99 protein-coding genes, 1 tRNA gene and 1 other RNA gene (2 of these 101 running past the window's edge) are annotated in these 115343 nt (G+C 58.1%); 40 read left to right on the forward strand and 61 right to left on the reverse strand.

Annotated features, from left to right (window positions below; all coding sequences use genetic code 11):
* From EY643_RS14435 to hrcA, 10 genes are all read right to left on the reverse strand, one after another.
* A protein-coding gene (locus EY643_RS14435; RefSeq protein WP_153239894.1) for an SDR family oxidoreductase crosses the window boundary here: on the reverse strand, positions 1-269 show its 5' portion. Its footprint begins 541 nt before the window's first position; 269 of the gene's 810 nt are visible here — the first part of the coding sequence; its start codon is at positions 267-269; its stop codon lies off the left edge, out of view.
* Positions 269-1303, reverse strand: a complete 1035-nt coding sequence (locus EY643_RS14440; protein ID WP_153239895.1) for an LLM class F420-dependent oxidoreductase — start codon at positions 1301-1303, stop codon at positions 269-271. Before EY643_RS14440 ends, EY643_RS14435 begins: the two co-directional genes overlap by 1 nt.
* A gap of 27 nt (positions 1304-1330) precedes the next feature.
* Positions 1331-2467, reverse strand: a complete 1137-nt coding sequence (locus tag EY643_RS14445; protein ID WP_153239896.1) for an acyl-CoA dehydrogenase family protein — start codon at positions 2465-2467, stop codon at positions 1331-1333.
* 15 nt (positions 2468-2482) lie between these two features.
* Positions 2483-3667, reverse strand: a complete 1185-nt coding sequence (locus EY643_RS14450; RefSeq protein WP_153239897.1) for an acyl-CoA dehydrogenase family protein — start codon at positions 3665-3667, stop codon at positions 2483-2485.
* A 145-nt stretch (positions 3668-3812) separates the two neighbouring features.
* Positions 3813-4667, reverse strand: coding sequence for a thioredoxin (trxA, locus tag EY643_RS14455; RefSeq protein ID WP_153239898.1), 855 nt, complete (start codon positions 4665-4667; stop codon positions 3813-3815).
* Between the two features lie 9 nt (positions 4668-4676).
* Entirely contained in the window at positions 4677-5483 is an 807-nt protein-coding gene (gene dapB / locus EY643_RS14460; protein WP_153239899.1) for a 4-hydroxy-tetrahydrodipicolinate reductase, read from the reverse strand.
* A complete protein-coding gene (gene dnaJ, locus EY643_RS14465; RefSeq protein WP_153239900.1) occupies positions 5480-6619 on the reverse strand; it encodes a molecular chaperone DnaJ in 1140 nt (379 codons plus the stop codon). Before dnaJ ends, dapB begins: the two co-directional genes overlap by 4 nt.
* A 123-nt stretch (positions 6620-6742) precedes the next feature.
* Positions 6743-8662, reverse strand: a complete 1920-nt coding sequence (gene dnaK, locus EY643_RS14470; protein WP_153239901.1) for a molecular chaperone DnaK — start codon at positions 8660-8662, stop codon at positions 6743-6745.
* A 92-nt stretch (positions 8663-8754) separates the two neighbouring features.
* On the reverse strand, positions 8755-9357 hold the full coding sequence (gene grpE, locus EY643_RS14475) for a nucleotide exchange factor GrpE (protein WP_240732716.1): 603 nt from the start codon (positions 9355-9357) through the stop codon (positions 8755-8757).
* Between the two features lie 129 nt (positions 9358-9486).
* Complete coding sequence (gene hrcA / locus EY643_RS14480) at positions 9487-10521, reverse strand: heat-inducible transcriptional repressor HrcA (RefSeq protein WP_153239903.1); 1035 nt, start codon at positions 10519-10521, stop codon at positions 9487-9489.
* Between the two features lie 124 nt (positions 10522-10645).
* On the opposite strand from hrcA, the gene recN reads away from it, so the two are divergent.
* The gene (gene recN / locus EY643_RS14485; protein WP_153239904.1) at positions 10646-12298 is read left to right on the forward strand and encodes a DNA repair protein RecN; all 1653 of its coding nucleotides are present in this window, start codon (positions 10646-10648) and stop codon (positions 12296-12298) included.
* Positions 12299-12305: 7 nt separating this feature from the next.
* Here the strand turns inward: recN and fur are convergent, their stop codons facing one another.
* Complete coding sequence (gene fur / locus EY643_RS14490) at positions 12306-12716, reverse strand: ferric iron uptake transcriptional regulator (protein WP_153239905.1); 411 nt, start codon at positions 12714-12716, stop codon at positions 12306-12308.
* Positions 12717-12750: 34 nt separating this feature from the next.
* On the opposite strand from fur, the gene EY643_RS14495 reads away from it, so the two are divergent.
* The gene (locus EY643_RS14495; RefSeq protein ID WP_240732717.1) at positions 12751-13125 is read left to right on the forward strand and encodes an outer membrane protein assembly factor BamE; all 375 of its coding nucleotides are present in this window, start codon (positions 12751-12753) and stop codon (positions 13123-13125) included.
* A gap of 17 nt (positions 13126-13142) precedes the next feature.
* On the opposite strand, the gene EY643_RS14500 is transcribed toward EY643_RS14495, so the two are convergent.
* From EY643_RS14500 to EY643_RS14510, 3 genes are all read right to left on the reverse strand, one after another.
* Positions 13143-13445, reverse strand: a complete 303-nt coding sequence (locus EY643_RS14500; RefSeq protein WP_153239906.1) for an RnfH family protein — start codon at positions 13443-13445, stop codon at positions 13143-13145.
* A gap of 4 nt (positions 13446-13449) precedes the next feature.
* On the reverse strand, positions 13450-13881 hold the full coding sequence (locus EY643_RS14505; RefSeq protein WP_153239907.1) for a type II toxin-antitoxin system RatA family toxin: 432 nt from the start codon (positions 13879-13881) through the stop codon (positions 13450-13452).
* A gap of 66 nt (positions 13882-13947) precedes the next feature.
* Entirely contained in the window at positions 13948-15297 is a 1350-nt protein-coding gene (locus EY643_RS14510; protein WP_153239908.1) for a sodium-dependent transporter, read from the reverse strand.
* Positions 15298-15404: 107 nt separating this feature from the next.
* Between EY643_RS14510 and smpB the strand changes: the two genes are divergently transcribed.
* Positions 15405-15887 carry an SsrA-binding protein SmpB gene (smpB, locus tag EY643_RS14515; protein ID WP_153241062.1) on the forward strand — a complete coding sequence of 161 codons (483 nt, stop codon included), beginning with the start codon at positions 15405-15407 and terminating at the stop codon, positions 15885-15887.
* Between the two features lie 284 nt (positions 15888-16171).
* On the opposite strand, the gene EY643_RS14520 is transcribed toward smpB, so the two are convergent.
* From EY643_RS14520 to EY643_RS14535, 4 genes are all read right to left on the reverse strand, one after another.
* Entirely contained in the window at positions 16172-16984 is an 813-nt protein-coding gene (locus EY643_RS14520; RefSeq protein ID WP_240732718.1) for a sulfite exporter TauE/SafE family protein, read from the reverse strand.
* Between the two features lie 53 nt (positions 16985-17037).
* On the reverse strand, positions 17038-18102 hold the full coding sequence (locus EY643_RS14525) for an NAD(P)H-dependent amine dehydrogenase family protein (RefSeq protein WP_153239909.1): 1065 nt from the start codon (positions 18100-18102) through the stop codon (positions 17038-17040).
* Positions 18103-18160: 58 nt separating this feature from the next.
* Positions 18161-20527 (reverse strand): PEP/pyruvate-binding domain-containing protein, encoded by a 2367-nt coding sequence (locus EY643_RS14530; protein ID WP_153239910.1) that lies wholly within the window; start codon positions 20525-20527, stop codon positions 18161-18163.
* A gap of 112 nt (positions 20528-20639) precedes the next feature.
* Positions 20640-26228 (reverse strand): DUF7933 domain-containing protein, encoded by a 5589-nt coding sequence (locus tag EY643_RS14535; protein WP_153239911.1) that lies wholly within the window; start codon positions 26226-26228, stop codon positions 20640-20642.
* 266 nt (positions 26229-26494) lie between these two features.
* Here EY643_RS14535 and ssrA point away from each other — a divergent pair.
* Positions 26495-26885: a transfer-messenger RNA gene (ssrA, locus tag EY643_RS14540) on the forward strand.
* Positions 26886-26929: 44 nt separating this feature from the next.
* Positions 26930-27973: an SAM-dependent methyltransferase gene (locus EY643_RS14545; RefSeq protein WP_153239912.1), complete on the forward strand. Its 1044-nt coding sequence runs from the start codon at positions 26930-26932 to the stop codon at positions 27971-27973.
* A 185-nt stretch (positions 27974-28158) separates the two neighbouring features.
* Here the strand turns inward: EY643_RS14545 and EY643_RS14550 are convergent, their stop codons facing one another.
* A complete protein-coding gene (locus EY643_RS14550; RefSeq protein WP_153239913.1) occupies positions 28159-28482 on the reverse strand; it encodes a hypothetical protein in 324 nt (107 codons plus the stop codon).
* A gap of 179 nt (positions 28483-28661) precedes the next feature.
* Here EY643_RS14550 and EY643_RS14555 point away from each other — a divergent pair, with 179 nt between their 5' ends.
* Positions 28662-29174 (forward strand): DUF427 domain-containing protein, encoded by a 513-nt coding sequence (locus EY643_RS14555; RefSeq protein ID WP_153239914.1) that lies wholly within the window; start codon positions 28662-28664, stop codon positions 29172-29174.
* 12 nt (positions 29175-29186) lie between these two features.
* On the opposite strand, the gene EY643_RS14560 is transcribed toward EY643_RS14555, so the two are convergent.
* The 9 genes from EY643_RS14560 to EY643_RS19865 all read right to left on the reverse strand — a co-directional run bounded on the left by EY643_RS14560 (position 29187) and on the right by EY643_RS19865 (position 36325).
* Positions 29187-29666, reverse strand: coding sequence for a DM13 domain-containing protein (locus tag EY643_RS14560; protein WP_153239915.1), 480 nt, complete (start codon positions 29664-29666; stop codon positions 29187-29189).
* 25 nt (positions 29667-29691) lie between these two features.
* Complete coding sequence (locus EY643_RS14565; protein ID WP_153239916.1) at positions 29692-30123, reverse strand: DUF3429 domain-containing protein; 432 nt, start codon at positions 30121-30123, stop codon at positions 29692-29694.
* A complete protein-coding gene (locus EY643_RS14570) occupies positions 30123-30503 on the reverse strand; it encodes a thiol-disulfide oxidoreductase DCC family protein (RefSeq protein ID WP_240732719.1) in 381 nt (126 codons plus the stop codon). The genes EY643_RS14565 and EY643_RS14570 overlap by 1 nt, the downstream gene beginning before the upstream one ends.
* 9 nt (positions 30504-30512) lie before the next feature.
* Complete coding sequence (locus EY643_RS14575) at positions 30513-32048, reverse strand: cryptochrome/photolyase family protein (protein ID WP_153239917.1); 1536 nt, start codon at positions 32046-32048, stop codon at positions 30513-30515.
* A gap of 13 nt (positions 32049-32061) precedes the next feature.
* Entirely contained in the window at positions 32062-33375 is a 1314-nt protein-coding gene (locus tag EY643_RS14580; protein ID WP_153239918.1) for a sigma-70 family RNA polymerase sigma factor, read from the reverse strand.
* Between the two features lie 96 nt (positions 33376-33471).
* Complete coding sequence (locus EY643_RS14585; protein WP_240732720.1) at positions 33472-34659, reverse strand: acyl-CoA dehydrogenase family protein; 1188 nt, start codon at positions 34657-34659, stop codon at positions 33472-33474.
* Between the two features lie 39 nt (positions 34660-34698).
* Positions 34699-35328: a flavin reductase family protein gene (locus tag EY643_RS14590; RefSeq protein WP_153239919.1), complete on the reverse strand. Its 630-nt coding sequence runs from the start codon at positions 35326-35328 to the stop codon at positions 34699-34701.
* 12 nt (positions 35329-35340) lie between these two features.
* Positions 35341-35874 carry a hypothetical protein gene (locus EY643_RS19805; protein WP_240732721.1) on the reverse strand — a complete coding sequence of 178 codons (534 nt, stop codon included), beginning with the start codon at positions 35872-35874 and terminating at the stop codon, positions 35341-35343.
* A gap of 16 nt (positions 35875-35890) precedes the next feature.
* A complete protein-coding gene (locus tag EY643_RS19865) occupies positions 35891-36325 on the reverse strand; it encodes a c-type cytochrome (RefSeq protein ID WP_276612648.1) in 435 nt (144 codons plus the stop codon).
* Positions 36326-36641: 316 nt separating this feature from the next.
* On the opposite strand from EY643_RS19865, the gene EY643_RS14605 reads away from it, so the two are divergent.
* The 6 genes from EY643_RS14605 (at position 36642) to EY643_RS14630 (ending at position 43289) form a co-directional block, all read left to right on the forward strand.
* Positions 36642-37589: a PilZ domain-containing protein gene (locus EY643_RS14605; RefSeq protein WP_153239920.1), complete on the forward strand. Its 948-nt coding sequence runs from the start codon at positions 36642-36644 to the stop codon at positions 37587-37589.
* Between the two features lie 61 nt (positions 37590-37650).
* Positions 37651-38568, forward strand: coding sequence for a ribokinase (gene rbsK / locus EY643_RS14610; protein ID WP_170287406.1), 918 nt, complete (start codon positions 37651-37653; stop codon positions 38566-38568).
* Between the two features lie 56 nt (positions 38569-38624).
* Positions 38625-39581: a sugar ABC transporter substrate-binding protein gene (locus EY643_RS14615; protein WP_153239922.1), complete on the forward strand. Its 957-nt coding sequence runs from the start codon at positions 38625-38627 to the stop codon at positions 39579-39581.
* A gap of 44 nt (positions 39582-39625) precedes the next feature.
* The gene (locus tag EY643_RS14620; protein ID WP_153239923.1) at positions 39626-41128 is read left to right on the forward strand and encodes a sugar ABC transporter ATP-binding protein; all 1503 of its coding nucleotides are present in this window, start codon (positions 39626-39628) and stop codon (positions 41126-41128) included.
* Positions 41121-42089 carry an ABC transporter permease gene (locus tag EY643_RS14625; RefSeq protein WP_153239924.1) on the forward strand — a complete coding sequence of 323 codons (969 nt, stop codon included), beginning with the start codon at positions 41121-41123 and terminating at the stop codon, positions 42087-42089. The genes EY643_RS14620 and EY643_RS14625 overlap by 8 nt, the downstream gene beginning before the upstream one ends.
* A 93-nt stretch (positions 42090-42182) precedes the next feature.
* Positions 42183-43289, forward strand: a complete 1107-nt coding sequence (locus tag EY643_RS14630; RefSeq protein ID WP_153239925.1) for an NAD(P)-dependent alcohol dehydrogenase — start codon at positions 42183-42185, stop codon at positions 43287-43289.
* 57 nt (positions 43290-43346) lie between these two features.
* On the opposite strand, the gene katG is transcribed toward EY643_RS14630, so the two are convergent.
* Complete coding sequence (gene katG, locus EY643_RS14635) at positions 43347-45482, reverse strand: catalase/peroxidase HPI (protein WP_240732910.1); 2136 nt, start codon at positions 45480-45482, stop codon at positions 43347-43349.
* Positions 45483-45805: 323 nt separating this feature from the next.
* On the opposite strand from katG, the gene EY643_RS14640 reads away from it, so the two are divergent.
* Complete coding sequence (locus EY643_RS14640) at positions 45806-46732, forward strand: hydrogen peroxide-inducible genes activator (protein WP_153239927.1); 927 nt, start codon at positions 45806-45808, stop codon at positions 46730-46732.
* A 69-nt stretch (positions 46733-46801) separates the two neighbouring features.
* Positions 46802-47071 (forward strand): hypothetical protein, encoded by a 270-nt coding sequence (locus EY643_RS14645; RefSeq protein WP_153239928.1) that lies wholly within the window; start codon positions 46802-46804, stop codon positions 47069-47071.
* Positions 47072-47092: 21 nt separating this feature from the next.
* Here EY643_RS14645 and EY643_RS14650 read toward each other — a convergent pair whose 3' ends face one another.
* From EY643_RS14650 to EY643_RS14660, 3 genes are read right to left on the reverse strand one after another with little or no spacing between them, the layout of a single operon-like run.
* Positions 47093-49270, reverse strand: a complete 2178-nt coding sequence (locus EY643_RS14650; RefSeq protein ID WP_153239929.1) for a prolyl oligopeptidase family serine peptidase — start codon at positions 49268-49270, stop codon at positions 47093-47095.
* A 49-nt stretch (positions 49271-49319) separates the two neighbouring features.
* Positions 49320-49760, reverse strand: coding sequence for a DUF2721 domain-containing protein (locus EY643_RS14655; protein ID WP_153239930.1), 441 nt, complete (start codon positions 49758-49760; stop codon positions 49320-49322).
* The gene (locus EY643_RS14660) at positions 49760-51745 is read right to left on the reverse strand and encodes an AfsR/SARP family transcriptional regulator (RefSeq protein ID WP_153239931.1); all 1986 of its coding nucleotides are present in this window, start codon (positions 51743-51745) and stop codon (positions 49760-49762) included. The genes EY643_RS14655 and EY643_RS14660 overlap by 1 nt, the downstream gene beginning before the upstream one ends.
* A 125-nt stretch (positions 51746-51870) precedes the next feature.
* Here EY643_RS14660 and EY643_RS14665 point away from each other — a divergent pair, with 125 nt between their 5' ends.
* Positions 51871-52311, forward strand: a complete 441-nt coding sequence (locus EY643_RS14665; protein ID WP_205743078.1) for a cupin domain-containing protein — start codon at positions 51871-51873, stop codon at positions 52309-52311.
* Position 52312: 1 nt separating this feature from the next.
* Here EY643_RS14665 and EY643_RS14670 read toward each other — a convergent pair whose 3' ends face one another.
* From EY643_RS14670 to EY643_RS14720, 11 genes are all read right to left on the reverse strand, one after another.
* Entirely contained in the window at positions 52313-54406 is a 2094-nt protein-coding gene (locus EY643_RS14670; protein WP_153239932.1) for a prolyl oligopeptidase family serine peptidase, read from the reverse strand.
* Positions 54407-54439: 33 nt separating this feature from the next.
* Entirely contained in the window at positions 54440-55825 is a 1386-nt protein-coding gene (locus EY643_RS14675; protein ID WP_153239933.1) for a glycerophosphodiester phosphodiesterase family protein, read from the reverse strand.
* 17 nt (positions 55826-55842) lie between these two features.
* Complete coding sequence (locus EY643_RS14680) at positions 55843-57996, reverse strand: S9 family peptidase (protein ID WP_153239934.1); 2154 nt, start codon at positions 57994-57996, stop codon at positions 55843-55845.
* Positions 57997-58030: 34 nt separating this feature from the next.
* A complete protein-coding gene (locus EY643_RS14685; protein WP_153239935.1) occupies positions 58031-58390 on the reverse strand; it encodes a HigA family addiction module antitoxin in 360 nt (119 codons plus the stop codon).
* Positions 58387-59385, reverse strand: a complete 999-nt coding sequence (locus tag EY643_RS14690; RefSeq protein ID WP_153239936.1) for an SPFH domain-containing protein — start codon at positions 59383-59385, stop codon at positions 58387-58389. Before EY643_RS14690 ends, EY643_RS14685 begins: the two co-directional genes overlap by 4 nt.
* Before the next feature lie 13 nt (positions 59386-59398).
* On the reverse strand, positions 59399-59842 hold the full coding sequence (locus EY643_RS14695; RefSeq protein WP_153239937.1) for an NfeD family protein: 444 nt from the start codon (positions 59840-59842) through the stop codon (positions 59399-59401).
* 124 nt (positions 59843-59966) lie between these two features.
* Positions 59967-60500: an SRPBCC family protein gene (locus tag EY643_RS14700; RefSeq protein WP_153239938.1), complete on the reverse strand. Its 534-nt coding sequence runs from the start codon at positions 60498-60500 to the stop codon at positions 59967-59969.
* Between the two features lie 18 nt (positions 60501-60518).
* Positions 60519-61475 (reverse strand): threonine dehydratase, encoded by a 957-nt coding sequence (locus EY643_RS14705; protein ID WP_153239939.1) that lies wholly within the window; start codon positions 61473-61475, stop codon positions 60519-60521.
* A 2-nt stretch (positions 61476-61477) separates the two neighbouring features.
* Complete coding sequence (locus tag EY643_RS14710; RefSeq protein ID WP_153239940.1) at positions 61478-61852, reverse strand: hypothetical protein; 375 nt, start codon at positions 61850-61852, stop codon at positions 61478-61480.
* 31 nt (positions 61853-61883) lie between these two features.
* Positions 61884-62819 carry a winged helix-turn-helix transcriptional regulator gene (locus EY643_RS14715; protein ID WP_153239941.1) on the reverse strand — a complete coding sequence of 312 codons (936 nt, stop codon included), beginning with the start codon at positions 62817-62819 and terminating at the stop codon, positions 61884-61886.
* Positions 62820-64490 carry a formate--tetrahydrofolate ligase gene (locus EY643_RS14720; protein ID WP_153239942.1) on the reverse strand — a complete coding sequence of 557 codons (1671 nt, stop codon included), beginning with the start codon at positions 64488-64490 and terminating at the stop codon, positions 62820-62822. It lies immediately after the preceding gene.
* Between the two features lie 353 nt (positions 64491-64843).
* Here EY643_RS14720 and EY643_RS14730 point away from each other — a divergent pair, with 353 nt between their 5' ends.
* The 4 genes from EY643_RS14730 to nagB all read left to right on the forward strand — a co-directional run bounded on the left by EY643_RS14730 (position 64844) and on the right by nagB (position 69169).
* Entirely contained in the window at positions 64844-66082 is a 1239-nt protein-coding gene (locus EY643_RS14730) for an MFS transporter (protein ID WP_153239944.1), read from the forward strand.
* A 104-nt stretch (positions 66083-66186) separates the two neighbouring features.
* A complete protein-coding gene (locus EY643_RS14735) occupies positions 66187-67215 on the forward strand; it encodes a LacI family DNA-binding transcriptional regulator (RefSeq protein WP_205743079.1) in 1029 nt (342 codons plus the stop codon).
* Positions 67203-68375, forward strand: a complete 1173-nt coding sequence (gene nagA, locus EY643_RS14740) for an N-acetylglucosamine-6-phosphate deacetylase (RefSeq protein ID WP_153239945.1) — start codon at positions 67203-67205, stop codon at positions 68373-68375. The genes EY643_RS14735 and nagA overlap by 13 nt, the downstream gene beginning before the upstream one ends.
* Complete coding sequence (nagB, locus tag EY643_RS14745) at positions 68372-69169, forward strand: glucosamine-6-phosphate deaminase (protein WP_153239946.1); 798 nt, start codon at positions 68372-68374, stop codon at positions 69167-69169. The genes nagA and nagB overlap by 4 nt, the downstream gene beginning before the upstream one ends.
* Here nagB and EY643_RS14750 read toward each other — a convergent pair.
* Positions 69140-70027, reverse strand: coding sequence for a glucosamine kinase nucleotide-binding domain-containing protein (locus EY643_RS14750; RefSeq protein WP_240732722.1), 888 nt, complete (start codon positions 70025-70027; stop codon positions 69140-69142). The two genes, nagB and EY643_RS14750, sit on opposite strands and share 30 nt — an antisense overlap.
* A 79-nt stretch (positions 70028-70106) precedes the next feature.
* Between EY643_RS14750 and EY643_RS14755 the strand changes: the two genes are divergently transcribed.
* On the forward strand, positions 70107-72023 hold the full coding sequence (locus EY643_RS14755) for a beta-N-acetylhexosaminidase (protein WP_170287407.1): 1917 nt from the start codon (positions 70107-70109) through the stop codon (positions 72021-72023).
* Between the two features lie 17 nt (positions 72024-72040).
* On the opposite strand, the gene EY643_RS14760 is transcribed toward EY643_RS14755, so the two are convergent.
* Positions 72041-74101, reverse strand: a complete 2061-nt coding sequence (locus tag EY643_RS14760; RefSeq protein WP_153239949.1) for a sodium:solute symporter family protein — start codon at positions 74099-74101, stop codon at positions 72041-72043.
* Between the two features lie 120 nt (positions 74102-74221).
* Positions 74222-76942: a TonB-dependent receptor gene (locus tag EY643_RS14765; RefSeq protein ID WP_153239950.1), complete on the reverse strand. Its 2721-nt coding sequence runs from the start codon at positions 76940-76942 to the stop codon at positions 74222-74224.
* A gap of 276 nt (positions 76943-77218) precedes the next feature.
* Between EY643_RS14765 and EY643_RS14770 the strand changes: the two genes are divergently transcribed.
* A complete protein-coding gene (locus EY643_RS14770) occupies positions 77219-78640 on the forward strand; it encodes a WS/DGAT/MGAT family O-acyltransferase (RefSeq protein ID WP_153239951.1) in 1422 nt (473 codons plus the stop codon).
* Positions 78641-78642: 2 nt separating this feature from the next.
* Here EY643_RS14770 and EY643_RS14775 read toward each other — a convergent pair whose 3' ends face one another.
* The 4 genes from EY643_RS14775 to EY643_RS14790 form a co-directional block, all read right to left on the reverse strand.
* Positions 78643-79968: an ABC1 kinase family protein gene (locus EY643_RS14775; RefSeq protein ID WP_240732723.1), complete on the reverse strand. Its 1326-nt coding sequence runs from the start codon at positions 79966-79968 to the stop codon at positions 78643-78645.
* 1 nt (position 79969) lies between these two features.
* Positions 79970-81364 (reverse strand): ABC1 kinase family protein, encoded by a 1395-nt coding sequence (locus tag EY643_RS14780; RefSeq protein ID WP_240732724.1) that lies wholly within the window; start codon positions 81362-81364, stop codon positions 79970-79972.
* Between the two features lie 263 nt (positions 81365-81627).
* Positions 81628-82965 (reverse strand): multiheme c-type cytochrome, encoded by a 1338-nt coding sequence (locus EY643_RS14785; RefSeq protein ID WP_153239952.1) that lies wholly within the window; start codon positions 82963-82965, stop codon positions 81628-81630.
* On the reverse strand, positions 82962-83519 hold the full coding sequence (locus EY643_RS14790) for a cytochrome c3 family protein (protein WP_170287408.1): 558 nt from the start codon (positions 83517-83519) through the stop codon (positions 82962-82964). The genes EY643_RS14785 and EY643_RS14790 overlap by 4 nt, the downstream gene beginning before the upstream one ends.
* A gap of 84 nt (positions 83520-83603) precedes the next feature.
* On the opposite strand from EY643_RS14790, the gene EY643_RS14795 reads away from it, so the two are divergent.
* From EY643_RS14795 to hemH, 6 genes are all read left to right on the forward strand, one after another.
* Positions 83604-84704, forward strand: coding sequence for a prenyltransferase (locus EY643_RS14795; RefSeq protein WP_240732725.1), 1101 nt, complete (start codon positions 83604-83606; stop codon positions 84702-84704).
* A complete protein-coding gene (locus tag EY643_RS14800) occupies positions 84701-85462 on the forward strand; it encodes a cytochrome c3 family protein (RefSeq protein WP_153239954.1) in 762 nt (253 codons plus the stop codon). Before EY643_RS14795 ends, EY643_RS14800 begins: the two co-directional genes overlap by 4 nt.
* A 135-nt stretch (positions 85463-85597) precedes the next feature.
* Positions 85598-86476 (forward strand): DmsE family decaheme c-type cytochrome, encoded by an 879-nt coding sequence (locus tag EY643_RS14805; protein ID WP_170287410.1) that lies wholly within the window; start codon positions 85598-85600, stop codon positions 86474-86476.
* Positions 86473-88734, forward strand: a complete 2262-nt coding sequence (locus EY643_RS14810; protein WP_153239956.1) for an MtrB/PioB family decaheme-associated outer membrane protein — start codon at positions 86473-86475, stop codon at positions 88732-88734. Before EY643_RS14805 ends, EY643_RS14810 begins: the two co-directional genes overlap by 4 nt.
* A gap of 19 nt (positions 88735-88753) precedes the next feature.
* Positions 88754-91003: an OmcA/MtrC family decaheme c-type cytochrome gene (locus tag EY643_RS14815; RefSeq protein ID WP_170287411.1), complete on the forward strand. Its 2250-nt coding sequence runs from the start codon at positions 88754-88756 to the stop codon at positions 91001-91003.
* A gap of 132 nt (positions 91004-91135) precedes the next feature.
* Positions 91136-92149: a ferrochelatase gene (gene hemH / locus EY643_RS14820; protein ID WP_240732726.1), complete on the forward strand. Its 1014-nt coding sequence runs from the start codon at positions 91136-91138 to the stop codon at positions 92147-92149.
* Between the two features lie 10 nt (positions 92150-92159).
* Here hemH and EY643_RS14825 read toward each other — a convergent pair whose 3' ends face one another.
* Complete coding sequence (locus EY643_RS14825) at positions 92160-92399, reverse strand: hypothetical protein (protein ID WP_153239959.1); 240 nt, start codon at positions 92397-92399, stop codon at positions 92160-92162.
* A 98-nt stretch (positions 92400-92497) separates the two neighbouring features.
* Here EY643_RS14825 and EY643_RS14830 point away from each other — a divergent pair, with 98 nt between their 5' ends.
* Positions 92498-92905 (forward strand): rhodanese-like domain-containing protein, encoded by a 408-nt coding sequence (locus EY643_RS14830; protein ID WP_205743080.1) that lies wholly within the window; start codon positions 92498-92500, stop codon positions 92903-92905.
* On the opposite strand, the gene EY643_RS14835 is transcribed toward EY643_RS14830, so the two are convergent.
* Both EY643_RS14835 and EY643_RS14840 read right to left on the reverse strand, forming a co-directional pair.
* The gene (locus EY643_RS14835; RefSeq protein WP_153239960.1) at positions 92820-93275 is read right to left on the reverse strand and encodes a methyltransferase family protein; all 456 of its coding nucleotides are present in this window, start codon (positions 93273-93275) and stop codon (positions 92820-92822) included. The genes EY643_RS14830 and EY643_RS14835 overlap by 86 nt on opposite strands.
* A 21-nt stretch (positions 93276-93296) precedes the next feature.
* On the reverse strand, positions 93297-94145 hold the full coding sequence (locus EY643_RS14840) for a ZIP family metal transporter (RefSeq protein ID WP_240732727.1): 849 nt from the start codon (positions 94143-94145) through the stop codon (positions 93297-93299).
* A gap of 169 nt (positions 94146-94314) precedes the next feature.
* On the opposite strand from EY643_RS14840, the gene EY643_RS14845 reads away from it, so the two are divergent.
* Complete coding sequence (locus EY643_RS14845; RefSeq protein WP_153239962.1) at positions 94315-95856, forward strand: aldehyde dehydrogenase family protein; 1542 nt, start codon at positions 94315-94317, stop codon at positions 95854-95856.
* A gap of 3 nt (positions 95857-95859) precedes the next feature.
* On the opposite strand, the gene EY643_RS14850 is transcribed toward EY643_RS14845, so the two are convergent.
* Together EY643_RS14850 and EY643_RS14855 are read right to left on the reverse strand one after the other, a co-directional pair.
* A complete protein-coding gene (locus tag EY643_RS14850) occupies positions 95860-96756 on the reverse strand; it encodes a transporter (protein WP_153239963.1) in 897 nt (298 codons plus the stop codon).
* 38 nt (positions 96757-96794) lie between these two features.
* On the reverse strand, positions 96795-97601 hold the full coding sequence (locus EY643_RS14855; RefSeq protein ID WP_153239964.1) for an ion transporter: 807 nt from the start codon (positions 97599-97601) through the stop codon (positions 96795-96797).
* A 187-nt stretch (positions 97602-97788) separates the two neighbouring features.
* Between EY643_RS14855 and EY643_RS14860 the strand changes: the two genes are divergently transcribed.
* The 3 genes from EY643_RS14860 to EY643_RS14870 all read left to right on the forward strand — a co-directional run bounded on the left by EY643_RS14860 (position 97789) and on the right by EY643_RS14870 (position 100777).
* On the forward strand, positions 97789-99066 hold the full coding sequence (locus tag EY643_RS14860) for a hypothetical protein (RefSeq protein WP_153239965.1): 1278 nt from the start codon (positions 97789-97791) through the stop codon (positions 99064-99066).
* Positions 99067-99199: 133 nt separating this feature from the next.
* Positions 99200-100003: an enoyl-CoA hydratase gene (locus EY643_RS14865; protein WP_153239966.1), complete on the forward strand. Its 804-nt coding sequence runs from the start codon at positions 99200-99202 to the stop codon at positions 100001-100003.
* Between the two features lie 90 nt (positions 100004-100093).
* Positions 100094-100777 (forward strand): TetR/AcrR family transcriptional regulator, encoded by a 684-nt coding sequence (locus EY643_RS14870; RefSeq protein ID WP_170287412.1) that lies wholly within the window; start codon positions 100094-100096, stop codon positions 100775-100777.
* Position 100778: 1 nt separating this feature from the next.
* On the opposite strand, the gene EY643_RS14875 is transcribed toward EY643_RS14870, so the two are convergent.
* Genes EY643_RS14875 through EY643_RS14885 form a run of 3 tightly spaced genes read right to left on the reverse strand, consistent with a single transcriptional unit; the run spans position 100779 to position 105261 of the window.
* Complete coding sequence (locus EY643_RS14875) at positions 100779-102731, reverse strand: hypothetical protein (protein WP_153239968.1); 1953 nt, start codon at positions 102729-102731, stop codon at positions 100779-100781.
* A 14-nt stretch (positions 102732-102745) separates the two neighbouring features.
* A complete protein-coding gene (locus tag EY643_RS14880; RefSeq protein WP_153239969.1) occupies positions 102746-104188 on the reverse strand; it encodes an MFS transporter in 1443 nt (480 codons plus the stop codon).
* Positions 104185-105261, reverse strand: coding sequence for a glycoside hydrolase family 88 protein (locus EY643_RS14885; protein ID WP_153239970.1), 1077 nt, complete (start codon positions 105259-105261; stop codon positions 104185-104187). The genes EY643_RS14880 and EY643_RS14885 overlap by 4 nt, the downstream gene beginning before the upstream one ends.
* A gap of 131 nt (positions 105262-105392) precedes the next feature.
* Between EY643_RS14885 and EY643_RS14890 the strand changes: the two genes are divergently transcribed.
* Positions 105393-106886, forward strand: a complete 1494-nt coding sequence (locus tag EY643_RS14890) for a hypothetical protein (protein ID WP_153239971.1) — start codon at positions 105393-105395, stop codon at positions 106884-106886.
* A gap of 84 nt (positions 106887-106970) precedes the next feature.
* On the forward strand, positions 106971-108215 hold the full coding sequence (locus EY643_RS14895) for a sulfotransferase family protein (protein WP_153239972.1): 1245 nt from the start codon (positions 106971-106973) through the stop codon (positions 108213-108215).
* A 58-nt stretch (positions 108216-108273) separates the two neighbouring features.
* Here EY643_RS14895 and EY643_RS14900 read toward each other — a convergent pair whose 3' ends face one another.
* Complete coding sequence (locus tag EY643_RS14900) at positions 108274-109014, reverse strand: SDR family oxidoreductase (protein WP_205743081.1); 741 nt, start codon at positions 109012-109014, stop codon at positions 108274-108276.
* Positions 109015-109113: 99 nt separating this feature from the next.
* Positions 109114-109905 carry an SDR family NAD(P)-dependent oxidoreductase gene (locus EY643_RS14905; RefSeq protein WP_153239973.1) on the reverse strand — a complete coding sequence of 264 codons (792 nt, stop codon included), beginning with the start codon at positions 109903-109905 and terminating at the stop codon, positions 109114-109116.
* A gap of 182 nt (positions 109906-110087) precedes the next feature.
* Here EY643_RS14905 and EY643_RS14910 point away from each other — a divergent pair, with 182 nt between their 5' ends.
* Together EY643_RS14910 and EY643_RS14915 are read left to right on the forward strand one after the other, a co-directional pair.
* Positions 110088-110882, forward strand: a complete 795-nt coding sequence (locus tag EY643_RS14910) for a hypothetical protein (protein WP_153239974.1) — start codon at positions 110088-110090, stop codon at positions 110880-110882.
* A 186-nt stretch (positions 110883-111068) separates the two neighbouring features.
* Positions 111069-111145: transfer RNA gene (locus tag EY643_RS14915), tRNA-Met, on the forward strand.
* 163 nt (positions 111146-111308) lie between these two features.
* On the opposite strand, the gene EY643_RS14920 is transcribed toward EY643_RS14915, so the two are convergent.
* On the reverse strand, positions 111309-112454 hold the full coding sequence (locus tag EY643_RS14920; RefSeq protein ID WP_205743082.1) for an alpha/beta hydrolase: 1146 nt from the start codon (positions 112452-112454) through the stop codon (positions 111309-111311).
* Between the two features lie 6 nt (positions 112455-112460).
* Between EY643_RS14920 and EY643_RS19595 the strand changes: the two genes are divergently transcribed.
* The 4 genes from EY643_RS19595 to EY643_RS14935 all read left to right on the forward strand — a co-directional run.
* On the forward strand, positions 112461-112727 hold the full coding sequence (locus EY643_RS19595; RefSeq protein ID WP_170287414.1) for a DUF6285 domain-containing protein: 267 nt from the start codon (positions 112461-112463) through the stop codon (positions 112725-112727).
* A 101-nt stretch (positions 112728-112828) separates the two neighbouring features.
* Positions 112829-113938, forward strand: a complete 1110-nt coding sequence (locus EY643_RS14925; RefSeq protein WP_153239976.1) for a homogentisate 1,2-dioxygenase — start codon at positions 112829-112831, stop codon at positions 113936-113938.
* Between the two features lie 21 nt (positions 113939-113959).
* A complete protein-coding gene (locus EY643_RS14930; RefSeq protein WP_153239977.1) occupies positions 113960-114844 on the forward strand; it encodes an HpcH/HpaI aldolase/citrate lyase family protein in 885 nt (294 codons plus the stop codon).
* 2 nt (positions 114845-114846) lie between these two features.
* On the forward strand, positions 114847-115343 hold the 5' portion of the coding sequence (locus EY643_RS14935; RefSeq protein WP_153239978.1) for a MaoC family dehydratase. It continues 7 nt past the right edge of the window; 497 of the gene's 504 nt are visible here — the first part of the coding sequence; it begins with the start codon at positions 114847-114849; its stop codon lies beyond the right edge, outside the window.

Genomic DNA, 115343 nt, shown 5'->3' on the forward strand with positions numbered 1-115343 from the left:
GCGATGATGCCGGCGTTGCTGCAAAACAGGTCAATGCGTCCGTACTTCTGCTCCACGTCGGACACCATAGCGGCAATCGCCGCCTCGTCCCGCACATTCACCTCATAGGCATCAGCATCGATCGTCGCTGCAAACGCGCGGGCGTTATCGCCTTCAAGGTCTGCTACCACTACCTTTTGTGCGCCTTCGCGATGAAAGCGCTCACACAGGGCGCGGCCGATACCGTTCGCGCCCCCGGTGACAATAACGACCTTGCCGGCCAACTCCATCAGAGCATTTCCTGGGCCAGCAATTCCAGAACTTCGGGGTCATGGACGCCAAGCAGCATAGTGCCGACTTCGCCGCGCTTGCCCGCTTCTTTCCAGGGCTGCAGACGGTCGCGAATACGGTCCTTGGAACCGACCAGAGAAACCTCGTCCAGCAGTTCGTTGGGCACTGCTGCTGCAGCTTCGGCCTGCTTGCCGTCCAGGTAGAGGTCCTGAATCTTCTTGGCCGCGTCGCCATAGCCCAGGCGAGTGGCATAGTCGTTGTAGAAGTTCTTGTCGCGTGCGCCCATGCCACCGATATACAGGGCCAGCCAGGGGCGCAGGGAATCGAATGCGGCGTCCAGATCGTCATTCATAGCTACCGATACAAACGGCGCGATGTCGAAGTCTTTCAGGGTGCGACCGCTCTTCTCGAGACCAGTGCCGATATGATCACCAATTACCCCGTACTTGTTCGGGTCCATCCACACCGGAAATACGCCATCGGCTACTTCACCTGCACAGCGCAGGCCGGCGGGAGTGATTGACGCGGTGTAAATCGGGATATCCGGGCTGCCATCCAGAATGGACTTCAACGGCTTGCCCATACCGGTAGTGCCCTCACCCTTGTTCGGCATTTGATACATCTTGCCATCAAATTCCACGGGGCCGGACCGCTCAAAAATCTTGCGCACAATCTGGATGTATTCCCGGGTGCGGGTCACAGGCTTGCCGTAGGGCACACCATGCCAGCCTTCTACCACCTGCGGACCAGAGGCACCAAGGCCCATGATGAAACGGCCATCGGAAAGCTGGTCAAGGGACATGGCTGTCATGGCCGCCATGGCAGGTGTGCGAGCAGGCATCTGCATGATCGCGGTACCTACCTTGATCTTTGATGTCTGCGCCAGAATCCAGGACGCGGTAGTGATGGAGTCGTTGCCATAGGCCTCGGCGGTCCATACCGAGTCGTAGCCCATGGATTCCGCCTGTTTAATCAGATCCATGGGAATATGTATTTGCTTGCCGGAATAGCCGAGCAGGAAGCCTAGTTTCATTGGAGTTCTCCTTTGATGGGACAGCTATTACTTATAGCGCAGTGCGTTGAATTTTGCCTGATGATAGTCGCCGTCACCAAACGTGGCATTAATCATCATCAGACGCTTGGCGTAATGGCCAATATCCAGCTCGTCGGTAATACCCATACCGCCGTGGATCTGAATCGCCTCACCAAAAATATGTTTGCCCGATTTGCTGATCATCACTCGCAGGGCGTGAATGGCCTGGGTGGTATCTCGCTCGTCGTCTGTCAGTGCACAAACCGCCCGATACAGCAGCGACTTGGCTTGCTCAAATGACATAAAGGTATCGACCATGCGGTGCTGCAGTGCCTGGAAGCTGCCGATCGCTGTACCGAACTGCTCGCGAGTGCGCGCATATTCGACAGTCTTGGCATTAAGCGTTTCCATAATGCCGATGGCTTCGGCAGAGAGCGCCAGGTTGGCCTCGAGCACAACTTCCTCAAGGATGCCCCAGGCTTCCCCTTCGGTGCCGATTAAATTGCCCGCGGGCACGGAAACATTCTCCAGCACGACATTGGCGACAACCTGGCCGTCCATCATGCGGTAACTGACCCGCGATACGCCCTCAGCGGACGCTGGCACCAGAAACAGGCTAATGCCTGCTTCGTCGCTCTGCTCACCGCTGGTGCGAGCGGAAACCACCAGATAGTCGGCGTTGGCGCCATTTACCACAGCGACTTTTTCGCCGCTAAGCACATAGCCGTCGCCTTCTTTGCCGGCGGTAGTCTTGATATCCGCCATCTCGTAGCGACCCTGGCGTTCCAGATAGGCAAAAGCGCCCAGCTCGGAGCCATCGATAATCGCGGGAATCCTCTCTGCTTTTACCTCGTCGGTCGCGCCTTTCTGCAACAAGCCGCCGTACAGCAGGACCGTCGAAAGGAATGGCTCAAGCACCAGGCCTTTGCCCAGCTCTTCCATGACAACCATCACATCGACGGCGCCGCCGCCGAAACCGCCGTACTCTTCCTCGAAGGGAATAGACAACCAGCCCAGCTCGGCAAAGGTCTGCCACTTGGCTCGATCGATACCCGTGTCGGAATCAGCGATTCCGCGGCGGGTATCAAAATCGTAGTCGTCCTGCACATAGCGGGCCACGCTGTCACGCAGCATCACCTGCTCTTCACTGAAATCAAAATTCATTGCGATACTCCCTGCTTACAGACCGAGAACGGCCTTGGCGATAATGTTGCGCTGCACTTCGTTGGAACCACCGTAGATGGTAGCGGCGCGGCCATACATGTACTTCTTGAACGCTCGAGTACCAAACTCATGACCGAGCTCTTCCGGCCCAGGTGCACCTGGGCGCACGCCCTGGTAGTGAGCCGCTACGTCCATCAGCAGTTCCTGGCTGGCCTGCTGCAGTTCGGTGCCCTTGATTTTCAGCAGGGAAGATTCGGCGCCGGGCGCTCCACCCTTGGCCACTGAGGCCAACACGCGCAGCTCTGTGAATTCCAGCGCCATCAGCTCAATCTCAACATCGGAGACACGCTTCTGGAACAGCGGATCATCAATCAGTCGCTTGCCACCATTGACCTCGGTAGCAGCGTACTCTTTAACCATCCTGACCCAACGTGTGGTGTCAGCAACATCCGCAATGGCGGTACGCTCGTGGGCGAGCAGCGCTTTGGCGTAAGTCCAACCCTTGTTCTCTTCACCGATAAGGTTGGCCACTGGCACACGCACATCGTTGAACTCCACCTCGTTGAGGCTGTGGTGATCATCGATCGACACAATCGGATTCACCTTGATGCCGGGTGACTTCATGTCGATCAACAGGAAGGAAATCCCCGCCTGTTTCTTACCTTCATTGCTGGTGCGTACGAGGCAGAAAATCCAGTCGGCAAACTGCGCGTAGCTTGTCCAGATTTTGGCACCGTTAATAATGTAATCGTCGCCGTCGCGAACCGCGCGGGTCTTCAGGGAGGCGAGATCAGAGCCCGAGCCGGGTTCTGAATAACCCTGGCACCACCACTCGTCGCTGGCGAGAATCTTGGGCAGGAAGCGCTCTTTCTGCTCATCCGTGCCAAAGGTATAAATGACTGGCCCTACCATCTTCAACCCAAACGGCAGGACGTCGCGGATACCGCGGGCGGCCCGTTCAGTTTCGTAAATAAAGCTCTGGGTGGCGTTCCAACCCGTGCCACCAACGGCCTCAGGCCAGCCGGGCGCTATCCAGCCCTGGGCATGCAGGCGTTTCTGCCACTCGACAATTGCCAGGGGGAAAACCTCCGGGTCGGGGTTGTTCAGGCGGGCTTCAAGCTCGGCGTCATAGGCCTTGTCGAAAAACGCGCGTACCTCGTCGCGAAACGCCAGTTCTTCGGCGCTGAAAGATGTATCCACTGTGTTACCTCCTGGGCTATTTGTGCGCGGGAATTTGGGCAAAAACCCATACCGGCCAGTACCATAGCGAGTGGTACCGGGAGGCACAATGTTGACAGGTATCACAATAATTGACCGCAGCGTACGCGGCCATTAGCAGGAGGGATCAGTAGAGCAGACTGTAGAGCTTGCGTTGGTACTCTGCGGCGAGGGGATCGCCTTTGCCAAGGCTGGCAATTGTGTCTAGCAGCGCCTTTTTGGTGGCACCATCTCCGTGATTGAGGTCCTTGCGCAGAATGGTCACCAGGTGCTCCATCGCGTCTTTGAACCGCCCGCCACTGGTAAGCTGCACCGCCAATTCGGCCATGATGTCGAGATTGTCCGGGTCTGCTGCCAGCTGTTGTTCGAGCGCATCCACCTCGGGAGACTTCGCCGCCTGGCGTTTGATCTCGAGCTGCGCGCGCAGTTGCTCGTAGGCAGCGTCCTGGTCCGCCATGCGCACGCCATCCAGCAGCGTTGCGGCCTCGTCCAGGCGCAAGGCCTCGATCAGACAGTGACAGTAGGCCACGGTAATTTCGTACAGCTGGCCCGATTCATCCCAGGCCTGGCGCAGCGGCGTGAGCGCAGCGGCAAAATTGCCCTCGTCCATCGCTTCTTTCGCCAGTTGCAGCAGTCCGTCCCAGGGTTTGGGAAGGTATTTGCCGAGCAGTGCCCGGATTTCATTCTCTGTCTGGGCACCGGCGAAGCCGTCCACCGGTTGACCATCTTTAATCACCATCACGGTGGGCAGGCTGCGCACACCGAACTGCTGGGCAATCATGCCCTGCTCGTCGGCATTCACTTTCGCCAGCAGAAATGCACCGTTGTACTCGTCGGCAATTTTTTCCAGCAGCGGCATGAGCACCTTGCAGGGCTCACACCAGTCCGCCCAGAAATCCACCACAACCGGGCGGTTATGGGACTCCTCGATCAACAACGCCGCGGCGTTGGTTTCATCAATATTGACGATATGTTCAGACATAAAGTGTTCCTACAGGCCGAGCACGTCGCGCATATCGTAAAAGCCGGGTGCCTTACCAGGCAACCAGCCCGCAGCGCGCACTGCACCGCGGCCGAAGGACATACGGCTTGAAGCCTTGTGCGTAATTTCAACTCGCTCCCCGTCAGCCATAAAGCTCACGGTATGGTCGCCAACCACATCACCGCCACGCACTGTGGCAAAGCCGATGGTGTCTCGCTCGCGAGCACCGGTCTGGCCCTCGCGGCCATAGACGGCAACCTGTTTCAGGTCGCGACCGAGGGTGTCGGCAACGACTTCGCCCATGCTCAGTGCAGTGCCTGAGGGGGCGTCAATTTTGTGCCGGTGGTGCGCTTCGACAATCTCGATATCAACGTCATTACCCAGCACCTGCGTCGCCACTTCCAACAACTTGAAACACAGGTTTACACCGGTGCTGAAATTGGTGGCCTTGCACAGGGGAATCTTCGTCGCGGCATCATCGATCACTGCCTGTTGGGCATCATCAAAGCCGGTGGTGCCTATCACGATGGCCGTGCCGGCAGCGGCACAGACCTGCACGTTGGCCACCGTCGCGGCTGGAATAGTGAAGTCAATCAGCACGTCGATGTTGCCGATCACGTCTTCCAGCGATGCGGAAACCGCAACGTCTATCTTACCGATACCTGCGAGCTCACCCGCATCCGCGCCTACCAGGCTGGATTCAGGTCGCTCTATGGCGGCCGCCAACTGCAGTTCATCGCCCGCCAGGCTCACTGCTTCGATCAGGGTTTTGCCCATGCGACCGGCCGCGCCGGTAATACCTATTCTTGTTGTCATGATGAGGTCATATCGTCAAAGAAATTCTTTACTCCCTCGAACCAGCTGTGCTGGCGCGGGGACTGCTTTTGCCCCGATTCGCCCAGAGTTTCCGCCAGTTCTTGCATCAGTTCTTTCTGTCGCTTGTCGAGGTTCACCGGTGTTTCCACTACCGCCCGGCACAGCAGGTCGCCCACGCTACCACCGCGCACTGGCTTAACACCCTTGCCACGCAAGCGGAACAATTTACCGGTTTGCGTTTCCGCAGGGATCTTCAACATCACCTTGCCGTCCAGCGTGGGAACTTCCAGCTCGCCACCGAGGGCTGCATCAGTAAATGTGATTGGAACCTCACAATACAGGTGCTTGCCATCGCGTTCAAAGATCGCGTGCTGCTTCACTGACATCTGTACAAACAGGTCGCCGGCAGGGCCGCCCATGGGGCCCGCCTCGCCTTCGCCTGAAAGGCGGATGCGATCGCCGGTGTCGACACCAGGCGGAACTTTTACAGACAGGGTTTTGGTCTTTTCGACGCGGCCCTGGCCGTGGCAATCCTGGCACGGGTCGTCGATAGTCTTGCCCTGGCCATGACAATGGGGGCAGGTTTGTTGCACTTGAAACAGGCCTTGCTGCATACGCACCTGACCCGCGCCACCGCACGTGGAGCAGGTAACAGGACTGGAACCCTTCTTGGCGCCAGAACCGTCACACGTGTCACAGCTGTGCAGTGTTGGCACCTTGATCTCAACCGTGGTGCCCTTGACGGCATCTTCCAGCGAAATATCCAGGGTGTAGCGCAGGTCGGAACCACGCTGTGGGCCGGCACGACCACGGCCGCCGCCTCCACCGCCAAAGATATCGCCAAACACATCGCCGAACACATCGCTGAAGCTACCGCCGCCAAAGCCGCCGGCACCACCGCCCATGTTCGGGTCCACGCCCGCGTGGCCATACTGGTCGTACGCCCCGCGCTTCTCCGAGTCCATCAGGACATCGTATGCTTCGGTGGCTTCCTTGAATTTATCCTCGGCTTCGGGATCGTCCGGGTTCCGGTCAGGGTGATATTTCATCGCCACCCGGCGGTAGGACTTTTTGATCTCCTTCTCGTCAGCGCTTTTGCTGACCCCGAGAATTTCGTAGTAATCGCGTTTTGACATGGCTTCTCAGCGTGCTTTTTTCAGCTAATCCTTAAATGACTACGCGGGCAGCTAGGGCCCGCGTGGTCGAACTTGAATCGTAGGCGCCGCTATAGCGGCGCTCACGGGGATAAAGTGCGGGACTTACTTCTTGTCGTCCTGTACTTCCTCGAACTCGGCGTCCATGACATCTTCGCCCTGGGGCTCAGCCTGTGCAGCGCCTTCAGCAGCCTGGGCCTGTTCGGCCTGGGCAGCGTACATCTTCTGCGCTACAGGGCCGGTGGCTTCAGTCAGCTTTTCAGCCGCAGCGTCAATGGCTTCCTTGTCGTCGCCCTTAACAGTTTCCTCTGCTTCAGTGACGGCGGCTTCAATCGCGGCCTTCTCTTCGTCAGTGGCGTGCTCGCCGGCTTCTTCAAGCGTGTTCTTGGCAGCATGGATCAAGCCCTCGCAAGTATTGCGGGATGTGATCAGCTCCTCGAACCTGGCGTCTGCTTCAGCATTCGCTTCAGCGTCTGCGACCATTTGCTCGATGTCTTCATCGCTCAGGCCACCCGAGGCGGTGATACGAATCGACTGTTCTTTACCGGTTGCCTTGTCCTGGGCAGACACGTGCAGGATACCGTTGGCGTCCAGGTCGAAGGTAACTTCAATCTGGGGCATGCCGCGCGGTGCGGGCGGAATGTCGGCCAGGTCGAAGCGACCCAGTGACTTGTTGCCCGTGGCCTGCTTGCGCTCACCCTGGACCACGTGAATGGTCACGGCAGTCTGGTTGTCGTCCGCAGTGGAGAACGTCTGTGACTTCTTGGTCGGGATCGTAGTGTTCTTCTCGATCAGCGGCGTAGCCACTCCACCCATGGTCTCAATACCCAGGGTCAGAGGAGTCACGTCCAGCAGCAGTACGTCTTTTACGTCTCCGGACAGCACCGCACCCTGGATGGATGCACCCATGGCCACAGCTTCGTCAGGATTCACGTCTTTGCGCGGCTCTTTGCCGAACAATTCTGCAACCTGGGTCTGCACCATCGGCATGCGGGTCTGGCCACCGACCAGGATCACATCGTCGATCTCGGAGGGAGACAGGCCGGCATCCTGCAGAGCTGTTTTTACAGGCTCCATGGAGCGCTTGACCAGGTCTTCGACCAGGGATTCCAGCTTGGCGCGAGACAGTTTCACAACCAGGTGCTTGGGACCCGTAGCGTCTGCCGTGATATAGGGCAGGTTCACTTCAGTCTGCTGACTGGAAGAGAGCTCGATCTTGGCTTTCTCGGCAGCTTCCTTCAGGCGCTGCAGTGCCAGCGGATCGTTGTGCAGGTCGATGCCCTGCTCTTTCTTGAACTCGCCTGCCAGATATTCGATCAGGCGCAGGTCAAAGTCTTCACCACCGAGGAACGTGTCGCCGTTGGTAGAAAGCACTTCAAACTGGTGCTCGCCATCGACTTCCGCGATCTCAATGATGGAGATATCGAAAGTACCGCCACCCAGGTCGTATACCGCTACGGTGTGGTCGCCCTTGGCCTTGTCCATACCGTAGGCCAGTGCTGCAGCTGTCGGCTCGTTGATGATGCGCTTTACTTCGAGGCCAGCAATTTTACCGGCGTCTTTGGTCGCCTGGCGCTGGGAGTCGTTAAAGTAAGCGGGAACAGTGATAACCGCTTCGGTCACCGGCTCGCCCAGGAATTCCTCGGCGGTTTTTTTCATCTTACGCAGCACTTCAGCTGACACCTGAGGGGGTGCCATCTTCTCGTCGCGTGCCTGTACCCAGGCGTCGCCATTGTCGGCGGCGATGATCTTGTAGGGGACCATGCTGATGTCTTTCTGTACGACATCGTCCTTGAACTTACGGCCGATCAGGCGCTTCACCGCGAACAGGGTATTGGTGGGGTTAGTCACCGCCTGACGCTTGGCGCTCTGGCCTACCAGGATTTCACCGTCGTCGGTGTAACCCACGATGGATGGTGTAGTGCGATCGCCTTCAGCGTTCTCAATGACGCGCGGCGCGTCGCCGTCCAGTACGGATACACACGAGTTAGTGGTACCCAGGTCGATTCCAATAATCTTGCCCATTGTTAATCTCCAGTTTGGGTGGCGCCTCGGCGCCTTATCAATTGCGTTGTTCTGTATCTGGGGTCAATCTGGCCGGATTCAACCCCCCTTGTTTATTTACTGACCATCACCATCGCGGGACGAATCAAGCGGCCGTTGAGGGTGTAGCCCTTCTGCATCACCGCGATCACGGTGTTGGGCTCAACCTCGGGGTTCTCGATCATGCTCATGGCCTGATGCAGGTTCGGGTCGAAGGGCTCGCCGTTGGGGTCGACCACCTCGATATTCTGCTTGCCCAGCACATCAATCAGGCTTTTCAGGGTGAGCTCTACGCCTTCGGCGATAGGCTTGATCACCTCGTCATCGCCGGAAGCGCTTTCCAGAGCGCGCTCCAGGTTGTCGGCTACCGGAAGCAGATCGCCAGCAAACCGCTCGAGCGCGAATTTACGGGCCTTTTCAATGTCCTGCTCTGCACGGCGCTTGGCGTTCTGAACCTCGGCCTGGGCCCGCAGAACGGCGTCTTTGGCAGCGGCGAGTTCTTCATGCAGCTGCGCTACCTCGTCGTCCTCAGCGGGCTCCGGGGCGATCTGTTCAGCCGCCTCGGCCGCGGCTTCAGCTGCTGCGATTTCTTCGGCGGTTTCCAGCTCAACCTCGGGAGTATTTGGCTGGTCTTCCTGGGTGTTGTTTTCCGGCTGTTTTGAGTCTTGCTCGGCCACGTTTGCACTCCGTAATGGCATCAATTCAGGGGATGCAAGGGATATGGGGGCAAATTGGGGGGGTTCAAGGGGTGATTCGAGGGGTTTTTTGGCGGTTTTGCGCGGGCAGAACTGCGCGGAGGAATCGAGCTATTTAGCGAGCGCCTGGCTCAACATCTTGGCGGTGACATCGACTATCGGAATAACACGTTCATAGGCCATGCGCGTGGGGCCAATCACCCCCAGCACACCCAGGGTTTGCACCCCATCACTGTAGGGTGCGGTCACTACAGAGTAGTCACCAAAGACCTCGTAGCCGGCCTCTTCCCCAATGAATACCTGTACCCCGTCGGCGCTGGAACAGCGGTCAAGCAGGTGCAGCAGGTCTTTCTTCTGCTCGAATGCATCAAACAGCTCGCGCAGCTTGAGCACTTCCTCGGCGGTCGCATTGCCGATGAGCTTGCTCTCGCCGGCCATGACGTATTCTTCCTCGTTCACTTCCTGGTCCAGCGCCTTACTGGCCAGTTCCAGAGAATCGCGTAAATAGGCGTCAATCTGGGCGCGGGCATCGTGCATTTCGCGCAGGATATCCTCCTGGGCAATGTTTAGCGGCCGGCCGGCGAAGCGCTGGTTGACCATGGCGGCCGCTTCCCGTAACTGTTCTTCAGTAAAAGGCCGCTCGGTATAGATGATACGGTTCTGCACCTCGCGCTCATTCACCACGAGAATCACCAGCACCCGGTTGCCCGAGAGGGGCAGAAACTCCACCTGGCGCAACTGATGGGCCTCCTGCCGGGGCACTGTTACCAGGCCGGCCTGGGCAGAGATATTGGCGAGCAGGCTGGAGGCACTCTGCACCAGTTCATTGGCGGATTTATCCGGATTGAGTTCATGCCGCAGTGCCGAAACGGCTTCAGAGTGCAGCGGCTGCACCTGCAGCAGGCTGTCGACGAACAGGCGATAGCCCATCGCCGTAGGGATGCGACCCGCGGAGGTGTGCGGAGAGATCAGAAAGCCGCGATCCTCGAGATCGGACATCACATTGCGAATAGTGGCGGCACTCACCGGCAGGCCGGCCTCCTCCATCAGCGTTCGCGAGCCAACGGGCTGCCCGTCGCGAATGTGGCGCTCAACCAGGGTTTTGAGCAGAACGCTGGCGCGGTCCGATATCACATCAATTGTCATGCCCCGGTTGTATCACAGCAGGCGCGATTTACAAAACCTGCACCGGAAAGCGACAGGTTAACGCCGATGATGTTTATGCAGATCGGCATCTGGGGTATAACTGCTGAAACCATCGGGGAATCCCATGCTCAGCCATATCAGCATCAGTAATTACACCATCGTCTCGGAACTGGAGATGGAATTTGCTCCGGGTATGACCGTGATCACCGGCGAAACCGGCGCCGGCAAATCGATCACCCTGGACGCCCTGGGCCTTTGTCTGGGAGACCGGGCCGACCCGAAAGCCGTGCGCCACGGCGCACCGCGAGCCGAAATTGCCGCCACCTTTGATATCAGTCACATCCCCGCGGCCACCGCGTGGCTCAACAGCCGCGACCTGGCTGGCGGCGATGAATGCCTGCTGCGCCGGGTGATCACCGCCGAGGGCCGCAGTCGCGCCTACATCAATGGCTCCTCATCCACGCTACAGGACTGTGCCGAACTGGGTGCCTTACTGCTGGACATCCACAGCCAACACGCCCACCAGTCGCTGTTGCGTAAACCCGTGCAACGAGCACTACTCGATGCCTACGCGGGCCACCAGAAACTTGCCGGCGAAGTGGAACAAAGCGCGTCAGACTGGCTCCGCGCCCAGCGCGAGCTCGAATTACTCACCGGTTCAGCCGATGAGCACGCCTCCCGCGCCCAGTTACTGGCCTACCAGGTGGAAGAGCTGGACCAGCTGGATCTGGGCGAGAACGAGCTACAGGCACTGGAGCAGGAGCAGAAACTGCTAGCCAATGCCGAACAGATTCTCTCCTCCGCCCACTCCGCGCTGGACCTGTGTGACGAGCAGGAAAATGGCACTCGCCAGGCCCTGCAATTGATCAGTGACGATGCTCACGCCAGCGATGCCGCCGGCAGTGCACGGGAGTTACTCGACAGCGCCGCCATCCAGATCGCCGAGGCCCGCAGCGAAATCCAGCGCCATCTCGATGCCGTGGAAATCGACCCGGAGCGCCTCGACGCCGTGCAACGCCGGCTCGAAGCCATTTACGATGTAGCGCGAAAACACCGGGTGATGCCCGAACAGGTGGCAGAAGTGCACCAGCGCCTGCGTGAGGAACTGGACAGCCTCGCCGGGAGCGAGGAGCGCATCAACGAACTTCAGGCGGAGATGGTCCAGCTTGAGGACACCTACGCCAAGCAGGCCAGGAAACTCAGCAGCGGCCGGGCCAAAGCCGGCAAGAAACTGGTGAAGGCCGCGCAGGAAATTCTTGCCACACTGGCCATGGCCCAGTGCACCCTGGAAGTATCGCTAAAGCCTCGCGAGACCGAAGCGCCCCACCCTCACGGCGTGGAGGACATTGAACTCCTGCTCAGCACCAACCCCGGTGCTGCACCGCAGAGCCTGGGCAAGATAGCCTCTGGCGGTGAGCTCTCACGCATCAGTCTTGCAATTCAGGTTGTGACTGCCAGCGCCGGCACCGTGCCCAGCATGGTGTTTGATGAAGTAGATGTGGGTATCGGCGGCGCCGTGGCGGAGGTTGTAGGCAAATTGCTGCGAGACCTCGCCAGCACCGCCCAGGTACTGTGCGTAACCCACCTGCCCCAGGTGGCGGCACAGGGCCACCAACACCTTCAGGTGAGCAAGCGCTCCAGTAAGGAATCCGTGGAAACCAGCCTCAGCGAGCTGGCCGCCGAGGAGAAGGTAGAAGAAATCGCCCGGATGTTAGGCGGAGTGAAGATTACCGAACAGACCCTGGCGCACGCCCGGGAAATGTTGGAGAGCGCCTAGCTCGCTATCAGCTCTTCTTGCGGACGTAGAGCACCAGCGAGTGATCAGCCAGTTCGAAGCCGTGTTGCTCGGCAATCTCGCGCTGACGCTGCTCGATAAGCTCATCGTGAAATTCAATAACATCACCTGACTCCACGTCCACCATGTGGTCGTGGTGCTCGCCCTTGGCAAGTTCGAATACGGAATGGCCCGTCTCGAAATTGTGCCGGGTCACCAGGCCTGCAGTCTCAAACTGGGTCAGCACCCGATAGACCGTGGCAAGGCCCACATCCTCACCCGCATCCAGCAGCGCGCGATAAACGTCTTCCGCGCTCATATGATGGGGGCCCCGGTCAGCTTCGAGAATCTGCAGGATCTTGACGCGGGGGAGTGTCACCTTCAGGCCTGCTTTACGCAGTTCCTGGTTTTCTTCGGCCATGCTTCGGGGCTTCTAGTTAGGATTGAGTAGCGGTATGATGCCACCCCAGTTAACGAAGTGGAAGTTTTACCCGATGCGTATTGCCCTGTTAGTCCTCACCCTCACCTGCCTCAGCGCCTGCGGCGCCGTGGGTTTCCCAGGTGTGTATCGGATCGACGTTGAACAGGGCAATATCGTGACCCCGGACATGGTAGAGCAACTGGAGCCCGGCATGAGCAAGCGCCAGGTGCGCTTTATCCTCGGTACACCGCTGGTAGAAGACCCCTTCAACAACAACCGCTGGGACTACACCTACCGTCGCAGCAACGGCCTGGACATCCTGTCTGAGAACCAGCTGACCGTGGTTTTTGAAAATGATGTGTTGGTGGAAGTACGCGGCGATGCCTCCGAGGATCGCGCAGGGGCCTGAACCCCGGCAACTGAGCGTTAGCCCTTCGCCCGCTTCTCTTTAGCCCGCGCCGCCCGCGCCTTGCGCACCTCTTTCGGATCGGCAATCAGCGGCCGGTAGATCTCTACCCTGTCGCCCTCATGCAGCACCTGGGTGGGTGCCACTACCTTGGAGAAGATGCCGAGCTTGGCGTTCTCCAGATCGATCCCTTCGAACTTCTCAGTGATGCCCGACTGCTCTGCCGCCGCAAGCGCTGTAGTGCCTTCGGCCACATCCAGCGCGAGGATCATCTGTTTGCCTTCCAGCGCATAGGCCACTTCCACATGAATGGTTTCGCTCATCAGATCACCCGTACAGTTGCTTGGCGCGCTTTTCCACTGCGCTCACCAGATTAATCGTTACAGAATCAAACAGCTTGGCTGCCGCAGCGCCCAGCACCGCGTTGTTCACTTTGAAACTCAGTTCAAGGCTTACCTTACAGGCTTTCTCACCGAGGGGCAGGAATTCCCAACTGCCCTCAAACTGGTTGAAAGGGCCGTCGACCAGCTCCAGCGCGATATGACGCGAATCTACCACCCTGTTGCGCGTTGAGAAGCTCTGCTTGATGCCGCCCTTGGCCAGATCCAGCCGCGCTTCGACGATATCGTCAGCGCGGTGCAGCACCTCGGCACCGACGCAGCCTTCCATATAGCGCGGATAGGCTTCGATATCGTTGACGAGATCAAACATCTGTTTGGGCTTGTAGGGCAGCAGCGCACTACGCTGGATATTAGTCATGGCTGATCGTGGGTGTTCGCGTATTTTGCATTAAAAATGTCGTTACTAAAGTGGTTTCAATCGGTGTTACAGCAGCCGTGCCAGAACCAGGGCAACAATGGCCAGCGGCGCAATATACCGCAACAGCCCCCGCCAGAGCGAGAACATAGCATCCGACTCGCGGCTCAACTGCTCGCGCAAGACCGCAGGGTGCAACCGCCAGCCCACCAACAGCACGGTGAGCAAACATACCAGAGGAATCAGGATTTCGGTGGCCAGCTCGTCAAATACCAGTAACAGGTTGTGATTTCCAAACCACCCCTCCCCGGCTAATGACGATGTGATCGCCGCCGCCAGCAACCAGACCACGCCAGCACACACCAGCACCGCCGCCCAACGCTGGCCGCGCAAGGCCTGGCGCAGCGTACCGATTGCCGGTTCCAACAGCGCGAGGCCGGCCGCTAGCGCTGTGATCACGGTGAGCAGAAAGAATGCGACCCCGAAACCCTCGCCGTGAGGGATATTGCCAAAGGCATAGGGCGCGCTGATGAACAGCAGCCCCGGCCCACCATTAGGCACCAGGTTGTTGGCCAGAATCAGCGGGTACACGGCGAGCCCCGCCAGCAGCGCAATCGCTATATTAAAGATCGCCACCGCGAGGATGGATCGCAGCACCGGGATGCGCCGCGGCGTGTAAGCGCCGTAGGCCATGCCAACGCCGAGGCCCAAACCGAAGGTCAACAGCGCGTGGCTCACCGCGGCGAGCACCGCCTCACGGGTAAAATCAACGGCCTTCACACTGAACAGAAACTCGCGCGCCAGCACCAGGTTGCCGTTATCAAGGTTAAAGCGCACCAGTACCGCGAGCAGCGTAATCAGCAGAGGCACCGCGAGCCACACAAATATGCCCAGACCGCGCCGCACCCCCTGGGCACTGACAATCAACAGCACCGCTACAAACAGGGTCTGCCACAGCAACTGACGCGAGGGGTCGGCCAGCAGCGCTGTGAACGCATCTGCCACCATCGGTGCGCTGGCGTCGGAGAAAGTATTACCAAGCATCAGCGGGATATAGGCCAGCGCCCAGCCAGCCACCACTACCAGGCAAGCTGCCAGCAGCAGCCCGCTCACCGAGGCCAATACGCCCAGTGCCATCCAGCGGCGGGAAATAAGGTTGCGGTCAGCCACCCGCCGAAGTGCCAGCGGCGGCCCCGCTCTGCCGTGGCTACCGATCACGATCTCCGCGACCATGATCGGCACACTCAATAACAACAGGGAGGCGACGTAAGTCAGCATGAACGCGCCGCCACCGTTGGTGCCCATCAGCCAGGAAAAGCGCCAAAGGCTACCCATCCCGATGGTGGCCGCCGCCAGCGCCAGCACGAAGGTCGTGCGTGAGTGCCAGCCGGGCGAGGTACCCCACACTGCTGCTACCACTAAAAAATACCTAGAATTATCATGAGTTTAGATTGCACCAGCGACACCGGAGTGAAAAGGGAAAGATTACCGTTTATGTCCTTTCCCGCGTCCGTATAATGCGCGCCATGGCTAAAAAGAAACACAAGACACCGGAAAACGTTATCGCCCAGAACAAACGGGCGAGCTTCGACTACCAATTGCTGGAGACCTTCGAGGCGGGCGTCTCGCTGGCCGGCTGGGAAGTCAAAAGCCTGCGTGCAGGCAAAGCCGATCTGGCGGATTCCTATGTATTCATGCAAAACGGTGAAGCCTTCCTGCTGAATGCACATATCACCCCGCTGCTCAGCGCCTCCACTCACTACGTGACGGAGCCCACTCGCAACCGCAAGTTGTTGCTGAACAAGAAGGAGCTGGCCAAGATCCTGGCGGCCACCACTGCCAAGGGCCAGACCTGCGTGTGCACGTCGCTGTACTGGAAGGGCCATCTGGTGAAAGCAAGGATCGCGCTCGCCGTGGGTAAAACGGCGCACGACAAACGCGACACAGAAAAAGACAAAGACTGGAACCGGCAAAAGCAGCGTATTATCCGCGACAACGTTAAGCAGTGACGTTCTTAGACTAACTCGGTCTATAAATCGCCTTGCCGAACCTGGAGACCGGTACCATAGTTAATACTGTGAGTCCCCGAGCTATCTCCGCCCCTGGAGCAGAAGGGGTAACTCACGTGGTATACGGTGATAACCGCAATACTCTCCCATGGAGGAGAGCACCTGGCGGAAGGCCCTGACGATAGCCGTCTATTGCTAGCTGTCATCCCCCGTCAAAGGTCACCACTTAACCGCAGTCGACTGCTCCCCTGTATTCGATTGCGGTTTTCCGTTGCCGGTAAACTTTAGCCGAACGCCCGTGCCAGCATGCGCACCGACACAATCAGCAGAAAGACACCAAACAGTAAACTCAACTGGCGCTGATTAAGCTTGTGCGCAAGCTTTGCACCCAGCGGCGCCATCATCACCGTCATCGGCGAAATAGCCGCCACGCCAATCAGGTTCACGTAGCCAATATTCATCGCCGGCAGGCGCGGGTCACCCCAGCCGTTGATGATGAAACCGATGGTGCCCGGAATGGCGATCAACAGCCCGAAGAACGCCGCCGTTCCCACCGCCCGGTGAATGGGCTGGCTCATCATGGTCAGCGCCGCCACACTGAAGGTGCCACCACCGATACCCATCATCGAGGAAAGCCCGCCGATCATTGTCGGCAAGACAATTGCGGCCGGGCGCCGGGGCACATCTTTCCAGGGCCGAAAATTTTCCAGCGGCAGCATCATGTGAATGGCGATGACCAGGGCCACCACACCGAAAATACCGGCGAGCACGATACTTTGCACCTGAGCCGCCAGCACCGAACCCATCAGCGAACCGACAAAAATGAACGGCCCCCAAAACTGGACCAGGCTGACATCCACCGCGCCCTTGGCATGATGGGCGCGTGAGGAAGAAATCGAGGTGAAGATAATGGTCGCCAACGACGTCCCCACCGCGATATGCATACGGATGGCGGGGTCGACCCCGCGCAGTGCTAGTGCGGTATCGAGCACCGGCACAATCACGATGCCACCACCCACACCGAGCAGCCCGGCGATAACACCCGCCACCGCACCGGTAGCGAGCATGGTAAGAATCAAGGGAATGAGGCCTTCCACGGGCAGCTCCTTATGAGATCAGCCGGCAGAATACACCGCACAGACAGCCAAGCTCAATCGGGACGGTAGAGGCCCTTACCCGTAATCTTGGGAAGATCCATCGCTGCAACCAGGCCCGGCGTGTGATTGACAACCGCGGGAATGGCATTAACGATGGCCGTGGCGGTTTGAATCACACCCGCCACCGCGTGGTCGCCGTTGCGATCCTCCATGTCCATGGTAATTTCCATGCGTGGCTCACCTTCAATAATGGCCCGGTAACCTTTACCGCGGGGCCAGTCGGGCGCGATGTCTTCGGTGAGGCGAGTGACATGCTCCAGGACAATCGCGTCGCGGCCGTCAATCACCCCACGCACCTCAAAGCGCATTGCGCCTGTCGTGCCCGCTTCGAACAGGCCCATGCCGTTCGTCACGTCCTCATTCAGAGGGAGCCGCTCATGAACTTCATAGACCCGATCAAGCGTCACGCCCAGCCCCTCGGCGACGGAGTGCACTGCCCCACCCCACCCCAGCGACAACATGCCTTCCTGGAACAACATACAGTCGTGGTCGGTCGGATAGCCGAAGCCCATCACTTCGCGAATGGTGTGTTCCTGTTCGTAAGTGGAGTAATTGATAACCTCCTGCATGCGCACACTGGTCCAGTACTCGGACAGCCCGGTAAAGACCAATGGCATGGTGTCATTCGCAAAGCCGGGATCGATACCATTGTTGAAACAGGTGACACCGCCCTCCTCGCACGCGGCTGCCAGAGGGTCCGCCAGAAATGCGATTGAGGGGTTGCGCGGACACTGCAACATGAAGAGTGAACTGGCAACCACATTGATCCCGGCCCGCAAGCAACGCGTCTGATCTTCAGCCGCTTCCATCATCCGGGTTTCGGAATGCGCGGTGTACACGACACAGTCAGGGCCCAGGGCCAGTGCAGCGTCGATGTCATCGGTGGCAAGGATACCCGTCGGCTCTCCGAGGCCCGCCAGTTCGGCCACATCCTTGCCCGCCTTGTTTTCGCTGGAAACAATATGCCCAATCAGCTCCAGTTCAGGGTGATTAAGCACAGCTCGCACTGCGTACTGGCCGACGTTACCCGTACCCCAGGTCACCACATTGATTGTCATTATCTATTCTCCCGGTGATTGATTGTCATGAAACGTACGTAAGTGAGCCGCATCCGGACTAGAGCCGGGTCACCAGGCCGCTATCCCCATCGAGGCGGACCCGGTCACCGGTTTGCAGAACACGCGTGCCGACACGTGTATTCACCACGCAGGGCAGCCCATATTCGCGCGCAATCACCGCACCATGGGACACTGAACTCCCAAGGTCAGTCACAAGCCCTGCGATCATGCTGAAGTACGGCGTCCACCCGATATCAGTGATAGGGGTAACCAGGATTTCTCCGGGTTGCAGGCTCGCTGCATCCGCCAGGGTTAGCGCCACCCGCGCCGTACCCTCGACGACACCTGTCGACGCGGGGCGCCCTTCCAGCGCACCATCGCCCGCTGCTGCAGCGGCGACTTCCACAGGCTGCGGCTTGCCCACTGAAATTTCAGGAAACGATAACTTCTGCTGAAACGGCAAGGCCTTGCGTCGCAGCTCTGCCTGCGCCACGCGTGCGTCACCTGGCGCGGCTACAAATGCCGCCAGTTCGTCCATGCCAAAAAAGTAGACCAGGTCTGCATCGGGCAGATGGCCTTCCTCTGCAAGCAATGCGCCCAGTTGCGCAAACGCCAGCTTGAACCTGTGCGCTGCTCGCACCAGATGTGACTTGGTGTGCTCCCGCCGGCGAATAGCATTATGGGCGCGCGGCAGCACAAAACGCAGCCCGCGGCTAAGGCCGACCTCGTCGATCGGGGCGTGCGACGCCTGCTTGATAACGCCCCCGGCGAGCCGGGCACTCACTGCAGCCTGCATGCTCTGCACAAGCGTGGCGGGGTCATCGCCCCAGGAGGGATCGCGAACACAAAGTTCACGGTAGCCACGATGGCCATGGTCGCGAAGAAACGTCGATAGCCCTTCAGCCAGATCCGGTTGGCTGCGCAGCCAGCTGAGCGCGTCCTCAATGGAAGCTTGTGCAAAGCCAGTGGGCGCTTGAGGATGCTCCGCCACTTGCGCGACCAGCTCATCCAGCTCTGCCAACATCATCGCGCTCTCAACTTCGCTGGCACCCGCCAACAAACGCACGGCCTCAGCCTGCTCCTCCAGGCTCGCCTGGTTGGAACGCCTGGCGACCATGTTTTCCACAATGGCTGACGTGAAGCCAGACAACGCAGAGCTCTGAATATGAACCGCCATAGCGTGATTGAAGAACCACGCCTTGCCTTCGATCTCGGCCCACTGTTCACGGCTGGTGGCGCACGACGCCAACTGGAATGCCGCCATCTCTGCATCAAAATCTTGCACCACACTGGGCGCTCGCCAACAGTAGTGCAAAAGCTTTCCGGTATTGATGACCCTGCGCCACAGCGGCTGTGGCGGCAGCGGTTTGAGCTCGGGCACCACGCGGCCACACAATGTCTGGGCCGTCTGTTCCACACTCGAACCAAGCACAGCCGCGCCCATCACCACGTTACCGGTAAGGTTCAAAAAGAGATGGCCGAAGCCCCAGGCAGTGACCTGCCAGGCCGGGTCTATGGCAGCCCGCGCACCGACCTTCACCTGCATGTCCTGCAAGCCGTAGTCGATACCCCAGCCGGTAAATGACCCGGTGAGCGGGCTCACGGCACCGGGCATCATTTCGCTCACATTGGAGATGGTGAGCACGTCGTCCGGCCGCGGGAGCTCAGTATCGAATTCACCCAAATCTGCTGGCAATGTCGTGATAGGTCGGGCCTGTAACCAGTACAACACACCTGCTTCATCGATCGCCCACTCCAGGTCCAGAGGCTGCCCCGCGACTGCCTCGGCGCGTCGGGCATCCGCTGCAATTTCCTCGAGGGCTGTAGCGTCCAGCAACAATTGATCACCCGCCGAGTGACTGGCGACGCGAACACCGTCAGGGTCGATGACATAATGATCCGGCGTCGCTTCACCGCTCACCAGTGCCTCGCCAAGTCCAGCCACCGCATCGATCACAAGATGATCCCGGCGCGCACTCACCGGGTCAGCGGTAAACACCACGCCGGCATAACGTGCGTTGACCATACGCTGCACAACCACATTCATGACTGCACCAGCGTTGCCCGTCTGGCGCTGCTGATAGGCTTCAGCCCGGGCATCACCTGCAGATTCCACGCACTGACGAATCGCAGCCTGCACCGCGTCTTCGCCCTGGACGTTCAGCACAGTATCGTACTGGCCGGCAAAGGACGCCTCGGCGCCGTCTTCACCCTGAGCGGACGACCGCACGGCAACAGGACCGGTGCCCAGGGTATTAAGGTGCGTGGATAGATCAGCCGGCGGCGCATCAGCACTGGCAGCGAGAATAACGAAGGCCGGCGGCACTCGCAGGCCCATGGATTGCAGTTGGGCCAGGCCGTGAGCCTTACCCCCGCATGAATCGTCCGTGATCTGATCGAGCGTTATTATTTTGGACGTGGTCAACTTTGGCTCCAGCGGCTTGTGACAATCAGCCTCGCACAACCAATGCGCAGGTCAATTTACCGGGAACGCCTATTTAAACCACGTTGTTGGATTTACCTGGTTGCAATAGCTCTCAGCGCGCAGCGGACCCGCGCGCTGAGTTAAGGCGACGACCACCTGCAGCCATCAACAGCATGGCGATCAACCACACCATACCCTGCGGACCAACCGGAATCGCCTGCGGGGTATTGGTGTCGGTCGTTGTGGGCGAACCGGGTGCAGGCGCTGGAGAAGGCGCAGGCAATGTGCCGGGAGGCTGTGTCAGACAAGCCGGCGTCGCCGGTGGATAACCCAGCGTTACTTCCACTTCCGGATTCACGCTGAGTCGCAGAACCAGTTCTGGTACCCGGTCATCTGGCACTTCTGACCATACGCCATCTTCTTCGATCCAACCCGGCCAGCCCACACCATTGTCGAACGCATCGACCACCATACCGGGCCACAGAACGGTGCCTGTAGATGGCTGATTCTGCAGGCGCTGGACCAGACGGCCTTCAGTGCTGAGTAGCTCCACCGTCACATCAGAGCCGTCGTAGTTCAGCAGTTCATAGTCGATATACGCCGCATTCTGAATACAGGCAGAAGCGCTGCTGACCAACAGATCGACGGCCGACAGGTTCTCCCCAAAGTTGTTGTCGACACTATCTTCACCGGGTGCGAGGACAATCACACTAATCACGTCATCCACCGAATCATCGCCGCGCGAGACACCGTCGACGGTGCCCGCGGTATCCTGCCCATCGGTCCAATCCTCTGGATGCGTTTCAGTCACGGTGTACTCGCCCGGAGGCAGCCCTTCAAAGCTGTAACTGCCGTCCGGGCCAGTTACCACCACCAGGTTCACAGGCCCAGTCAGAGTGATAGTCACACCTTCTATACCCGCTTCACCCGGGTCAAAGACGCCGTCATCATTGGCGTCAAAATAGACATTGCCGGAGATGCTGACAGGCAGTACCTCGGAGAAATTGTTATCAGGAGAACCACTCACCTCGGCAGCATCACCACTGTCGGTAAGAATAATCTCTGCAACCTGACTGGTAGGGCTACCGCTCACGGGATTGGAAGCCACACCTGGAGTGCCGCCGCTACCCGCATACGTCTCGATGGTGCCGGGCGTTGTAACGCTGTTGAGTGTATCGTCGGGTTGAGTTGGCTGGCACACCGAGTAAGTATCGGCAGCCAGCTCACTAAAGAGGTAATTGCCCTGGTCATCCGTCAGCGTCGAATCCAGAAGAGCGCCGCTACAATCAGCCCCAGTGCGCAGTTCGATCACGTTTCCGGGTATGGGCGTAGAGTCCCCTGCCAGATAAGTGCCGTCTGGTACCAGTTGGTTGTCCAGGAACACCTTGCCGGAAATGTAGCCCAGCGTGCTGACCTTGAGAGGCCCATTCGCTGGCGCGAGGTTAGTACCAAAGTTAGTCACCAGGGCACCAACAGGAATGCTGTTGAGATAGTCACCTGCCTCGGGTGCTGTCACGTCTACGGACACCACACAGCCCCCTTCAGGGACCACCGTGCCACTCGCAATGGTAATTACAGACTCTCCGGCATCTGCATCAACTATGCCGGTTCCATCCGGACAGCTTGTCGTTATATTGGCGGGGTCGGCTACCACCATCTGCGCAGGATCACCTGGCAGATTATCAACAAGATCTGCCTCCAGCGTCATCTCCGCTTCATTGTCATTGCCGATAACAATAGTCAGTGTTGAGGCAACGTCCGGCGCTACCACAGGTGGCGCAAATCCCTTGCTGACGGCCGGTGGTTCAGCCACAACAATTTGCGCCTGGGTGCCAGGCAAGTTATTGATGCCTTCGAAACTGGTGACTTCCCCTTCCGCAATTTCATTAATGTAGGTACCCGGGATGTTACTGACGACATTGGCAGTGACAGTACAGATGGCACCGGTTTCACCCGCAGGTGGCAGGGTCGCTCCCGTCAGACGCAACTCACGCCCGGCAGCTACGCCAGTGACGAGGCCATCAATACAGGTCGTTGCAATATCAGGCACGTCCGCCAACACCAGTCCATCTGGCAGGCTGTCGACAAAATTCACCTCCGTCAGCGTTCCGGTATTCGGGTTTTCCAGACGGATGGTCAGAGGGGCGTCTGCGCCAGGCAGCCTCGCTGCCACGCCGGTGGTAAAGTCGAAGGGATCGTCCGCATCGAGGGTGAGGTCATCGAAGGCCTTGGTAACGATCAAGCGTTGACGCACTTCAAGACGGGCGGTGGTTTCCGGGTGAGGAACTGTCAAGCCGTTGGAGGTCAGGGAGTCTGCCTCGATGACGTTGAGATAGCTGTCTTCCACCGTGGAGTAGACATCAACTTCGAGATAACAAGATGCCGCTTCAGCACCCTGGGCCGGACCGATAGAACCACCGCTGAGGCGTACACTGGCAGCATCAGGGAAGTCCACCAGGGCACCGCCGCCGCAGTTGGAGAAGGCATTGGGTTCGTCCGCCACGAGCAGCCCAGAGGGAAACTGATCAACCAGCTCCATCGCGGTGATACTCTCGGCACGCGCATTGAATATGGTGATGCGCAGTGTTGAAATCTCATTGGGGCCCACGACTGACGGCGTGAAGGTCTTGCTGATACCCGCGTCAGACGTTGTACTGAGATTGCTCTGGGCAAAGGAACTTGAGTTCGTCGCTCCCTGATCGGACTCGATGCTGTTTTCCGGGATTGTATTTGTAATGGTACCGACAGTCGTAGAAGTGACTCTTACCTGAACAGTACAACTGGCATCTGCCGCCAGGCTTGCTCCAGACAAACCGACACTCTGGGACCCAGGCGCCGCTGACACAATGCCGCCCGGGCAAGTGGTGGTCGCCTCAGGCGCTGCTGCGATCCGCATGCCGTTGGGCAAGGTACCGGTGGTGCCATCCATGGTGAAGTAGTCAGTGACCTGAACATTGGTGAGGTCCTGGTCTGCGTTGCGAATCTCAATTGTCAGCAGAGAAGATTCACCTGGCACAGCCACACCGGGTTCAATCGATTTGGAGATCAGCGGGACTTCCAGCGGGATGTAGTTCAACGTGGCGCTGATAGGATTCCGATTGAGTAGGCCACCATCGGCCGTGACACCGCCAGCGGGAATCTCGTTAACCCAGTTCTCAGTGCCGGTCGCGATAACATCAAAGCGCAGTTCACAACTCGCCAGGGGCGCCAGCGTTGCACCGCTGAAGGCGACACTGCTGTTTCCCGGCACGGCGTCGATAACAGTTGGGCCGTTACAGGTGGTGTAGCTGTTATCTGGATCTGCCACCAGCATGCCTGCGGGCAAATCATCCGTGAAGGCGACACCCGTAATCGGACGGGAGGCGTCCAGACTCACCAGCTCGATGCTGACGGTGGAACGGCCGCCGGAGCCCGCCGAATCCGGCAGAAACAGTTTGCTCACTGCCAGCGCATCCGTGTAGGTGAGCGTGGCATCGTCCGATTCATTCAAGATGGTCGTCGTTCCATTGGCGTTTTGGCGCACTGCAGAACTATTGACCGTATTTGGATACTCACCCGCAGGCCCAACCACGTCGACGGCGACCATGCAGGTGCCCGGGTCTGAACCATCGTAAGCTGGCACAGTGCCACCATTCAGCGCAATCGACGTTGAACCGCTTACCGCGGTCACCGAGCCGCCACAGGTATTGCTGATGTTCGCCGGGCTTGCCACACGCAGCTGCTGGAATGCACCGGCAGACGGCAAAGTGTCACTCAGGGTCAGACTGGACAGACTGCTGACAGAGCGATTTGCAACCGTGAAGCTCACACGCGAGGGAGTGCCCTCATTTACCGCAACGCTGTCCTCGCCATCGAACTGCTTGAGCACGGTCATGGTATCCAGCGGATTCACCTCTGTGGAGCCAGACCCAACGTTATTACAGATGCGCGGAACAGTGCCGTAGCAAACATCGCCGGCAGCTATTTCATTTTCAGTGTCGCCACTGCCGTCAGGGTCGAGCATCGCCCAGAAAGAAATCGTACAAGTGCCAGGGGTGTTGGTAGCGGCACTTCGTCCCGGCACCGTTGGGATAGTAAAGGTGAATGAGCTGGCGCCAGGTGATGCGCCATTCAGATCCAGAGCGCCACAAGCTGGGCTGAGCGTGGGAGCAAAACCACCACTGAGAAGCAGGGTAGAGCCGTTCTGTAAGCTGTCGGTGACATCAACATCTGAAAGCACGCTGGTGGAGTAGTTCTGAATTTCCACCTCGTAGTTCACCGGGTCACCTGGTGATGCATCCTCCGGGCTAACCTGTTTGAGCACTCGCAAGCGGTCAGCCACCAGCACAGTTGCAGACTGCGCCTGGCTCACGACACCATCCACCGTATCCACTGCGCCAGCAGGTATCTCGTTCGTATAGGTGGTTGGCGTGTCTGCGCCAGGCGTGGTGCCTGTATAAGCCACCCTGATGACACATTCGCCGCCACCGGGGATATCAAACCCGGCAACATTGAAGCCCTCGCCACCGCTCTCGAGTGAGGTGCTGCCACCACAGCTGTTAGCGATATCAGCGGAGGAGCCGATCAAAAGGTTGCCGACGTAGGGAGCTGCTGAAATAGGATTGTCCGTAAAGCCATCAACGGTCAGGTCAGCTGAACCGCTATTGGTCAGCGTAATAGTGAATGTATTCTCTTCACCACTGGCGACAACTCCGGGGTTAAATCGCTTGCGAACGGCGAGCGGCGAGCGGGCGCGCACACGCTGGGACGCATCGCTGGCCGGGGCCAGGCCCTCGTCGCTGGTGAAGGTGTCAGTAGAAATGGTATTTGTGCGGGAGCGGGTGTAAACGCCATCAGAGTGGCGGGCCCGTACCTCCACATCGATCGTGCAGCTGGTATCTGGCGCCAGATTAATACCGGACACCGCCACCTGGGCCGCAGCACCTGTAGTCAAGTCGACTGTGCCACCACAGGTGCCCCCCACCGGGGTGCCTGCAGGCTCGATAATTGCACCGTCAGAACCGGCCGTCGGGAATATATCCAGAAACCCGATATTGTTGAGGGAGACAGTGGAATCGCGATTATGCAGAGTAAAACGCAGCGTCTTGAGGGCACCTCCGACGATGACAACGTCGTCGCCCACGAATGATTTCTCCCACTCGGGTTGATCAGCGGACTGCAGCGTGATGCCTTGTGGGCCACCCGTATTGTTGGCGCCCTGGTCAGAATCGACCTCGCCCCTCAGCAGCGAGTAGACCAGCGTGGAGCTTTCGCCATCCACAGAATAGGCGACGATCGGAATATCCAGGTAACAGAGCCCCAGTGCCGGGATGGTCAGGCCTGCGAGAGAAATATCTGGATTGCCCGGGGTGGTCGTGAGCACGCCTCCGCACTCTCCCTCATCAACAATGCTTGCAGGCCCGTTGACCAGCAGTCCGTTGAGCGCATTTGTCGGCAATGCCTTGCTGAAGTTGACGCCAGTAATAGGCGTGGCGGAGCCATTCGACAGGGTAACTCGCAGGCTCGTCGCCTCGCCCGGGTACACCAGAATACTGTTGGGTGTCGTCGCTCCCGGATTAACATTGACGCTGAAATCGGCATTGGTCGCCTGGGCCAACACCCCCTGCGACATGGCAAGCGACGCTAGGGCGACCACTGCACGAAACGAGGTATTGGACGGAATACGCCGGCCTATATTGCGGATAATGTTGCGGAATTTCACTACAGACTGCCTCTTACATTTACGTGCTTCACGCCATGGGGACTGAACTCCGCCAGTTTTCTCACCCGATTCGCCGCGACTATACAGAGTATGCTTACGCAAGTTTTGCCCAAAACGATGAGTTGTGGACCAGGTCACGAAACCCGCTAGATAGCGGTAATAAGCACGAGAAATAGATAATTTTGACTAAGTTTCACGACCCCAGGATGACTCGTCCGGAAATTTCCGCATTCAGGTGCCAAATTGGGTATAATGCGCGGTTCTACGGGGGTGATTTGGATTCGACGACGGATACAAAACCTTCTGGTGCATGTCGTGATGACAGCCAATCACGTTAATCGAAAGCTGTAACTTTATAGTTGCCAACGACGACAACTACGGTGCTCAGCTGGCTGCGTAAGCAGTCAAAAGACACCATCTAGTAGCTTCGGCTCTAGCGGTCATAAACAAGGTGCCAGTACCGCGCTTACTGACTGTCATATAGAACTGGACCGCAGCAAGGTATGTTCTGGGCTTTGCTGTTAAAAATTACAGAACTCGCCAATCACGTCCTGCCCGTTGGGCTGTGTGCGGTTAACTTAATTAACGGAATCTAAGCATGTAGAGCCAAAGGCAGCGGTCTGACGGACGCCGGTTCAATTCCGGCCACCTCCACCAACTCAAGAAAAACAGCCCCTTAACCGGGGCTTTTTTATGCGAGCATGAAACTTACACACATCAGCGACACTCTCCTCGATGAGGCCAGCTCCCCCGCCCTACTGCGTGAGGCGCTGGACGCGTTCAGCGACCTTTGCAGTGCAGCCAGCGGCATCGTGCCCGACCGCAGCTTTGATGCCTGGGCTGGAGACTCGCTGCTGGACAACGGGGTAGCCATTAACCCACAGGCCGCCGCCCACTGCGTAACCGACTATCAGCGTAGTGTGATCTATATACGCGGTGCCTATGCGGCAATTAAAGCCGCCCGTGAACGGTTCAACGGCCCGATTCAGATCCTGTACCCCGGCTGCGGCCCATTCGCCACATTGCTGCTGCCACTGCTGGAAAAATTCCACCCCGACGAACTCGAAGTGCACCTACTGGACATCCACCAGCAATCACTCGAAAGTGTTAGCGCGCTCATTCAGATTGTTGGCCTGGACGGGTATCGCATCACCTACGTGCAGGACGATGCCTGCCATTATCAGCACCCCACTCGCCCCCACGTCATCATCGTTGAGACGATGCAGAAGTCGCTGGAGCAGGAACCGCAATTCGCCGTCACCGCAAACCTGGCGCCCCAGTTACACGAACGTGGAATATTCATACCCCAGAAAATCGAGGTTGAGTTGTGCCTGGCTGATCTGGACAGTGAGACAGCTGCATTTAAACAAGGTGCGACGCTGGACCCTGACATGCTGACAAAGACGGGCAAACGCCACCCACTGGACACTGTGCTCAGCCTCACACCCCAGCGCGCTGCCGCGCTGCTACAAAATGCTCAACAAGACGACACCACTGGCGCAATAACGCTGAACCCGGTGTACGTCACAATTCCTCCACTCGCCAAACTTGAAAATTTTGACGCCGTTTTGTTTACGCGTGTGCAGGCGTTTGAGCAGTACCAGCTACTGGACTATGAATCGGAGATCACCCTGCCGCTACGCTGCAGTGAACTGGCGCCGCTGCGGGCTGGAACGAGCTACCGGGTTAGTTTTCGGCTTGGGAGCTATCCGAAGTTCTGCATTGATCAGGGTGAGGATGAATGAGGGGCTGTGGGTTTGGGTTCAATTCCCGCCGCCCCAAACAACTCAATACCGGTAATAATGTATGTGTTGTTTCAACATTTCCCGGAAATCCGAACTGGAAGTAACGAAGAGCAACTAGGGAAGTTAACGAATTTAACGGGAATGAACTTAGATATCGTAATGTAGCGGTCAGCTTATCCTCTGGTCTATTTGTACGATTTACAAAAACCACCTGAGGTATACATGCCTGTCGGGCACCTATCCCCCACCTTTTCGATCACTTCCTCTTCCGCCGCCTTTGCACCATAGGCTTTGCAGTAGCCTCCCGATTTGTACCAGCCCGTTGGGCACCGGCCACCCGAGGTATTCGCGACTATCTTGATGCCACGCTTATCCGTGCTGGAAAAGGTCTTGCAGTAATCGCCGGAGGAATAGCTCCCGGTGGGGCAGTCGCCATCTACTTTCGGGAATACGTCAGCGTGGGTGTACGCGGAGAACAACAGGCAGGTGATCAGTAGTTTCGATTTCATAGGACTAAGGATAATGCCTTGGGGCGCCAAATAAACCGTGTACGCATATACATGTCGGCTTTTCAGGCGTGTTCGGTCGAGTAAACAAACCTGCGCCAATCCTGCGCCACGCAATCAGGCACTGAGCTGATTCATATCTCCCTCCGTATCTACCGTATAGCGTTCGCGGAGATCAACCCATGTGGCAATACACTGGCAAACAGCGCCCACCCTTCGCCGATGAGCCCGGCCCGGACCAGGAATCGGTATGGGATTACCCACGGCCACCCGCTCTGGTGCCCTGCGATGCGCTCGTTGAGGTATTCGATGTGAGCTTACTGTTGGCGTCTACCACGTGCTCACTGCGCATTTTGGAAACTGCCAGCCCACCCACCTTTTATCTGCCGCCTGACGCCGTGGACTGGAGCCAGCTGGTGGAAGTGCAGGGCTCGTCTTTCTGTGAATGGAAAGGGGCCGCCACTTACTGGTCTCTGGCAAATGATCCAGGTGGCCCTATGGTGGGCTGGAGCTATGAGCAACCCAGCAGCAGCTTCGCGGCGATCATGGGCTACACCTCCTTCTATCCTCGTCTCCTAAAGTGCCATGTTGACGGCGAGCGTGTTCAGCCACAGCCCGGGGGCTTTTACGGAGGATGGATCACCAGCAAGGTAGCGGGCCCGTTCAAAGGCGAGCCGGGCACCGGGCACTGGTAACAACGCCCGGGACTACTGTCGATACTGCGCGGCCGTAATGAACTGCCCAAACGATTCGCACCACACTATGACCGTGTTGTAGTCTTCGATGCTCACGCCAGGGGGTACGTTGACCACAAAGTTTTCAAACGTATCGATATTACCGACCTGCTCCATCTGCGGCTTCAGGGCCTCGAAGGCAGCCTCGGTTTCCACAAAGCGCGGTGACAGGTAGAGCCGGTAAGCGGGGCCGGGTGCCAGAGAGCCCCTGAACACCACGGCGTCTGGCGACAGAGATACTGTCCCCTCGCCCCAGTGAAGAAAATCACTGTCCTCGAGATCGCGCCTGAATTCGCCCTGGTATTGGGCGCCCTCCTCTACCGCGCTTACCTGCCCGAGTTCGGGAGGCGCCGGGGCCATCAGGATCGGCAGGGTGTAGATGCCCAGCACGAAGCCAAGCACCCCGATACCGAGGTGGGACACTATCAACAGGAGTTTTCTTGCGATCGTCATAGCGCTGATTGGCGGGGAGTTTCCATCACGCAGGTAACTGCAGAACCGACAACATCAGAGCCAGGCTGGCCACCGCGCTGAGGCGCAGCCGCAAGGTAGCGTAGTAATCAGGCTGCGGCCCGAACATCGGGTGCATGCGTTCGACAACTATGGCCCCTGCCAATAGCAACGCCTGCAGGAGCAGGTTGGCCCGCAGGCCCAAGAGCACAAAACCAAGGCACGCCGCGATCACCACCACATTGCTGGCGACCAGGATAACCGGAGCCTGACGCAACAGCGCAATGCCCCACCAGGCGCCCATCAGAAAGCAGACAATGGCTAGGCTATAGGCAGCTATCGCGGGGCCGACAATCTCCGCGGGGTTTGTCGATACAGACACCGCCAGCGGCGCCGCAAGAAACGGCAGTAAGCCGGCCCAGCCCAGACGCGAGGCTGTGCGGGCGGTCGCCGTGGCCATCAGGGCTGGCCTTGTTGTACAGCGCAGCCATACATACGCGCATACCGCCTCTGGGCCCACACATTGTAGGCGCGTTCCGCCACCCACCTGATCCCGGGCAACATCAGAATCCGCCACAAAATTCCGAAAGAGGTGTGCTGCCACATGGCAACGTTGGCTGCCAGACCAGTCACCATGGCACCGTCATCGCGCTGCAAGTGCAGTGATCTCAACAGCGCATCCGTGGACGGCAAGTTGTCGCCGCTCGCGGTGTGGATATTCTGGAAGCCAAGAGTCGGCCGCGCGAGTCGCTGCAACAGGGCGACCTCTCGGCGGCACAGGGGGCAGCTACCGTCGTAGAACAAGGTGTCCATTTCCAACCATTCTCCGTTCATCGTCATGCAGTTATTTCACACCGAAACAGGGGGCACCAGACGCTCGAGTTCCGTATCTGCCCACGTCAGAATCGCGAGCTGGTCATCCCGGTCTTTGCGCCGCCAGTTATTCAAGGCCAAACCCAGCCGTGGATTGTCACCCAGTTTCTCGGCGTGGCGATTGATGAAATGCCAGTAAAGGCTGTTGTATGGGCAGGCACCCGGGCCTGTCATCTTCGCGGGCTGGTAACGGCAGCTGGCGCAATGGTCGCCCTGGCGCTGAATGTACTTGCCGCTGGCCGCATACGGTTTGCTGGCCATCAAACCTCCGTCGGCATACAGCGCCATGCCCAGCGTGTTGGGTAGCTCGACCCATTCAAAGGCATCCACATATACCGCGAGATACCATTCGCACACCTGCTGCACCTGCAAGCCGGCGAGCAAGGCAAAGTTGCCAATGATCATCAGCCGCTGAATATGGTGACCATAGCCCAGGTCGAGTGACTGCCGCAGGGCCTTCTCCAGGCAACGCATATCGGTTGCGCCGGTCCAGAACCACTCCGGCAGTGGCCTGTGCGCGTCCAATGCATTCCTGTCGGCGTAGGAAGGTGCTGTCATCCAGTAGATACCGCGGACATATTCGCGCCAACCCAGTATCTGCCGAATAAAGCCCTCCGCTGCTGCCAGGCTGCAGCGTTCTTCGCGCCACGCCCGCTCTACGGCACGACACACCTCCAGCGGGTCAAGCAGCCCGGTATTGATGTACGCTGATATCAACGCGTGATAGAGCCACGGGGATTCCTCCGCCATCGCATCCTGATACTCGCCGAATTTTGGTAAACCCTGGTCGATAAACCAAAGTAGCTGGCTCTGCGCCTGCGCGGCTGTGACGCCCAGATAAAATTGGTCGAGGTCGCCGGGATGGTCAGGAAAATGTTCGGTTACCAGCGCGATCACCTCGGCGGTAATGTTGTCCACCTCGATCGTTGGCCGGACCGGAATCGTGTCCTTACCACGCCAGCCCTTGCGGTTCTGCTTGTCGTAATTCCAATTCTCGCCCTCGGGCTTACCCTGAGCGTCGATCAGGATTTCATACTTACGCCGCATAGTGCGATAGAAGTATTCCATGCGCAGTTGTTTTCGGCCTTTGGCCCAGTCGGCGAAGTCGTCCCCCGAAGCGAGAAAACGGTCGTCTTCAACCAGTTCGACCGGCACTGCCAGATGCCACTCTGACATTGCTTCGAGCAATCGGTATTCGCCGGGCTTACAACAACGCACCCGTTCCGCTGGGCACTCTTGCAGCGCGGAGTGCACTGCATCCAGCAGCGAAGTCTTGCCCGCTTCATAGGGGTAATAGATCACCTCAAATCCTGCGTTTTGCAGTTCGTCGCGAAAGTGACGCATCGCTGAAAAAATAAAGACGATCTTGTGACGATTGTGGCGAACGTAAGAGGCTTCCTCCGCCACTTCCGCCATCACGACGGTGTCTATACCGGGCCGGGCGTCTTTGAGTGCGCCTTTACCTGCCGTCAGCTGGTCGCCGAGCACCAGGATCAGTTCGGGTGGGTTCATTGCCGGGCTATGCTCATGAGTTTTCATAATCTCGATACGCTTGTTTTACCACCTTGTCTTTGCGCAATTTATCCAGAGCGGAACTTTCTATCTGCCGAATACGCTCGGTGGAGACATCGAACTGCGCCGCGATTTCCCGCCGGCTCAGAGCTGGCATATCGGACAAGCCCCAGCGCAATGTAATGACCTTCTGCTCTTGCTTGGTCAGAACGTACAGGCTGCTCATCAAACAACGGTGCAGCGACTTCTGTTCGGCTTGGAGGGCAGGCGCGGGGTAGGTCCAGCCACTCATTTTTTCACCCATGGTAAGCCCGGCGGGATCATTGTCGGAAGGTTGATCCAACGAGACCGAGAGATTCCCCATACTTCTCCACTCTCTTACCGTCTCGGGTTCCGTCCCCAGCTTGTCGGCCAGATACTGCACGCTAGGCTCACGTCCATTGATACTGATATACGACAGGCGCTCCCTGTAGAGCCTGTTAACGCTGGCTGCCACATTCGCGGGCATCCTGACCACGGCGCGCTGTTCTTCCAGAAACCGGCGCGCTGCCTGGCTGATCCAGTTATAAGCGTAGGTGCTAAACCGATGCTCTGATCTGTAATCGTATTTTTCAGAGGCTCGAATAAGGCCCACAATGCCGCTCTGCACCAGGTCCGGGAACGCGACTGTCGCCGTAGCCAGCCTTTTGGCGATCGAAAACACCAGCCGCAGGTTATGATTAACAAGGCTTTCGCGGGATGAAAAATATTCGCGCAGCCAGCGGCGCAAGTCGTCATCGCCGCTCAACTTCGAGATCGTAGAAAACTCCACCGTTTCAAGCCAGGATGCCTGCCAGTCACGCAGGGCCTGTGCCATTTCACAAGCGGGCTCTGTATTGACCGCCAGTTGCGCAAAACCAGCAACCAACGGCGGCGAAAGTTCCAAATCTTTCAGGGTGTTTCCAAGCTCCCTATTGGCGAGTTCATCACCCGCTTTTTCAAACGCTATGTGGAGTTTCTTAAGTTGCTCTTTTCCCACCTTGCTTGTGCGCAACTCTCCTTGCTCACGGCGCAGCAGATAATAATTACTCCTGTCCGCAATGCTTTCCAGCGATGGGGGGTTATCCAGGATATTACTTGTCCAAAGGCGGAGATAGGATCGCCCTGCACTTTCGGCAAGGAGAAGCTTTAACAGCTCGTCGCGCGACTCCCATTTTCTCGCATCTATTTCCCGTTCTTCTACAGCACTCAGTAAGGGGTAATCACGGGCCTTCTCGAACAGCCACTCTACGCCACTGTCGTCCTGAGTTCTCTTCGCTGAGTTCACTCGGTGTTCCTCCTGTTGCATATCTTGATACGGCAACAGGAATCGTTCGGGTGAGGATTGTGGGACGAAGACCCAGACAGAAAGCCAACGAAAACCCGCCTTGGCTAATATTGCCGGCTAGACGAAAAAATCTCCGTTTCCCGCGCCCAGTTGGGTGGCCCCTAAATTGCGGGCAAAAGACGTGGGATTATTCGCGACATGCGCGCGAGCGGTATGGATATCAAGAAAGCGCTGCTGGATTTGGCTGCCAACAAACACCGAGGAACCACCCGCCGAAGAGAACAGGGAGTCCACTACCTCAATGGATTTCTCTATCACCAGGGAAGCCTGGAAGCGGTAGAGAATGCGATCATCGATCTCGATCTTCTCGCCCCTGCGCAGGGTTTCCATCATCGTATCGAAATTGGATAGCATAACGCTGCTCATCTCTTCAATGCTGTTGCGAGCCCGGGCGATACGCATCTGAGTGCCTGTGTCCTGTGCCAGCTTCGTGATATCGCCGCTGGCCTTGCCCTTCACCAGGGCACAGTACTGCGCTAGCGCATCACGTGCAGCACCAATGGCTGGCGTAGACACGACACGAATAAACAGCTGTGCCCAGGGCATGTGATACAGCTCCGCACTATCCGAAGACACGCCCGGGTTAGTGCCCGCGAAACCGTCCGACTGTTTGTGGGTGCGGTAGTCAGGCACAAAAGCGTCTTCCACAACAATATCGTTTGACCCGGTACCCTGCAGACCCATGGAATGCCAGGTATCTTCGATGCGGTAATCGCTCTTGGGCAGCAGGAACGTGCGATACGTTCCGTCCGGCAAAATGCCGCCCAACAGCACCCAGGTGCAGTGATCGCAGCCGCTGCTCCAACCCCAACGGCCGCTGAAGCGGAACCCACCCTCAACCGGCTCTACCTTGCCCATGGGGGCATACGACGATGAGACCCGGGTGTGGATATCATCGCCCCACACATCTTCCTGCGCCCGGGGATCCATCAGGGCCAGCTGAAAGGCATGCACCGCCACAATCCCTGACGCCCACGCAGTGGACATACACGCTTCGGCAATGGCCATCTGCATCTGGAAAAAACACTGGGGATCCACTTCTGCACCGCCCCATCGGGCCGGCTGCAATGCCAGGAAAAATCCCGCGTCCTGCAGCGCTTGAATGTTCTCTGAAGGTACTTTGCGTTCAGTACGCGCCGCTTCCGCATTATTGCGAAACAAAGGCTGCAGCGCCTGCACCCTGGCCAACATCGCGGCGCCCGTCTCATTCGTTTCCTGCAGGTTTTCGTCAACCGCTATATTCACTGTCTTTCCTCTCTCTGGTTATTTATTTTTCTACTGGGACTATATTTGCCGAGGTGGCATGCCCGGCTTGGCATACGCCATGCGCTTCAGCTCAACACCCTCGTGATAGGCGTCCAGGCCAGACAGCGCAACGCTGCCCGCCGCCACCAGGTCGAGAGACCCATCCGATCGCTGCGAGCCTTCCGGCACCTCCGCCAGCACGACTTCTCCTATCACCAGGTGAGTGTTGTTCACTTCCAAGGGCATATGCTCTCGCAGTTCCATGCCCAACCTCACTTTGGCCTCGAGCACCAAGGGGGCCGCGAACCCGTCTTCCCAGGTTGGCGTCAGCCCGGCCTCGTCGAATTCCGAGGTTTCCGATGGATAGCGGGCCGCAGTCTGGTGGGCCGCTGCAATGAAATCTGAGTGCACGTGATTGAGGCTATACACCCCTGTCTCAAGAATGTTTCTCAATGTATGGCGCTCATCCCCGCCCGGCCGCACAACCAGCCCCAGCAGGGGTGGGTGAGAGCCCAGGTGCACGGTTGAACTCATAATCGCGAGGTTCGTCTTTCCCTCGGCGTTACGGGTTCCCACCAGATTCGCCGATTTAAAGCCGGACAGGCAATTCACAAAGGCGGCGCGCGCCCTCGTTTCCATGCCCGCCAAATCTTCTGCTTTGAGCTTCATAGAGACGCGGCGCTATGCCTCGCTATCCAGCTGCCAGACACAGCGGGATGCGTGGGAAAATTGCCCAGCAGATGCCGTATCTGCGCCCAGTGCACGCTCACTCTCCTTGAAGACCGCCACTGTGAACGCAGCGCCACCAAATACCAGCAAGTGAGCAACCCATACCAGGCCGAAATTGTAGATAGAAAGAAACGAGAGGCTAAACACCATGCTCCACATCCACGCTAATACCTGCATGAAGTAGTGCTGTGATGCGAGATCAAGATGCCTCAAGGGGTTGCGTCGGTTGTCCATCACCACGCCCCAGCAGTCGACAATAAATTTTGTCACGGGCGACGGCCCTTTGCGCCGCTTGCCAGGTGATGCAGTCATCGGCCTCTCCTCGACCGCCGCGCTGTGGTGCGCGTCTGGAACGCCGTTTTCAGCGTACCACTGCTCCCACTCGTAGGGCGTGAGCGTAGTTGGCACACCCTTCTCCATGGCCCTGCGCATCGACTTGCCACGCAGGCTGTTGTCTGTTTTCTTGCTCGATTCGTTACCGGACATATGCATCACCTTCCCTTTACAGGGTTTCAACAAATGCGGCGATATTGTTCATATCATCGTCGCTCAACATGGCGGACTGCCCCCACATGAGGGCACTCTGGTTACCTCGGGTCTCCCCGTTCTTGTATTGGACCAACTTTTCATAAATCTCTGAGGCTGTCTGACCAGCGAGCGCTGGCCCCACGCCCCCCTCGCCTTTTTGACCGTGGCAGGCGATGCATCCAGCATATGCAGCCTTACCCAGTTCGGTTGGCGAAGCGGCCGCCCGGGCCTCTGCCTGAGCCGCAGCCATCATCACCACGCCGCCTGTTTCGTCTTTCCACTTCTCGTAACACTCACCGACACAGCCATGAACGCGCGGCTGCTGAAAAGAGTTCGTCTCCATGGCGATCAGAGGCAAGCCAAGGGAAAAACAGGCGAACAGCCAAAGGTGAAGGTTTCGTTTGAACACAGCGTCCAGCTCCGAGATGCATAGTAGTTATAGCAACGTACGCCCGCTGCTGAACCCCGGACGTTCCAGTGCAGAGGCAATGCTGGTCAAAAGGCGGACGGCATGCTCGGCGAGCAAGAAGGGCGACAGCGGCTAATTCAGGCGCGCGCAAGCCCGAATTGGCCAAAAAGTAGAGAAAACCCCGCCGCAAAAGTGACCCACTACTCATTTTGCCAATCTCCGGGTTTCCCCTCCCCAGCGAGGGCTCTAACATCGGCTTTATAAACTAAGAAACCGCGCCAGCAACGACCTGACGCGATATCGCAGGGAACCCTACATGAAACCACGCCAAGACTCCCTTCTGGGCCAGGCCTCCGAGGAAGAACTCACCGCCTGCATTCGCTTGCTGGCCCTGAACGTGGTGCAACACCGCTCCGCCGGCAGCTTTACCTCATTCCGCGACTCTGCAGAAATGCTGCGCCCCGGGAGCGCCGATCCTAACAAGCTCGATCTCATCGTGGGCAGCCGCGACGTGGTGGAAGAAGCACTGGAAGTCGTGCGGACCATCGCCGCTGAGAAAAAACCGACCGAGGACGAACCTGAAGCCTCTGCTGAGGAGCGCCGGAAGCACCTTCGCATCTCTGTCACTGCACCTATCAAACTGATCTGGCCCGGTGAAGACACACCGACAGACGCAAGGCTGCAGGACATCTCATGGGGAGGTGCCGCGATCAAAGTAGACAAAGTGAGAATGGCCAGTGGCGATACACTGATCGTCGTGATTCCCGGCACCAATGGCCAGCCCATCCACATCGAAGCCAAATACCTCCGAAGCTGGAAAATGGATGATCGCGGCGGCGAAGGCCTCGCGGTACGTTTCTCCAGCATTGCAACGAGTGACGAAGACGAACTCGAAGCCGTACTGCAGATGCTTGCACAATCAGGCGACAGCGACGGCCTGCGCGCACACGCCCGCCTGCATCAAAGGCTGGACCTCCAGTTCGAAGGCGATGAGCTCAAGGCATCTCTCGAGGATATCTCGGCGGGTGGCCTCGGTGTCACCGTGCCGGAACCCCTGCAGATCGGCCAATCTCTACAAGCGATCATCAGCACCTTTGATGAGAAGCACAGCCTGAAGCTGCGCGCCCGCGTGGTGAGGCAGGAAAAGATCAGTATGGGCAAGGCAGAGCTTTACCAGGCGGGGCTGAAATTTGAGCACCCCTCGGAAGAACTGGCTGAGCTCACCCAGGCGTTGATTAGCAAGATGGCGCGCAGCGGGCGCTAGCTGATAACCGATTGACGGAAGCAGGTATACTCACGACAGCCCACCACCACAGGGACTCGTCGTGTCCAACAACAAAGTCACCGTCATCGGCTCCACCAACTGGGACATCTGCCTCTACCTCCCCAGCTTACCGACCCCCGGCGAAACCGTGGGCGGCGGCGACCTCAAGTCCAATCTGGGTGGCAAAGGCGCCAATCAAGCTGCCGCGGCCCATCTGGCAGGGGCAGAGACGACGTTCATCAGCTGTCTGGGAGACGACGGCAGTTCAGCCGACATCCTCGCCCAATTCGAAACGCTGGGCCTGCCCGCCCACGGCATAACCCGGATCCCCAGCACGCCCACCGGCACCGCATGCATATTCATTGATGCCAACGGCGAAAACTGCATTGGGCTGACTGCCGGGGCAAACAGTGCACTGACCCCAGCGCTGCTGGATGAAAAATCTGGCTTACTCACTTCCGCGGACGTGGTGGCACTCCAGCTGGAGATCCCCATGGAGACCGTTCTACACGCTGCGACACTGGCCAGTGCGCAAGGGCAGCTGCTGATCCTCAATCCAGCACCGGCCCAGTCGCTGCCGGAAGAAATCTACCAGCACATCACCCTGCTCACCCCCAATCGGGGGGAACTGGCCACCCTCACCGGCATGCCCACAGCAAACGCCACAGAGATTCTGGCGGCAGCTTCAGCGCTGCTCGCGAAAGGTGTAAGCGCGGTCGTCGTTACACTCGGTGGCGAGGGGGCGATGCTCGTGACAGCGGGCGGAGAAAAGCACTTCCCTGCCCAATCCGCAGACGTCGTCGACACTACTGCAGCGGGCGATTGCTTCAATGGTTATCTCGCGGCCCACCTGGCAGCGCACGGCATGGCCGATATCGAGCACGCCATCACAATCGCTATCGCCGCCTCGGCGATTGCGGTGAGCCGGCCCGGGGCAGTCGTATCATTGCCACGCGCGGAGGAAGTCACCGCGCAATAGGGCTGAGATTCATCTATGATTCCTGTCATACGACACAAACAACGGGCACCACAATAATGCTTCAAAAAGCCACTACGCTAGCAACAACTCTATTGTTCGCACTGACCCTCGCAGCCTGCGGTTCAGAGCAGCCAGCTTCGACCGAGACGGCAGCACCGGACGCGGAAAAGCCCGTCAGAGTGGCCTTGATCATGAAGTCCCTCGCCAACGAATTCTTTATCAATATGGCCGACGGCGCCAGGGCCCACCAGGCCGAGAACGGCGGCTACGAACTGGTCGTAAATGGCATCAAGAATGAGAGCGACCTCGCCCAACAGGTGTCGCTGGTCGAACAAATGATGGCCACACGCGTGAATGTCATCGTGATTGCTCCGGCCGATTCCAAGGGCTTGTTGCCGGTGGTGAAGCGCGCGATGGACGAGGGCATTGTGGTAGTGAACATCGACAACAAGTTTGACAACGCGATTCTGGCGGACATGGGCATCAGGGTGCCGTTCGTGGGGCCCGACAATCGCGAGGGCGCAAAGCTGGTGGGCGATGCGCTGGCCGCAAAACTCGAGGCGGGCGACCAGGTCGCCATTATCGGCGGCATACCGGGCGCGTTTAATGCCCAGCAGCGCCAGCTAGGTTTCGAAGACGCCATGCAGGCGGCAAACATGGAGGTAGTCTCCACCCAGGCCGCAGACTGGGAGCAGGCCAAGGCAGCGAGTGTCGCGGGTGCCATTCTGGTGGAAAACCCCGAGCTGGCCGCCATTCTTGCGGCCAACGACAGCATGGCCCTGGGCGCTGTTGCCGCGGTGCGCCAGGCCGGCAAGACCGATGACGTACTTGTCGTCGGCTTCGACAATATCTCCGCCGCCAACGACCTGGTACAGAGCGGCGAGATGCTCGCCACCGCCGACCAGTTCGGCGACCAGCTCGCGGTGTTCGGCATCGAGTACGCCCTGCAGATTCTGGCATCCGGCGATATACCCGAAGATCGTAAAACACCCATCGAACTCATCACGAAATAGTGCACTTGAGGGACTCAGCCAAGCCCCTGCTAAGCCTCAGGGGGATGTATAAATCCTTCGCATCCCCCGTGCTGACCAACCTCGACCTGGATATTCTCCCGGGGGAAATTCACGCCCTCATGGGCAGCAACGGCGCCGGCAAGAGCACGCTGTGCAACCTGATCACAGGCATTCATCCGCCCAACGCTGGCAATATGGAATTTGATGGCCAGCCACACGCACCAGCCACCCTCAAAGCCGCCGAAACTATCGGCATCCAGATGGTGATGCAGGAACTGAACCTGTTCCCCACCCTGAGCGTGGCGGAGAATCTCAGCTTCAGCAGCCTCGGTGGGCGCGCCGGCCTGATCAACCACAGCAGCGTGGTGGAACGCGCCAGGCATATGCTGGCCCAGCTTGAAATGGATGACATGGACCCGGAGACACCGGTGTCCGCTCTGGGCGTCGGCCACCAGCAGCTGATAGAAATTGCCAGAGCGATCAGCCAGGACGTCAAGCTACTGATCCTGGACGAACCCACCGCGTCCCTCACCGACCCGCAAATCGAGACTCTGTTCAAACGCCTCAATGCCATGCGCGAAAAAGGTGTGAGCGTAATTTACATCTCGCACCGCATGGACGAGATCGCGCGCATCGCAGACCGGGTGTCGGTGTTACGCGATGGCGAATTGGTGGCCACCCTGGCCATTGCCGACGCGGCTCCGGATACCATCGTCAACCTGATGGCAGGTGAATTACCCGAGCAGGACGAGCACTCCTCCCACAAGACGTCGGCCGAAACTTCCGCGGAGGTTTTGCTACGCGTAGAAGGCCTGAGCGTGGCCGGTTCTATCGACAACGTCAGTTTTGACATCCGCGCCGGCGAGGTACTGGGCATTGGCGGCCTGATCGGCTCGGGCCGCACGGAATTGCTCAGAGCCATCTTTGGCGCGGACAAGGCTTCGGGCGGCCGACTCAAGTTCGCATCCGATGGTTTGAGTAGCTCTCGCCTGATGCAATCCCCTCGCGAGGCTATTGCCGCAGGCATCGGCCTGGTAGTGGAAGATCGCAAAGACCAGGGCCTGCTCCTGGGCGACACCATCTCGAGCAATATCTGTCTTGGTCAGCTGCAGGGCCTCAGTAACCGCGCTGGTGTCATCGCCGCCGACAAAGAAGCGGCGATGGCCACCGACGCGGCGCAGGAGCTACAGATAAAATACGATGACCTGCAACAGCCTGTGACCCAACTCAGCGGCGGCAACCAGCAAAAAGTCCTGATTGCCCGCTGGCTGCTGAATGACCTTCCGATTCTGTTGTTCGACGAACCCACTCGCGGGGTGGATGCCCGGGCCAAAGCCAGCATCCAGGCACTGCTGCGGGAGCTGGCGGCAAAGGGCAAGGCGGTCGTGGTGGTCTCCAGCGAGACCGACGAATTGATCAAGGTGTCCGACCGTATCCTGGTGATGTCCAACGGAAGGCATGCCGGTGAGTTCAATGCCGCAGATGTCACCGAAGAACAACTGCTCGAAGCGAGCTTCAAACACTATTCCAAGGCCCAGCATGCATAAGATCAAACTCCCCTGGAATTCGCTTGGCCTGGTCGCCGTGCTTCTGGCGCTGGTATTGTTTTTCAGTGTCTCCAGCGAATACTTCTTCACCGGTGTCACCTTCCGCACCCTGGCAAACCAGATCCCTACCCTCACCGTGATCGCAGTGGGAATGACCTACGTGTTGCTGATTGCCGGTATCGATCTGTCCGTGGGATCGGTGATGGCACTGTGCTCTGCCGTCATGGGCGTGGTGATTGCAGACATGGGTATGCCTCTACCGGTTGCGATTGCGGCGGGCCTCGTCAGCGGCCTCCTCGCCGGTCTCGTGAACGGCGCGGTCAGCGCGCGCTGGGCCATCCCCTCCTTCGTGGTGACATTGGGCATGCTGGAAATCGCGCGCGGTGGTGCCTACCTCGTCACTAATTCAGAAACACGCTACCTCGGTTCAGCCGTCGAAGTCATTGGCTCGCCTATCGCTGCCCTCGGCGTTTCCCCGGCGCTGATCCTCGCCATTCTGGTGGTGATCATCGCCCAGTTCGTACTGAGTAAAACCGTGTTCGGACGCTACATGATCGCCATTGGCACCAATGAAGAAGCAGTGCGCCTTACCGGTATCAATCCGGTTCCCTGGAAAATTCTTGTGTTCTCGCTTTGCGGCCTGCTGGCCGGCCTCGGTGGTGTGTTTCAACTGGGCTACCTGCAAACGGCAGACCCTAACGCCGGGATTGGTCTCGAGCTCTCGGCGATTGCCGCTGTCGTGATTGGCGGCACCAGCCTGGCAGGTGGCCGTGGTTCGGTGGTAAACACATTTATCGGCGTGCTGATTATCGCCGTCATCCAAACAGGTCTCGCACAGATGGGTGTCTCTGAACCTTCCAAGCGCATTATCACTGGCGCGGTCATCATTGCCGCCGTGCTGTTCGACCAGTTCCGGGAGCCTGTAGGGAAATGGCTTGGCGCACGGCTATCTCGCGAGTAGTCGCATAAATCGCGGCCTTCGTCGCATCGGTCAGCACATTCGGCGCAACTGGCCTATTATCAAAACTCACTTGGAATCTCAGGGCTTCGTTGCATGCGCGTGCTAAAAACTATTCTGCTGTCCATCTTCGGGCTTTTGCTGGTCGCTATTTTGGCGCTCGGTTTTGTCATAAGCCGCACTGATGACTGCCCCACCCCTCCGGTAGCCTCGACAGCTAAAGAAACCGCCACCGTGATCACTTACCAGTGTTACGGTGGCACTGAAGTCCTGCAGCAAACTGTGATCGAGAAACCTGTACCCGGCCCTGAAGAAGTGCTGGTGAAGGTGCACTACGCCGGTGTTAACCCGCTGGACTGGCACCGCATGCGCGGCTCTCCCTATATCATGCGCCTGAGCAGTGGCCTGGGCGCGCCGGAGTCTCATCGTATTGGCGCTGACTTCGCAGGCACGGTGGAAGCCGTGGGCGAGACAGTGAGTGCTTTCAAGCGTGGCGACCGCGTCTTCGGCGGCAAGACCGGTGCGTTCGGCTCACACATTGTGATTAACGAGGGTAGCGCCATCGCCCACGTGCCGGACAACGTGACCCTGGAACAAGCCGGAGTCATAGGCATCGCCGGTGTCACCGCTCTACAGGCACTGGTAGAGCACGGCCAGCTCGAAGCGGGAGACACGGTGTTGGTCAATGGCGCCTCCGGTGGCGTTGGTACCTTTGCCGTACAGATTGCTAAAGCGCTGGGCGCGCAAGTGACGGGCGTTAGCAGCGCGCGTAATCACGAGACCGTGCTCGGCCTCGGTGCCAGCACCATGATCGATTACAAAACTACCGACTACACCGACCTTCCTGCGCGCTATGACCTCATCATAGACATGGTGGGCAACCACTCGCCGCTGGCAAATAGTGGCGTACTGAAACCCGACGGCAAGCTGATTCTTGTCGGCGGGGCTAAGGGCGACTGGATCGGGCCGCTGCAAGGTCCCATCGCCTCGATATTCAGCGGGCCCTTCATGGATCAGGAGGCGATCGTACTCTTTGCTGAAATGCGCAAAGAGACGCTGGCGGAGCTGGCGAATCTGATGAAGCGCGGCGAACTCACTTCTATCGTCGGCCACCGCTACCCGCTGACGGACATCGCCGAGGCGATGGCACTTTCAGAATCAAGCCGCGCCCAGGGCAAAATTTCAATCGCGATCGCGCCGTAGCAGCGCCCACAAAAAAGGGGCCTGCCGGCCCCTTGAGTGCACTGCGCTAGCAACTCATCACTTCACATCGAAGCGATCTGCATTCATCACTTTCACCCATGCGCTGACGAAGTCGGAAAGGAAGGTGTCCTCAGCGTCCGCAGAGGCATAAGTCTCAGCCACTGCGCGCAATTCGGAATTCGAACCGAAGATCAGATCAACAGAGCTGGCCTTGTAAACAACCTTGCCTGAGGCGCGGTTCTTGCCTTCGTACATGCCCTCACCCGCCTTGGACCACTCAGTATCCATGCTCAGCAGATTGACGAAGAAGTCATTGCTCAGGGTTCCTGGTTTGTCAGTGAGTACGCCAGCAGTTGAGCCGCCGGTGTTCGCACCCAGAGAGCGCATACCGCCCAGCAGCACCGTCATCTCGGGAATAGTCAGCCCCATCAGATCCGCTTTCTCTACCAACATCTCAGTTGGTGGAAGGTAAGCGCCACTGGAATAGTAGTTACGGAAGGCGTCAGCCTTGGGCTCCAGCACCGCAAAGGACTCGACATCGGTCATGTCCTGGCTTGCGTCTCCACGCCCTGTCATTACCGGCACTTCGATTTTATGCCCGGCATCCTTCGCTGCCTTCTCGATGGCGGCAGCACCACCGATCACGATCAGGTCGGCCATGGAAACCTTGCCAGAATCTGCACGGACCTCGCCAAGCGTGTTCAACACCTTGTTGAGTTCCTGCGGATTATTGACCGCCCAGCCCTTTTGCGGTGCCAGCGCAATGCGAGCGCCGTTGGCGCCGCCGCGCATATCGGTTTGACGATAAGTCGACGCGGAAGCCCAGGCAGTGCGCACGAGCTCCTGCACTGTGAGGCCAGACTCGAGCACGGCTTTCTTCAGCTTTTTCACTTCACGATCACTGAGTTCCTTGCCTTCAGGCACCGGGTCCTGCCAGACAAACACCTCGTCAGGCGCTCCAGCGCCTACATAGCGTGACTGCGGGCCAAGATCACGGTGAGTCAGCTTGAACCAGGCACGGGCGAACGCCGCGTCAAATTCCTTGGGGTTCTTCCAGAACCGCTCTGCCACCGCGCGGAAACCGGGGTCTTCCTTGAGCGCGATATCCGTGGTGAACATCACAGGTGGATTGCGCTTACCTTCCACGTGCGCGTCAGGCACGATCTCATGCATGCGCTTATCCACCGGGCGCCATTGATGCGCCCCCGCCGGGCTCTGGTGCTGCTCCCACTCAAAGCGGAACAGGTTATCCAGGTAGAGGATCGACCAGGCGGTAGGCGTCTGGGTCCAGGCACCTTCCAGGCCGCTGCTTATGGTGTCTTCAGAATGGCCTTTGCCGCATTTGTTTTTCCAGCCAAAACCCTGCTCTTCGATAGGTGCCGCACCGGGTTCCGGGCCGACACAGTCAGCCGGCTTGCGCGCGCCGTGGGCTTTACCCAGAGTGTGGCCACCGGCGACCAGTGCCACAATCTCTTCGTCGTTCATGGCCATGCGGCCGAAAGATTCGCGCATGTCCTGCGCGGCGGCCATCACATCCATATTGCCGCCGGGGCCTTCCGGGTTCACATAAATCAGGCCCATCTGCACTGCGGCCAGGGGCTTCTCGAGTTCGCCGTCCTTGTAGCGTTCCTCGTTGTCCAACATCGTGGTTTCCTTGCCCCAGTAGACCTCGTCGGCCTCCCAGTCATCGACACGGCCACCCGCAAAACCCAGGGTTTCAAAGCCCATGGACTCCAGCGATACATTGCCCGCCAGAATCATCAGGTCTGCCCAGGAGACGGCGCGGCCGTATTTTTGCTTCACCGGCCACAACAGGCGGCGCGCCTTGTCCAGGCTGACGTTGTCAGGCCAGCTGTTCAACGGGTCGAAGCGCTGTTGGCCGCCATCGGCACCACCACGCCCATCGTGCACACGGTAGGTACCGGCGCTGTGCCAGGCCATGCGAATCATCAGGCCACCATAGTGACCCCAGTCAGCCGGCCACCAGTCCTGGGAGTCAGTAAGTGTTTTCTCGATATCGCTCTTGAGGGCCTTGTAATCCACCTTGGCGAATTCGGCGGCATAGTCGAAATCGGCCCCGTAGGGGTTGGAGCGCATGTCATGGGCACGCAGCGGGCTCAAGTCCAGCTGTTCGGGCCACCAGAACTTGTTGGTGGGCGCCCCAATGGGCGTGGCACTTGCGGCTCCTGCCATGAGCAATGGAGCCAGGGTAGCGGCTGCGACAGCCGAGGCGATTTTGGCGCGTTTCAACATGAGATATCCCTCTGATGGTTTTATACAAACACTGCACTTTTCCCTACAGCGTAGAGCCTGCTAGCGAGAGTGCTAAATTGAAAAAACTGAACATGAGGATCAGATTTATGGATTACATTGAATTGACCGAGCGTTTAGCTGCCATAAAACACGGTCACGATCAGAAATATCTATCAAGTTCATTCAAATGATCAATTTGCCAGAACTATGACCTATACTTTCTAATACTCACTCAGCGTCATCCACAGCAAGGGCAGCAACCGATGATCTCGCTTAAACAGATTCACTACGCGCTGGCCGTCGAGCGCCATCTGCATTTCAAGAAAGCGGCCGAGGAGTGCAACATCTCACAATCGGCCTTGAGCACCGCCCTGTCGGAACTGGAAAAGCAGTTGGGTTTCCAGGTCTTCGAGCGGGATAACCGCAAGGTACTGGTCACCCCCCTGGGAGAGCAGGTACTGGAACGTGCCCGGCAGATCGAGTTGCAAATGGAAGATCTGGTCAAGCTCGCGGAGAGCACCGGTGAGCCCCTGAGTTCACCACTCGCCCTCGGTGTTATCCCCACCGTTGGCCCCTACCTATTGCCGCGGGTCTTACCCACGCTACAACAGCAATTTCCGGCCCTCAAACTCAACATCGTGGAAGACCAGTCCGCAGAGGTACTGGACCAGTTACGCAGAGGGGCGCTCGATGCGGCGATCATCGCCCTGCCTTACGACTGTGAGGGCCTGCTAACCTTCCCTTTCTGGAGCGAGGATCTCTTCTGGATCGTGAACCGCCGCGATGAGGCAGCCTCCCATGAAGTAGCCAGTGTTGACGACCTCTCAAGGTCCCATCTCATGTTGCTCAAAGACGGCCACTGCCTCACCGAACACGCGCTGTCGGCCTGCAAACTGGAGAGTATTTCGCCACACAGTTTCAGCGCTACGAGCCTCTCGACCCTGATCCAGCTCGTTGTGGGCAATATCGGCTCTACCCTCGTCCCGCAGATCGCCCTGGAACAACTGGTCGGCAGCAACGAGGAATTGGCAACTGTACCTCTGGAGGAGCCGGGGCCGCATCGAGAGCTGGCCATCGCGATACGCCCCAACTACCCAGGCATGGCAAATATCGAGGCACTGCTGGCATTATTCCGCAGGGAACTGGGCACAGAACTGAATGGTAAGTCCGCTGGAAAAGTCGAGATTTAGCCGCACAGGTACATACCCTCGCCGCACGCTGGCATATAATTCCGGGGACTAGAATCAACGGACCACACCATGGGCTTGCGAGAGATCCTGATCCTTGGCGCAATTTTCGGCGCGGCGTACTGGTACTACGACGATAACTTTTCGCGGGGCGGCAGCGACCTGCGAGAAGCCCAATGGGAAATCAATCGCCGGGCCATGGCAGACTGCATGGACCGCGAAAGTCGTCTCGCCACGATTGCCGGTAATGCCGGAGTGACACGCAACACGTCAAACGCTCAGGGCGTCTGTGCCGAGGAACTGGGGCTCTATTGGGAAGATGGCCGCTGGAATAGTTTCTAGCGGCCGTTTCGATACGCGGGCTTAACCGCCCAACTGCCAGAACAGGAAGCTGTAGATATCCGCAGCCTCTTTCAATACCTGGGCGCGGGTCGAACCGATACCGTGGCCTGAACCAAAGTCGACTCGCAACAACACGGGCTTTTCACTCCCCGACGCCTGCAGCTGCGCCGCCATCTTGCCTGACATCCAGGGGTTCACGCGCCGATCATTAAAACCATGTGTCAGCAGCACTGCGGGGTATTCAACTCCCGGTTTCACATGGTGGTACGCGCTCATGGCATACAGCCCATCAAAGCCGCTCTGCTCTGTCACGGTGCCAAACTCCTTGATATTGGGCACACCGTTGGTGGTGGTCTCGGCGCGAATCGCATCGAGCATACCCACCTGAGCTACCGCCGCGCCAAACAGATCAGGACGCTCGGTGATAGACCGACCCACAAGAATGCCGCCGGCGCTGCCACCCATGGGAGCCATGTGCTCGGGGCTCGTATAGCCCTTCTCCACCAGGTATTCAGCAGATGCAATCAGGTCCTTCCAGGTATTGGGTTTGTTCTGCATGCGGCCAGCATAGTGCCAGGCCTGGCCGTATTCGCCGCCGCCACGCACATGGGCGATCGCGTAAACACCGCCCCGCTCTAGCCATGCAAGGCGCACGGCAGAGAAACGGACGTCCATGGAGATACCGTAGCTGCCATAGCCGTATACGATCGTCGGGTTACTGCCGTCGAGTTTCAGGCCTTTCTTGTGAATGATCGACAGCGGGATTTTCTCGCCGTCATGGCCGGGGACAAGAACCTCATGGGACACATACCCCGGCAGATTGTCGAACTCACCCTTGGGAATCATACCTGTATCGGTGAAGCTGTCGTCAGCTGGATCGTAGCTGTACCTTGCACCACCGGTGGTCCAACCCACGGTGTAGGCGAGGATACCCGGCACCTGAGGTGACACCGAGGACACAAAAGCGGCGCCATCACCGGGTGCTTGCAAGCGCTTCACCCTGTCGTCGCTATCTACCTGCAGCAGGATGCCCACGCCATCGTTCTTCGCATCTATGTACAGCGCATCCGCCGCCGCGTAGATACTATCGAGCACCAGCTCGCCAGCAGGAATAACTTCCGCAGCACTGGCGAGGTCCGGCTGAGAGAGGCCCGTCTTGACCAGCTTGAAGCGAGGTGCACCCTCGGCGGTTAACATGTAGATGTCACTTCCTGCTACGGCGAAATCCACGACCAGGTCGGAGGCCGAGCAAACCTGTTGCCAGGGAACATCACCACTCCGCAAGGTATTCACCGGAGCGGTGTAAATGGAAATCTCGTTGGAGTCACCGTGTTTTACTTTCAGCACAGCGTGATCGGACCCGGGGGTAATCACAATGCTTGGAAAATCCGCTTCTGCCAGCGGCAACTTCGTGGACAACCCATAACCGGCAATAACCGGGTCTTTCGCAGCCTCGCCTCCCAGCGCGTGATACCGAACAACCGTTTTCTTGTAAATCTCGGTTGCCGGTGCATCTGCGGGCAGGTCACGGCGGCGGCTGTAATAGTAACCACTGCCATCCAGCGCCCATTGGGGCCGGTTGTATGCCGTCTCGATATTACTGATGGGCTCACCGACAAGATCGCCGGAGGCCATATCCATCACCCGGTATGTCGTCTCCTCTGAGCCGCCCTGTGCCATGCCGTAGGCAAGGTACTTGCCGTCCCAGGAAGGCATAAACACTTCCAGTGAGTAGTGCTGTTCACCATCTTCTGCCATGGACTCAGGATCGACCAGTAAGCGCGCCTCAGTGGCGCCCGCTGGCTGATGGTAGAGCTTGGCAATATTTTCGTCGGCATTGCGGCGCATGAAGAACATATCGCCATTGGCCAGACGTCGGACGCTGTGGGTAGTAAACGGCTTGCCCTGATCCAGCTGCTGGATACGCTCAAACAACTCATCCGCCTGCGGCAGAGAGTCGAGCACACCAGCGGCATAGCCTGCCTGCCCCTCAAACCACTCGCGCACGTAGGGGTCGTCGACGTCTTCCATGTAGCGGTAAGGGTCTTGAACTGTCACACCCCAGTGGGTGTCCACCACATTGTCCACTTTGGCAACAGGCGGCCCGGCGGGCTTGTCGGTTGAACTGCAAGCGCTGACGACAGCTGCTGCAAACGTCGCCAGGGCGAGGGATTTAAAGAGTTGATTGGCGCTGGTCATGGAGCTTACCTGTCAGGAATGTAAGCCATTAACTGTATAGCAGAAAAACCTAGACTTCCATTCCCCGCTGCAACACACGGGTGGCCAGTTGCACTTCCTTCAGAAACAACAACAGCGCGCAAATCAGCAGCACCATCGCGATCACGAAAAAAGCCACGATCACCTCGTCGCCGTTGAACGCCCAAACACCACCGACAAACAAACTCACCACGAGCACACACACCATCAGCGCAGACGCGGTACAAAGACCGATGGCCCAGTTGATGATTTTTATCCGCCGCCACAGCGTGCGCAATTCGACGTTCGCCAGTTCGAGGCGCACCGATTCTTCCAGCTCGGCAACCCGCGCCTCCAGGACCCGAGCGCGGTCAACAATGCGACCCAGGCGCGAAGACAACACATTCAAAAATCCGGCGATACCTGCCAATAGAAATACAGGGGCCACGGCGGTCTGAATGGTCACGGCCAATGCAGTTGCGGTTACGTCCATCAAGGCATTCCAAGTCGAGTGAGTGCACCTTCCAGCAACGCGCGGCGCACCGGATCACGATGGGGGAAGCTGCGAAAGAATACTTCGCGAGTGTAGCCCGGGTGACGCTCGTGAGCCATCGCCAACTGGGCCAGCGCGTCTTCGCGCCTGCCCGTCAGCTCAAGGCATATGGCGGCAATGGTGAATATATGAAAATGCGCATTGGGCTGGCGGGTGGCTCGCAGAGCCCAACGTGCCGCCTCCTCGGTCTGACCGCTGGCTGCCAGCGTAAGCGCACGGGCCGAAGTAATGGCAAAGGTAAGAGGGTCAAACGGGCTGAGGCGTTGTGCCATATCAAGGTTTTGGAGGATGCTCACATCCTCGCCCGCGTGAAAACCAATGTACCCCTTGGCGTAATGGCCCTGGGCATTATTCGGGTTTACCAACAGCGCATCGTCCATGGATGCCATCGCGAGGTCATGTTCATGGCTCAACAGGTGGGCACGGCCTAGGGACCAATGACCCATGGCGTCGCGGCCATCCAGGCTCACACTTTCTTGCGCAGTGGCGTGGGCCATTGCTATCTCCCGATCGATGTCGTCGCTCGCATTGAGGAAAGCGCGCGAAAAATGCACCAGCGACATCGCCGCATGAGCACGGCTGAATTGAGGATCCAGCTCTAGCGCTCGCGCAAGGAAACTATTCGCGCGCTCGGTATCACCTGCCGTGAACCGGAAGCTGTGCCACAGGGCCATATGGAAGTTTTCCCAGGCGTCCAGGCTCTCCGGTGGTTTCAGGCTCGCTCGATTGTATTCGGCGCGCTCGATCTCGGGTTCCACGGCGGAGACGATTGCGCCGGCCAGCTCATCCTGCACTTCAAACAAATCGTCGCGAGTACGATCCCAGGATTCAGACCACAGCTGCGCTCCGCTGGCAGCATCTACCAGTTCTGCGTGCAGCCGGATACGGTTGCCCTGTTGCTGCGCCGATCCGTGTACCAGATAGCGCACCCCAAGACGGCGGCCCACTTCCTGATAGCTCGTCCTGGCCGGGTCGAACTGTGTAGAGGAGCCACGGGCAATAACGAACAGACCCGAGAGACGCGACAGGCGGCTGATCAGGTCGGCGGTTAGGCCAACGCTCAAAACGCTGGGCTCCCCTATGTCATCAAAACCCAACACAGCCACCGACGGCTTGGAGGGTAGCTCGGGAAGCGCGATTTCAATATCGGCAACGGGCCCTGAAGAATCGGTCTGGATATCAAACGTCTGCACCGCGCCACTGGCCTGACCTGAAAGGCCAAGCCACCCCTGCAGCAGCGGTGCGTCGTCCATCTTCTCATCGCGCAGTTGCTCGCGCGCCCGGTCGAGTTGGCGGCGGGCACTGGCCATCCCCTCTCGAACAAGCAGAGCCTGGCAGAGGTCGAGGTTGGCGGCGGTGTCCAGTGGGTCCAGTCCTACTCGACGGCGCGCGAACACCAGGCGCATGGTCGGGTCGTCGGCGCAGGCCTGTTGAAGGCGGGCAAGCACATCGAGATGGCTCTGACGCAGTTGGTTGCGCTCGGTCTCCAACCACTGTTCGAACACCGGGTTGCCGTCGCAATCAATGCCGGGAAGATAACCGCCATCCAGCGCTGCCTCCGCCTCGCGGAGTTGATCGGGGTCGGGAGTGTCCGTGAGAAGCAGGTTTTGGAGGGCGCCGAGGTCACTGTTAAAAGCATCGGCATCCAGGGCTACCGATTCGCGGTCTGCCACCAGGGCATCCCCGAGGTTGCCACGCAGTTTGCTAAGCGCCCAGCGTAGACCCCCGCGGGGGTCGTCGGTGTCGGCCCAGAGCAATTCACACAGGGCCTCACGGCGGTGGCTACGGGGATTTAGCACAAGCCAGGTCAATAGCGCGCGACACTTACGCGACGCGGGTAACGGGCAGGCTTCGCCCTGCGAGTATACGGCCAACTCGCCCAACAGCCGGATATGAAGCCCCTCTCCCGGGGATTCTTGTGTCATTCTCTTTGCAATCCCTGCCCCTGACTGAGCTATGGTCCCTCAATTACCACGCCTGTTGCAACGGTCGTTTACACTCTGGCAGGAAACACTGTACCAGTGATAAAACCAACCCGAGGGAACATCCTATGAAGAAGCACATGGAATCGCTGTTAATTACAGGCTGCTGCGCACTGGCACTATCCACGTCTGCCATGGCTGCGGGCCCATTGGCCATCACCGGCACAGATAAGAACATTCAGTGGGCACCCTGCCCTCCGTTCTTTGAGCAAACCTGTCGACTGGGGGTGTTGCACGGCAACCCGGCTGAACCGAACGCGGATGTATTCTTTCGCCTTGATGGCGGTGAAGCGTTCCCCACCCATACCCACTCCTCCGCTGAACGGATGGTATTGGTTCAGGGCAAGTTGAGGGTGGAATATGAGGGTCACGATGCCGTGACCCTGGAGCCCGGCACCTATGCTTACGGTCCAGCCGAGATGCCGCACAAGGGGCAGTGCCTGAGCGAAGAGCGTTGTATTCTGTTTATCGCCTTCGAAGCACCCGTGGACGCTTTCGCGGTGGACTAAGCTACTTCAGCTTACTCCACAGATAGGCGAACTCCAGGGCATACGACCGGGCTCGCTGCGCGTTGGTCGAACCCTTCCCGTGGCCGCCCTCGGTGTTCTCAAAGTAGAGCACGGGGTGACCCTGGCTCTGCAGCTTTGCCACCATCTTGCGAGCGTGGCCGGGGTGTACCCTGTCGTCCCGAGTCGTGGTCCAGAAGAAGGGCTCGCCATAGTCCTTGTCCTTATTCACCAGATGGTAGGGCGACCAGGTCTTGATGTAAGCCCATTCCTCCGGCTTGTCAGGGTCACCGTATTCGGAGATCCAACTCGCGCCGTTGAGCAGCTTGGTATAGCGCTGCATATCCAGTAGCGGTATCTGGCTGATGACCGCGCCGAACAGGTCCGGGCGCAACATCAGCGAGCCGCCCATCAGCAGGCCACCCTGGGAACCCCCGCGAATGCCGAGATGTTCAGGTGCGGTGATCTTGCGCGCAACAAGGTCTTCGCCGACTGCGATCAAGTCCTCGAAGTTCTTCATGTGGTTTTCCTGCACCGCTGCCTGATGCCAGGCTGGGCCAAACTCGCCACCGCCGCGGATATTGGCCAACGCCAATACCCCACCGCGCTCCATCCAGGACTTGCCAAAAATACCGCTATAGAAAGGCGTTTTACTGATTGCAAAACCGCCGTAGGCGAGCAGCAGCACGGGGGAATTGCCATCGCTGGGCTGCTTCTCCGGGCCTACCAGAAAGTAAGGGATTTGGGTGCCATCGGCAGAGGTAGCCTGCAGCTGTCGAACTTCGAGGCCTTCGGTGTCATAGAGGGCTTTCATTTGCTTCAACTTCGAAGGCTTCGCATCGCCGCGGGTGTAATACATCGTGTCGGGCGACAGGAAGTCCTCGTACAGGTAGTAGAGCACATCGTGGTCGTAACTGAGAGTCTCCGAGGGACACCTGCAAGTGAAGGGGCTGGAAGCCACTCCCAGTCCGGGCAACTCGATTGCGCTGGATTCCCAACCCGTACTGCTGCGGTTCGCTCGATACAGACGGCTGGTCACATTATCCAGGGTGGCGTAGAAGAGTTCACCATTCAATGCATGAATCCAGTCCAGCGAGACGCGCTCAGATGGCGTGAACAGTAGGGTTGGCGCAATCTTACCTGCAAGCAATTGCTCGATATGTACCGAGACCAGTGAACCCATGGCAAAGGTTGTGCCGGCAACGGACCATTCCCGAGGCACTTTGAGGATCAACTCGTCGCCGAAAAAAGCAAGAATCTGTATGTTCTGGGGCAGCGCGAGCTTGTGAACTTCTTCGCCATCCCAAATAAACTGCTCGCCGTTGAAAAAATCGATAGCGCGAGTAAGCACAAAGTAGGTCTTGCTGCTGGTATATGCTGGGCGACCATACGCGACGACATCCTCCCGGCCTACCTCGAACAGCAACTCGGCGTCCGCCAGATCCTGGCCGCGTCTAAGCACTTTGAGCTGGCGCGGCAAGGTGGAGACAGTGAGGCTACCTTCGCCCCAGTCGGTGCCGATCAACCAGCTGTCTTCATCAATCCACTCAACGTCACTCTTGGCCGTGGGCAGGTGCAACCCGCCTTTGACAAAGGTCTTCGTTTCCAGATCAAATTCGCGTATCTGAGATGCGTCACTCCCGCCGGGGGAAAGCTTCAACAGGCAGCGCTTGTTGGCAGGTGCAAAACACTCCATCTCCTTGTACACCCAGGGACGATCTTCCTCTGCAGAGAGAGCATCCAGGTCGAGCACCGTTTCCCACTCGGGCTTGTTCGCGCGGTAGGCAGCACTGCTGGTACGGCGCAGAATCCCGCGCGGGTGAGCTTCGCTCTGGTGATAGTTGTAAATGTCATCACCCACCGGGATAGGGGTCTGAATAAGATCATCTGAATCAAGAATCTCTAACGTGGCGTCATAGGCCTGCTGGTAGGCCGGCTCGGCCATCAACCGCTTGGTGGACACCGCATTTTGCTTTTCTACCCAGGCCAGGGCTTTCTCACCCTGGACATCTTCCAGCCAGATAAAGGGATCTTCATTCGCGGTCACCACAATCGGCACCACCAGCACAGCGGCCAGCAGCAGAGGTTTGAACGTCATGGAATGCTCCCTGTTATTGCACAGTGCCGGGTATTACTCGCAACTGCGCTGATCGGCCGGGGTATTGAGCAGTTCTTCCAATAGAATCGGCCGGTCTGTCATGATGGCATCCACTCCGAATGCCATCATGCGCAGCATTTCCTCACAGGTATTAATCGTCCACACCTGTACCGCGAGATTCGCAGCGTGAGCATCTGAGACGAAGTCATCGGTGACTACCTCAAGAAAGAAATCCTCAGGCAACTGGCCCGGGCCGGTGATCTGACTGGTGTCTGGTGGCACCTGGAAAGCCACATGCTCGGGCACGGGAGGTATTACGCCATCGCCGAGTGCACCCAGCACCAGCGCCGAACCCTGGTTCAGGGGGATAGAGGTGTGCACGCAGGGAGCAACAGCCTTGAATGTCATCGCAGCATCATCCACAAACGACGCCGCAATGACATCGGTCTGGCGACCGTAACGTTGCAGCACCTCTGCGATCTGGCTCTCGTAATCACCCTGTCCATCCACATCGGGCTTCAGCTCCACATTGAGCAGCTTGTGAGGGAAGCGCTGCAGCGCCTCCTCCAGTGTGGGTATGCGAAAGTCCTCAGCGCTATAGCCCGGGGGGGGCGGAATATCGCCGGTGGCTACACCGCGATAAACATAGTCCTCGTCGGGTCGGTCGTGGGGCGTACCCTCGCCCGGCACAAACCAGTAGGCAGCATCCAATTGGCGCAGTTCGGCCAGGGTAAGGTCAACAACCATGCCCGTGCCATTGGTGGTGCGGTCCACATCGAGATCGTGCAATACCACCAGCTGATTATCGGCCGTCTGGTAGACATCCATCTCCAGAACGTCCGCTCCCGCCAGTGCCACTTCGCCGTAGGCGAACAGGGTGTTCTCAGGGAAATCAATCACACCACCCCGGTGCGCATAGTTGAGCGGATCCGCACCGTACACACGCCAGGGGTTTTCGGTATAGCTGTAAGGGGCATCGCAGGCCGTATCGTCGTTCGAGATCGTGCCCGTGGTCGTCTCGGAATAGAGCCTCGCGTTACCAGCCACCGACAGCTCCAGGGCAAAGGTTTCAGCGGGCTCTTCATCGGCGTCGCCAAATAACTCAACCGGGATCGAGGCTGCCAGCGTACCTGCGGTAATCACCACCTCCCCCGAGGTGTGCAGGTAGTCATCCCCATCTGTGGCCGTCTGCGCTACCGTGCTGTAATTCAGGGTGACATCCCGGGGCTGGGGAACATCCAGCATGGCGCGGAATGTGAGCACCGGCATTTCCCCTGGCGCGCCCTCGGGGTAGGCCACCGGCATAACACTGAGCAGGGAAGGATCGACCGCGGGCCGCGGGTTGCTGTCGGAACAACCCACCAGCAGCGGCGCGGCGATGCAGGCGATGCCCAACCCGAGAGATTTAAAACTAATCAACTTGGACTCCGTAAAAATCAGTGCGAGGCATTGGGTGTCTCAACACCGAGTTGCGTCAATATGAACGAATATTCCTCCGCCCATTCGTACAGGGATGCATAGCGACCCGTCTTGCCCTTGTGGCCCGCGCCCATATTGATCTTCATGATCAGCTCGTTGTCATCAGTTTTCAGGGCGCGCATTTTCGCAGTCCACTTGGCGGGTTCCCAGTAAGTGACTCGCGGGTCATTGATACCACCAGAGACCATCATCGCCGGGTAGTCGCGAGCTTCAATATTGTCGTAAGGGCTGTAAGACTGGATCAGCTCAAAGGCGTCCTTCGATTCGATCGGGTTGCCCCACTCCAGCCACTCTGGGGGCGTCAGTGGCAGGGTGTCATCCAGCATGGTGTTTAGCACGTCGACAAAGGGCACCGCCAGAATCGCCGCCTGATACAACTCGGGTGCCTGGATAATCGCTGCACCCACCAGTTCGCCACCCGCACTGCCACCCATGATCGCCAGGCGATCGGGATTGGTATATTTGTTGTCGATCAGATAACGACTCACGTCGACAAAATCGTTGAAGGTATTGGTCCGCTTCTCCAGCTTGCCATCCAGGTACCATTGATAGCCCATTGCGCTGCCGCCGCGGATATGGGCGATCGCCCAGATCACGCCGCGGTCAAGCAGGCTGGAGCGCAGGGTCGAAAAGGTTGGGTCAATCGTATGACTGTAAGCGCCGTAACCGTAGAGCAAGACAGGTGCATTGCCATCCATCTTCACGTCTTTGTGATGCACTATGGATACCGGCACTTGAACCCCGTCTCGCGCGGGCACCCAGATGCGGCTGGTGACATACCGTGACTTGTCGTAGCCACTGGGGATCTTTTGCTGACGCCGCTCTGCCAGGTTTTTCTTCACCGGGTTGTAGTCGTACACCGTCTTGGGCGTAATCATCGACTGGTAGTTCACGCGCAGAAACTGGGAATTGATGTCTGAATTGGTGCCAATCGAAGCGGTGTAAACGTCCTCAGCAAAGCTCACATAGTGTTCGTCGCCGGCATTGGTGCGAACCCGCACACGGCTGAGGCCTTCAGAGGTTTCTTCCACCGCGACAAAATCGCGGAAAATGACAAAGTCGCGGTAATAGACATCGTCGGACGGGGGAAAGAGGTTTTTCCAGTTGCCCTGCTCCGGGTCAGATTCGGGCGCTGTGACGATGCGAAAATTCACATGCTGGTCGTTTGTACGGATATAGAATTGGCCATTGGCGTGGTCAGCGAAATAGCGCACACCTTCACGGATTGGGCTCACCAGTGCAGGCTTCGCATCGCTGGCCGCCGTGGAAAATTGGTAGGTATAGGTGGTGGTGCGATTGTCCATGGTAATCAGGACATATTCACGCGACGTGCTCTCTCTGAGACTGAGAAACTGCCCACGGTCGGGATTGTAGAAGATTTCGCGGTCCGCACTGGCAGGCGTGCCTATCACATGCTGCTTAACCCTGAGTGTGTGCCAGCTCTCCTCCTCGACTTCCCCGTAATACAGCGACTCGCCGTCCGCCGCCCACGCCAGGTCACTGGCTGCAACCCGTTCGAGACCATCATCAAAACGTTCGCCTGAGACGAGGTCATCGACAATCAGGCGCTCGCGCTCGGAGCCATTGAAATCTGCGCTCCAGGCCAGGCGCTTGCCGTCGGGGCTGATCCTGAAGTTCCCGCGGGAGAAAAATTCCCGGCCCTCAGCTTCCTTCGCCTCGTCGAGGATCGTGACATACTGATCCGAATCCAGCGCGCGGCGCTCCCACAGCTTGTACTCGGAACCCGGGATATAGCGCCAGCGGTATTCGTAGCCACCATCAACCCAAGGCACCTCGGCGAGGTCCTCTTCCATGCGCCCTTTCATTTCTTCAAAGAGGGTCTCGACCAACTCGTGACGCGGTGCCATCTGCTGCGCGTACCAGTTGTTCTCGGCCTTGAGATAGTCCAGCACATCCTCGTCGTCAGTCTCGGGATAAGACGGGTCTTTAAGCCAGAAATAATCGTCGTGCAGGGTGATACCGTGGTAGTTCCGCTCGGTAGGGCGGACATCCGCAGACGGAGGGCTGGTAAGGGCTTCGGTGTCAGACATATTTTGGCAAGCAGAGATAAGTGGCAGTGCCAGCAGCACTGCAGAAAGTGTCTTGTACATAGATGGAGTCAGGCCAGGGTTTCTTAAAGCGCCATCATGCGCGAAGTTGGGCACTCAACTCAAGCAGTGAATCCCAATCACCATTGGAGGCTGCTTCAGCCTCCACTGCCTCTACCATGGCCAGGCGGGTGCGCGGCATTTCGCGGCGAGCTTGATCGAGCTCCCAGCGCAGTTGGGCCAGCAGCCAGAACTCGGCACTGTACTCACCGTCAGTGGCGCGCTCGAGTAGCAATGCCATCTTAGGCGTAATACCCCGTTTGCCTTTGACCAACTCGTTCACCGGCTGCGGCTGATTAAAACCCAACTGGCGGGCGAGCATGGACTGGGAGATTCCCGCTGGCTCAAGAATGAGCGCGGGGATCAGGCTGCCGGGATGGACCGTGTGCTTGCTCATGTGGCCTCAGGTGTTTTCGGCGCATCTGGCGCCGTCCCCAGCAGGGCTTTGTAGCCGCCAATAAACGAGCCCAGGTCGGTAGCGGAGTGCGGCATCCACACTACGTTCTGGTTGCCAGCCATCTGGTCGAGGGTCTGCATATAGCGCATACCGATCAGGTAATCGCCCGTGGTATCACCCAAGGCTTCCTGCACTCGCTGTAACTTGGCTTTCTCGGCATCGGCAAGTCGTTCGATAGCCTGGGCCGCACCTTCCGCCTCGCGGATGGCCGCTTCTCTTTCACCGTCGGCCTCGGCGATACGGGCATCGCGTTCACCCTCTGCGCGCAGCACCGCAGCGCTCTTAAAGCCCTCAGCCTCGGTCACACGCGCGCGGCGCTCACGCTCGGCCTTCATCTGCTGCTCCATTGAAGCCAACACATCCTGCGGCGGTGTAATGTCCTGCACTTCCACCCGATTCACCTTTACACCCCAGGCCTGAGCCGCGCCATCGATGGTTTCCACGAGGCTGGCGTTAATGGTCTCGCGGGAAGTGAGCGTGTCATCCAAATCCATTTCGCCGATCACGTTCCGCAAAGTGGTCTGGGTCAGCGTCTCCAGCGCAATAGGCAAGTTGGAGATCTCGTAGACAGATTTCTGCGGATGCGTGATCTGGAAATACACCACCGCATCTACCTGAATACCCACATTGTCACGGGTAATCACCGACTGGCTGGGAAAGTCATACACTTGCTCACGCAGGTCCAGGTTAGTGATATTCGATACCACATAGAATTTCTGGCCGGCATCTTTCACCGTGGTGCGCCAGGGCACACTGCGGGGCTTGTCTATTACTGGAATGATAATGTTAAGACCCGCATCCAGCTGGGTGCGAAACTTACCCAGACGCTCGATCATCACCGCCGACTGCTCCGGCACAATGCGAATGCCCTTGACCAAAAGGGTGACAACGAACACCCCGATCGCGGCAATTACTACCATTACTGCTTCAGTCATATCTGTTACTCCGTTAACGGTTAATGCGCTTCACCACCAGCACAGTGGATTTAACCTCAATAATTTCAGCCTCGTCCCCTTCCATAAGATCGTCGGCCGATTGAACATTCCAATGGGTGTCGCGAAACGTGGTTTGCAAATCGCCGCCCATGTCGGGGCTGTCGCTGATCGTGACACGCTTGCCAATCATTGCGTTGACCCCAAAGGGAGAGGGCTTGTCATCCATAAAAGTTTTCAGGGCGAGGGGGCGTATGCCGAAGAAGAACACCAACGCGCCGGCAGAGAAAGCCGCCAGCGCCCAACCGGTGCTACCGGTGATGAGCTGGGCGATACCGGCCACCATGGCGGCAAAACCCAGCCCGGCGAGAACAAATCCAGGCACCAGAATTTCAGCAGTCAACAGTACCGCGCCGACTATCAGCCAGAGATGCCACAGTTCAAAGCCGCTCGTTTCCATACTCGCACTACCCTTACATATTGCTCATGTAAGAGTAATCCATGAAAACACGGTTAATGTCAAATCAAAGATTGGGGGTGCAGCACGTCCGGGACAGAAAATGCCGCCCATTCAGATATGACGATCAGTCCTGAACCTCAAGACTCGCCGCCAGGCTGTCGAGCTGCTCCTGCTGAACCCCGGCAACGATGGGGGCGAGTTCTTCAAGATTCATTTGGGTAAAACCTGTGACACGGTAATCGTGCACCACCCGGGTTCGCCCATCGCCCAGGTCTGCAAAGGTGAACACCGCCGGGCCGCTGAGGCCAAGTGCCTGCAGTGGCCCGAGGCCACCCAGCATGATTATTTTCTCTCCCGGCACCACAGTGGAGACGGTCAGGTGAAGCACTGATTTGTCGCCTAGAATTTCGCAGAAGCAGCCCCCCGCCACCGGATCCAGGCTGAAGTTTTTGCGACTGCCAAACCAGGTATGTCCTTCGCTCCACCAGCGCTCCGGGTGGATGAATTGCTCCCAGGCAGCATCCTTGGAAACCGGCAGATCCACCTGCACCCGGATATGGAAACCCGAGTCCCCGACCGCAACGACTTCAGCGAACGCTCCAGGTGAAATCAAAAAAATGAGGGCAAGCAGTGCTTGCTTGAACCAGGAAGATCTCATACTTCGTGTCTCGGACTGTCAGGGCAACACCTGTTGGTATAGCACGGAATCGACATTGCCGCCGGTGAGCACCAGGCCCAACTTGCGACCGGCGTTGTCCTCGCGCTCACTCAATGCGGCGGCCAGGGCAGCGGCTCCCGCGCCCTCGGCGATATTGTGCGTGTCCTCAAAATAGTGAGACATCGCCGCTTTAACCTCATCGTCAGTCACGGCGACAATACGCGAGACACTGCCCTGCATCATGGCCAGTGCCTCCGGATTAGGTACGCGAACAGCCATCCCGTCGGCGAGGGTATTTGCACTGGCGGTACTGACACACTCACCCGCTGCCAGGGACTGCTGGTAGCAGGTGGCCTCACTGGAGACCACACCGATCACCTCGGTGTTCAAACCCAGAGCGTCGCGGGCACTGATCACGCCGCAGATCCCGGAACCGAGCCCGATGGACACATACACGCGCTCAAGCGTCGGCTGAGCGCGAAACATTTCCAGTGCGTAACTGCCCACACCACACACCAGATCGGCATGGAATGACGGAATGCGATGCAGGCCCTGCTCCTGCTCCAAGTGCAGGGAATGCTCTACCGCCACATCGAAATCGCGGCCATGCACCACCAATTCACAACCCAGCGCTTCCATCGCCCGGTTCTTCGACTCGCTGTTCCCTTCGGGCACAACTACCACTGCACGCAGGCCCACCAGGCGCGCTGCAAGCGCGATACTCTGGCCGTGATTGCCGCGAGTGGCCGTCACCACGCCTGGGCAATCGGGCTCGCGCTCTTGCAAACGCTGCAGATAGACAAGACCACCGCGTACCTTGAAAGCACCGGTAGGATTGTGATTCTCATGTTTCACCCAGGCCTCGCAACCCAGACGGCTATCCAGCAGCGGCCAACGCAATAACGGGCTTGCCTGCATGTGCGGATAGACAAGCGCCGCCGCTGCCTCGAGCTCCTCGAGAGAAAATTCCGCCATGCTTATTCGTCAGCCATCGCCTTTTCCGCCCGCTCTGCGTAATCCGTGCACGCAGGGGTCTGGAAGCTCTCTTCGTTCTGGTAATCCTCGCAGCTGAGTTCGGCCATGCTGCGCATGCAGGCCACGGCTGGCTGGTACAACTCGTGATTGTTGGGCACTTCCTTAACGCCTGCGCGCATGGCGTCGCACATGCCGTTAATCATGGGCTCCATCATGGCGCGTATTTCCGGTGTCATTTGCGATTGGTCAATTTGCGACAGGGTGCACTGCTTCACTTTTTCACACACCTGATTGGCAGCGTCGGTGAGTTCATCGGCCTGGGCGAGCGTGGAGGACAGCGCGAATACGACCGTCGCAATCATGGAGTACTTCATCATATGGGTAACCTCGATATACATTCAGGCCCGGCTACATCACCTGGCCATTGAGAGTGAATTCTACTTGATGGGCGATCAAGTGCTCGCCGCATTCGTTGCAACAGACGCGGGCTCGCACGCGCTTGCCACAGTTTACATGGTTGACCAACATGGGAGCGCCACCGGCTTTTGCATCACACCACTTGTCGCCCCATTGCAACAGGGCCAGGAACCACGGAAAAAGATCGCGCCCCTTGTCAGTTAACTGGTACTCCTGCCGCATGGGCCGCTGCTGATATTCCACTTGCACAAACACGCCCTGCTCCACCAACAGGCGGAGGCGGTCAGCAAGAATATTGGTCGCGACCGGCAGCTCCCGGTGAAATTCCTCGAAGCGCGTGATGCCGTGATAGGCCAGCGCGATGACATTCGCCGTCCAGCGATCACCCACCAGATTGATCAGGTTTCGATAGAGCGCGCGCTTACTGGGAATCTCCGAACTGTCAATGGAAGACCGCCGTCGCACTTTCTTTTCGCGCACATCACGTGTTGCGCCGGGGCCTGGCTTATAAGTGACCTCGCCAAACACAACCTGCTCTCGGCAGCTGCCGCACTGCATCTCCGGCTGAAAGACTTTGCCGCATTTCAGGTGCACAAGCTCGACGGTGTCCAGCTGCGGGTTATCGAACCAATTCCGCTCCCAGCGATTAGCCATCAAGGCGCAATCGTAGAGGTCGATGGATTTGCTGGTGAGGTGGTAAGTCGGTTTACGGCCAGCGTCGTCAGTCTCACGGCGCAGGCAATCGATCTCCTGCATCCATTTCAGGCGATTGGACAACACGCCGCGAGAGACACCCATAGCCTCCATCATTTCGTTGAAAGTATTAATGCCCCACAAGACTTCCTGGATAATCAGCAGGCACCACTTGTCACCGATCTGGTCCAGGGCGCGGTTAATGGAACTGGCCCGCGTAATAAGTTCAGCCATTCAAAACAATCCTTCGATCTGTCCCCGCGCATTGACAGAAATATTGTTGGCGGCAGGCACCCGGGGCAAACCCGGCATACGCATGATATCGCCACAGACCACAACAAGGAACTCAGCACCGGTCGCCAGCGACACTTCACGTACTTTTACCCGGTGATTACTCGGCGCACCCATCAGGGCCGGATCCGTGGAGAAACTGTATTGTGTCTTGGCCATACACACTGGAAAGTGGCCATATCCCTGCTGTTCGAAAAGCTCAAACTGGTCGCGGATTTTCTGGTCCGCCTCAAGATCGTCCGCGCCGTACATCTGGCGCGCCACCGTTCTGGCTTTTCCCCACAGGGGCATATCGTCATCGTATAGCGTGCGAAACTGGGATTGGCCGCTGTCTGCCAGCTGTGCCACCGCATCGGCCAGATCAGTAGCACCGGCACCCCCTTGAGCATGGTGGTTACAGAGGTGTGCTTCCAAGCCTCGTTCGCCGACATAATCCTGTACCAGTTTAATCTCGGCAGCTGTGTCAGAAGCAAACTGATTGATCGCCACGGTCATCGGCACGCCGTACTGACCGACATTGCGAATATGCCTGCCGAGGTTCTCTAACCCCGTCTGCAGGGCATCGAGATTTTCAGCCTCCAGGGCACTGCGCGCCACACCGCCGTGCATCTTCAAAGCGCGCACAGTCGCTACGATGACGACAGCATCCGGCGCCAGGCCCGACTTGCGACATTTGATGTTGAAGAACTTCTCAGCCCCAAGGTCAGCACCGAAACCTGCCTCAGTAACAACGTAGTCGGACAAACGCAGCGCTGTCTCGGTGGCGATCACCGAGTTGCAGCCGTGCGCGATATTGGCAAAGGGCCCGCCGTGAACAAACGCGGGGTTATTCTCCAGCGTCTGCACCAGGTTGGGAGCCAGAGCGTCTCGCAACAGCGCGGTCATTGCCCCGGGGGCCTGCACCTGGGCAGCGGTGACCGGTTCCTTGTCGCGAGTATAACCAATCAGGATTCGCCCCAGGCGCTGCTGCAAATCCTGCAAATTGCGGGCGAGACAAAAGATCGCCATCACTTCAGAAGCCACGGTAATGTCGAACCCGCCCTCCATCGGAAACCCGTTGGCGGGGCCGCCGGCGCCGGTAATGATCTGCCGCAACTGGCGGTCATTCATGTCCACCACCCGCCGCCAGGTAACACGGCGCAGGTCCAGGCGAACCTCGTTGCTCCAGTGGATATAGTTATCGATCATCGCGGCGAGCAGGTTGTGGGCGGCGCCGATCGCGTGCATATCGCCAGTGAAATGCAGATTGATATCCTCCATGGGTACCACCTGCGCAAAGCCGCCGCCCGCGGCACCTCCCTTGAGACCGAAACAAGGCCCAAGGCTGGGTTCGCGCAGACAAACAGACGCACGTTTGCCGCGTTGGTTCATGGCATCGGTCAGGCCAATGGCAACCGTTGTCTTGCCTTCACCCGCGGGTGTGGGGCTCATGGCAGTCACCAGTACCAACTTCCCCTTGGTCCTATCCGCAAGCGAGGCAACATAATCCATACCCAGTTTGGCCTTGCTGTGGCCGTAGGGCACGAGATGTTCACCCTCTATTCCCAGCTCAGCGGCTACTTCTACGATAGGTTTTATGTTTGCGTCGCGGGCAATTTCGATATCGCTCTGCATGGCCGTTCTCCTCTACTTATTATTCCAACCCCGTAACTATTTCACAGATGGCTGGCGTTCCATTGACCAAGCTCAAGTACAGGCGCAGTATAGGCGCTTAATTCAGAGCGCAGCACAAGCTGTGCGAAAAAGGCAGATTGATGACCATCCTCACTCAGACATATTCGGAAAAACGCAGCGGCATGCATGCCGTCGCGCCCGTGTGTCTATGGACACGCAGGATGGTTTGAGGAAGCACTTGAGTTAATCAAGAATTTAAAAAAGGCCTCCGAGAACCCTGATTCCGGAGGCCTTTTTTCTATCTACTAAAAAAGATCTTCGACAGGGTTCTCCCACTACTAGGGATAGGAACCGTGAAAAGGTCACTCGAAAACAATATCAAGGCAATCTACCTCATGGGGTTCTTCCAGGGCTTCCTGGTGGTCGTACCTGTGTTCGTGCCACTGTTGCAGGGACACGGCCTCAGCATGAGCGAGGTGCTGCAAACCCAGGCACTGTTCGCACTCACTATCGCGCTGTGCGAAGTTCCCTCCGGTTATGTTGCGGACATCTGGGGCCGACGCAATGCCATTCTGCTCGGCTCTGGCCTGAACGCATTGGGTTTCCTCTCGTTGCTGTGGGCGGACACCTTTGTCGACTTCCTCATCTACGAAGCGATTCTGGGCGTGGGCTTCAGCCTGATATCCGGAGCGGACCTCGCCTTGCTGTACGACACGGAGGTGTATCTTCGCAAAATTGGCAAACGAGGTGCCGGTGCAAGCAAATCCCTGAGCCGGTTAATTTCGGTGGAAGCCGCTGCCTCGGGCACCGCAGGCATTGGTGCAAGCCTGTTGCTGATGTGGTCCATGGACTGGGTGGTCACGGTGCAGGCCTTCACCGGCTTCGCGCCTTTCCTGCTCGGCCTGCTGGTCGTGGAAGCGCCGCGCCCGGGGGACACCGCGCGCGACACCGACCATGGTGCCAATGCCCGGCATATTCTGGACCTGCTGTTGTTTGGAAAACCAGTGGTTCTCTGGACTGCATTTGCGATCGCCGTGTTCGGCCTCTTGGCCGTGTATGTATTCTGGGTTTACCAGAAATACTGGGAAATCCAGGGCGTACCGCTGGCGTGGTTCGGCTACATCTGGGCAGCATTTGCGCTGACGGTCAGCCTTGCTGCGCGCTACGCTGAGGCGCTGGAGAAATTTCTCGGCTACCGTAAGTTGCTGGTGTTAATTGCCGCGCTGCCGCTGTTAGGGCTTTTCGGGATGGCGTTCGGTGTTGGCTGGTGGGGTGTTATCTGCGGTTTCGCGGTACAGATATCTCGCGGGCTATCCATGACGATATTCTACGAAGCCCTGAACAGTCGTGTGCCCGGAGACTTCCGCGCCACCGTTAACTCTCTGGTCAGCCTGGGTGTGCGGGGAATCTTCATCGTCACCGGGCCTGTGTTGGGCATCGCGCTGGACAGCTACGGCGTAAGTGCGACGCTTATCGGCCTGGCGGTGCTGTTCGCCCCACTCATGGGTCTGGTGCTGATCCCGCTGGTGGTGCGTATACGTCGAGAGGAAGCAGAGGACACACTGCAGCCTGAGCCTGCCGCCGCCCTGTAGATGGCGGCGGCTTTTTTCTGGACAGCAAGCAAACCAAGACAACGTTGTCTCGAGGCGAATATCAGGGTAGGATTAGGTCAAAGCCTGACATAAAGCCTCGCCCAATGAAAGCAACCATCAAAGACGTGGCCAAACTCGCCGGCGTTTCCTTCAAAACCGTCTCCCGGGTCATCAACCGGGAACCCTCGGTGGGTGAGGAATTACAGGCCAAGGTGTGGAAAGCCATTGAAGAGCTCAACTACCAGCCGAACCTGTCTGCCCGGCAGTTGCGCGGCACCCCCAGCTTTATTGCATTTATCTACGACAACCCTAACAGCCACTATGTGGTTGAGATGCAGCACGGCATTCTCGAGGAGTGCAAGCGCCAGGGTTTCGAGCTGTTGATCCACCCGGTGTCCTCAGCAGAGGAAGACCATATCGATGAAGTGAAGAAGCTGCTCAGCAACGGCCATATCGCTGGCCTGGTGCTGACCCCACCCTTCTCCGAATCCGCTGAGTTGATCGACGTGCTCAACAGCCGCGATATGGCGCATGTCCGCATACTCTCCAGCGATAGCAGTTCCGAATACGAGGGCCCCTGCGTCCTGATTGACGACTATAACGCTGCCTTCGACATCACCCGGTACCTGGTTGGGCTGGGCCATCGCGATATCGCATTCCTCGGTGGCCATCAGGAGCGCGACTCTTCCAGCGAACAGCGCCTTGGGGGTTATCTGGCAGCACTGGAAGAGGCCGGTCTCTCCCGCCAGGACGAGCTGATTTTGTCCGGGGAGTACAGTTTCGACTCCGGCAGTGAGCGCACGACCAAATTACTTGGCCTCGATGCATCACCTACAGCGATTTTTGCCTGCAACGACGAGATTGCTGCCGGCGCGCTGTTTGCGGCCCGGATTCAACAGGTAGCCGTGCCACAGCAACTGTCGATTATTGGTTTCGAGGACAGCCCTTTCTCGCGCCAGAGTTGGCCCAAGCTAACCACCGCGCACCAGCCGAATAGCGAGATCGCGGCCGGAGCAGCGCGTATTCTTACCGAGAACATTCGCTCCTCACGTCAAGGCAAGCAGAGCGAAAAGCCCGCGGTTCTGGAGTTCAAACCCGAACTGGTGGTAAGGGATTCAACATGCCCAGCGTAAACCCCGGCACGGTTACCGCGCGCCGTATCTTCGACGGCGAACAGTTTCTCGAAGGCCACGGACTGATCCTCAACGGCGAGGTAATAGAGGCGATTGTTCCTGCGGGACAGCTGCCCAGCGACACCGCCCACTGTGATCTCGGTGACGCTACCCTGGCGCCTGGCCTGATCGACATTCAGGTCAATGGCGGCGGCGGTGTAATGCTGAACAACGCGCCCTGCGTAGAAAGCGTTATACGCATGGCCAGCGCTCATCGTCGCTTCGGCACCACAGGCCTTGCACCCACGATCATCAGCGACACACCGGAAGTCCTCAAGGCCGCCGCGGAGGCGGTCAGCGCAGCCCGGGACGGCGGCGCCGCAGAAGTGCTGGCACTGCATATTGAAGGCCCCCACTTCGACATGGCTCGCAGAGGTACCCACAAGGCGGACATGATTCGGCCACTGAACAGTGCCGACATGGCCTGGCTGTGCAGCCTGCAATCCCTGCCAGTGATCCTCACCCTGGCGCCGGAACACACCCAGCCCGGGCAGTTGCGTGCACTCGCCGAAGCCGGACTGCTGCTATGCGCCGGCCACACTGACGCGAGTTACGAGCGCATACAGGAAGCGCTGGCAGAGGGCCTGCGCGGCTTCACCCACCTGTTCAATGCCATGAGCCCTTTAGCTTCGCGCGCGCCGGGCACAGTGGGCGCGGCACTGGACGCGGACAACGCCTGGGCCGGCATTATCGCTGACGGCCATCACGTCCACCCCGCCGCAATTCGCGCGGCCCATCGCGCCAAGGCGGCGGGCAAGTTGCTACTGGTCAGCGATGCTATGGCTACCGTGGATGGGCCCGATAGTTTTGAGATTTATGGCGAGACAATCACCGTACGCAATGGTGCGCTGATCAATGCCGAGGGCAGCCTGGCGGGAAGCGCCATCGCCCTGATCGATGCCGTGCGCATCAGCCACCACCAGGTCGGCCTCGAACTTTCCGAGTGCCTGCGAATGGCCTCGCTCTATCCGGCAACTTTCCTCAAGCTCGACGATCAACTCGGCCGGCTGCGACCGGGCTATCGCGCAGACCTCGTGGCTTTCAACGAAGATTTTAACGTCAGTGACACCTGGGTTGCTGGCCAGCACCAACACCACGCCACAACGGAGCCCCGCACATGAAGGTCGTCATTCTGGAAGATGCAGCAGCTGTCGCACATTACGGCGCAGACATCTTCCGCGAGCAACTGGGCAAAAAGCCCGCGTCTGTATTCGGCCTGGCGACGGGCTCCACACCCCTCAGTCTCTATCGTGAATTAATCCGCAGTAATCAGCAGGGCGATATCTCGTTCGCACAGGTACAGAGCTTTAATCTCGACGAATACATGGACCTGGCGCCGGATCACCCCCAGAGCTATCGCCATTTCATGAACCGCGAGTTTTTTGACCATATCGATATCGACCCGGCGCGCACGCATGTGCCACCGGGGAACGCGCCGAACCCTCTCACTGCCTGCGACGAGTACGAGACGGCGATCGCTGCCGCGGGGGGCATCGACATCCAACTGCTGGGCATAGGCCGCAATGGGCATATCGGGTTCAATGAACCCACCTCCTGCCTGAGCTCACGCACACGGGTTAAAACCCTCACCCGCGAGACCATAGAAGACAACGCGCGCTTCTTTAGCGCAGATGAGCACCAGCCCCAGTTGTCCATTACCATGGGCATCGGCACTATCATGGAAGCCAAATTGGTGGTGCTGTTAGCCACTGGCGCCAGCAAGGCAGAGGCGATTCGCGCCATGGTAGAGGGACCGGTAGCGGCCTGGTGCCCTGCCTCCGCCCTGCAGATGCACCCCTCCACTGTCGTCATCGTCGACGAGGAGGCCGCGTCAGGGCTTACCAACCCGGGCTTCTTCAAGCATATTGAAGAGCAGAATCAGGCCCTACTGGCCCGTCTGAAGGCGCAGGGCTAAACGCACAGCGCCCTCTTCCGACTGTGCCAGCGCCGGCGCCAGGCGCTCTTTTACAGGCTTCGACATGCGAGCCGCCATGATGTTGGCGAGGCCACCCAGCAGGCTCAAGCGCTCCGCACCCGCAGCCAGCATCTTCATTGCCATCGCATCCAGATAGGCAGCACCCTCGTCCAGAATGGACCGGGCGACCTCATCGCCCTCTTCGGCGGCCGCGATCACCAGTGGCGCAAACGCACCGAACTCCCTCGAGGAAGCTGCCGACATCACGTCCACTACCTCAAGGCCAGACACACCCAGTTGCGCCTGCGCCAATCCAGTGAGCTGCGTCGCTGGCCCCAGCTCATCCCCCGCAAGCATCACCGCCTGCAATGCTCGCCGGCCCAGCCAGGCCCCACTGCCCTGATCTCCCAGAGTGAAGCCATGACCGCCGTAACTGTGGCCCTTGCCGTCTACCAGGTTGTAGCCCACCGACCCTGTGCCCACCACGATGATCGCGCCCTCGCCGCCGTGGGCCGCCACACAGGCGATATGAATGTCAGTGAACACCTCGAAACGGGCAAAGGGGTGACTCCACTGCGTCATCGCGCTGTGGCAGCGAGGGACGTTTACCCCGGCTAATCCGGCCACCACTACCAGTTCATCCAAACGCTCGGCGGCAATGCCTGCGCTGGCCAGCGCTGCTTCGGCACAGTTCACGATTGAGGCGCGGGTGCCCTGGAGGTTCTGGAAGGCATTGGCGGAGCCGGCCAGGCCCTCTCCCAGGACCCTGCCAGAAGCATCTACCAGGCGGCCAAGACACTTGGTACCGCCCCCATCAATGCCGAGAAATAGACTCTGGTGCGGGCCTGTTTCACTCATCATTCTGTCTCTTGTTGTGCGAGAAATTTGCATTCCCGATGAATCTATGACAACGTTGTCCCAAATAACGTACCCAGAGATGACAACGTTGTCAATTTGTTCCTCAAAAACGCCTGAGAATCCACTGGTCCTGCACCTCGACATACAGCGAGCCGACAATGCCGGGCGCCTGGCATTCAAGCTGCACAACCCAATGGCAATACCCCTGCAGCAATGGCACCTGCATATGGACCTGCAGCGCCAGCTCACGGCGGCCGACGGTACGGTGCTGGAGCGCGAGGGCAGTCATCTCCGCCTCCGGCCTGCTCAGGAGCATGTGCTGGCGCCTGGCGGCCACTGCGAGCTGGCACTGCTCGTCGCCCCCACTGCGCTGCAGCGCCACAGCGACCTGCCATCCGGCTGCTATCTGGAGAGTGAAGGTGCGATTTATCCCGTGACCCTGGCCACTCACAATCTGCCAGCAGCTAAGGAAATCCCACTGGATAGCGAGCCCGTGAAACAACTGCCAGCGCTCGCCACCCTGCTGCCCACACCACGGCATGCGGTTCAGGCTGACGCTGTTCGCCATTGGCCAGAAATCCCGGTGTGGACTGGTCCCGAAACCTGCGCAGGCGCCCTCAAGTGGGTCCAGCAGATGTTGGGACAGTCCTGGCGCTTCCAGCACAGCGCCGAGAAAGCCGACCTGGTTTGCAGCGAAAACCCGGGCCTCGGGCCAGAGGCATTTGAGCTCAACACCCTCGTTTCTCCGGCAACGCTGCAAGCTGCGGATGCCGAGGGCTTCTGCCGCGGCGCAGCCACCCTGCTCCAGATGCTGCATGCCACCCCCGGCGAGCTGCCCGCACTGAACATCGAGGAGGGCCCACACTACAGCTACCGCGGCCTGATGCTCGATTGCGCGCGCCACTTCCATTCGGTGGAGACCCTCATCGATGTACTGGACTGGATGGCCCTCTACAAGCTCAACCACTTTCACTGGCACCTTACCGACGATGAGGCCTGGCGCCTTGAAATACCCGCCCTGCCCGAGCTGACCAGAGTGGGCGCCTGGCGCGGCCACGGGCTCACCCTGTCGCCCCAGCTGGGCAGCGGCCCAGAGCCCTACGGTGGCTCTTATAGTCGGACCGATGTGCAGCGCGTGATAGCAGCGGCAGCACAACGCGGTATTACCGTGGTACCGGAAATCGACATACCCGGTCACTGTCGCGCAGCGATTCATGCCCTGCCGGACTTGTTGCGGGAAGCGGAGGATCAATCTGCCTATGAATCTGTCCAGTTCTTTGACGACAACGTGCTGAACCCGGCCCTGCCCGGCACCTATGAATTCCTGGACAAAGTGCTGAAAGAAATCTGCACCTTGTTCCCCGGCGACAAAATCCACATGGGCTGCGACGAAGTCCCGAGTGGCGCGTGGCGCCATTCACCTGCCTGTCAGGCACTGATGGAGCAGGAAGGCTATACCAGCCCAACGCAACTACAGGGCCATCTACTGCGCTATGCGCAGGACTTTCTCGCCGCACAGGGATGCACCCTGGTTGGCTGGGAAGAAGCCGCACAGGGCGATATTCTCCCCACACGCACACCTATGTGTGTGTGGAGCAGTGAGGAGATGATCCAGCAGGTGGCGGCGCAGGGTTACCCGGTCATCAGCTGTGCAGCGCCCCGCGCTTATCTCGACCTCGCCTGGAGCGATGACCCCGCGGAGCCCGGTTTGCATTGGGCCGGCACCGTTAATCTGCGCCAGAGCTACGAGACGCCGCCCTTCCCCGCCGGCATGGCCGGTGGCCTCGGGGTGCAGGCGAATTTATGGGGCGAACTCATTAACAGCCGCGAAAAACTGGAATACATGTTGTTTCCGCGCCTGCTGGCAACGGCTGAGTGGGGCTGGTGTGGGCAGGCAGGAGAGGCATGGCCGGAGTTTCGCGCTCGTGTCGCCGCGCAACTGGAGACTCTGCGCGGGATGGGGCTGTCGCCCAGGTCACTCGACCAAGAGCCCTGATCCGCCGTTCACAGCTGCTACCGCTCGGCGTCAACCCGGGCCATACCGCGCACCACGATAAACAAGCTCACCGCACACACCAGCAACAGCCCTACACCCATCGCTGTCTGCAGGCGCAGCAAATACCCCACCCCGAACATGCCCGCATAGATAGAAAGGCCTGCCATAGCAAAGTACAGCAGCGACTGGGCGAACCCTCGCTCGGGGGTATGGTTACCCGCAAACCGGCCCCACCAACCCATAGGCCGAATGCGGCGGGTGAACTCACGCAGCAGTGCGTCGTCAACCGGCGGGGTGGCAAGTGTTGCCGCGATCGAAGCGATGGCAGCGATCAGGGAAATCCAGCAGATAACATGAATCGCATGGTTTGCCATAAACGCAGGGAAGATCGACATCTGCCCCGGCGGCAACCAGCCCTGCTGACTGGATACGTAGTTCACCAGGGCCAGGGTAAAGCCGGTGAGCATGCCCGCGATTTCGGTCCAGGCATTGGCGCGCCACCACAGCCAGCGCATCAAGTGAGGCAAGCCCAGGCCTGCCATCATGCCGCCGTACAGCTCCCACATGGAGCCAATATTTTTGACCGTACTCGCAACCACCACGGCAATGGCTGCAATCACAAGCGTCGCCAGGCGGCTCACTCTCGTCAACTGCTTTGCCGAAGCATCGCGATTGATAAAGCGGGCGTAGAAGTCGTTGGCGAGATAGGACGCCCCCCAGTTGATATGGGTAGACACGGTGGACATAAACGCCGCCATCAGGGAAGCGAGCATCAGGCCCATCAATCCCGCCGGCAATAACTCGCGAATCAGCGCCGGATAGCCGCGCTCGCGGTCTTCACGAAACGCCGGTGCAGCAGCGGTGGCATCGTCCTCTCGCACTAACAGGGTGTATTCGGGGATGGCACATTGATAGCGGTTGTCGAGGCACTGCCTCATCTCCTGGGTACACACCGCTTCGTCCTGCACACACAGGCTAAAGTCCTGTGCCGCCTGATCGACATCCATGCGCGGAAAGATCACCAGCGCAGCCACACCCGCTATGGCCCAGGGCCAGGAGCGCAACATAAAGTTGGCAAAGCTATACCAGAGCGCGCCCTTCTCCGCTTCTCCCGCATCTGCTGCCGTATACAGGCGCTGGGCCATAAACCCGGAACCGTCCACCGTCCCGCTGGACCACCACATGACCCCGAGGGTCAGCACAAAGGCTGTAAAAGGTATGCCGAGAGAGCCAACCACACCCTCCCCAAAGTCCGGCGCAAAAGCTCGCACCCGCTCGTGGGTGAGGTAGGGCTCGCCCGCAAGACTGGTCGCAGAACCATCCGCCGGATAGAGCGTGGCGAGCCCGCTCCACATGGCGTCCAGGCCGCCAAGGTGGCTCACCGCCAAAACGGTGAGCAGAATGGACATGCCCATGGCCAACGCAAATTGCACCAAGTCGGTAATGATCACGGCACGCATACCACCGAGCGCCGAGTAGGCCAGGGTAACCGCGACCAGCACGGCGATAGTGAGTGTATTATCGAAGCTGCCAAACAGCAGCACCTCCGGATAGGCGCCAGCCAGTGAATCGTAGAAACCGGGGCCAAGTAGCCAGCGCCAGTCCATGAACGATTCGGAGATCTTCGACATACCGGCGAATACCCAGCCGAGAATAATGCAGTTCACCAGAGTAGCGTTGATAAACGCTTTCACTGAACGCAGGGTAGCGGCTGGTTTACCGCCGTAACGCAGTTCGATCAGCTCAACATCCGTCACCACGCCCGAGTTGCGCCAGGTACGCGCAAAGAACACGGTCATCGCCACCGAGCCCAGCACTCCGCCCCACCAGAACCAGTTACCGGCAATGCCGTACTGGGCAATCCAGCCGGTAATCGCAAGCGGTGTATCAGAAGCGAATGTAGTCGCGACAATTGAAGTCCCCAGCAACCACCACTTCATCCGCCGGCCGGCAGTGAAGAAGCCCTCGACCCCACCTTCACTGGCACTGTCCCTGACCATGAAGCCTACCAGCAGCGAAAAGCTGAGCATGGCGGCAATGATTAGCCAGTCAATTGGAGCGAGAACTGTCTCAGGCACTGGGTGGGAACCTCAACTTAGTAAAAAAAAGGGCCGGTACTTTTGGTACCGACCCTTAAAGGGTATCAGAGAAAACTCGTCACCCACTGCAGGGGCGTCACCGCAACGCCCGACACACAATCAGAAGTGATAATTAAAGCCAATCACGTAGCGAGCACCGTTGTCGTAGAGGCGCGCGGGGCGGCCGTCATCGATGTGGTACTGCTCCTGTTCTTCACCGGTAATGTTGATGCCTTCGAGTACGATGTCCCAGCTCTCACCGACACCGAATACCACGCTGGTGTCCAGCTGGCCGTAGTCGTCGACATACATTTCGGAACCGAACTCAGACAGGCCGTCGTACCACTCGGAACGCCAGTTGTAGGACAGGCGAGCACTCAGCCAATCGTTTTCGTAGAAGCCTGTCAGGTTGGTCATGTGCTCGGAAGCACCCACCACCAGGCCCGAACCCGGGTTGTTAACGGCGTCGCGATCGTCCTTGCTGTCAGCATCGGTGTAGGTGTAGTTGGCGATCACACCAAAGTTACCGAAATTCTGCTGGTAGCTGAATTCCAGGCCCTGTACTTCGGCGCCCTTGCCGTTTTCAGGCTGCACAAACAGTACGTCAACCTGCTGACCGGTGCGGTCGTTGGTGCGCTTCTCAACCGAGGTGCTGTTGATAATGCTGTCGCTGATGTCCTTGTTGAAGTAGGTCACGGCCAGCAGCGCTGCATCCGCGAAGTACCACTCGTAGGCGACATCAAACTGATTGGCCGTTTCTGGATCCAGCTCAGGGTTGCCCCGGGTGCCGGAGGCCGTGTCGATGTTGTAGCCTTCCTGGTTCGCAATCTTGATGTAGTCAGGACGCGCCATTACCTTGGCGGCGGAGAAGCGCAGCACGCTGTCTTCGCTCATATCCATGGACAGATTCAGGTTGGGCAGGACTTCCGTGTAGTCGTGATCCACAGTCTCCTGGCGCACATTGAAATCGTCGCGTGGGTCGAAGAGATCAACCAGCAGGTCGTAACCGCCAACCATATCCAGGCTGGCAGCTACCCAGTCGCCTTCCCAGTTGTAACCGGTGGAGGCCACGTCGGTTTGCACCACGCGGACACCGAAGTTACCGCGAATTGCGTCCGCCTCGAAATCAGCCTTGAAATAGGCCGCCATGATTTCCTCGTTCACATCCCAGGTGTCTGGCAGGAACTGGAAAACAGTGGCATTTTCGTATGCTTCGGTGGGGTAAATCACTGAATTAGCGCGACCCAGATCCATCAACGGGAACGGTGCACCGTCGCGGCCACGGGTGTAGTCACCCAGGGTGCCTGCGTTCAGGTTGCCCCACAGCCAGCGATCCCACCCGGAGGTGTCGGAACCGCCGCTGTACTCGGTGGCATCGTCAGAATGCATGGCGTCAGACAGGAAGTGGAAACGTGTTCCGTCCTGGTCCTGGCTCTTGTCGTGGTCACGGTACATTGCACCGACCTTGATGGCGTTGACCACACCCCACTCCAGGGGGATTTCGAAATCGGCAGACGCGTAGTCTTCCTCGTCTTGCATGATGCGCGAGCCTTCCATCATCCAGCCCAGGCCGCGAGTCTCAAGTGCCGCGTCATCTTCAACTGAACCTTCCCAGTAAGGGGTGTGGCTCAAGCCATTGAAATCTGAGCCGTCCAGGAAACGGTCGAAACCGTAATGACGGTCACGCTCGGTGCCGCCCTCAGCTTCAGTGTGACCGACACGCAGGTCCATTGTGACGCTGTCAAAGGTGTGGCTGTACTGCAGGTCGAGCGACTCGGTCTCACTGTAGGAGACACGATCAATGACGTAGTACTCGGCATAGTTGTTTTCCACGCTGCCGGCAACAACACCGCTGCCAACGCGAGTAGCCGTTGTTGGGTCGATCGTGCCGCCACCCGCCTGGCCGTTGAACCACTCATAGCGGTTGTAGTTGGTGTTGTCGGCCTCGAGTTCGGAGTTCAGGTAAGTCAGGGTCAGCTCGCCTGCATCGGTGGGGCGCCACTGGCCTGTAAAGAGCGCAGTTTCACGCTCACGCTCCTGCAGGAAGTGGGCGTCGCCAATGGCGCGGGGCGTCCACAGAGGTGACATACCGAAATCCTGGAACTGGTAGCCCAGTACTTCCTGACCTTCACGCAGCATCGTGCGATCCTGCTTGGTCAGCGAGATATTGAAGCCCAGGGTCTCGGCATCGTTCTTCCAGGAGTACAGGGCGGAGACATTCGGATCCCACTCCTCGGAAGTTTCAGAGTACATGCCCTGCACCTGGATCACACCACTGTTCGCATCCATATCCAGTGGACGACGGGTGCGCAGCATTACAGTGCCACCGAGGGAGCCTTCCTGAATGTCAGCCTGTGGTGATTTGTAGACCTCAAGGGCGGACACAATCGTGGAAGGCAACAATGTGTAGTTGAATGCGCGAGACGGGTTGTCCAGTACAAACCAGTCAGCAGAGCCCACGGCTGCGCCGTTGAGCAAGGTGCGGTTCTGGTCAGGAGAGGTGCCGCGTACAGCGATCTTCTCGCCTTCGCCGAAACCGCGAGTCACAGAGACACCGGTAATGCGCGCCAGAGAATCTGCCACGTTCTTGTCGGGGAACTTACCCAGATCTTCAGCGGTGATCGCGTCTACCACCGAGTCGGCGTAACGCTTGGTATCCAGAGACTCCATCAGGCTGCTGCGGATGCCGGTCACGACAACCTCTTCAAGTGCCTGCTCTCCCTGGGCAACGGCCTGCACTGAACCCAATGCACCGCTGAGAGCGAGCACGCCCACAGAGCTGTGCAGGAACGTACGCTGGTTGCTGCTGAACTTACGAATACTGGAAGTGATGCTATTCACGGTTATCCCTCTTTGGCGTTGTTATCGTGGCGCTTTTTCGCGCATTTCGCTATCTCCGATTACATTTGCTCACACGATCGGGACAACGTTGTCGCAGATAACACTATGTTCGCAGGACAACGTTGTCAACGATTTTTTTCAACAACACCAACCCGGGGGCACTGCCAGTACCAGGCGATTAGCCCTAAGCCCCTGAGTTCACTGGAAAAGCGGTTTGACGCGGCAGGCAAAAAACGCAATGCTGATTGGCCCTATAACAAGAGTCAGGAACGACCTATGCAACAACTCTCCGGCCAGGACGCCATGTTCCTGCACGCAGAAATCGACGGTTTGCCCCAACACATTGGTGGGGTCAGCATTTACGATCAGTCCACTGCCCCGGGCGGCAAAGTCCGATTCAAGCAAATCCTGGAGATGCTGGAGCGGCGCAAACACCTCTCTCCCATCTTCCGCCGCAAGCTGCAGTTCGTGCCAGGCGGTGTAGGCCGGCCCTACTGGGTGGAGGATCCGGATTTCGACATGGAGTACCACGTACGCCACATCGCCCTGCCCAAGCCCGGCGACTGGCGCCAGCTGTGCATTCTCGCATCGCGCATTCACTCTGTGCCGCTGCGACGCGACAAGCCTATGTGGGAAATCTACGTGATCGAGGGGCTGAACAATGTCGAGGGTTACCCCCCTGGCTGTTTTGCCCTGCTGCTGAAAGTGCACCATTGTGCAATGGACGGCGCCACTGGCACCCAATTCATGAATATCGTCCACGACCTCACGCCTGAAATAAGCGATCCGGGCGAGGCACCCCCGTGGATAGTCGAACGCCCATCGAAGGCCCGCATGCTCGGCAAGGCCTACATTGATGCCTGGAAGAAGCCTGGGCGCGCCATAAAGTTTTTCCGCGACAGTCTCCCGGCTGTCGGCCGCATTCGCGCTGGGCGCAAGGCGGGCAACTTCGAGGAGATGAACGAGCGCCAGACCACGCGTTTCCAGGGCAAGATATCCCGACACAGAGTTATCGACGCATGCAGGTTCGATTTTGAAGACGTGCGAGCGATCAAGAATGCCAGCCCCGGCGCCACTATTAACGATGCGATGCTGGCGATCGTGGGCGGAGGCATGCGCAAGTATCTCGACGCCAAGGGCGAGTCGCCCGATGAGAGCCTGATCACAGGCTGCCCCATCGACGTTCGGACACCCGAGGAGCGCGCCGCCGGCGGGAATATGGTGGGCTTCATGAACGTGAGTATGCACACTGACATCGAGCAACCCGGTGAACGTCTGGGCGCCATTCACAATGCCACCCAAGCGGCCAAATCTTACGCCGAGGCACTCGGGCCGCGCTTCGCGGTAGACCTGACCGACGTACTCCCGGGAAATGTGCTGTCGCTGGCGATTCGCACAGCTGCTGCGACCGGTCTCTCTGAGGCGAGCACGATGTTTAATACGATCGTGACCAACGTGCCCGGAGCCCCATTTCAGCTGTATATGTGTGGCGCCGAACTCATCGACTCGATCAGCCTGGGGCCCTGCCTGCCCAATGTCGGCCTGTTCCACATTGTGTACAGCTCAGTCCAGAACAAGAAGGGCTCAATCACCCTGTCGTTCACGGCGTGCCGCGACATGCTGCCCGACCCCGCGTTTTACGCGGAGTGTCTGCAGGCAGCGTTCGATGAGTTGTACGCGGAAACGGTGGGCAAATAGCGCTACAGGAACTGCTGTAAAAGCTGCTGTACGTCGACTCGCGCCTTGAGCCTGCTCGCGAGCATGAACATCCCTCCCAGTTTGCGGTGAAAATACACCGCATCGGTGGGGGGCGTTCTCCAGAAATCCTTATAATTGGTGATCTCTTCCGCCATCTCTGACATTCTCGCCGCCATATCGGAGCGGGCGAAATCGTAAGGGCCATCGTGCTGCAGCGGTTCCAGTGCCACGAAAAACAGATCGAGAATCATCGCGCGGTATTCACTGTCTTCATCACCAACGGCGTAGCCAATTTTTTCTGCCGCCGCCAGCAAGCGTTTCTCGTTCCCGGCAATTGCCGCTTTTGCCAGGCTGCGATAATTATTGACGAACCCTGCCTTAAAGCGGCGGGTAGCACCAAAATCCAGCAGCACGATCTTGCCGCTGGATCGGTTGTACTGATAATTGGCGAAGTTGGGGTCGGTCTGCACCATGCGCAGTTCGAATAACTCCCGGAACATCAGCTCTACCAACGCCGTCATCACCGCGTCCCGCTCCGCCTGCGGCAAAGTGGCAATTGACTCTATGTCCGCGCCCTCCACATAGGTCATGGCCAGCACGGTTTTGCGGGTCAGGTCGGGAAGAAGCTCGGGCACCACGAAACGGTCGTCATCCGCCAGCAGGTCGCCGAAGGCCGCGAGGAACTCGGCCTCCTTGTTGTAGTCTGCCTCGTCGTGAAGCTGCGCTTTGGCATCTTCCAACAGCGGCTGGATTTCCAATTCCGCTGGCAGCAAGCCTGAAAGTTTCAGCAACGATGCGATATTGTCCACATCGGAATTGATACTGGTCGCCACCCCCGGATACTGCACCTTGAGGACAATCTCGCGCCCGTCCGGCGACATCGTTTTGTGTACCTGACCGATGGAGGCCGCCGCCAGCGGCCTGTGCTCGAAGCCATAAAACAGCGCCTCCCAGTCCTCGCCATAGGCGTCACTCATGACCTGATCAAGCTGGCCCGGAGGCATGTAGCGCGCGTCTGAGCGCAGGCGAGCCAGAATGTCGGCGAGTTCACGCGGCAGGAAATCGCCCGTATCCATGGACAGAATTTGCCCAACTTTCATCGCCGCGCCGCGCATGGTGGCCAACTGATCGGCAACCCGGCGGGCATTCCCCGGCGTGAGCAGCATGTCGCGAGCCTTGGGCCGTTTGCCGGCCTTCAGCTGGCGGGTGCCCTCGGCGATCATCCCACCGGCCACCCCCCCGGCCATTTTTGCCACGCGCGCAAACCGCCCTACACGGCTGGTAGGTATGGCTTTGTGGTCGTCATCTGATGGTTTGCGGCCGGCCACGCTATTCGCGCTCCTGCCAGGCGGCGATATGTGCTTCGATCATGTCACAGGCATTGAACTGGGCATCCAGTACGGAGATAAAGTTAAATACGCCGGTAAGCTTGCGGGCGATCAGTGCAAAATCACGCGAGGGCGCAGTAAAGTGCCGGCTTGTCGTGGATGCCGCGGCCTGCTTGCCCGCCCGCCGCATCAGCCGGGACGTACCCCAGCAGTATTCGCCCGCCTCATTGAGGTGCTCAGGCGGCAAGGCATGCGCCGGACGCAACGGTTCCAGCAGATTGAGACAGAAATCAGCAAACATCTGTCGGCCCTCTTCACTGGCATCCGGGGTCAGGCAGCCCAGGCCAATCAGCCCCTCCACTATCGCCGGCACGTCCTGGCGCTGGCTCGCGGCAATGGTGTGCCTCAGGTGAAACAGGAATTCATCGGAGCAATCGAGCACGGAGCCGAAGTCCAGCAAGGCAAGCTCGTCTGCCGCTTCGCGCTTGCGCCGATCATCCAGCCTTAGCAGATAGTTGCCGAAATTCGGGTCGGTCTGCAGCATGCCCCAGTCGTACAGTTCATAGAAAAACAGTTCCAGCATTGCCTTGCCAAGTGCATTGCGACGCTGCTGCGACAGGCCAGCAACCTCGTCGTCAATGACTGACGACCCCTCGATAAACTCCATCGCCAGCACATCGTGGGTACAGTAGTCGCGATACAGCTCAGGTACTTTATAGCTCACTCCTTCAGTCCTGACACCTGCAACGAGCCTGCCCATCTCCTCTGTCAGGGACGCCTCTCGGTGATAGTCAATTTCATTGTGCAGATGAGAGCGCAGCGACTGCATCCAGTGATCGAGGTCGCGGCCGGACTTCACCCAGCGCGCCAGAACCAACATCTTGATGACGGCATCAAAGTCGCTGTCGATCATCTCAGCCAGCCCCGGGTACTGCACCTTGATGCAGATCCATTCTCCGGTAGCGCGCACCTGGGCAAGATGCACCTGAGCGAGCGAAGCCGCGGCAATTGCCTCGGGGTCGATATCCAGCTCGTCGAAACGTTCACCGAGAGAACCGCGCACAAACGACTCCAGCGCGTCCCAGTGCAGGGGCTCAGTCTGATCAGACAGATCGCGTAGCGCATCAACCAGCACTGGCGGCAGAAAGTGCTCGCCAAACAAGGCGAGCATCTGGCCGATTTTTACATAGGTGCCCTTGAGCCGGCCGAGTTCGGCCGCAAAGCGCTGTGCCTCTCGGCGGGCAAATTCGGATTGGGGATCGTCCTCACTCTTGCCCATCAAGCGGGATACGGCACCGTCGACGGCAAGGGCACTGCCAGCGCGCACGCCGGCCATGGAAACACTCAAACTACGGCGCAGGGCGCCGGTGGAAAACGTGGGCTTCTTTTTCGCCACGACTACCTCTTCTCTAACACCGGGATCACCGGTTACAACATTAGTAATTATTATCGACCGCGGATACTACCGGAGAGTTTCACTGCTTGAGAAGTGCGACAGGTCAAGTAAATCGTGGTAAGGGGGTGGGCCCATCGTTGCGCTGCCCGCAGCGATCGGGGCTGTGCCTGAGGTCGGCCTGGGGCCCCTAGTCCAGGCGCAGATCGGCCAGCAAAAAAAAGCGCCGCTAAAGCGGCGCCCAGGTATTCAGAGCAACTCGAAGATCAGTGCTTCTTGGCCGAAGGGGCATCTGCCTCGATCTCGCCAGACGCCAAGCGCTTCGCATGTATCAACTCCAGCTTGTACAGATCCTGCTGCAACTCGAAGAACCCATGCCAGTGCGCGTAATCCGCAGCACCCATCATGGCGCCCTGACGCGCACGGCGGCCCTCGTGGTGCCAGAGGTAGTAGTAGGTGATCTGGAACTCATCTGCCCAGGGGTTTTCCTTGAGCAGGCCCTTCTCCTTGAGCTCATCCAACATGGCGGTCGCTGGCTTGTAATAGGCCTCGTTGTACAGCATCACCGCCTTGTCACCCTGGGCGAAGAAGCCATTGGTGTGGGTAGTGCTGTGGCAGTTGTTACAGACCTGCTTCATTTTTTCGCGCCCGGCAGGGCCGTCGCCGTGCCTGATGTCATACATATCGTCAGAGCCGCGCACCGGGGAGTACTTGGCCCAAAGGTTCCAGTACAGGCGCTCGGTGACGTTGTGCGTCACGGAGAGGTCGCCGATGCCGCTCATATGGCAAGTGGCACAGGTCGGCGCGCGGTAATCACCGGGCTCCCAGGCATCCGGGGCTGTGTCCATCTTGTAGGTGTGGCCCTCGGTATTGAACACGTGGCCGTGCTTGGAATTGTTGAATATCTCGATATTCGGATGGTCCGGGCCAAGGTGACAGGAGGCGCAGGCGTTGGGGTTGCGAGCCTCAGCGATAGAAAACTTGTGACGGCTGTGGCACGCGGTACAGCTGCCGGTTGAGCCATCCGGGTACACATTGCCCATACCGTTGTTGGGCCAGGTCTCAGGCGTGGGGCGGTTGCTCTCGTCCAGTTTGATTTCGGTGCCATGGCACTGCATACAGCCGGTTTCATTCGGCGCGTCGCCATACTCCTCGTGGCTACGCCCCTCATGCACCATTGTCAGGGCGTGCAGGCTGTCTTTGGGAATAATCTGGCGATAGGCGCGGAAGTGACCGGACTGCTCGAACTGTTCCTTGGCGGCAACGTGACAGCGCCCACACACCTTGGGCGATACCAGCGGCGATACGAACACCGGGGTATCTTCCACATTGGCGTGGCGGGCAGCGTGGGGTGCATCCTCGGGCACCGCGTGGCAATCGATGCATGACACACCTGCATGCGCGTGGCGGCTCTCGCGCCAGTCAGCTACCTGGCCGGGTGTTATCTGTTGGTGACAGGTAATACAGGCTTTACCTTCCGTACTCAGGTCGCGATTGATCTTTAGTGTTTTCACCGGCGCGATACTGATCGAAGTGTCAGCAGCTACCAAAGATGCAAAACCCATTGCGGCCAATACAAGCCCTAGCTTGATAACACGCTTCATTCTGCTTCTCCTTCGGCTTCAGGCTTCGGCCAGCCCATTTCTTCGAGGTGATAACCCAGACGATTGTGGCCCACATTCTCGTGACACTCGACACAGCTGTAGTCGTCTGGATCATTGAAGTACCGGCGGTGCGAACGGAAAGCCCGGCGGTTGCCTTCTGTAGCCTCTTGTAAATAAAGATGGCAGCTCAGGCACCCTGAATCGTAAACAAACTCTGTCCGTCGTTCGCGATTGCCATGCCAGTCAATATCGTAAGGATCCTTGAGGAGCTCCATGGTGGGATCAACTATCCCATGCATGCCTTTTACCCACAGATACTTGAGGGCATTGCCCTGAGGGATATGGCACTGGGAACAGGTAGCGCGCCAGCCGGCTTCGTTATTGCCACCGTGCAGATCTTCGCGGTAAGCGGCGCTCATTGGCTCAAGAGAGTGGCAGGAGCCACAAAAAGCGTCATCGCCGGTGGCATGAATCATGGTGTCCATCACCGCCCAACTGGCGGCTACGCCCAGGCCGAGACCTGCGAGCACTAGCGCGATCTTAAGAAATTTCACGATTCAATCTTCCCCTACGACTGAGAATTGCTCTCAATACCAGTACATTTTGTATGACTATGATATTAGCAAAGGATTGCGACTGTGCAATTCGATCAAGGCCCGGCAAACACCGAAATAGTAACGAAAATTCGCAGGCGAGAAGAAATAGGTTACTCTCACAATCAAAGCAGCGGATGTGAACAGGCACAGATGATCGATGTAAAAATGTGGGGCCACGCCCTCAACCGCATGCCCAAGCTCTCCCAGAGTGAATGGCAGGCGCTGGACCCGGTGGCCAAGTGGCTCATAGCCTCCCGCGCTTCCGTTCTGTTCATGACATTCACCGCCGCCGCCCTCGGAGGCCTGATGGCCTGGCGCGCCGGCGTCTTTCAATGGGACCTGTGGCTCGCCACCGTGTTCGGTTTGATGTTCGCTCATGCCACGAACAACCTGCTCAACGACTACACCGATTCTCGTCGCGGCATCGACAAGGAAAACTACTACCGCAATCAATACGGCGTGCATGTGCTCGAAGACGGCTTGATGGACGAGCCCCAGTTCTGGCGCTATGTCGGGGTCACTGCCGGTATCGCCCTGGCTCTCGGTGGCTGGTTGGTTTACCAGCGCAGTGGTCTCACTTTTGACCTGATGCTGGCGGGCGCCTTTTTTGTGCTCTTTTACACTTGGCCGCTTAAATACTACGGCCTGGGCGAGCCCGCAGTCTTGCTGGTTTGGGGCCCGCTGATGGTTGGCGGAAGTTTCTATGTGCTCGCCGGTTTCTGGAGCTGGGATGTCACCTGGCTCAGCCTCGTGTTCGCCCTGGGACCCACCACGGTACTGTTCGGTAAACACACCGATAAGCTGGACGCCGATAAGGCCAAGGGTGTGAATACCCTGCCAGTGATTCTGGGCGAGAAGATTTCCCGCTACGCGGTACTGGCGATGATGGTGGCGCAATATCTGCTGTGCATCGGTCTGGTGGTCACAGGCAGCTTCGCGTGGCCTTTGCTGCTGGTATTGGCCAGCCTCAACAGCATGCCCCGCCTGTTCAGTCTGTACTCTGAACCCAAGCCTGAAGAACCCCCTCAGAACTACCCCGAGGGCATCTGGCCCCTGTGGTTTTCAGCCCAGGCGTTCCGCCATACCCGGCGCTTTACCTCGCTGTTCCTGGTTGGGGTTATTCTGGATACCTTGATCGCGTGAAAATATTTGTAACGATTTGCCTGCTGCTACTTCCAGCTCTCGCAATGGCCGCGACCGACAACGTCGATCCGGCGACGGCTTCTGCCATCCAGGTGTGCCTGGACTGTCACGACTACGGCGACGACGCACCAGTGCACCAGGTATTACAGGGCTCCCACGGTATTGAAGGTGACCCGGAGGATATCGCCGGGCGTCGCGCCTGCCTCGATTGCCATGGCGAAAGCGAGGCCCATATTGCAGCGCCAAAGAAAATGGCACCGGACCGCAGCTTCGGCCCCCGCTGGCCCAGCGAAGCAGGTGAACAGGATCGCCCCTGCCTCGACTGCCACGAGGACAATACCGCCGAGAACTGGCGCAATGCATTGCATATGGTGAATGGCCTCACTTGCGTTACCTGCCACGACATTCACGCCGAGGTTGACCCGGTACTATCCCACCAGGATCAACAAAAGGTCTGCACAGATTGCCACGAGAGCCTGAAAGAGGGCATTCACGAGCTTGGCGGCATGGGCGACACCGATCCGCCCTGTAGCGCATGTCACAACCCCCACGATCACGAGCAAGCAGAGCCGCGCATGCGAGCTAACCAGAGTGCCGGGTGCGTGTTCTGCCACAACGGTGAAGAGATGGAAGCCATCGGCGCTTTCAACAGCAAAGCGGCGAAATACCACGGCGTGCTGGGACGCAGCGAACGCAGCTGTATCGACTGCCACCAGAGCATTCCCCATGCTCCGCTTCCGGCCGACCCCGACGAGTAAATAAGTTCCCCGGGCTTTGTTGACTCAAGTCAAGAAAGCCCATAGTTTCGAAGTTTGCGGATGGTACCCTCAGCTCGCTTCATCAATAATGCAATAGGGTTGTTGTTCGTTTCGCCTGCTCACGGAAGCGCAGCCATGATAAGAAAGCAGTTACAGTTCGCCATAATCGCACTATGTAGCCTCGCCCTGCCGGCGCTAGCGCAAGATGAGCCCGGCTGCCTGGACTGCCACGCGCAGGAAGACTCTCCGGAGCTGCATCAGGTGTTTAACAGTGCTCACGGCGACGTGAATGGCGGTGGCGCAGCGGCCTGCACCGCATGCCACGGTCCAAGCGAGGCCCATGATCGCCGTGGCCGCCGCGTCTCCCCCGATATCAGCTTTGGCCCCAAGTGGGGGTCCGAACCCGCAGCACAGAACGATAGCTGCCTCGCTTGCCACGAGAGCACCGGTGGCAAACTCGCCTGGCTCGGCAGCGAGCACGAGCAGGAAAACATGGTGTGTGCCGACTGCCACGACTCACACACGACCCGTGACCCAGTGATGGAGGTGGAGACCGCACAGACTCAGTGCCTCACCTGCCACAGCCGCCAACGCGCGGAGTTGAACATGCCGTCGCGCCACCCGATTGCTGAGGGCAAGACCGCCTGCACCGATTGCCACAACCCCCACGGCAGCACCACCCACGCCGCGCTGCATCAGGTCACCCTGAATGAAAACTGCTACAGCTGCCACGAGGAAAAGCGCGGCCCAATGCTGTGGGAGCACGAACCGGTCACTGAAGACTGCGCCAATTGCCACACCCCTCACGGCTCAGTACACGACAACCTGCTCACCGCGCGAGGCCCGGCCCAGTGCCAGCAGTGCCACTCTGCCGCCTTCCACCCCAGCGTGCCCTATGGCGGTGAAGGCCTCAGCGGCAGCATGAATGCCAACGTTGCCGGCAAAAACTGCATGAATTGCCACAGCCAGGTTCACGGCTCCAACCACCCATCCGGAGCGAGGCTGACACGATGACCCAACGCTCGCAGATACCCTTTCGCCTCAGCGCTATCGCCGCGTTGGTGTTGGCGGCAAGCACTGCCCTGGCGCAGGACAAAGCTGAACCGGAAGAAGAAGCCATTTACCGCCCACTGCAAGTGACCGCGCTGGCGTCTCCCGACGTACTGCTGAGCGAGTATCGAGGCACGGTTGAGCTTGGGCTGGGTTACACCTCAGACGACAACTTTATGTTCGGCCGCTACAACGGGCTGCAGGAAGATGGCGCCACACTGATCGGCAACCTGAACTGGCAGGATTTCAGTGGTGACAGCAACTGGCGCGTAACGTTGTCTGATCTGGGTCTGGACACCCGAGAGGGCGAAGTGACATGGCAGAACAAGAATGCTTTCAAACTGAGCCTGGGCTTCGACTCACAACAGCAGGTCAACAATAACAGTGGCGCAACGCCCTTCCGCGGCAGCGGCACCCTCACCCTGCCAGACGAATGGGTATACGGCTCCACCACGGGCGACTTCAGCGAACTACAGGCATCACTGAATTACTTCGATCAGGAAATTACCCGCGACAAACTGTTCGCCAATCTCTCCACCCGGCTGGGCGACCGCTGGCACCTGAGCGGTGGCCTCAGTTACGAACAAAAAGAAGGCACCGGCGATATCAGCGGTGCCATGTACACGGACGCAGCTTCCGGCGATGCCGCCTACCTGCCCATGGACATCGACTACGAAACAACGGAGTTCGATATCGGCCTGAGTTATGCAGCCACCGGGCTCAATCTTGAAGCACGCCTGGACTATTCTGATTTCAACAATCAGGACGACATTCTCATCTGGGAAAATCCCTATCGCTCCCGCACCCCGGACTCCATGGGTGGCATGAGCCTCGCGCCAGACAACGACCAGTTGCAGGGGCGTATCACTGGCCAGTACATCATTACCCCGACAGCTCGCCTGCAGTTCGACGGCAGCTACGCGGTAGCATCGCAAGACAACGACTACCTTGCCTACAGCGTGAATCCCAATGCAGTGGTCACAACCCCCCTGCCCCGTGAGTCTTTCGATGGTGAAGCGCAGACCGGCACCCTGAATGCCAAGCTGTGGCTGCGGCCGATCAACAAACTGGACGTAGAGCTGTTCTATAAAGGCCGCGAGCGCGACTACGATAACCCGCGCGATGGCTATACCTATATTCGGGGCGACGGCCTGTCACAACCGCGCGATGAACTGACGGTGTACAACACGTCACACCATTATCAATCGCAGATTATCGGCCTGGAGACCACCTGGCGTTTGCCCAAGCGCACCCGCTTCACCTTTGAATATGAGTACGAAAAGGAAGAGCGCGAGAATGCGGCGGTGGAAGAAACAGAAGAAGATCGCGTCGTGCTCGGCTTGCGGGCACAGCCGCTGGACGGGCTGACTGCGCGACTGGAATTTGGCTACGCTAACCGGGCTGCAGACACTTACAACTGGGATCAGCGCTACTACGCCCTGCTGGATGTGGAACTCATCAACGCCACGCCTGACAGCCAGCGCTATATCAATCATCCCGAGCTCAGTCAGTACCACCTGTCGAACCGTGAGCGCACCCACGGCAAACTGGATCTGAGCTGGCTGCCGACCGACAACTGGCTCCTCAATTTCAACATGCTGTTGCAGGCGGACGACTACGACAAGAGCTATCTGGGCCTGCGTGACGCCGCCTGGGAACGCTACCATCTCAGCGCTAGCTACACGGCAGTCAAGGATGTGACCGCCACACTCTATGGCGGCTTCGACCGCTACGAGACAGAGCAGATGGGCCGCGCATTCCGTGGCGGCGCCGAGAAGAATGCTTTTGAAATTTACCAGCCTCTGCCCCAGGCCAGCGACCCCGATCGCGACTGGCAGCTGGATGCGGGCAACGACGCCATCACAGTTGGCGCCAATATTCAGTGGATGGTGGCAGACGACCTCAAAATCGAAGCGGACTACAGCTACGTGGACACCGAGGGTGACCAGACCTTCAAGACCTACGGCGCAGCGGACCTCAACCCCGAGGATCTGCCCACGGTGGAGACGACCCTCCATCACCTGAACGCGAGCGGCACCTGGCATATGCGCAAGGATCTGTCGTTCAAGCTGCAATACCAGTACTACAACTACGAGTCCAATGACTGGGCGCTCGAAGGTGTGGCGCTAGATAGCATCGATAATGTACTTACTTTCGGGGCATATAACCCCGACGAAGATATTCACTACGTGGGTGTGTCAGCGCTTTACCGCTGGCAGTAACACCAGGGAGACGGGAACCATGCTAAGGACAACAAGGAACTGGCTTACAGCTGCGTCCATCGGGCTGTTAGTGGCCTGCGGCGGCGGTGGCGGCGGTGATCGCGCGGAGGGCGTCGAGCCGGGCGATGGCGGCGGCAGTATCGTTGTACCGCCACCGGTCGTACCGGACCCCACACCTGCTCCCTACGTAGAAGCGGAAGAACTGCTGGCCACCATCACCTCGATAACCCTTGATGGTGAGAACCGTGCAATCGTTGAATTCCAGCTTACCAACGGCTCCGGCACCGCCATCGTCGACCTCGAGATCGACAATCTGCGGTTCGTGATTTCCAAACTTCAGGTGAGCCCGCTGGGCAATCTGACCGGCACCTGGCAATCCTATGTCAATGTAGTAGCTTCACCCGAGGTTGGCACCGGCACTGAGCCGAGACTGCAGGCGACGTACGAACGCGGCGAGAACTTCGTCAACAACCAGGACGGCACCTACCAGTACACCTTCGACCAGAGCCTGACAGACATTCCTGCAGACGTGCTGGCACAGGCAGAAACCGAGGGCCTGGATCTTTCCTACGACGCGAATCTCACGCACCGGGTTGCAATGCAGTTCGATGGCAACCCCAACACCACCGCCAACCCCTTCTACGACTGGGTACCGGCTAACGGCGCGACCAGTGCGATCTTCACCATGGATATCGCCGCTACCGCTAACTGTAATAACTGCCACGACCCACTGGGGATCCACGGCGGTAATCGCCGCGAAATACAGTACTGCGTGACCTGCCATAACGCAGGCTCAACTGATCCGGACAGCACCAACACCGTGGACATGAAGGTGATGATTCACAAGATCCACATGGGCAAGAACCTCCCCAGCGTGCAGGAAGGGGGCCAGTACGTGATTTACGGTTTCCGCAACAGCCCGCATGACTACTCCGAGCTGGGCTATCCGCAGGACATTCGCAACTGCGTTAATTGCCACGCGGGCCCCATCACAGGTGAGGGCCGCGATGACCTCGTGCTGACCGCACAGGGTGACAACTGGTCTGAATACGGTTCTACCGCCGCCTGTGGCAGCTGCCACGAGAACGCCACCGGCCATATGGAAGCCAACGGCGACGAAAACTGCGCCAGCTGCCACTCCAGCGGCGGCGCCGCGGGCAGCATCGCCCAGAGCCATGTCAATCTGGTCACCGAAGCCGGCCAGATGTTCGCCTCGAAAATCGAGGGCGTAAGCAACACCATGCCGGGTGAGTTCCCCGCGGTAAATGTCAGGATCAGCAACCCCGAGACGGGTGAAGACTACGACCTGCTCAGTGACCCGGTCATGGCAGGAATGCGTGTCACACTCGGCTGGGATACCAGGGATTACACCAATACTGGCGCGGGTGGCGACAATGCCAGCACCGTATCAGTGGGTATTCCAGATAACGCCAGCGCCAACGGCGATGGCAGCTTCACCGTCACCTCGCCCACCGCTATTCCCGACGGCAGCGAGGCTCCGGGCATTGCTGCCAGTGGCAGTGGCGCGGCCACCGTCGAAGGTCATCCCGACATGGATGTCGACGGAGACGGCGAAACGGAAAGTATCCCTGTGACCAATGTTTCCATGGCGTTCTCCATCAATGAAGCTGACGGCGCAGCGGTAGATCGTCGCACCTCGGTGACGATAGAACAGTGCAACGCCTGTCACAGTTCCCTGGTGCTGCACGGCGGCAATCGCACCGACGACATCGGCACCTGTGTCACCTGTCACAACCCGCGCAATACCGATGCACGCGTACGTGAAGTGGCTATGGATCCTCCCACCGACGGCAAGGATGAGGAATCCATCGACTTCAAAACCATGGTGCACGGTATCCACGCCCCTTCCATGCGTGAGAACGCCCTGGAAATCGTCGGCTTCCGCGGCTTCAGCACTCACCGCTACGACGAAGAGCACGTGCACTACCCGGGCGATCTGTCCAATTGCACCAGCTGTCACGTCGACGGCGGCTTCACCCTGCCGCTGGCAGACGGTGTGCTGGGCACCAGCATCGACACCGGCGAGAATCGGGCCGATCCAACCGACGACACCGTGGTGAGCCCGGCCTCTGCGGTGTGTTCAAGCTGTCACGATGACGCCGTTGCGCAGTCTCATATGACGTCCAATGGCGGTAACTTCGCCACTACCCAGGCCGCGCTCGATGCCGGTGAAGTGGTAGAGGAGTGCTCCGTGTGTCACAAAGAAGGCGCTACTGCGGCCGTGTCCGACGTGCATAACCCGCACTGAGCCGCACTCACAGGCAGTGACTGACCAGGGGCCGCGACTAGGCCCCTTTTCTTTTCAAAAAAACAATCCACCCCTTGGCGACCAGCGTATCCACACGTATATTGGCGCCCCATGGACAAGAGCAGTACTACAGTGACCGATTCACAACGCCCACGGACTGGTATTCTTCTCACCAATCTGGGCACTCCCGATGCGCCTGATAAGGCGGCAGTAAAACGCTACCTGAAGGAATTCCTCTCCGACTACAGAGTGGTCGACCTGCCGCGCTGGCTGTGGATACCGCTTCTCAATGGCGTCATCCTCAATATTCGCCCGGCGAGATCCGCGGCAGCCTACTCCACCGTCTGGACTGAAGAAGGCTCGCCCCTGATGGTTCACACGCGCGCCCAGGCTCAGGCGGTCGCCAAAATCATGGAGGAGCGTCACGGCAGTGAAGTCGTCGTCGACTTTGCGATGCGCTATGGCAATCCCTCTATCGCGAGCGTCGTGGACAGAATGCTGGAGCAAGGCGTCGAGCAGTTGCTCGTGCTGCCGCTATTCCCCCAGTACAGCGGAGCAACGGTGGCCTCCACATCCGATGCCCTGAATCACTATCTCGAAACGCGCCGCTCCATGCCTGCCATCCGGTTTATATCCGGCTACAGCGACAACGCCGACTACATAGCCGCCCTGGCGCTCAGCATCAGGAGCTATCAAGCTGAACACGGTGTTCCACAGGAATTGATTTTTTCCTACCACGGCATTCCCCAACGCTACTGCGATGAGGGAGACCCCTACGAGCAGCAGTGCCACCGCACCACACAGCTGGTGGTGGAACTCCTTGGCCTCAAGGAAGGCCAATACCGAACTGTGTTCCAGTCGCGTTTCGGAAGAGAACCCTGGCTCAAGCCCTACGCAGACGAAACCCTGGCCGAGCTGCCCGGCAATGGCGTTGAGTCAATTCAGGTGATTTGCCCGGGCTTTTCAGCTGACTGCCTCGAGACGATCGAAGAAATGGGCGAAGAAAACCGCGACGTCTTTCTCGACGCCGGCGGTGATAAGTACGGTTTCATTCCCTGCCTGAACAGTAGCCCTGAGCACATTGCTGCGCTGACCCAGCTAATTGATGAACAGTTGGCAGGATGGGTGGAAGAACCTCTGGGCTAGCGCCCCCACATCACTCCGCGAGCAACGTTGCGATAATAGCTTTCAGCTGATCTTCGTTGAAATCAGCGTTGTCCGCATGGCGCTTGATGCTGGTGTCAGAGGCTGTCGCCAGAACTTCTTCAGCACTCATGCCTTCCCAATCTTCTGAAGGCACATGGCAATCCAGGCACAGTTCCTCGTCACCCGAGAAAGCAGGCGCGGCTACAGCAAGACAGGTGGCAGAAACGAGAATCGCGAGTTGGCGTCTCATGGCATCACTCCTTTGTGGTTAGTGGGTACAATATAGCCATATCCTGGCCAGCTGTCCCGCACAGGCCCGGGAAAAAATCACTATCGAGGCAACTTATTATGCTCAGATCACTCAGCTTCTTACTCATGCTCATCGCCCTGCCGGCCTTCGCCCAGGCGCCTGTGTGGATTGATGTGCGCACGCCCGCCGAATTCAATACCGACCACCTGGAGGGTGCTCACCACATTCCGTTCGACCAGATCGAGGCGGGGATCATGAGCCTGGCTCTATCCAAAGACAGCGAAATTTACGTGTACTGCGCAGTCGGTGGCAGAGCAGAGGTAGCGAAAGAAAGCCTCGAACGGCGAGGTTATACCCGGGTTGTGAATGTCGGGAGTCTGGAAAACGCCCGCACGGTAGCAGGGACTCTGGAGCGATGCGCTAAATCCAGCGACGCACCCGGCTGCAATAAGCCGGGAACTCCTCAGGAAACAACTCCCGCAGCATCTGTTCCTCGGGAAGGATAAAGCGTACGTGAATAATCGCCATGAAGATCGGCGGCACAAGGTAAGCGCTGGCGGCACCCACCGTAACTGCACAGCCAAGTAGCACCAGTGCCATCCCCAGGTACATTGGATTGCGGGTGTAGCGATACACGCCAGTCGTCACCAGAGCGCTGACATTCTTGAATGGGATCAGGTCCGTATCGGCCTGCTTGAACAAGCCGCCGGCGATAACCAACAGCGCCAGGCCGATAACCAGAATAACCCCACCGATCATCTGCCCAGCCACTGAGGCGAAGCTCGCAATCGGGAAATATTCGTTACAGACAAACTGCACAATAACGCCGATCGCCAGCCACACCGGCGGGTAAATAATCCGTTTAACGCTGGCCATACTGTTCTTCTCCTATAGGGTTTAGCCGCGATGCAGCGACGCGGGTTCAATTGAACCGATACCGTACGCGATGACAATACCCAGCAGAAACACGAGGGTCAATTTGCCCCGATCGTGGCTATGAAAATGCACTTCCGGCAGCAAATCACTCAGCGCAATACAGATAAACGCACCGGCGGAAAAGGCCAGGGCCGCGGCCACTATCAGGTCCTGCGACCCCGTCAGCAGATCTACGCCAAAGTAGAAGGCCAGCGCACCCAGGGGACACATCAGCGCGAAAGCGAGATTGGCCAACCAGCGAGAACGCAAACTCCAACCGCCCGCCTCCATGATGGTTGTGATGGACATGGCGTCCAGCGGCTTGTGCAGCAGGATAGCCAGGAAGACACCAAAACCGGCCAGGGTCACGTGCGCGTGACCACTCACCCCGCCCAGCATCACAGCACCGAGGGCTACCCCATCGATCATGGTGTGAACACCCAGGCCTAGCGCAATCCCTACCCAGCTGAGCTTGTGCACGCCATTATTCTGGTGATTGTGGTCGTGGTGATTGTGGTCGTGGTGTACCTCTTCCTCGCCACTAAAGTCGTGCTGATGGAAGTGGAACATACGCAACATCAAGAACATGCCAATCAAGCCCAGCATCAACCACCAGACCGAGCGATCTACATCGCCGTGTTCCATGGTGATGCTGTGCGGCAATAGATGATAGAAGGCCACGCCCAGCATAAGGCCCGAGACAAAACTCATCACCAATTGGGTGCGGGTGTGAGTCATCTTCACCCAGTTCGGCAACTGCCCGCCGGCCAGCGAGAAGCAGGCGATGGCGAAGCAGTAGAACAATAGCAGTAGTACGGGTGAGCCCGTCATAGTAGGAAAGTGCCCAGACATGGAAACCGCGCATTATTCCACATTCAGCCCGGCACCGCACCGCACTGATCGTTTTCATCACTGCCGGCGAACTTAGAAGACATTGACGGCCAGACTAATGCCCATTAGTTTGACATGATCAACAAGCCAATTATCAGTGGAGCACCGCATGTCTCTCTACGAGCCGATCGAATCTGACGACGCCCGCCGCCACCTGCAACTGCGCAGCCCGGCCACCCTCGAGCCCACAGGTGTACTCGTGTGCGCCAATGTTGAGGACGTGACCGCTGCAATCAGCAAGGCGCGAGCGGCACAGCCGGCCTGGGCCGCCACCAGCATGAAAGAGCGCGCGGCGATCGTTGAACGTGCCCTCAAGGTGCTGCTGGCGCGCCAGGACGAGGTTATCGACACGGTCGTTGGCGAAACAGGCAAGGCGCCCACAGACGCCATGAGCATGGAAGTGTTCTCAGTCGCTGACCAGTTGTGCTACTACGCCAAGAACGCCGAAAAGTTCCTGGCTCCTCGCAAACGCAAGGTGCATGGCCTGCTGGGGCTCATGAAACAGCTGCGTATCGTGTATAAGCCACTGGGGGTGGTCGGCCTGATCACACCCTGGAACGGCCCCTTTGTGCTACTGATGAACCAGGCGGCCCAGGCGATCCTGGCGGGCAACACGGTAGTCGCCAAGGGCTCCGAGGTTACCCCCTATTCGGCCAAATTGGCGGAGGACATCTTCCGCGAGGCCGGCCTGCCCGACGGTGTACTGCAAGTCATGCTGGGCGACGGCGACACTGGCGCGGCGATTGTCAGGGGCGGCGTCGACAAGGTGTCGTTCACGGGCAGTGTGGCCACCGGCAAGAATGTGGCCATGGCCTGCGCAGAGCAACTGATACCTTGCTCACTGGAGCTGGGCGGTAACGATGCCATGATTGTCTGCGCCGACGCCGATCTCGACCGGGCAGCCGACGGCGCCTGGGTCGGCTCCTGCATGAACACCGGCCACTACTGCTGCGGCACCGAACGTATCTATGTGGTGAAGGAGGTCTACGACGAGTTCCTCAAACTGGTGATGGAGAAAGGCCAGGGCCTGCGCCAGGGACAGGAACATGGCTGGGACGAGGACATAGGCGCCGTGTTCTGGGATCGCCAGATGGCCATTATCGAAGCCCATGTCGAGGACGCCCGGGCCAAGGGTGCAAACATCCTCATGGGCGGCAAGCGCAACCCCGACCTGCCCGGTCTCTACTACGAGCCCACTGTGATAACCGAGGTGGATAACAGCATGGACATCATGTTGCTGGAAACCTTCGGCCCGGTGCTCTGCATCCAGAAGGTCGACAGTGAAGAGGAGGCCCTGCGCCTTGCCAACGACTCTGAATTCGGCCTCAACGGCAATGTCTGGACGCAGGACAAAGACAAGGGCTATCGCCTCGCGACCGCCATCGATACCGGCGCCTGTTCAATCAATGACATGGCGGTGAGCTACGGTATTCCGGCAGCGCCTTTTGGCGGCAAGAAAAACTCCGGCCTGGGCCAGGTGAACGGCAAGAAAGGCCTGCGCGGCTACACCCACGAAATGCCCATCGTCATCGACCGCTTCGGTGGCAAAATGCAGAATGGCTACCCCTATAGCGCCAAAAGCGCCGAAGGCATGAAAAAATTAATGAATTTCCTCTGGGTGAAGACACCGCTGGGCAAGTGGATGAGCTAACAGCTAGAACAAGCGCTGATAGCTGATCGAGTAGATATTGAAGCTCTCGTCGGAATCGTTGACCGAGCCGGTCGCCCAGCTCGCCTTCAGGCCGTGGCCCCTGGCGAGAGGAAACACCGCGGTCAGGCCAAGCTTGGAATCCCGCTGCAGGTCGTCGAGGCGCACGTCATCCAGAGTACTGCGCCCCCCCTTATAGGCGGTCATGTCAACCGACACCCAAAAGCCGGGTGAAAAACGATGCACCAGATGCGCTTGCGCACTGTAGATATCGTTCTGCTCCTTGGTCAGTCCCAGAAAATCGTCGTTGTCCCCGAACAGCCAAACCCCCGCATGGAGTTCCAGCAGCCAGCGTGGTGCCAGCAATGCGATGTAACCCAGTTCCGCCTTGGCAGCCCAGCGGTTGGCGCCCACATTGAGAACTTTGTCATCCTCATATTCACCGGTGGGGGCCACCACTTTGAGGCTGGCACCCAACACGGGCTTGGGATCATGCCGGAACTGACTGAAATCCGCCTTGGTCATCGCAGGCGCGCCCATCAGGTTGACTGAAACTGTCGCCGCGATATCCCCAAGGCCACGATAATCCCGTTCGACCAGGCCCAGCTCGGAGTGCTCTACTTCAGACGTGCCGTTGGAGTAAGGTACTTCAAGAATGAAATTGGCCGAGCGACCAAACAGGCTCATGGAGCGTAAATAGCCGAGCAAGCCGGTGGCAATTTTCGAATCGAGCCCCGTCACAGGCAGGGAAGGATCCGGCACGATATCACCGGTGGTATATAGTGCACCCACGGTTAATACCTGGGTTTCCAGCGGAATTGGCCAGTACGCCCGGGGGGTCATTTCCTGGGCAGTCAGAGGCGCGCCTATCAGCAGCCCAAGACAGAGCAGAAGTATTCTCATGCCGAAATTATCGGCCTGTAACCACTGCTTGGCAATCCTCACGCCCTACTTTGAATTAGCTCGCGCAATCCCCTGATCTCGTCGCGCAACTCGCTCAGGGTAGGTTCACCGGCAGCCAGAGCCTCTTCCCGGGCCTGGGCCTGGTGCTCCTCTTCCAGCACGTTGACCACAATGCCGATAATCATATTGAGGAAAGCAAAGGCCGACAGGAAAATGAAGCTAAGGTAGTAGGCCCAGCTCAGCGGATGCACAGCCATGGTTTCATACATGACATCTGTCCAGTCCTCGAAAGTCATAATCCGAAACAAGGTCAGCATACTGATCGCAATATCGCCCCACAGCGCGGGGTTAATCTCTGCAAAGAAGGTGCTACCCACGGCGGCATATATGTAGAAGATGATAAACATCATCAACATCACATAGCCCAACTGTGGCAGCGCCTTGAGCAGGGAGTTCAGCAAGGTGCGCAACTCGGGAATGATCGACACCATCCGCAGCACCCGGAATATCCGCACCAGACGCCCCACCAGCGCCAGTTCCGAATCCTCGATGGGAATCAGGCTCACCACCACGATCAAGGTATCGAACACATTCCATCCACTGCGGAAAAAACGCCGTTTTTCTGTCTCCCCCAGAAACCTCACCGAGATTTCCACCAGGAAGAACAGGGTAATACCCCAATCCATAACCACGATGGCCTTGGTCGCCAGCGGCGGCAATGGATAGGTATTTACGCCGATCATCAACGCCGACACCAGGATGACGCTGATCACCAGAATTTCAAATAACTTGTTGCTGCGCAGGCGCTCAAACTTTGCCTGCCAGACATCCGTCCGGGCACTCATATTGGGGGGAATCTCTCGCTCAAAAAAAAGGGGGATTGTCGAAGCCCGCCATTCTAATGAAATTTGAGCGTAACTGCATCGACACAAACTGTTAACCAATTCGTCACCCAGGAGACACAGAAGTGTCAAACATCAGGAGTAGCTTTGAGTGTTTAAACACTCACCAATGAAAAAAGGAATCTTGCACATGCCTTCCACTCTCAAAGCCCTCGCGAGCGCAATCACATTGATGGCCGTTGCCAGCACAGCGCACGCTGCCCCGTTCAGAGTTACCAGCAATGCGGACAGCGGTGCCGGTTCACTGCGCGCTGCCCTGGCCAGTGGTGCTACACATATCACCATCCCCGATACCGTCGGTGACATCAGCATTAGCGACACACTGGTCTACGAGCACACTGATGCCCTGACTATCGTCGGCAATGGCCAGACGATTTCCGGCGGTGGTGCGGGCAACACCCTGCTGCTCATCAGTCAGGGGGCGGACCTCAGCGTCTCTGGCCTCAACTTCGATGACATGCGCGAGGGCGGCTGGCAGATTATGCAGGGCGGCGGCAACGGCATCCTGGTGGATGTTCCCATCACTCGCGAAGGCATGGTGTCAGTATCTCTGGCTAACGTCTCCGTCAGCCACACCGGCGACCATGGAGTGCACGTATTTGATTGCGACCTGGCTGACTGCGGCGCCGGTGGCGGCGGCGGTGGCAACGGTTCACCCGCCTCTGTGAGCGTTACCCTGTCGGGCGTCAATATCGACTCTGTAGGCACTGGCCAGTTTGATGCCGATGGCGTGCGCGTTGACGAGCGTGGAGAAGGCAGCATCTACTTCCAGGCACAAAACTCGAGCTTCGTTAATGTCGGAGCCGACGGTATCGAACTGGATGAAGGCGATGAGGGTGACGTGCAAATCGCCGCCCAGTGGCTCACCTTGCGTGGTAACGGCCACTACTGTGCCGTGATCGAGGATCTGGAGAACCCTGAGGACCCTACTTGTGTTGAAGATGACGACGGCGAGCTGGTGCTCGACCTGGACGATGGTTTCGACATCGACGAAGCGGGCCCTGGGTCCATCGTGGGCCAGATCGGCAACAGCACCCTGAGCTTCAACCTCGATGAAGGCCTCGACCTCGACGAGGAAGGCCCTGGCGGCTTCGACATCAGCGTGCAGCGTGTTCGCGCATTCGGCAACTACGACGAGGGCGTAAAAATGAGCGAAGCGGACGAGGGCGACCTTGTGGCCTATCTGCGCCGTGTCGTGATCGTCGACTCGAATGACGATGGTGCCCAGATCGAAGAGGAAGGCGCCGGGAGTCTCGATGTCACGATTCTCGGCTCTCTCTCCGCGGAAAACGCAAAAGAAGACTTCAAAGTCACCCAGGAAACCGTGGATGGCGATGCCAACGGCACGCTGGAGCTGCGCAATAGTATCTTCGATAACCTGGACCTGGAAAACGTCGTCCAGCTGTAAGCCTGTGCGGGGGAGCCCGAGGCTCTCCCGCCCTTTTTAGCCATTCTCGCCACAAATACTGACCTTTCCTGGCCTGTCCCTGCGACCCGGTGCGATCTAGACTGTTTGCAATACCAGCAAACGGGAACACCACATGTCCTTTGTCAAAGTCGAGTACCCCCGTGACGGGGTTTGCCTGATCACTCTCAACCGCCCGGAACGCATGAACGCGATGGCGTTCGATGTGATGGTGCCCTTCAAGGAAGCCCTCGAGGAGGTCAGCTTCAACAACGAGATCCGCGCGGTCATCGTTACCGGCGAGGGAGAAGGCTTCTGTGCCGGCGCCGACCTGGAAGACCCGGGCTGGCTTGATATCTTCGACGGCCTCACCATGCCCGGTATTGCCCGCCGTGCGATGAAAATACTCGAAGATGTCGTGCGCACCATTCAGGAAATGCACCAGCCAGTGATCGGCGCCATCAACGGTGCAGCCATCGGCGGCGGTTTCTGTCTCGCCATGTCGACTGACATCCGGGTGGCGTCCGAGAAAGCCTTCTTCCGCCCCGCCGGCATTAACAATGGCCTCACCTCGGGTGAACTGGGTCTTAGCTATCTGCTCCCGCGCGCCATTGGCACCAGCCGCGCCTTCGAAATCATGCTCACTGGCCGCGATGTGGATGCGGCCGAAGCGGCCAATCTGGGCATCGTATCGCGCACGGTACCCCAGGAGGACCTGCTGGAAGAGTGTTATGCCATGGCTGATCGGATCTGCGGGTTCAGCCGGCTGGGAGTGGAGTTAAGCAAGCAAATGCTCTGGGCCGGTGTTGACGCGGGCAGCCTTCATACCCACATGAATCACGAGAGCCACGCCCAGCTGTTCGTGCGCATGACAACGCAGAATTTCGAGGAAGCCATTCGCGCCCGCAAGGAGGGGCGCAGCCCGGAGTACAAAGACTAGCGCCCGTCGACCAATTGCACAGGTGAATGAACGAACCGCTTGCCTTACACTGCTAACAGCCTGAACCCACCGAATAAAAGGGAAAAGACCGTGGCAGGAGCACCAGCAAGCAAATCGGCCCGCCGCAGCCATGCGGAAAAGCGCCAGGAAACCCGCGGCAAGATCCTCCATGCCGCGCTCGATATCATCGTCGAGGAAGGCATTCGCAGCGTGCGCAATCGTGCTGTGGCAAAACGTGCAGGTGTTTCGCTGGGTAGCACCACCTACCATTTCAGCAGTATCGAAGAGCTCATCGTCAGTGCCTTTCACTTCTGGCGCGACAACATCCTGATCACTGAGAATCCATTTTTTGGCCAGCTGATCGAAGTGTTCCTGCCCTATGGTGATGGCTCAGTACCCCCCAAACAACGACCGAAAGTCGCCGCCAAGCTGTGGCAGATCTCATCCAACTACCTATGCGACCAACTGCAAGGCGAGCGCAGGGACCGGCTGCTTGAACTGGCGTTTTACCACGAGTCGGTCCGCTATCCGGCGCTTCGAGAAATGATCAACCGGGAATGGCAGGCACAACTGGATATCCTCGCGGACGTACACAGTGCAATGGGCTCCGACGACCCGGATACCGATGCCCTGCTCACTGCAGCTGTCTTTCGTCACCTTGAGCGCAGCATCACCCTGAGTGAACATGCCAAGGTCGACACCATATTGATCGCCGTTACTACAAGGCGCCACCTGAGCCAGTGCTTCGGCTTCGACATCCCTGAACCAGACTAACTCAGCGGCTGCCTGACGCTCGCACGCGGTTATAGAAATCCAGATCGAGAAACTGACCGCCGTACTCTATCCGCAGCGTCTCAGGTTTCCGCGGTGCCTGCACGTAAGGTGAATCGAAGCGCGGATACTCGAGGTCCTGTATTTCACCATCGATGGTGAAATCACCCTGGAAACGCAGCACATATTCGCGGCCGCTGCTGCTGTAGCTGAGCTCACCATCGGCGTAGCCCACCGCATTCGCCTTCACTCGTGCAATGAAAGCATCAAAACTGCCGTCGTCGGCTGCACTGCCCGCCTCGAACACCCAGAACGCGTCCCGTCCCGGCTGTACCAGATCGTCACTGCTGTCTTCGTGGTAGTGCAGCGGATTGAGAGCGACAAAGGCACCGAAAGTGTGTCCGGTGCGACCAAACGCATAACGGCCGTCCAGTCTCACTTCATCAAACCGCTCCTGCGGGAAATGTGCGTGCGTGTAGTCCTGAATACTCTTTTCCATAAAGCCGGTTTCGCTGGGAATACGAAAGATATTCAGCACCACATTGCGGTCTTGCACGACGTGGGGGAAGCGACCACTACCCACCCAGTAACCCGGCGAACCAGAGAGCGCACCCTTGTCTGAAAGCGGCTTGGCCGGATGCGTGGTGAACACGCTCACCTGGCGCGACAACACGGCATTCCACAAGTGCTGCTGATCGCCATAAGTACCCGGATGATATGCCTGAGCTGTTGCTACCATGTAGTCCGGCGTCTTGTAGGTATAGGTGTTGGCGCGCTGAATGGCCGTGCCATTGGTGACCGGATTCAGGAGCCGGCTGATGGCCGGAAGCCCATTGGTGTAACGCAATACTGCCAGGTTGAATGGGTTCAAATCATGCAGAAACTCGTTCGACAGCATATTGTGGGTGCGCATATAGCGGACCGTATTATCAATAATAATGTCGTTACTGAAGGCCTCGATTGCCCACTGCATCATAATCTGTCGATCTTCAAGACCAATCAGGTCTTCTGCGGCTAATTCATCCAGGTTCAGCCCGGTTGAGGCTTTGATCACCGTGCCCTCTTCCACGTCCTCGCCAATAGCTTTGAGTACCGCCGGCACTTCATAGTTATTGATATAAACGAAGTTGATGTCCATGCCCACTCGCTTGCTGGGTTCACGACCCCAGGGCGCCGGATCCCAAATAGAGTCGATCACTGCCTGCATGGAGTTGCGCTCAGGATAGCGTTTGCCGTTAGCGTACATGCGGCCACTGGAAGAGATAAAGCTACCCTGGTGGGACTGTGTGGCCACATCGTAGAGCAGCAGATCCATGATGATCTGTGACTTGATCACAATCTCCGGATCTTCTGCGAAGTCAATCAGGTTGGCCAGCGGTGCAATATCTTCGACGTAATAGGTATTGGAGTACCACTCGGTAAAACCATACAGCCAGCGTTGTTCTAGCCAGGTAAGAATTCGCTCGCGCGCCATCGCAAGGTGTTCGCTACCGGTCTGGCCACTATTACTGAATACCTCGTCCGGCCAGTACTGCCCAGCGAGATATTCGGATGCGGCAAACAGCAACTGATGGTTCTCAGACCAGTAACACATGCTGTCGCTGCCAGGCTGGTCCATCCAGTACTTGAAGCCAAGGAAGGTTTCGGCAATGGTCTGGTAGTCTGCATCAGTGATGCTGTCGCGGTAATCATAGAGAATACGCGCCAGGCTCTGCAGGCGGAAATCAGACGCATCGTACCGGCGGCTTACCCAGGTGTAGGTGTTGTCAATAACGGATGAATCATAATCGCGACCCTGCTCAAGATCGTGCAGCACCCTACTATTGTTTACATCCAATTTTAGGCTGTGGTCGCGCGCTGGTATTTTTGCCACGGCCGCGTTGCGCTGAACCTCGTACGCGGTGAAACCGCCCACCACAACAAGGGCTACAAGGAACGCTTTCAGGAGATTCTTCATCGGCAATACCCGGTTTATATCAACAGGCGCTTCATGGATTCCAATTCCTCGTCATCGAGATTGGATTCCTCACGCTGGCCGCGGCGGTACTCGAGGTATTCACGCAGACGGCCGTGTATCACTTTGTCGAGGGGGTAGGTTCGGGCAGCGAAAAACGCCGGAATCAACAACAGCATAGGCACCAGGAACACGATTAACTGCAACGCAGTAATCACGCTATCGGGCTGGGCTTGCAGGGTCTCAACATAGCGGCCCTCCTCCATTGTTTTTAGCGGCGGCAGGTAACCGGAGAACTCGAGAATCATACCCACTGTGAATATGCCAATGGCGCCGGAGAACTTGCGAGAGAACGTCATGACCCCACTGAACGAGCCCGCTATGCGGTAGCCATAGCGCAACTCACCGACGTCGGTCACATCAGGGAAAATCGACCAGGGCATGACAACACACCCCACCACGCCGGACCCAACCAATGCAGCAATCATATAGATGGCGTAATCAGGCCAGTCTTTCTGGTACATCGCCATCAGGCAAGCGCCGGCAAGCCACAACAAAATGGAATAGCGATAAACCTCTGCCTTGCCCCACCGATTGGCCGCCGCAACGACCGCCGGGATTAACACGATCTGAGTGATCAACATGGTACCAATCACAAGGTCGGCCTCGTTTTTTCGATCCAGATAGTAGTACATGTAGTACTGGAATACGGCGGCTACAACATCCATGGAGAGATAGGCCAGGAAGTACATCACAATGAGCTTACGAAAGGTACGCACCTGAAAGGGCCGCAAAAAAGAGTGCAGGCTGAAGCTCGAACGCTCCTTTCCCAACGGCACCCGCTCGTGGGTGAAGAAGAACATCGCCATCCAGGGAATCGCGTAAAAGATCGAGAATAACACCGCCATCGTCAGCCAACCCATGCTTGGGTCATCAAACATATCCACGATGGTCAGTGGCAGCACCGCCGCCAGCAGGGAAGAAACCTGGGAGAAAAACAGGCGCATCCCATTGATGGTGTTGCGCTCCTCGTAATCGGTACTGATCTCGCTACTCATGGAGGAGTAAGGCACCAGGCACACCGTGGATACCGTTGAGAAGTAAATATAAGTGAGCAGCACATAGACGAACTTTTTCGTTTCGGACTCAAACCCCACCGGGTACCAGAGCATGACAAACGAAGTGAGAATGCCGAAGAAAGCGAGTACAAACCAGGGCTTGCGCCGCCCCCAACGGGTGCGGGTATTATCGGTGAGCACACCCATCAACGGATCGGACACGGCATCCCAGATTTTGGATACCAACACCACGGTGCCCGCCAGGGCCGGGGATATCTGCACCACATCAGTCAGAAAACGCAGATAGTAAAACGCCATGATCACCTGGGAGCCGCCGATAAAGATATCGCCGGAGCCGAAGATTAGCTTCTCTCGCAGGGTGATGGGCGGCGGCTGGTTCACGACAGCAGGCCCCGCTGTTCCAACTTGCGGTAATTGATGCCGGCAAAGAACAGTGACGCCAGGCCGTAGGTCCAGTCGTTGCCTCGGGGAGTGTACTTGTAGCCCAGGTAGGGAATAAGCTGAATGGCGATAGTCGGCGCGCTGATAAGCGGCATACTGAGCAGCCCATCTTTCATCTCGAGGCTATTGACCACCGCCTCGAAGGCGCGAAGACCAGGCTCCAGATAACGCTTGTCGAGATAACCCTCGGCGACCCCCTGCATCCAGCCACTGGCGATAAGCGCCGTGGCACTGCTTTCGATGTAGGTCTTGCCAGGGCGATTAAACACTGTCTCGAAGAAGCCATCATCGCGCTGGTAAGGCAGCAATGCCGCAGAGGTCTCCTGCAAAATTTCAATAGCATGAGCGCGCTCTGGACTGTCGTGCCTGAAATGCTCCAATGCCATCGGCAGGCCCGCGATCACCCAGCCATTGCCCCGCCCCCAGAACACTTTGTTGCGCGGGTATGTGTGGCCGGCCTTCGCCCAGTAGCAGTGGTAAAAGAGTTTGTCTTCGGGGTCCTGCAGGTACTTCGCAAACAGCTCTGGTTGGCGACGAGCAAAATCATAAATCGCTTCATCACCGGCTTCGCGACCGTACCAACTGGCGTACACGCCGTACATCATGACCGAATCGACCCACACACTCTTCGGGTAAAGACGGCCCTCCGGCGAAGTGCCCAGGTGATTGGGCATGTAATCGAGCACCCTATCAGCAGTCTTGAGATACCTGGTCACACGATCGACCACATTCTGATAGCGCGCTTCACGGGTCTTGCGCAGCATGGCGTACGCCGTGAGACCCGGTGCCATGGTATCGGACTGATCTACCCGATAGCCCTTCTCGATGTGAGCATCCAGCCAGGCGCAATTGAACGACTGATAACGATCTTCGCCCAGTTCATTGTCCAGCAGGTCCAGCGCATAGGTATACAGGGCCTCGCCCCACATCCACTTCAGGCTGGCGGGGTCGTAGCGCTCGACAGAGGCGTCCGCCAGGTCGATAACCCGGTCAAACAGGTTTGCTGCAGCCATTAGATGCCACTCGTTAAAATCATATGCTGTACCATGGTACAACAAATGAATTGTAGGTCAATCCATTCGCGGCTAGTATCCTGAGCCGCGGATGGGCAGAGGGATTCGACACACGACCTCAGGGACTGAGTATGACCAGAAATACAGCGATCACAATCCTTCTGGCCGTGCTTGGCCTCTGGCTGGGCTGGCGTTATCTCAATGCCGGACTGGACCGACCTACTCCCACCACCGAGGCAGACGTACCCGCCTTTATTGGCAGCCCTGCACACCCCCGCCCCATCGCACCAGCGTACGATCGTGAACAACACCCCTTTCTGGCGCCCATTGGCCGCAACAGCATGCACAACGACGCAGCCCAGAGCGATAGCTATACCTGGGCCGGCCCTCTGGGACAGTCAGCTGAAGTGAGCACCCAGCAGTTCCACCGCATACTGGGCAGCTGTGTCGCCCAGTCCTTCGCCAGCAATGGCTTGATGTACGGCACCTGTGTCACCCCCTTCGGCGTCACTCTCGTGGCACGCAGGCCAGACACACTGGAAATAGTGGCGCGTCAGCTCATCACCCGCTGGCTGCCCATTGGCCAGAAGTTTAGCGGCGGCGTCTACTTCCACCTCGACGAACAGGACCGGGTGTTGCTCGCCAGCAACGACCTGTCTATCCAGCGCTGGCAGCTACAGGCTCAAGGCTCGAACTATCGCTGGCAGCTGGAGGCGGACTTTCCGGTCGGGGACATATTGGACGCTGCTGGCCCCGGGCCCCATCGCATCATCGATACCATGCCCGACTGGGAGGGCAACTACTGGGTTATCACCCGTGCAGGCCTGGTAGGTGTGGTCGATAGCGAGGGCAACAATGGCAGGGCCATCGAGCTGACTGACGAGGGCATAGACAACGCAATGGCCGTCGGTCGCAACGGCCTGTTCGTCGTTTCCGATCATGCGATGTACAGTTTCAAACGCGCCAAGGATGGCAGCATCGAGGTGCAATGGCGCGAAGCCTATGACCGAGGCAGCGCTCCAAAGGAAGGCACCATGGGCTGGGGGTCTGGCACAACCCCTACCCTGATTGGCAGCGAGTACGTGGCCGTGACAGACAACGCCGATGGCAGAATCAATGTCATGGTATACGCACAGACCCCACGCAGCGGCTCCCAGCAAGTCTGCAAACATCCCATTTTCCCGGCTAACCGGGGCACCACTGAAAACTCGCTGGCGGCAGTGGGTTATTCGCTGATCGCAGAAAACAACTACGGCTACTCAGGCCCCAGGAACGTACCCCAATCAGCGCCCGGCCTTACCCGCGTGGATATCGTTCCGAACGGCGCAGGCTGCACGACTGCGTGGGAAAACCTGACCATCACCTCGCCCTCGGCGGTTCCCAAAGTCTCCGAGGCCAATGGCCTGATTTACCTGTATACAAGAGACAAAGGCAACCCGGCAGACTTACACGCCTGGTACTTCACCGCCGTTGATTTTCACTCCGGCGAACTTGTCTACAAGCAACTGACAGGCACCGGCTGGCTGTTCAATAATCACTACGGGTCTATATCAATCAGCCCGGAGGGGGCCGCCTATGTCGGGATGATGGGAGGCGTGGTAAAAATCGTCGACGGAGCCCCCTGAAAAACGGCCACAGTTGCACGAAGCAGAACTCCCGGGATTTATTGACCCGGCACTACAGAATCAGCCAACGTCCGGAGTTTTACCATGACGGAAAGATTGCCTCTCGCGATTCGCGCCCTTAACAGCGCGTTCGACCTCACCGGCCCGGTGGGTCGGCGGATTGCCCGACTGGACCCTGACAAATTCATCAAATCTGCCCAGCGAGATACTGGCCTCACTGACTTTGGCTCTGATTATTTTCGCGAACCACTCAGGCGCTTGTGCAAGTCCCTGGAAGAAGACGCCCACCTGAGCGCACTGGGCCGCATCATCGCGCGCCAGGATATCTCGCGCCTGCTCAGCAATCGTCTGAAATTTATCGACCTCTTCAAGCAGCACCCGGAGATTGCCGACACCCCCATCAACCAGCCCATTTTTATTCTTGGCATGCCGCGCACCGGAACCACCAGCCTGCACGAGCTGGTCGCACTGGACCCACAATTCCGGGTGCCCATGAGTTGGGAGGTGGCGCACCCATTCCCGCCACCGGAACTGGCGAGCTACAACAGCGACCCGCGCATCGCCGAGGTAGATGCAGAGCTGGCACAGATCGATCGCCTGCTGCCCAATTTCAAGCACATGCACCCCATGGGTGCGCAATTACCACAGGAGTGCGTGGGTCTGTTTGCCTACGACTTCGCCTCCATGATGTTCGATGTTCAGTTCAGGCTGGACCAGTACCAACAGTGGCTGCTGCAGGAAGACATGACCGAGGTATTCCACAATCACCGTCGTTGGCTGCAGTTGCTGCAATGGAAGTGCCCCGCCGATACCTGGGTGCTGAAGTCACCGCAGTACCTGTGGAATATCGAAGATATGCTGAAAGAGTACCCCGACGCCCGTATCATCCAGACCCATCGCGACCCCGTCAGGGTCGCCATGTCGATTGGCAGCCTGACTGCCACCCTGCGCGGCCTTGGTTCAAATAAAGTGGAGCTGGCTGAGGTGACCCGTGAATACGCGGACCTACTGCACTACGGCGTAGGCAAGACCATGAGCGCCCGGGAGCGTGGATTACTCGGCAAAGAGCGCGTTTACGACGTGCAATTCAAGGACTTCCGCCAGGACCCCCTGGCGACTGTAGAAAAAATGTATGCCCAATTCGACTATCAACTGTCACCCGCTGTAAGCGAGCGCATGGGTGAGTTCCTGGCGGCGGGCAGCGGGGAAAAGCGCCACGGCCAGCACGGCTACACATTGGAGGATTCTGGCCTGGACCTGGCTGTTGAACGCCAACGCTTCGCGGCCTATCAGGCCGCTTACGGGATAGAACTGGAGGAAGTTTCCTAGCGACGCGGCGGCGCCACAGCAATGATAACGGATGCCGCCAAGGCGCAGGATACGCTCCCTACCAGGGGATAGACTCACCCTGGTAATCATAGAACCGGCCGTTGTCGTCGGGGCTGAGACCCGCGAAAACATCGAGCATACCCTTAACGCTTACCTCAGCGGTAATAGCGGCATCAGGCCCACCCATTCGGGTCTGGACCCACCCTGGATGCATCACAACGCAGGTGTAGCCCTCTTTGCCCAGCTCCTGGGCGAGCGACTTGTTCATCATGTTAAGCGCTGCCTTGCTGGCCCGATAACCGTAGTAGCCGCCACGGTTTTTCTCGATACTACCCATCACGCTACTGATATGAACAACCGTTTTTTGCTGACCAGCATCCAGATTGTCGATGAGGGCCTGAGTGACCCGCATGGGCCCGAGTGTATTCACCTCAAAGGTCCAATCAATCGCAGCAAAATCGGTGTCCCTGAAGCTCTCCGGCGCCTGACCACCAACACCGGCGTTGTTGACCAGCATGTCGATTTTTACCCCCTTGAGGGTCTCGGCAAGGGCCGCCAATGAGTCGGCGTCGGTCACATCCAGCTGCTCAACCCTGGCCCCGGTGGCGCGCAATTCATCCGCCTCGGCAGGTTTGCGTGCAGTACCAATGACATCCAGGCCGCGAGCTTTCATTTGCTTCACCATTTCGAGGCCGATACCACGGTTGGCACCAGTGACCAGTACGGTCATCACCGTGGCCGCACTTGCGGAGACACTGGTCAGACTGACCAGCACAAACAGAACTATTGATTTGAGCACAGCAGGACACCTCTATCGATTAGACTCTCTCGACTAGTCTAGCAGCTCATGCGAGCTGTCTCCCGCGATTTGGTTCGAACAATCCGGGTAACGCAGACTTTATACGTAGGCCACCGCACCGCCATCTATGCGAATGTTCTGGCCATTAATGAAGGCAGCCTGTTCACTGCACAGAAATACCACCAGATCCGCGACCTCCTGACGCGTGGCCAGCCGGCCGCAGGGGTTCGGAAAATCCTCAGCTACGATGTGCCTGAGAATGTTGTCCCAGTCTTCACCCCAACCTTTCTTCTGCGCTTTCAGGCGATAGCCCGCCTCCAATTCAGGCGTGTGAATCAAGCCCGGTGAAACCGTGTTTACCGTGACCCCTGTGCTGGCAAGCTCCTGCATCAGGCTGACACCGAGCGTGGCAAGCGCGCCCTTGGCACCGTAATAATGCGGCATCAGGTGACCTGGGGTATGTGAACCCACCGTGCCCAGATTCACAATTCGCCCCCAGCCGCGCGCCACCATGTCGGGTGTGAGCCCTCTTACCAGGCGCGCCATCGACAACACATTTTTCTGGTACATATCCAACCAGTCGTCTTCGTCTGCTGTTTGCCACTTTCCCCGGGATGCGGTGCCGTAGTTGTTGACCAGCACATCGACAGCCAGCCCCGCCGACGCCACCTGCGACAGCACCTCGGTGCAACCGCTGGACGTGGCAATGTCGCCCACCACCGCATATGCCTGCTCGACATCCGCTGCGGCGGCCTGGGCAGAACCGTCATCTTCATTGCTGTGTACAATCACTCTGGCACCTGCAGACGCGAGTGTCCGAGCGATCACTTCACCGGTATTGCGTGAAGAGCCAGTCACCAGGGCCGTGCGCCCCTCAAGTTCAATATCCATCGTTTCCGGGATTCCTGCATGGGAGTTAGCTGCGTATTTATACTTGGATAGCGGCACAGCCGAAAGCGCTGGTCCAGCCGATCTTCTGAACTAAATTAACAAAATTAGTGATAACTCTTTTATCTGCCAGCGTGAATCGTTACGCTGCCTCATTGAAATTCATTCCGTTACTGAGGATCACCATGCTACGCCATCTTGCTTGCAGCGCCGCCTGCGTTGCCGCGACATTATTTTCGCTGTCCGCCACAGCCCAGACCACGGTCGTCGACCCAGACAACCTCGGTGATTGGCTGATATTTCCCACTGGGCCAGTGCCTGTGGAATTCAACACCGACCAGGCCAGTACCGGCGCTGGCAGCCTCGCCTTTGGCCCTGTCTCCAGCACGCCCGAAGACAAGTTCCTGATGGCACCGCCCTATGGCACCGCAGACTTCATTGCCGCGGGGGGGCCTGATCCACTACTTAGCGAGTTCGTCAGCTTCGTCTACGACTTCTATCCCAGCGCGGGTTCGGCTGACAACTTCTATCTCAATGTCTATGTCGACATCGACGGCGACGGCCCGGCAGTCTCATTTTACGATTGCCGCTATGACTACGTCCCCAGCGGCACGACCGGCGCCTGGAATACTTTCACGGTGAACACTGCCACCGCACCAACATTGGTGACTGCGCAGGGCGGATCAACCTGCCCCGCCGACCTGGGCGGCGCTGGCGTCAATGACGTTATTCTCTATATGGTCATGAATGGCGGCCAGTCCACCGCTGCCGACGCAGGACTTACGGGCTCCTGGGACAACGTCCAGCTGACCGTAGGTGGAACCACTACGACATGGGATTTCGAGCCAATAGCGGAGCCCCCTGTCAGCGGTCCAACACCACCAGCAACACCGCCCGCACCCATTCCTGCCGTGCCTTTCGGTGGCCTGCTGCTGCTGATCGGTGCCCTGGTAGCACTGGGACGTCGTTTCAGCCGCTAAGCGAGCACACTGTCAAATCGCCGGGGCGCGCTGCAATAAGCCCTGGCGACCTGGATAACAATGGTCCTGCCCGAACAGAATAGAACCGGCGCTGAGCCCATAAGTGCCGCTCTGGGCCTTGACTTGACCGGGCAAATTCCGGAAAATGCGCGCCTCTTCGGGACAGCCAGTCCCGTTTTAGATTGTGGCTACGTAGCTCAGCTGGTTAGAGCACAGCATTCATAATGCTGGGGTCGGTGGTTCAAGTCCACCCGTAGCTACCACTTCTCTCTGCAATATCAATCACTTACAAGCCTCCAACCGTACCACCCTGATGCTCCCACGCGCGCCAGCCTTGTGGGCCTCCCCTCACGGTTTTGCTTCTTAGTCAGGTCGATGTCGACCGTGACCAGATCGCCGTGCCTGGCTGACCTCCTTTAGTAAGCCCTAAGCATTCGTTGGCGAGTTCAATGCCATGAATTTTTCAATATGCTGGAAGGCTTCCTGAGCCTCGGGCATTGCGCCATGAAACATGTGCCACACATGGAGCATGTGAGGCCAGATTTGAAGAGAAGCGTCAGTACCGCTATCGGTTGCCTTGTTGACATAGCGGCAAGCATCATCGAGAAACATTTCCGCCTGACTGGCGTGGATAAGAATTGGGGGCAGATTGGACAGGTCACCATGGGCCGGAGACAACCGTGGATCACAAGGGCGCATGCGATTGCTTAAAAAGGCAAACCAGAGAAACAGTCCATTGGGGATCGCCAGAATTTTACCTAAACTGGATCCGAGCATTGGATCTGTTAACAGATTCGCCCTGAGGCTGGGACTTGACCAGGTTTCATCAGTCCCAGGCGAGAGCGCGATAGCCCCATTAGCCGCTTTCAAGCCTTCATCTCGAGCCCAGGCAATAATAGCGAGGGTCAGATTGCCGCCAGCGGAGTCACCAGCCACAAAGAACTTTTCTACCGGGCCGGGACCTTCCGGACCATTATCAAGTATCCAGCGGTAGGCTGACTGGCAGTCCGCAAGACAATCGAGACGCGTATTCTCTGGACACAGTCGATAATCTATGACCAATACGGATGTGCCCTGGGATTTAGCCAATCGAGTAGAAATTGCGCGATGACTGGTGGGACTTCCCGCCATAAATCCGCCACCATGAAAATAAAGTAGACGCCTATTGGTGTCAGCATCTTCGGCTAAAACCCATTCCGCTGGCACGCCCCCTACGTCAACTTTTTGGATGCGAATCCCATCCAGAGAGACGTCTTCACACCACTGGTCCACTTCCGCACGCATGCCCGGTAACAGTTTTTTAAGCGAGCCCTTGGGCCTGTTGCTGTGTAACCCTCTGAACCGCTCCACAAGTTCATAGTGAACGTTACTGGGCTCACTATCAGCGGGATTCATCAGCGAACCTGAGGCTCGGTCGTAACGACCCAGATTTTCACCTCGCAGATAAAAGCGAGTGAATGCCCAGAGCAGAAGAATGGCAATAAAAAGGACTGGTAACAGAGTAGCGAATGGCATGCAAAAGCACTCCATTTGAATTTGAGCTAAAATGCACTCGTGCATTTTAATTGTCAAGCACCTATGTACAACCACCTTATTCACAAAGCCGGGTACCGAATCAAGGACGGCACGACGGCTGCAGCGACACTGATCCAGCACGTCAAAGCGCCGGATAGACTTGAGTTTGGCGATCTGGAACAACTGCGCTGGCAACTGGTGCATGCGTTACGCGCAGACCTCCCCCTGGGCACACCCGGACTCGACGAACACGTGAGAGAGACGATGCTCGGCCAGTTGACGATAGATCACCCCCTCTACTTGCGCCTGTTGACTTCCGGCTCACCTTGAATCAAAATGCACTAGTGCATATCAATTTTGACCGCCGGCTGCTGCGTGTTTAAAGCGCAGAACAATCGATCGGTACAACAGAATATTCTAGGGAGATTGCCATGAAGAACTCGTGGATTCAGAAAGCCAGCGGTGAATATGTTCGTCAGGCGCGCGTGGGTGTCCGTGAGATGAATGAGGAACATATTAGTCGGGAAGGATTTTTTGGCCCCGCCTCTATGATTTATCACCGCGATGCCGCTGTGGCTCCTAAGCGAGTTGAAGGGGCGCTATCACTGCGAATGGCAAAGATGGAACATTTCAACCAGCTCGATGAAAACAGCGATTCAGGCTTGCCGACACTGATGCTGCATAACACAGAAGTCAGGATTTCGCTGAGCCGTCGGGCCGCTGCCATGCCTTTTCTCTTGCGCAATATCGATGCAGATACATTGATCTACGTGCAATCCGGCAGTGGCACTCTCGCCACCGAATTCGGCCCGCTGGAATACACTGCGGGCGACTACCTTTATGTGCCGAAAAGTATCAGCTACCGCCAGATGCCCTCATCTGAAACTGTGGCGCTAGTGGTTGAATCAATCGCCCCTATCAGTATTGCCGAGCACACTATGCTGGGTCGTCATACGCCTTTTGATAGCGGTGTTTTGGGGGTTCCCGAAGTGCAGGCATACGACTGGCCCGAACAGGATGAATGGGAGCTGAAACTGAAACAGGGGGATGAACTGACGTCGTGGTTTTTCGATGATTTGCCCTTTGACTTGATTGGCTGGAAAGGCGACCTGTTTCCTTTCCGGCTGAGCGAGAAAGACATTCGTCATGTGAATTCAGAACGCATGCATATCGCGCCAACTTCGTGGTGTATTTTTGAATCTTCCAGTTTCCTCTGTGTTGCCTTCCGCCCAATGTCGGGTGTTGGCGATGTGGAAGCAGAAGAACTCCCCAGCCGCCATCGCAACGTCGACACCGAAGAAGTGCTGATGATTCGCTCGCTGTTTGCGGGCATAGAGGCACCCGAATTCTGGCACATGCCACAAGGCGTCACGCATGGGCCACTGGGTGAACATCGCGATTTCTTCGAAGCCTACAGAAAACAAGTTGAGGCTGAGGGCGGCAAATTGGAACGCACATTTGATGCAGTCAGTATTGATCCGTTTCGGCGCGTTACGCCTACTCCAGCGTATCTGGCAATGGTTTCCAGATACCAAGACTGATAAAGCATTGAGGAAAGAACCATGACACAGAGAAAACTGGAGCAAAGCCGCTCGTTTATGTTCGTGCCGGGCAATAAACAGCGCTTTCTGGAAAAAACTGAAACACTGCCATTGGATGTAGCACTTTTTGATCTGGAAGACGGTGTCTTACCGGAAGAAAAACCACTTGCGCGCGAAATGGTTATTCCAATTTTGGAGAAGCCTTCCTGGTCAGGTCCGCGTCGTTTTGTTCGCCTGAACGCCCAGACAACACCTTGGTTTGAAGACGATCTTAAAGCGGTGGTTCGCCCGGGCTTGGAAGGCGTTTGTATGACGAAAGTTAACAGCGTCGCCGAGTTGACCGCGGGTATTGAATCCATCACCAAGCGTGAGCAAGAAGCCGGCATGGCGCCAGGCACAGTTAGAGTTGTGGCGGCAATAGAAAGCCCTAAAGGCCTCTTGGCGGCAGCCGATATTGCAGCTGCAGACCCTCGTGTTTGTGCCCTTATTTTTGGCGGCGAAGATTACGCGCTTGAAATCGGCCTGGGTGCCAATCGTGTTGCAGAGGCAGCTGAGATGCTGCACCCACGCAATGTAATTATCGTTGCCGCGGCGGCTGCGGGCGTACTGTCTATCGACGGTGTGTTTCCGGACTTGAATAATGAAGAAGGTTGCCTGAAAGACATCTGGCAGGCTCGCCGCCTCGGGTTTACGTCCAAGTCGACATTCAACCCGCGCCAAGTGGAAATGATCAACGAAATATTTTCGCCTTCAGCAGAAGACATCGACTACGCCAGGAGGCTGGTTGCTGCATTTGATGAAGGCAAAGCCAGAGGCGATGCGTCAATTGCTTTTGGTGGTCAACTAGTCGATTTACCTATTTTGATGCGTGCTGAGCGCATTCTTGAAGATGCTGGAGAGCGATAATTATGAGTCAAATTAAAGAAGGTTGGGTGGGTCGCTATTTTGAAGATTTCACCGTGGGTGATATCTATCGCAGTCGTCTTGGTCGCACCATTACGATGACCGATAACATTCAATTCACCATGATCACTAATAACACCAATCAGCTCCACTTTAATGATCACTATGCCAAGCAAACCGAGTTTGGTGCACCGTTGGTAAACAGTGCATTGACCCTATCGGTTGTTGCGGGTCTGGCGGTAGTTGATGTCAGTGAGCATGGTTTTGCGCTTGGCTGGGATTACATCAAGCTCCCCAACCCTGTATTTCCTGGCGATACGATTTATGCAGAGACTGAAGTACTGGAAACCCGCGAAAGTAAGTCGCGTCCACACCAGGGCGTTGTGAAAGTCTGCACCCGTGGTATCAACCAGGACGGAAAAGTAGTCATTGACTACGCTCGTTCCGTGATGGTTTGGAAAAAAGAATCCGCACCTGCAGCTAGCATTTTTCCTGAGCGTGC

Origin of the sequence: Halioglobus maricola (assembly GCF_009388985.1) — a bacterium.
Classification (GTDB): Bacteria; Pseudomonadota; Gammaproteobacteria; order Pseudomonadales; family Halieaceae; genus Halioglobus; species Halioglobus maricola.

Bases quoted from the DNA above. Each gene is read 5' to 3' on its own strand.
- EY643_RS14440 (WP_153239895.1), bottom strand. From the start codon at position 1,303: ATGAAACTAGGCTTCCTGCTCGGCTATTCCGGCAAGCAAATACATATT.
- EY643_RS14445 (WP_153239896.1), bottom strand. From the start codon at position 2,467: ATGAATTTTGATTTCAGTGAAGAGCAGGTGATGCTGCGTGACAGCGTG.
- trxA (WP_153239898.1), bottom strand. From the start codon at position 4,667: ATGTCTGAACATATCGTCAATATTGATGAAACCAACGCCGCGGCGTTG.
- dapB (WP_153239899.1), bottom strand. From the start codon at position 5,483: ATGACAACAAGAATAGGTATTACCGGCGCGGCCGGTCGCATGGGCAAA.
- dnaJ (WP_153239900.1), bottom strand. From the start codon at position 6,619: ATGTCAAAACGCGATTACTACGAAATTCTCGGGGTCAGCAAAAGCGCT.
- dnaK (WP_153239901.1), bottom strand. From the start codon at position 8,662: ATGGGCAAGATTATTGGAATCGACCTGGGTACCACTAACTCGTGTGTA.
- hrcA (WP_153239903.1), bottom strand. From the start codon at position 10,521: ATGACAATTGATGTGATATCGGACCGCGCCAGCGTTCTGCTCAAAACC.
- recN (WP_153239904.1), top strand. From the start codon at position 10,646: ATGCTCAGCCATATCAGCATCAGTAATTACACCATCGTCTCGGAACTG.
- fur (WP_153239905.1), bottom strand. From the start codon at position 12,716: ATGGCCGAAGAAAACCAGGAACTGCGTAAAGCAGGCCTGAAGGTGACA.
- EY643_RS14495 (WP_240732717.1), top strand. From the start codon at position 12,751: ATGATGCCACCCCAGTTAACGAAGTGGAAGTTTTACCCGATGCGTATT.
- EY643_RS14500 (WP_153239906.1), bottom strand. From the start codon at position 13,445: ATGAGCGAAACCATTCATGTGGAAGTGGCCTATGCGCTGGAAGGCAAA.
- EY643_RS14505 (WP_153239907.1), bottom strand. From the start codon at position 13,881: ATGACTAATATCCAGCGTAGTGCGCTGCTGCCCTACAAGCCCAAACAG.
- smpB (WP_153241062.1), top strand. From the start codon at position 15,405: ATGGCTAAAAAGAAACACAAGACACCGGAAAACGTTATCGCCCAGAAC.
- EY643_RS14525 (WP_153239909.1), bottom strand. From the start codon at position 18,102: ATGACAATCAATGTGGTGACCTGGGGTACGGGTAACGTCGGCCAGTAC.
- EY643_RS14545 (WP_153239912.1), top strand. From the start codon at position 26,930: ATGAAACTTACACACATCAGCGACACTCTCCTCGATGAGGCCAGCTCC.
- EY643_RS14550 (WP_153239913.1), bottom strand. From the start codon at position 28,482: ATGAAATCGAAACTACTGATCACCTGCCTGTTGTTCTCCGCGTACACC.
- EY643_RS14555 (WP_153239914.1), top strand. From the start codon at position 28,662: ATGTGGCAATACACTGGCAAACAGCGCCCACCCTTCGCCGATGAGCCC.
- EY643_RS14560 (WP_153239915.1), bottom strand. From the start codon at position 29,666: ATGACGATCGCAAGAAAACTCCTGTTGATAGTGTCCCACCTCGGTATC.
- EY643_RS14565 (WP_153239916.1), bottom strand. From the start codon at position 30,123: ATGGCCACGGCGACCGCCCGCACAGCCTCGCGTCTGGGCTGGGCCGGC.
- EY643_RS14570 (WP_240732719.1), bottom strand. From the start codon at position 30,503: ATGACGATGAACGGAGAATGGTTGGAAATGGACACCTTGTTCTACGAC.
- EY643_RS14575 (WP_153239917.1), bottom strand. From the start codon at position 32,048: ATGAACCCACCCGAACTGATCCTGGTGCTCGGCGACCAGCTGACGGCA.
- EY643_RS14580 (WP_153239918.1), bottom strand. From the start codon at position 33,375: ATGCAACAGGAGGAACACCGAGTGAACTCAGCGAAGAGAACTCAGGAC.
- EY643_RS14590 (WP_153239919.1), bottom strand. From the start codon at position 35,328: ATGAAGCTCAAAGCAGAAGATTTGGCGGGCATGGAAACGAGGGCGCGC.
- EY643_RS19805 (WP_240732721.1), bottom strand. From the start codon at position 35,874: ATGTCCGGTAACGAATCGAGCAAGAAAACAGACAACAGCCTGCGTGGC.
- EY643_RS14605 (WP_153239920.1), top strand. From the start codon at position 36,642: ATGAAACCACGCCAAGACTCCCTTCTGGGCCAGGCCTCCGAGGAAGAA.
- EY643_RS14615 (WP_153239922.1), top strand. From the start codon at position 38,625: ATGCTTCAAAAAGCCACTACGCTAGCAACAACTCTATTGTTCGCACTG.
- EY643_RS14620 (WP_153239923.1), top strand. From the start codon at position 39,626: ATGTATAAATCCTTCGCATCCCCCGTGCTGACCAACCTCGACCTGGAT.
- EY643_RS14625 (WP_153239924.1), top strand. From the start codon at position 41,121: ATGCATAAGATCAAACTCCCCTGGAATTCGCTTGGCCTGGTCGCCGTG.
- EY643_RS14630 (WP_153239925.1), top strand. From the start codon at position 42,183: ATGCGCGTGCTAAAAACTATTCTGCTGTCCATCTTCGGGCTTTTGCTG.
- katG (WP_240732910.1), bottom strand. From the start codon at position 45,482: ATGGCAGGAGCCGCAAGTGCCACGCCCATTGGGGCGCCCACCAACAAG.
- EY643_RS14640 (WP_153239927.1), top strand. From the start codon at position 45,806: ATGATCTCGCTTAAACAGATTCACTACGCGCTGGCCGTCGAGCGCCAT.
- EY643_RS14645 (WP_153239928.1), top strand. From the start codon at position 46,802: ATGGGCTTGCGAGAGATCCTGATCCTTGGCGCAATTTTCGGCGCGGCG.
- EY643_RS14650 (WP_153239929.1), bottom strand. From the start codon at position 49,270: ATGACCAGCGCCAATCAACTCTTTAAATCCCTCGCCCTGGCGACGTTT.
- EY643_RS14655 (WP_153239930.1), bottom strand. From the start codon at position 49,760: ATGGACGTAACCGCAACTGCATTGGCCGTGACCATTCAGACCGCCGTG.
- EY643_RS14660 (WP_153239931.1), bottom strand. From the start codon at position 51,745: ATGACACAAGAATCCCCGGGAGAGGGGCTTCATATCCGGCTGTTGGGC.
- EY643_RS14665 (WP_205743078.1), top strand. From the start codon at position 51,871: ATGAAGAAGCACATGGAATCGCTGTTAATTACAGGCTGCTGCGCACTG.
- EY643_RS14670 (WP_153239932.1), bottom strand. From the start codon at position 54,406: ATGACGTTCAAACCTCTGCTGCTGGCCGCTGTGCTGGTGGTGCCGATT.
- EY643_RS14680 (WP_153239934.1), bottom strand. From the start codon at position 57,996: ATGTACAAGACACTTTCTGCAGTGCTGCTGGCACTGCCACTTATCTCT.
- EY643_RS14685 (WP_153239935.1), bottom strand. From the start codon at position 58,390: ATGAGCAAGCACACGGTCCATCCCGGCAGCCTGATCCCCGCGCTCATT.
- EY643_RS14690 (WP_153239936.1), bottom strand. From the start codon at position 59,385: ATGACTGAAGCAGTAATGGTAGTAATTGCCGCGATCGGGGTGTTCGTT.
- EY643_RS14695 (WP_153239937.1), bottom strand. From the start codon at position 59,842: ATGGAAACGAGCGGCTTTGAACTGTGGCATCTCTGGCTGATAGTCGGC.
- EY643_RS14700 (WP_153239938.1), bottom strand. From the start codon at position 60,500: ATGAGATCTTCCTGGTTCAAGCAAGCACTGCTTGCCCTCATTTTTTTG.
- EY643_RS14705 (WP_153239939.1), bottom strand. From the start codon at position 61,475: ATGGCGGAATTTTCTCTCGAGGAGCTCGAGGCAGCGGCGGCGCTTGTC.
- EY643_RS14710 (WP_153239940.1), bottom strand. From the start codon at position 61,852: ATGATGAAGTACTCCATGATTGCGACGGTCGTATTCGCGCTGTCCTCC.
- EY643_RS14715 (WP_153239941.1), bottom strand. From the start codon at position 62,819: ATGGCTGAACTTATTACGCGGGCCAGTTCCATTAACCGCGCCCTGGAC.
- EY643_RS14720 (WP_153239942.1), bottom strand. From the start codon at position 64,490: ATGCAGAGCGATATCGAAATTGCCCGCGACGCAAACATAAAACCTATC.
- EY643_RS14735 (WP_205743079.1), top strand. From the start codon at position 66,187: ATGAAAGCAACCATCAAAGACGTGGCCAAACTCGCCGGCGTTTCCTTC.
- nagA (WP_153239945.1), top strand. From the start codon at position 67,203: ATGCCCAGCGTAAACCCCGGCACGGTTACCGCGCGCCGTATCTTCGAC.
- nagB (WP_153239946.1), top strand. From the start codon at position 68,372: ATGAAGGTCGTCATTCTGGAAGATGCAGCAGCTGTCGCACATTACGGC.
- EY643_RS14750 (WP_240732722.1), bottom strand. From the start codon at position 70,027: ATGAGTGAAACAGGCCCGCACCAGAGTCTATTTCTCGGCATTGATGGG.
- EY643_RS14755 (WP_170287407.1), top strand. From the start codon at position 70,107: ATGACAACGTTGTCAATTTGTTCCTCAAAAACGCCTGAGAATCCACTG.
- EY643_RS14770 (WP_153239951.1), top strand. From the start codon at position 77,219: ATGCAACAACTCTCCGGCCAGGACGCCATGTTCCTGCACGCAGAAATC.
- EY643_RS14785 (WP_153239952.1), bottom strand. From the start codon at position 82,965: ATGAAGCGTGTTATCAAGCTAGGGCTTGTATTGGCCGCAATGGGTTTT.
- EY643_RS14805 (WP_170287410.1), top strand. From the start codon at position 85,598: ATGATAAGAAAGCAGTTACAGTTCGCCATAATCGCACTATGTAGCCTC.
- EY643_RS14810 (WP_153239956.1), top strand. From the start codon at position 86,473: ATGACCCAACGCTCGCAGATACCCTTTCGCCTCAGCGCTATCGCCGCG.
- EY643_RS14815 (WP_170287411.1), top strand. From the start codon at position 88,754: ATGCTAAGGACAACAAGGAACTGGCTTACAGCTGCGTCCATCGGGCTG.
- EY643_RS14825 (WP_153239959.1), bottom strand. From the start codon at position 92,399: ATGAGACGCCAACTCGCGATTCTCGTTTCTGCCACCTGTCTTGCTGTA.
- EY643_RS14830 (WP_205743080.1), top strand. From the start codon at position 92,498: ATGCTCAGATCACTCAGCTTCTTACTCATGCTCATCGCCCTGCCGGCC.
- EY643_RS14835 (WP_153239960.1), bottom strand. From the start codon at position 93,275: ATGGCCAGCGTTAAACGGATTATTTACCCGCCGGTGTGGCTGGCGATC.
- EY643_RS14840 (WP_240732727.1), bottom strand. From the start codon at position 94,145: ATGACGGGCTCACCCGTACTACTGCTATTGTTCTACTGCTTCGCCATC.
- EY643_RS14845 (WP_153239962.1), top strand. From the start codon at position 94,315: ATGTCTCTCTACGAGCCGATCGAATCTGACGACGCCCGCCGCCACCTG.
- EY643_RS14850 (WP_153239963.1), bottom strand. From the start codon at position 96,756: ATGAGAATACTTCTGCTCTGTCTTGGGCTGCTGATAGGCGCGCCTCTG.
- EY643_RS14855 (WP_153239964.1), bottom strand. From the start codon at position 97,601: ATGAGTGCCCGGACGGATGTCTGGCAGGCAAAGTTTGAGCGCCTGCGC.
- EY643_RS14860 (WP_153239965.1), top strand. From the start codon at position 97,789: ATGCCTTCCACTCTCAAAGCCCTCGCGAGCGCAATCACATTGATGGCC.
- EY643_RS14865 (WP_153239966.1), top strand. From the start codon at position 99,200: ATGTCCTTTGTCAAAGTCGAGTACCCCCGTGACGGGGTTTGCCTGATC.
- EY643_RS14875 (WP_153239968.1), bottom strand. From the start codon at position 102,731: ATGAAGAATCTCCTGAAAGCGTTCCTTGTAGCCCTTGTTGTGGTGGGC.
- EY643_RS14885 (WP_153239970.1), bottom strand. From the start codon at position 105,261: ATGGCTGCAGCAAACCTGTTTGACCGGGTTATCGACCTGGCGGACGCC.
- EY643_RS14890 (WP_153239971.1), top strand. From the start codon at position 105,393: ATGACCAGAAATACAGCGATCACAATCCTTCTGGCCGTGCTTGGCCTC.
- EY643_RS14895 (WP_153239972.1), top strand. From the start codon at position 106,971: ATGACGGAAAGATTGCCTCTCGCGATTCGCGCCCTTAACAGCGCGTTC.
- EY643_RS14905 (WP_153239973.1), bottom strand. From the start codon at position 109,905: ATGGATATTGAACTTGAGGGGCGCACGGCCCTGGTGACTGGCTCTTCA.
- EY643_RS14910 (WP_153239974.1), top strand. From the start codon at position 110,088: ATGCTACGCCATCTTGCTTGCAGCGCCGCCTGCGTTGCCGCGACATTA.
- EY643_RS19595 (WP_170287414.1), top strand. From the start codon at position 112,461: ATGTACAACCACCTTATTCACAAAGCCGGGTACCGAATCAAGGACGGC.
- EY643_RS14925 (WP_153239976.1), top strand. From the start codon at position 112,829: ATGAAGAACTCGTGGATTCAGAAAGCCAGCGGTGAATATGTTCGTCAG.
- EY643_RS14930 (WP_153239977.1), top strand. From the start codon at position 113,960: ATGACACAGAGAAAACTGGAGCAAAGCCGCTCGTTTATGTTCGTGCCG.